The sequence below is a fragment of the Microbacterium sp. NPDC089698 genome, from assembly GCF_044749045.1.
Classification (GTDB): domain Bacteria; phylum Actinomycetota; class Actinomycetes; order Actinomycetales; family Microbacteriaceae; genus Microbacterium.
Window position 1 is genome coordinate 1 of sequence record NZ_JBIVHE010000006.1, and the last position, 112,985, is coordinate 112,985.

Sequence of the window (112,985 nt, forward strand, 5' to 3'; positions counted from 1 at the left end):
GCCGATGGTACTGCAGGGGGGACCCTGTGGGAGAGTAGGACACCGCCGGACTTCCTTTAACAGAAAGGCCACCCAACGCAGGGTGGCCTTTCTGCATTTGCGAAGCATTTCGATTCAAGGCCGCCCCCAGGGGCGGCCTTTTTTCGTGCGTGCGCGCCCCCGCGACCTCCGCCGCTGCGCGGCGGGATTCGCGTGCCCGCGCACGACCGCTGCGCGGTCATGGCCGGTGCAGCGCGACGACCACAAGCTCGGGAGTTGGGCATCGACGCGACGGCGACGCGGGGCTACCCTGGGCGTCAGACGGGCCGTTCGCCCGCCTTCCCCGGTGGCCGAAGGAGCGCGAGATGGACGCGATGATGATGGACTCGATGAAGAGCATGGACATGATGCCCGGAATGCAGGCGATGGACATGGCGCTCATGCAGGCGTGCATGGACGCCTGTTCGGCCTGCGAGCAGGCCTGTACGGTGTGCGCCACGCAGATGATGGACTGCTCGCCGGCCTGCATGAACTGCGCCGACATGTGCAACACCATGATGCGCGCCATGATGCGCCCGCAGGGGATGACACCTGCGGTGATGATGTCGATGCTCGACGCGTGCATGGCGATGTGCCAGCTCTGCATGGACATGTGCATGAAGCACGAGGCGCACAGCGAGGTGTGCCGGATGTGCGCTGCTGCGTGCCAGGCCTGCATGGATGCCTGCATGGCGATGCGCGACTCGATGATGACGGCCTGAGCGGGGCGCTGCGGCCGCGCCGTCTCCACCACGGTGGCTTAGGATCGAAGCATGCTCGTTGTTCGGGGCACCCGTTCGGTGCCGAGGGAGGTCGCTGGCGCATTCCGCGCCGGTGACAGAGGCTGACGCCCCTGCCGGTGGGTTCTTCCCGCCGGCCGGATCGTCGCGCCCGCGTGAGTCCTCCGCGGGTCATCCTCCGGCTGCATCCCTACGGCAGCCGTCTCCTTCCGCCTGCGTTCGGCAGGCGGTCAGACACCGCACAGAGAGCACGACATGCTTCCCCTCGATGAGCGCACCATTCGCGCGTCCTTCCGCAACGCCTCCCGCAAGGAGGCCTCCTCCGCCACCATGCCTCCCGAGTTCGCCGAGATCGACTTCTCGTCGCTCGACTTCCTGGGCTGGTCCGATCCGAAGATGCCTCGACGGGCGTACATCGCCGCGCAGCCCGATGAGGGTTCGCCGATCGCGGTGATGCTGCAGCAGGCCGAACAGCGCACCCTGGCCCGCGCGCAGTGCTCCTGGTGCGAGGACGTCACTCTTCGCAACGACGTGCAGTTCTTCGCCGCGCGAAAGGCCGGTCCCGCGGGGCGCAACGGCGACACCCTCGGCGTGCTGATCTGCGCGAACTTCGGCTGCTCGGCCAATGTGCGGCGCCTTCCGGCGCTCGCCTACGAGGGCTTCGACCGTGAAGCGGCGCGCGCGCAGCGGATCCTGCGCCTGCAGCAGCACGTGCGGGGCTTCCTCCGCGAACTCGGCGCATGACCGCGGACGCCCTTCGCCTGCCTTCCTGGAGGCGAAGGGCGTCTTCCGGAGGTCAGGCGCGGGCGACGTTGTAGCGCAGGGCGCCGATTGCGAGCACATCCCAGCGGGTGTGCACGGCCACGGGCTGGCCAGGCTCGACCTCGAGGGCCGCACCGCCGGCGTTCCAGAGCGACAGCGCCTCGCCGTCGAGCGTGATGACCGCGACGATGCCGGCCGCGCGGTCGACCGACGAGACGAGCGCGTCGGTCCAGCCTGCGGTCGTCGCGGCGGCGAGCCGGGCCTGGATCAGGTGCAGAGCATGCCCCGGGGCGAAGGAGGAGCAGACGTCGCCGTGGTCGCACATGCACGCCGCAGCCTCACGCACCGGAAGGGGCGAAGGGTGGATGCGGGGCGTGGTCACGGTGGTCTCCTCACAGGATCGGTCCGATCAGGCTACGTCCGGGCGTGTCGCGGGCGCCAACAGCCGCGAAATGTGCCGACACACTTCACGGCGTCGACAGGACCGACTCGATCGCGCAGGGCGCGCGCTCGACGTCGTGGTCGCGCATCCAGCGCGGGTGGATCGCGATCACGACGAAGCCGTCGGCGAGGGACCGCGATCCCGGGTACTGCGCGTCGTAGGCCGCGCCGAGCCGGATCCGGGCGTCGCCGTCCAGCACCTCGGCGACGCCCTCGATCTGCAGGCTGCGCACGGCGCCCGTACCGACGACGAGTGCCACCCGCGGCTCGTGCCGCAGGTTCGCGACCTTGCGGGCGGACGCGGGCGCGTTCACGACGAGGGTGCCGTCATCGAGCGCGGCGATCCCCACCAGCGCCGCCTCGGGGGCTCCGTCGGCGGCGGTGGTCGCCAGCACACCCTGCTTCTCTCGCCGCACGGTCGTCACGAGCACGGCGAGCGGGGAGCGGGGCGCGGCATTCATCCGCTCACGATAGCGGGGGCGGAGTCGGCGCAGCGCGGCCGCGCAGGGCATCCGCGACGATCAGAGCCGGGGTGTGCGCGACGGCGCGGTGCGGCGTCCCCCTTCGGTGCCGACCGCCTCGAAGCCCGCCCCGATCCGCAGCAGGGCGCTGTCGTCGTAGGCGCGACCGATGAAGGTGAGCCCGATCGGCATGCCGATGTCCGCCATCAACCCCATCGGCACCGTCACGCTCGGGATCCCGAGGTGGCGCATCGGCAGGTTGCCGTTCGCGATCCAGGTGCCGTTGCGCCAGCCGAGGTCGGCCGAGTCGGGGTTCACATCCATGTCCGCGGGACCCACGTCGGCCACCGCGGGGAAGGCGACGGCGTCGAGTCCGAGTGCATCCATCCACTCCTCGAGGTCGATCCGTCGCGTCTCCTCGAGGCCGGCCAGGCCCCGTTCGAGCTCGGGGATCGACGCGATCGTCGCGCCGGGGTTCTCGCGCACCCAGTCGGGGTACTCCGCGATGTCGTCGTCGAAGCCCGTGTAGCGGTCGGGCAGGGCGCCTTCCGGGTGCGGGAAGATCGTCGCGCCGTCGACATCGGCGAGACTGCGCAGCTGCGGATCCCCGTTCGCCTCCAGGAAGTCCTGCCAGCCCCACGCCGAGAGGTCCACGATCTCGCGATGCAGGTACTCGGGCGTGACGAGTCCGCGCGAGGCGATCGTCGGGGCGCCGGGGCGGTCGCCCTCGTAGTTGGTCACGACCGGGAAGTCGACCTCGACGACCACGGCGCCGGCGCGCTCCAGATCCGCTCTCGCCTGTTCCCAGCGCGCGACGACAGACGCGCGTGTGTCGATGCGCTGCCCGGTCGGCCCGCCGATGCCGGGGTGCTCGGCGGTGCCCGCGTCGGGGTCGGCGTTGATGTACATGCGCGGGATGCCGATGCGCGTGCCGGCCAGGGCCGCAGCCGCGTCGATCGCGAGATCCGGATACGCATCGGGGCGGACCGCCGATGAGACGGGCAGGGTGATCCAGGGCTGGGCGCGCCAGAAGTCGCCACGGGTCTCGGAATCGTCGGCGACGATCACATCGAGGATCTCGAGCAGGTCGGACATGGTGCGCGCGTGCGGCACGACGACGTCCATGGTCGGCACGAGCGGCCAGTTGCCGCGCACCGAGATCACGCCGCGCGAGGGCGTGTACGCGCACAGCGCGTTGTTGGTCGCCGGGCCGCGTCCGCTCGACCATGTCTCCTCGCCGAGCCCGAACGCGCCGAAGCTCGCCGCGGTCGCGGTGCCGGATCCGTTCGAGGATCCGGAGGCGAACGGCGCGGTGAGGAAGTCGGCGTTGTAGGGGCTCTCCGCGCGGCCGTAGACGCCGCGCTGCATGCCGCCGTTGGCCATGGGCGGCATGTTCGTGAGGCCGAGGCAGATCGCGCCGCCCGCGCGGAGGCGCTCGATCGTGAACGCGTCGCGCTGGGCGATCAGCCCGGCGAACGCCGGGGAGCCCGCCGCCGCCGTGAGCCCGCGCACGAGGTAGCTGTCCTTCGCGGTGTAGGGGATGCCGTCGAGCGGGCCGAGGACCTCGCCGCGGGCGCGGCGGGCGTCGGATGCCTCGGCTTCTGCGCGTGCCTCGGGGTTGCGCACCACGACCGCATTCAGCGCGGTGTCCGTGTCAGGTCCGTCGTAGGCGTCGATGCGGGCGAGGTAGGCGTCGACGAGCTCGACCGCCGTGGTCTCGCCGCTCTCCAGGGCTTCGCGCAGGCGCGCGATCGGGGTCTCGACGACGTCGAACATGGGCTGTCCTTCGGAGGGCTCGGTCGCTGCGGGAGTCGGCGCGACGGTGGGCGCGGAGCAGTGCGGTGCGGTGCGGTGCAGTGCGGTGCGGTGTTGGGGACGGTTCCGTGGTGCCTGCCCGGTGAGGCGCAGGCACCACGAGAGCCTCAGCGGCCGAGGGAGGGCTGCTGCTGGGTGATGCAGTGGACGCCGCCGCCGCGGTCGAAGAGCGGGCGGGCGTCGACGGTCACGACGCGGCGGCCGGGGTAGGCCTCGGAGAGGATGTCCCTGGCGCGGGTGTCGGCGACGTCGTCTCCGAACCCGCAGGCGATGACGCCGTCGTTCGTGACGAGGTGGTTGACGTAGCTCCAGTCCACGAAGCCCTCCTCGTCGCGCAGCGTCGACGGAGCCGGCAGATCCACGATCTCGAACGCGCGGCCCGCGGCGTCCGTCTGCGTGGCCAGGTGCGTGCGCAGCGCGGCGGAGACCTCGTAGTCCGGGTGGCCCGGATCCTGCTGGGCGTGCAGGAGGATCCGTCCGGGGGAGGTGATCGCCGCGACGATGTCGACGTGTCCGTTGGTGCCGAAGTCGTCGTAGTCGCGGGTGAGGCCGCGGGGGAGCCACACGGCCTTGGTCGCGCCGATCGTGCGGAGCATCTCCGCCTCGACGCGCTGCTTGTCGAGGAAGGGGTTGCGGCGCGGGTCGAGATGCACGGTCTCGGTGAGCAGGACGGTGCCCTCGCCGTCGACGTGGATGCCGCCGCCCTCGTTCACGAGCGTGGAGCTCACGAGTTCGGCGCCCGCCTCTGCCGCGATGATGCGCGCGTGCTGCGCGGCGTCGTGCCAGCGCGCCCAGGCCGGAGCGCCCCAGCCGTTGAACACCCAGTCCACGGCGCCGAGCGCTCCGGGGCGCTCTGGATCCACGACGAACGTGGGGCCGGAGTCGCGCATCCAGAACTCGTCGACGGGCGCCTCGAGGATCGTCACATCGGACGACAGCATGCGCCGGGCGCGGGTGAGCTCGCTCGGATCCACGAGGATCGTCACCGGCGTGAACTCGGAGACGGCGTGCGCCACGGCGGTCCACGTGGTGTAGCCCTCCTCGCGGAGGGCGTCGGTGTCGCCGAGGGTCTCGCCCTCGGCGGGGAAGGCCATCCAGACACGGTCGTGTCGGGCGGTCTCGCTGGGCATCAGCCAGGGCATCGGTGCTCCTCGGATCGGGTTCGCCACGCTTATTGAACAAGCGGCCAACTAGCGATAATGTATAGCCCCATGAGCACCTCGTCAACCCCTCGGCCGAAGCGGATGCCGCCGGAGCAGCGGGAGAGGGCGATCCTCGACGCCGCGGTCGACCTCGCGCGGCAGGGCGGCATCGCCGGGCTCACCGTGCGGACGGTGGCCGCCGCCGCGGGCGTGACGCCGGCGCTGGTCGCCCACTACCGGCCGAGCATGGATGCGTTCGTCGCCGAGGTGTTCGGCGCGATCGTCGGGGCCGAGCGCGAGGAGGTCGTCGCCGTCGGACGTGCCGGCACGGACCTTCGCTCACGGATCACGCGTGTCGTGGAGACCCTGCTCGACGGCGACCGCGACGACGTGACCCTGGTCTGGGTGCAGGCCTGGGCGGCGGGAGCGCGCAACGAGGAGCTCGCCGCGCGGGTGCGGCTCGAGATGGACCTCTGGCAGCAAGACCTCGAACGGATCGTCGCCGAGGGCGTCGCCGCGGAGGAGATCTCCCCCGAGCGCGCAGAGGGCGTGGCATGGCTGTTGCTCGCGACCGTGGACGGGATGAATGCGCACTCCCTCGTGAAGTGGGCGCCCGAGGACCGCGCCGCCCTCGCCCGCCGCACCGTCGCCGCGCTGCTGGGCTGAGCATCTACCCGCGAAACTCCAACTGGGCGACGAGACTGCGCTGCTGAGCTGCAGTCTCGTCGCCCAGATGGAGTCTCGCGGTCAGGAAGCGGGGTTCTGCAGGAGGGGGAGCGCGGAATCCGTATCGGTGACGGTGAGCTGGGGCGGGTAGAGCGACATGACCTGGATCGCGGCGGCGTGATTCGCCGGATCCGAACCTGCGCACGCGTCGGCGGCGATCGTGATGCGGGCACCCGCGTCGGCGGCGGCCAGCGCGGTCGAGATCACGCAGCAGTCCGTCGAGACCCCGGTGAGCACGACGGGGGCGGATCCGACGCCCTTCGAGCTCAGGAACCGGTCGATCGCGCCCCACTTGCCGAACGTGGGCAGATCGAGCGTCGGATGCGGCGACAGGTCCCGCGCCTCGGGCACGAGGTCGTAGAGCGGATCATCCGCGGGCTTGTCCGCGAAGGGCCAGGCCGCGAAGTACTCGCCCCACGAGGTGCGCCGGTCCGCGGTGGGCAGCCAGCGCGTCACGAGAACCCTGCCCGCCGCGGCATCGGCGAGGCGGCGGATGTTCGCGAACGCGGCGGGGAACATCGGGGATCCCCAGGCCGAATCCGGCGCGGCGAAGATGTTCTGCGGGTCGATCACGACGAGCGCCGGAGCCGGCGCCCCGTTCCCGGGCGCGTCGGCCCGGCTCGCGGACGGGCCCGCCTCAGGTCGCTCCGTCATGCCTGCTCCTGGCGGCGGATCCTCCCGGCGCGGGCGAACCAGGTCACCGCGAAGCCCAGGACGAGCGCGAAGAAGACGCCGAGGTTGGCGTAGGCCCACTCGCCGTCCTTGCCGCCGATCAGGCCGAGGAAGTAGCCCTGCCAGTTGTTCCACGGCGCGGCCTCGGCGAAGGTGTTGATCACGAAGCCCCAGCCGATGACGGAGGCGACGACGAGCGTGCCGATCGAGATGAGGTCCCACGCGCCGTAGCGCCCGCGCGCGTCGAAGAGCGCCTCCTCGTCGTAGTCCTTCTTCCGGCGCAGGATGTCGGCGATCAGGATCCCGGCCCAGGCCGCCATCGGCACACCCAGCGTGATGAGGAAGGACTGGAACGGCCCGATGAAGTTCTGCGCGAAGAACACGACCACGATCGTGCCGATCGTGAGGATCACGCCGTCGACGGCCGCGGCCGCAGGCCGGGGGATCCGGATGCCCAGGCTCAGCAGCGTGAGGCCGGAGGAGTAGATGCCGAGCACCGCGCCGGAGACGAGCGTGAGGATCGCGACGATGAGGAACGGGAACAGCGCCCAGGTCGGCAGCAGGGTCGCGAGCGCGCCGATCGGGTCGGCGGCGACCGCGGCGCTGAGCTTGTCGTTCGATCCCGCCAGCAGCAGGCCGAAGAACACCAGCACGATGGGGGCGACGGATCCGCCGATCGTGTTCCAGGCGACGATCTGCGTGTCGGACGCCGTGCGCTTCTGGTAGCGCGACCAGTCCGCCGCGATGTTGATCCAGCCGAGTCCGAATCCCGTCATCACCATGACCAGTGCGCCGATCGTCTGCGCGAGCGTGCCGTCGGCGTGCGCGAACGCCTTGGCCCAGTCGATGCTGTTCACCGTCAGGATGAGGAACAGGATCGTGAACGCCCCGGTCAGCCAGGTGAGCACCGACTGCAGCTTCATGATCGTGTGATAGCCGAGCACCGAGGCGCCCACGATGAGCGCCGCGACCAGCACGGTCGCGATGAGGTGCACGGCGACGTCGCCGTCGGCGCCGACCCAGCCCAGTGCGTGCAGCACGGTCGTGGTGGCGAGCACGGCGGTGATCGTGAGCGAGGTCTCCCAGCCGATCGAGGTCAGCCACGAGACGATGCCGGGGATCTTCTGCCCCTGCACGCCGAACGCCGCCCGGGACAGCACCATGGTCGGCGCGGATCCGCGCTTGCCGGCGATCGCGATGAGCCCGCACAGCGCGAAGGACACGACGATGCCGATGATCGCCACGACCGTCGCCTGCCAGAGCGAGATCCCGAATCCGAGCAGGAAGGATCCGTAGGACATGCCGAACACCGAGACGTTCGCGGCGAACCACGGCCAGAACAGGTCGCGGGGACGCGCGGTGCGCTCGGACTCGGGGACGATCTCGATACCGCGCCGCTCGATGAGGGCGGCGGATCCGGGCTGGGAATCGGCGGACATGGCTTCATCCTGGCAGGGGTCGCGATCGTGTGGGCGGTCCACCGGGGAATCGGTGCCGCCGAAGCCCCTCACGCGACCCGATCGGCGGGCGCGCAGAGCGCAGCGGGCACTGTGGCGAGCTCCCGTCGGCGCGGTACGATATCGCAGACCCGTTGATCCGGCGCGGCATTCTGCTCGTCGCCGGGCGCCCGTCGGCTTCCGGGTCGGAAGGATCCTTCATGGACGCCGCGCGCATGCATGCCGCCTCGCCCGAATCCGCCGCGATCGTCGACGCCGTGCTCGACTACTCCCGTCGCCGGATGCTCGCCACGGATGTGCCGCTGGACAAGCCGCAGCCCGAAGCCGAGCTGCGCCGTCTGGTCGGCACGACCATCACCGACCAGGGGCTCGGCGCCCAGCGCGCGCTGAGCGTGTTCGAGCACATCCTCGCCCCGGCAAGCCTCACCACGAGCCACCCCGCCTATCTTTCGTTCATCCCGACCGCCCCGACCGTCGCCTCCATCGCCTTCGACCTCGTGGTCTCCGCGTCCGGGCTCTACGGCGGCAGCTGGCTCGAAGGCGCCGGCGCCGTGCACGCCGAGAACGAGGTGCTCGCCTTCCTCGCGGCGGAGTTCGGCCTGCCGGAGACCGCAGGCGGCGTGTTCGTGCAGGGCGGCACGATCGGCAACCTCTCCGCGCTCGCCGCGGCCCGCGACCGCGCCGCGCGCCGCCTGGCCGAGGCCGGCCGCCCCCTGCCCTCGCGCTGGAAGCTCGTGTGCAGCATCGAGGCGCACTCCTCGAACAAGTCCGCCGCGAAGATCATGGACGTGGACGTCGTCGCCGTCCCGGCGGGGCCCGACGGCAAGCTGCGCGCGGACGCCGTGCGCGAAGCGCTCGAGGAGCACGGCGAGGCCGCGTTCGCGGTCGTCGCCACGGCCGGATCCACGAACTTCGGCATCGTCGACGACATCGCCGGGATCGCGGCGCTCAAGGACGAGTTCGACTTCTGGCTGCACATCGACGGCGCCTACGGGCTCACCGCGATGCTCGCGCCCGAGGCGCGGGAGTGGTTCGCGGGCGTGGAGCGCTCGGACTCGCTCATCGTGGATCCGCACAAGTGGCTGTACGCGCCCTTCGACTGCTGCGCGCTGCTCTACCGCGACCCCGAGGACGGCCGTCGCGCGCACACCCAGCACGCGGAGTACCTGGACACCCTCACCGACACGGACGAGTTCAGCCCGTCGGACTACTCGATCCAGCTGACCCGGCGCCCGCGCGGCCTTCCGCTGTGGTTCTCGCTCGCGACCTACGGCGTGGACGCCTACCGCACGGCGGTCTCGGCGACGCTGGCGCTCACGCGCAGGATCGCCGAGGAGATCGCCGCGCGCCCCGAACTGCGCCTGGTGCGGGACCCGCAGCTGTCGGTCGTCGTGTTCGAGCGCGAGGGCTGGGAGCGCGCCGACTACGACCGCTGGTCCGACGAGCTGCTGCAGACGCAGCGCGCGCTGGTGGTGCCGAGCTCGCACGCAGGCCGCACGAACACGCGCTTCGCGATCCTCAACCCGCTCACGACGTTCGAGGACCTCGTCGGGATCCTGGACACGATGCGCTGACCCTTCGTCTCGGTCGCGCTTAGCGCGGGCCGGGTCAGCCGGCGAAGAACGCCTTCGCGACCGACGCCAGATCGTGCAGGTCGCTCACGCCGGCGAGCTCGCGCGCGGAGTGCATGGAGAGGATCGGGATCCCCACGTCGACCGTGCGGATCCCGAGCCGGGTCGCCGTGATCGGGCCGATCGTGGATCCGCAGGGCACGTCGTTGTTCGAGACGAACTCCTGGGTCACGACGCCCGCGGCGTCGCACCAGCGGTGCCAGGCGGCGGCGCCCACGGCGTCGGTGGCGTAGCGCTGGTTCGCGTTGATCTTCAGGATCGGACCGGATCCGAGGACCGGCTGCACGACGGGGTCGTGCTTGCCGGCGTAGTTCGGGTGCACCGAATGGCCGACGTCGCTGGACAGGCACCACGACGACGCGTAGGCCCGGTGCACGTCGACGGCGTCGGCGCCGAGGCCCGCGTAGATGCGCTCGAGCACGTCCTCGAGGATCGGGCCGGCGGCACCGGAGCGGGAACCGGATCCGAGCTCCTCGTGGTCGAACGCGGCGAGCACGGCGATCGCGTGCGGGTCGCCGTGGGCGGCGATCTCGCCGAGCGCGACCACCCCGGCGTGCACCGAGGCGAGGTCGTCCAGGCGTCCGCTCGCGAAGAACGCGTCGTCCTTGCCGAACACGGCGCCGCGGGCGCTGTCGGCGACGACGGCGTCGAAGCCGCGGATCTCCCGAGCATCGACCCCGGCCGCGTCCGCCAGCTCGGCGAGCAGGTCGGCCTCCTCGGGGTCGCCGAGCCCCCACACCGGCTGGGTCTCGGTCTGCTTGTCGAGCGCGAGGCCGTTGTTCACGCCGCGGTCGAGGTGGATCGCGAGCTGCGGCAGCCGCAGCAGCGGTCCGGTCGCGGCGAGCACGACCCGGCCGTCCGCGAGGGCGAGCCGTCCGGCCAGGCGCAGCTCGCGGTCGAGCCACGAGTTCAGCAGCGGGCCGCCGTACACCTCGACGGCCGCCTGGAGCCAGCCCTTGGCGCCCGTGGTGGGGCGCGGCTTGAGCTTGAAGCCGGGGGAGTCGGTGTGCGCGCCGAGCACGTGCACGGGCGTGGTGGCCGTGGCCCCTGCGGGCACGACCCACGCGATGGCGGCGCCGTCGCGCACGATCACGAAGCGGCCGCCGGCCTGTGCGGGCCAGGCCTCCGTCTCATCGAGGCGGGTGAAGCCCTGCTCCACCAGGCGCCGGGCGACCTCCTCCGCCGCGTGATAGCTGGACGGCGACGCGGCGACGTAGTCCGCGAGATCCTCGACGTGCGTGCGGGCGGAGGCGGCGTGGGACATGAGGATCCTTCCGAGGCGGGTGCGCGACCGCCGAGGCGGCGCAGAGCACCTTCGATGCTATCCCGGCGCGATCTCTCGATCCCCGGGAACGACGAAGGGAGCGGACCTCGCGGACCACTCCCTGCTCTTCCATTCTAACGGCGGGGGTGGGGCTTGCGGCAAGGCCCCCCTGCAGGGGCAGACTGTGTGGTTTCGCCCAGGAATCGGAGGATCCGTGCGCCCTGAATCCACCCCTGACACCGCCCTCGCCGCCGACCCGCAGACCACCACGTGGTCGCCATCGGTCTTCGCCCTGCCGCCCGCGCTCTCCCGCAAGGCGGATCCGGCTCTGATCGCCGCCGATGACGCCCACCTCACCGCGATCCGCGACCGGCTCGCCGAGGAGATCGCGGCGATCGAGGCGCGCCTCGTCCGACTCCGCGCCGCCCCCGCCCGCGCGGGGCACGAGGCGCTCGAGCGCGACCTCGAGATCCACCGCTCGAGCTCGCGCCTGCAGCTGCTGCGCCGGTTCGGCGTCGACCTGTGCCTCGGGCGCATGGTCGTCGCGGGCGGCGCCACGGACGAGACCGGCGCCGCGGCAGAGGGCTCCGACACCGTCTACATCGGGCGCATCGGCCTGTCCGACGCCGCAGGACGACGGCTGCTCGTCGACTGGCGCGCACCCGCGGCCGAGCCGTTCTTCGCCGCGACGCACGGGGATCCGGAGGGCCTGATCAGCCGCCGCCGGTATCGCTGGGCGTCGCGCCGGATCACCGACTACTGGGACGAGGTCTTCGACCCCGAGGGGCTCGAGGGGGCGGCGGCGCTCGACGACCAGTCCGCGTTCATCGCGAGCCTCGGCGCCTCGCGCTCGCCGCGGATGCGCGACGTCCTCAGCACGATCCAGGCCGACCAGGACGCGATCATCCGCGCCTCCTCCCGCAACCCGCTCGTCGTGGACGGCGGACCCGGCACGGGCAAGACCGTCGTGGCGCTGCACCGCGCCGCCTACCTGATGCACGCCGAACAGCGGCTCGGGCACGGCGGGATCCTGTTCATCGGGCCGCACCAGCCTTATCTCGCCTACATCGAGGACGTGCTGCCCGGACTCGGCGAGGACAGCGTGCGCGTGTGCACGCTGTCGGATCTGGTGCGGGAGGGACGGGCCGGCGACGGCATGCCGGACGAGCCGGGCCCGCTCGCGCGGGCGCTGAAGTCGGACGCGCGGCTGCTCGACGCCGTGACCGCCGCCGTGCGCTACCACGAGCACGCACCGCGCACGCGGCTGCTCGTGGAGACGCCCTGGCGCGATGTCGTGGTCGAGCCGGCGGCATGGACCGAGGCGTTCGACGCGCCGGAGCCCGGCACGCCGCACAACGACGCGAGGGACGTCGTGTGGGAGGCGCTGATCGGCGCGCTCGTGGAGGACCACGCCGACGAGGACGTGCCGCCGCGGCAGCTCGATCGCGCCCTGCGGCAGAACGGCGAGCTGCAGCGCGCGTTCGTGACGGCCTGGCCGGTGCTGGATCCCGCCGGGGTCGTCGCCGACCTGTGGTCGACGCCGGCGTACCTGCGGATCTGCGCGCCCTGGCTCGCGGAGGAGGAGCGAGCGGCCCTACGCCGGGAGGACGCCAGGGCGTGGACGCGTCAGGATCTGCCGCTGCTCGACGCCGCCCGTGCGCTCACCGGGGACCCGGAGGGGGCGCGGCAGCGACGGCGGCAGGAGGCCGTGACCGCCGAGGAACGGGAGCAGCGCGAACGGGTGCTGGACGAGCTGCTCGCCGCGGACGACGACAAGGAGAGCGCGATCACCGGGTTCTTCTTCGGCGACGATAGCGCCGGGGTGCGCGCGATGCTGCAGGACGAGGCGGCTCTGCCTCGCCGGGATCCCGACGAGCTCGCCGGGCCCTTCGCGCATGTGATCGTCGACGAGGCCCAGGAGCTCAGCGACGCCGAGTGGGCGATGCTGCTGCGCCGCGTGCCGTCGCAGAGCCTCACGATCGTCGGCGACCGCGCCCAGGCCCGGCACGGATTCCGCGAATCGTGGACAGAGCGGCTGGAGCGCGTCGGCCTGCGGCGCATCGCGCAGGCGTCGCTGCGCATCAACTACCGCACGCCCGAGGAGGTCATGGCCGCGGCCGAGCCCGTCATCCGCGCCGCCCTGCCCGACGCGAACGTGCCGGTGTCGGTGCGCGCGAGCGGGATCCCGGTGCGCCGTGCGGCGGCCGCCGACCGTGACCGCATCCTCGCCGACTGGCTCGCGGCGCACGAGGACGGGATCGCCTGCGTGATCGGCGACGACCGGCCGTTCCCGGATGCGCGGGTGCGGTTCCGTACGCCGGTGACCGCGAAGGGTCTCGAGTTCGACCTCGTCGTGCTCGTGGATCCCCAGTCCTTCGGCGAGGGCATCGAGGGCGCGGTGGACCGCTACGTCGCGATGACCCGCGCGACCCAGGAGCTCGTCGTGCTCGAGCAAGGGCGGTGAGCGAGCCCCGCCTCGGGGGCGTTGAGCGACAGCGGTGAGACGAAGCGCGGGACTCTCGCGAGGGCGCCGCGTCTCGTCTCGGTCGGCTCCGCCGTCCTCGCTCAACGACCGGGAGGCACCCGGGGATCAGAGCGTCGCGCCGACCAGCGCCTCGCCGAGCGGGCTGCGCAGGTGCATCATCCGCGCCCCGTCCCGTGTGCTCACGACCAGCCCCGCGTCGCGCAGCACCCTGAGGTGGTGAGAGGCGGTGGACAGGGCGATCCCCGCCTCCTCCGCCACCCGTGTGGTGGTGCGAGGAACGTGCGCGGCGAGCAGGATGCCGGCGCGGACAGGGCCGACGAGCGCGTCGAGCGCGTGCGCGAGGTCGTCCGCGTCCCTGGCCCAGCCGGCGGTCACACCGCGGGCGGGGTAGTACAGCGTCGGCTGGGCCGGCGGTTCCGTGATCACCATGCAGCCCCAGGAGGACATCACGGACGGGACGAGCACCAGCCCGCTCCCGCGGCAGTCCACGTCCTCGCTGTGCCGGCGCAGTCGAACCCGCACGGATCCGTCGCCCCAGCTCACCCAGGGATGGATGGCGGAGGCCATCGCGGCGAGCCCCTCGGTCGCGACGCTGCGGGAGCGCACGGCGACATCGGCGCGGAGGATCCGCTCCAGCTGCGGCCAGACCGGTGCCATCGCGCTGTCCCAGACCTCGGCCCAGGCGTCCGCGATGACCGCGCGCGCCCGTGCCGGGTGATCCTGCATCCGTCGCAGCTCGTCCTGGCGCCGGCCGGACGAGCGCACGACCATCTTCCCGAGGTCGACGCGCATGCCGGGGAGGGGAGCGGAGCGGATCGCCGCGAGCTCTTCGTCGGGCGTGAGATCCCAGCGGGCGGTCGTGGTGAGGAAGTCCGGCATGTATCCGTCGGCGCCGATCACGCGCGCGAGCACGCCGAAGGCCTCGCGGGGCACCCGCCCGCGGAACTCCTTCAGCCATCCCCACGCGAGCGGGTACTGCTCCGGCCGCAGCAGCACGCGCACCGCGTGCGCGAGCTCGTGGCCGGGCGAGATGCCGAATCGCACGGCCTGGATGTCGCCGGGGCTGAGCCGGAAGTCGACGCGGTGGTGCTCCCACTCCACGCCCTCCATGTTTCGAGCCACATCGAAACTCTACGGTGCGCAGAGCGGCCCGGCGAGAGTGGGACCACACCACCGAGAGGACCGGATCATGAGCAGCATCGCCCCCGAGATCGCCGTCGTCGCCCCCGCAGAGATCCGCCTCGGAACGGGCGACGGGCGACGGTTCGAAGGCGCCGAGCACGGCGCCGGCGTCTCGTACTTCTACGTCGACAACCAGCCGGGGCAGGGATCGCTGCTGCACTGGCACCCGTATCCGGAGACCTGGGTCGTGCTGGAGGGCGACGCCGCGTTCACGGTCGGCGACCGCACCATCACGGCGACCGCGGGCGACACCGTCACCGGTCCCGCGTTCGTGCCGCATCGCTTCGAGAACGTCGGATCCGGCACAATGCGACTGATCGGCATTCACGCCTCCGCCGTCATCATCCAGACCGTGGTCGACTGACCGCACCAGAGGAGAAGAACATGTCCTTCCAGGCATATCTCGACGCCGTCGAGACCAAGACCGGCCTCACTCCCCGCCAGATCCTCGATCTCGCCGCCGCGCAGGGGTTCGGCCCCGACACCAAGGCGACGCCGATCCTCGAGTGGCTGAAGTCCGAGTACGACCTCGGGCGCGGTCACGGCATGGCGATCGTGCACGTGATCACGAAGGGGTCCGCCATCAGCACGAAGCACGTCGGAACCGATGGCGTGCACCGGGACGCGAGCGATACGCTCTGGCTCGACGGCAAGGACTCGAACCCGCATCGCGGCTGAGACCTCCCACCCGCTATCAGCAAGGACACCGCACATGGCCGTTCGCGCCGACCTCAACATCTCCCTCGACGGCTACGCCACGACGACCGACCAGACCCCGGAGAACCCCTTCGGCGAGGACTGGGGCCGTCTCGTGGCCGCCTACACCGCCACGCGCACCTTCCGGGAGCGCGTGCTGGGCGATCCGTCCGGTGGAACGACCGGCGTCGACGATCGCTACGGCGCCGCGTACTTCGAGAACATCGGCGCGGAGATCATGGGCGCCGGCATGTTCGGGCTGCACAACTTCCCCGATGACGCGGACTGGCGCGGATGGTGGGGCGAGGAGCCGCCGTTCCACTGCCCGGTGTTCGTGCTGACGCACGGCGCGGGCCGTGCGCCGATCTCGTTCGCCAACGGCACGGAGTTCCGCTTCCTCGACGCCGCGCCGGAGGAGGCGCTCGCCCTCGCGACCGCGGCGGCCGGAGGCGCGGACGTGCGCATCGGCGGCGGCGTCGACACGGTGCGCTCGTACCTGGCCGCGGGGCTCGTCGACCGCCTGCACGTCGGCATCACGCCGATCCTGCTCGGGCGCGGCAAGAACCTGTGGGCGGATCTGCGCGGGCTCGAGAGCGACTACACGGTCACGAGCGAGGTCGCCGAGAGCGGCGTGGTGCACGTGACGTTCGCGCGCGACTGAGCGGCCGCGCGGAAGCCGGGCTGCGTGGCGGTCAGGCCGCGTGGCGGGATCCGGCGTCGCCGGATCCGTTCGCTCCCGAGTCGTCCGCAGCGGGCGCGTTCTGGTCCGTGCTGTCGGCGGCGGGAGCCTCGGCGTCCTCGATGTCCTCATCGGTGGGAGCGGAGTCGGCCTTCGCCGAGCGCTTCGCGTAGATCGCACGAGAGGCGTCGGAGAGCGGGTTGCGCAGGAACAGCAGCGAGATGCTGATGCCGATGAGCGCCGCGAACAGCGCCGCGAGCCACCAGAACTCCCGGAAGATGGGGAAGAAGAACCACAGGATCCCCAGCGGCACGAGGAACGCCAGCAGGCGCAGCACCGAGTACACGAGCAGGGGAGGAAGTTTCACGGGTTCAGTCTAGGAGGGCGCGTTCGGCACGCGCTGTGAGGCCTCTATGCCGATGCTCGGTTTGCGGGCTCCCTGGGGCTGTCCGCGGGCTCCACCGGGCTGCCGCGGGGCTGCCGCGGGGCGGGTCCGCGAGCCTCGGGCATGCCTACACTGGGAGAGTGGCACGTTTCCTTGTGATCGGCGGCTTCCTGGCCGCGGTCTTCTGGGTGTTCAGCATCGTCGACTGCATCGTGCAGCCGGCGAGCCGGCACCGTGGCGTGCCCAAGGGCGTGTGGATCGCCATCGTGGTCCTCATCCCCGTGATCGGCGGCCTGCTGTGGTTCACGATCGGACGCACCCGGCGCGGCCGCACTGCGGATCAGGAGCGCTACCTGCCGCTCGACGACGTGGATCCCGCCGCACGGCCCGCCGAGCGGATCAGCGCCGCCGAGCAGGAGCGGCTGATCCGGGAGCTCCAGGAGGAGCTGTCCCGCCTCGACGACCGCGGCGACACCGACACCCCCGGCCCGCGCACGTGACGACTCCGCCCTCCGAGGATCCGGCCTCGGGTGCGGCCCCGGTCTCCGTCGCGGGCTCGGTCTCGTCCTCCGGCCCTGTCTCGTCGTCCGGCCCGGTCTCGTCTCCCGCGACCGAGGCGGCCGTGCGGCTGCTGACCGGTCTGATCGCGCACGGCGTGCGCGACATCGTGCTGTCCCCGGGTTCGCGCTCCCAGGCGCTCGCGCTCGCCGCGGTCGCGCTCGCCCGGTCCGGATCCGTGCGCGTGCACGTGCGCATCGACGAGCGGGTCGCCGGCTTCACGGCCCTGGGCCTCGGCCGCGAAGCGGGCGTGCCCGCGGCGGTCGTCTGCACCTCCGGCACCGCGGCCGCCGGATACCTGCCTGCGGCGATGGAGGCGTTCCACGCCGGGGTCCCGCTGATCCTGCTCACCGCCGACCGCCCGCCCGAGCTGCGCGGAGTGGGGGCGAACCAGGCCACGATCCAGCCCGGCATGTACCGGCCGTGGGCGCGATCGAGCATCGACGCGCCCGTGCCGGGGGAGGTGGATCCGACGCTCTTCGCAGAGCTCGCCGCCGATGCCGTGGCCGTCGCCCTCGGCGCCCCCGGCGAGGGGCTCGACGGTGTCGCCGGCCCCGTGCACCTGAACCTGCCCGCACGCGAGCCGCTGTCCGGGCCGATGCCGGATCCTCTCCGCGCCGTCCTCGGCTCCGCTCCGCGCCTCGCGTCGGGGGAGCCGCTGCGGGTCCGCCGGGGTCCGCGCACGCTCGTCGTCGCCGGGGCGGACGCCGGTCCGGGCGCCGAGCGGATCGCGCGCGCCGGCGGCTGGCCGCTCGTGGCCGAGGTCGTGAGCGGCTCCCGCTTCGGCCCCCATCTCGTGCCCGCCTACCGTGAGCGGCTGCGCGATCCTGCGCTCGCCGACCGGATCGAGCGCGTGATCGTCTTCGGGCACCCGACGCTCAGCCGCGAGGTCGCGGCCCTGCTGCGCCGCACGGACCTGGAGGCGATCGTCGTGCGCCGGGGCGGCGAGCGGCTGAACCTCTCCGGCGTGGCGGTCGACGCGCGCGCGGTCGAGGTCGAGGCGAGCACCGGGGCCGACCCGGACTCCGTTGCGGACGCGGAGGCGTGGCTGGCCGCGTGGACCCGGCCTGCGGCGTCGTCCGTGGACGGCGCCGGCACGGGGGCCGGCCGCCTGCTGGACCGCGCCGCGCTCGTGCGGGCGGTGTGGGCGGCGACCGGATCCGACGACCGTCTGCTCTTCGGATCCTCGCGGATCGTGCGGGTGGCAGACCAGGCGCTCGAGGGCAGGGACGCGCGCGTGCACGCGAACCGCGGGCTCGCCGGCATCGACGGCACGATCGCGACGGGTGTCGGGATCGCGCTCGCCGCGCAGTCCGGCGGGGCTGACCGAGCGCGGGAGGGGGCGGGCGGAAGCGGGGTCACCCGGGTGCTGCTCGGCGACCTTTCGCTCCTGCACGACGTCGGATCCCTGCTGCTGCCGGGTGATGAACCGGCTCCGCGGATCCAGGTCGTCGTCGGCAACGACGGGGGAGGGACGATCTTCGACGGGCTCGAGGTCGCCGGCACCGCCGCCACGGAGGACCTCGACCGCGCCTTCTACACCCCGCAGTCCGTCGCTCTCGCGCCCCTCGCTGCGGCGTACGGGTGGGCCCATGCGCGGGCCGCGACCCCCGACGAGCTCGTGCGCGCGCTGTCCGCGGAGGTCGCAGGACCGCAGCTGATCGAGGTCCCGCTGGCGCGCTGACGCCCGGCGCGCCGTGATCCGCTCCGCTCCGACGCGGCCGGGCGGATGCGGCATCATGGGGCCATGAGCCAGCACTCCGCCGGGTGGACCGCCCCCGCTTCGGAAGTCCTCCGCGCCACCTCCGCCGGTCTGAGCGGGGTCGATCCCGACGCGACGCCCGGATACCGGGGGAACAAGTCGGACGGCGCCGAGTCGTTGGCGTCCGGGCTCGCCGCGCTCGGCGATCTGCAGGAGCGGCTCTTCGCGCGCTCCGCGGTGGGCGAGGCGCAGTCGAGCGTGCTGCTCGTGCTGCAGGCGATGGACTCCGCGGGCAAGGGCGGCATCGTCCGGCACGTGGTCGGCGGTGTGGATCCGCAGGGCATCGAGCTCGCCGCGTTCAAGGCGCCGACCGCGGAGGAGCTGCAGCACGACTTCCTCTGGCGCGTCGAGAAGCGCCTGCCCGCGGAGGGCAAGATCGGCGTCTTCGACCGTTCGCACTATGAGGACGTGCTCATCGGAAGGGTGCGCGCGCTCGCGCCCGCCGAGGAGATCGAGCGCCGCTACCGGGCGATCGTCGACTTCGAGAAGCGCGTGGCGGACTCCGGCACCCGCATCATCAAGGTCATGCTGCACATCTCCCGCGATGAGCAGAAGCAGCGCCTCATGGAGCGCCTCGAGCGCCCCGAGAAGCACTGGAAGTTCAACCCGGGCGACACCGACGAGCGCCTGCTCTGGGACGACTACATGGCGGCGTACGACACCGTGTTCGAGCGCACCTCGACCGACGACGCCCCCTGGTACGTGATCCCGGCGAACCGCAAGTGGTACGCGCGCCTCGCGGTGCAGGAGCTGCTGCTGGCCGCGCTCGAGGACATCGACCCGCAGTGGCCGGTCGCCGACTACGACGTTGCGGCCGAGAAGAAGCGCCTCGCCGCGAGCTGACCCCGGATCCGGTCTGGTCCGAGCCCCGTTTCGGGGCGTGCTCTCCCGTTTCGGGGCGCGTCTCGCCGTGGATTCCGGGTGTGAGGCGCCCCAAACCGATGGATCACGCCCCAAAACGGGGGGATCGCTGGAGCCACCGGGACGTTCGGGGTATCCGGAGTCATCCTCGGGGGTTCCCGGAGTCATCCTCCAGAGGGATGCGCGGAAGGGCCGCCCCCGCATAGGTTCGAAGGCATGATCACAGCAGAGGGCCTCAGCAAGAGATATGGACCCAAGACCGCGGTCGACAACGTGTCGTTCACCGTCCAGCCGGGTTCGGTCACCGGCTTCCTCGGACCGAACGGCGCCGGCAAGTCGACCACGATGCGCATGATCGTGGGCCTGGACCGCCCGAGCGCGGGCCGCGTCACCGTGAACGGCCAGGAGTATCGCAGCCTGAACGCGCCGCTCACCGAGGTAGGCGTGCTGCTCGACGCCAAGGCCGTGCACACGGGCCGTTCGGCCCGCAACCACCTGCGCGCGCTCGCCGCGACGCACGGACTTCCGTCGAAGCGCGTCGACGAGGTGATCGAGATCACGGGCATCGGATCCGTCTCCCGCAAGCGCGCGGGCGGGTTCTCCCTCGGCATGGGGCAGCGCCTCGGCATCGCCGCGGCCCTGCTCGGCGACCCGCACACCCTCATCCTCGACGAGCCGGTCAACGGCCTCGACCCCGAGGGCGTGCGCTGGGTGCGCGAGTTCGTACGGCACGCCGCGTCCGAGGGCCGCACGGTGCTGCTCTCCAGCCACCTCATGAGCGAGATGTCGCAGACGGCCGACCACGTGATCGTGCTCGGCCGCGGAAAGGTGCTCGCGGACGCGCCGCTCGCACAGCTCGTGCAGCAGTGGACCACGGCCCAGGTGCGGGTGCGGAGCCCCCGTGCCGCCGAGCTCGCCGACCTTCTCGTCGCCGCCGGCGCCCTGGTCAACGCCTCCGGTCACGACGTGATCGACGTCACGGGCCCCGAGTCGTGGTGGATCGGCGACCTCGCCGCCGAGCGCGGCATTCCGCTGCACGAGCTCACCCCCGCCAGCGGCTCGCTCGAGGACGCCTACCTCGCCCTCACGGGCGAGGCCGTCGAATACCGCACCCGCGCCGTGCCCGAAGCCGGCGCCCCGATCCCGGAGGTGGTCGCATGAGCGCCGTCGCCCCCACCATCCCCGCCGTCTCGGGCCGGTTCCGCCTGAGCTTCCCGCGGAGCCTGCGCAGCGAGTGGATCAAGCTCAGCACGCTGCGCTCGACCTGGTGGTCGATCGCGATCACGGCGGCGCTCACGATCGGCATCGCGGTGCTGATCGCGTTCGCCTTCACCTCGACGGGCGCGGTGCGCCAGGGCGTCAACGGCATCATGGCCGTCGTCTCGCCCATCCAGTTCACCGCACTGCTCGCCGGGATCCTGGGCGCGATCGCGGTCACCGGCGAGTACTCCACGGGCATGATCCGCTCCACCCTCACCGCGGATCCGCGTCGCGGGCGGGTGCTGATCGCGAAGGCCGTCGTGCTGGCCGTGTTCCTGTTCCTCGCCTCGCTGGTGATGTTCGCGGTCGCCGCCGCCATCGTTTCGGCGATCCTCAGCGGGCACGGTCAGGGCCTCGAGTGGGGGGAGCCCGACAAGGTCCTCCTGCCGCTGCTGTCCGCCGCCGCGACGATGGCGGTGTGCGCGCTGATCGGCGTCTCGTTCGGCTTCATGCTGCGCTCGGGCGCCGGTGCGATCGCCGCCACGGTCGGTCTGCTGTTCGTGCTGCCGATCATGTCGACCTTCTTCTCCTTCGCCGGAGAGTCCTGGAAGTGGGTGCTGGACGCGGCGAACTATCTGCCGCTGTCGGCCGCGCAGAACGCGATCCTGCCCAGCGACACCGCGCCGCTGTCCGCCGGCGTGGCGTTCCTCACGCTCGGCGCCTGGGTGGCCGCGGGGCTGCTCGGATCCTGGGTGGTGCTGCGCTCGCGCGACGCCTGAGCGCCCGCGCCGTCCTCATCCCGTCGCCCCCTCCGGCCGTCCGTGCCGGAGGGGGCGACGTCGTCTGCGCCGGCGGTCGACGCACCCGGATGTGGTACTTGAGGACGACCCCGGGACGGACGGGATCCTCCCCGAAGCGGATGTGCGGACCCGGTCGCGACCGGTTTGCTGAAGGTACGGTTCGTCGCACCTGGCGGCAGCCGTGGTGCCCTGCGCCCGCTCGTGATCGCCCTGGAGGATCTGTGACCCTGCTGACCCGACTCAGCCTCGCCAACCGTGCCGTCGTGGCCCTGTTCACCGTCCTCATCGTCGGGGCGGGGCTCTGGGCCACCGGCAGCATGAAGCAGGAGCTGCTGCCGTCGATGTCGCAGCCCGCGGCGGTCGTCCTCGTGACCAAGCCGGGCGCCTCGGCCGAGACCCTCGACCACGACGTGGTGAAGCCGCTGTCCGATGCGCTCGGCGCGGTGACCGGGGTGGACGAGGTCCGCACGAGCACCTCGAGCGGGAGCGGTCAGCTGACCGTGTCGTGGGCGTTCGGCCGCGACGACACCAAGATCCTCGCCGACCTCAAGGCCGCCGCGACGGCGGCCGGATCCGCCTCCGACGGCATCCACACCGAGGTCTATGCGGGCAGCTCCGCCGACATCCCGGTGCAGAGCCTCGCGATCACCGGAGACGGCGATGTCGAGGCCCTGGCCGACCGGGTCGACAAGACGCTCGTCCCGGCGATCGAGCACGTGGCGGGCGTGCGCGCCGTGCAGGTCTCGGGGCGCGTCTCCGAGCGCGTGCTGGTGACCCTGGATCCGGCCAAGCTGTCGGCGCGGTCGATCGACGCGGCGGCGGTGTCGGCCCTGCTGCGCACCGCCGGGGTCGTGGTGCCCGCCGGCACCAGCAGCGACGGAACACGCGCGATGGCGATCGAGGTGGGCCAGGAGGGCACCTCGATCGAGCGCCTCTCGGCGATGCCGATCCCGACGATGCAGGGCCCCGTGCCGCTGTCCGAGGTCGCGACCGTCGAGCTGGCCCCGGTCCCGCAGAGCACGATCTCGCGCTCGGACGGGCGTCCCGCGCTGAGCCTGACGATCACCAAGACCCCCGAGGCGAACGCCGTGCAGGTGTCCCACGCGGTGACCGCCGCGGTCGCGAAGGCCCTCCCCGCGCTGGGCGGGAACGCCGCGAGCTCGGTGCTCTTCGACCAGTCCACGATGATCGAGAAGTCGACCCACGACCTGGCTGTCGAGGGCGGCCTCGGCCTCGTGTTCGCGGTGCTCATCATCCTGGTGTTCCTGCTCTCCCCCAAGGCGACCGTGATCACGGCCGTCTCGATCCCGCTGTCGCTGCTCATCGCGGTGATCGGGCTGCGCGTCGGCGGGTTCTCCTTCAACGTCTTCACGCTCGCCGCGCTGACGGTCGCGGTGGGCCGGGTGGTCGACGACTCGATCGTCGTCATCGAGAACATCGCGCGTCGGCGCGGATCCGCACCGCTCACGCCCGCCGATGTGCTCGCCGCCGTGCGCCAGGTGGCGGGGGCCGTGACGGCGTCGACGCTCACGACGGTCGCGGTGTTCCTGCCGGTCGCGCTCGTCGGCGGCATGGCGGGGGAGCTGTTCCGGCCTTTCGCCCTGACCGTGACCATCGCCCTGCTGGCCTCGCTGCTGGTGTCGCTGACGATCGTGCCGGTGCTCGCGTACTGGTTCCTGCGCCGTCCGGCGAAGGCCGCCGTCGCCGATGCGACCGCCGCAGCGGATGCCGGGCACGGGGCGACAGCTCTCGCGGAGCACGCGGAGGCTTCGGATGCGGCTGCTGCCGAGCCGCCTCTGGCCGGTGCGGCGGAGGCGACAGGATCGGCCCCGGAGCCGATCGCGCAGGATCCCGCCGAGCGCGTCACGCGCATGCAGCGCGCCTATCTGCCCTCGCTGCTGTTCGCGCTGCGGCGTCCCGTGACCGTCGTGCTGATCTCGGTCGTGGTGTTCGCGGGCACGATCGTGGCCGCCGGCTTCCTGAAGACCGACATGCTCGGCAGCTTCGCCGATGAGCGCGCGGTGACCGTCACCCAGACGATGCCGCTGGACACCACGCTCGCCGTCTCGGACAAGGCGGCCACCGCCCTGGAGAAGAAGGTCCGCGACCTGGACGGGGTCGCCTCGTACCGCACCACCGCGGGCGAGCAGGGCGCTCCCGTCACGCTCGACATCGTGATCGCCGCGGATGCGGACCCGAAGGCCGTGCTGCCGCGGATCCGCACCGCGGTGGGCGAGCTCCCCGACGCCGACCGCATCACCGTGTCGACGCAGGCGACCCAGACCACGTCCTCCTCGATCGACGTGATCGTGAAGAGCCCCGACGAGAAGGCGCTGGCGAGCGCGTCCGAGAAGCTCGCCGCGGCGCTCGAGAAGGTCCACGGCATCGGCACGGTGAAGAGCGATCTCGCCGCCGACCTGCCGGTGCTGAAGGTCTCGGTCGACCCCTCCCGCGCCGCGACGCAGGGCTTCACGACCGCCGAGGTGGGCGCGGCGATCTCCGCCGCCGTCCAGGGCGAGCGGCTCGGCTCCGTCGGCATCGACGGCACCGCCACGGACCTGGTGGTCCGTGCGCAGTCGACGGCGACGGATCCGGAGGCCGTCAAGGCGCTCACCCTGCCGATCTCCGCGCTGCAGGCGCAGAAGACGCAGAAGGACGCGGCGGACGCGCTGCAGCGCGAGCAGGAGGCGATGTCGTCCCAGGCGCGCACGGAGGCGGAGAACAAGGCCGATGAGCAGCTCTCCTCGCTGTACGACGCCCGCTCCTCGGGGGTGCAGGACCTGGCGGCGCTGCGCGAGCAGCTCGCGCAGCTGCTCGCCTCGCCGCCGCCCGCCGACACGAGCCCCGCGACGCAGGGCCAGCTCAGCGCGATCGAGTACCAGAAGCTCCTCCAGCAGCTCACCCAGGCCGTGGCCGGGGCGGAGAGCGGGCTGACGAACCTCGACGAGCAGATCTCCGCGGCGCGCACCGCGATCGCCGACGGCTCGCGCCAGCAGGCCGAGACCGACCGGCTCACCCAGGCGCAGCGCGACCTCGAGCACCTGCGCGCGACGCCGATCCGCGTCGGCGACATCGCCGCGGTGGAGGTCGTCTCGGCGCCGGCCACGATCACCCGGATCGACGGCGCCCGCGCCGTCACGATCTCGGCCACGCCCGCCGAGGGGGCAGATCTGTCCACGGCGTCCTACGGCGTGCAGACCGCGGTGGACGGCGTCTCGCTGCCCGCCGGCGTGAGCCTGGACGAGGGCGGCGCCGCCGCCGAGCAGGCGCAGTCGTTCGGCGAGCTCGGCATCGCCATGCTCGCCGCGATCGCCCTGGTCTACATCGTGCTGGTCGCGACGTTCCGCTCGCTCGTGCAGCCGCTGCTGCTGCTGGTCTCCGTGCCGTTCGCCGCGACGGGGGCGATCGCGGGTCTGCTGATCACCGGGACGCCGCTCGGCATCCCGGCGCTGATCGGCATGCTCATGCTGATCGGGATCGTGGTCACGAACGCGATCGTGCTGATCGACCTCATCAACGAGTACCGCCGCGGCGGCTCGGGGCTCGACGACGCCGTGGTGCACGGCGCGCGCCTGCGCCTGCGGCCGATCATCATGACCGCGTGCGCGACGATCTTCGCCCTCATCCCGATGGCGCTCGGCATCACCGGCGGCGGGGCGTTCATCTCGCAGTCGCTGGCGATCGTGGTGATCGGCGGGCTCGTGTCGTCGACCGTGCTCACGCTGCTGCTGGTGCCGGCGCTGGTCGTGCTCTACGAGCGCCGCGGCGACCGTCGGCAGGCGCGGCGGGAGCGTCGCGAGGCCCGCCGTCAGCGCCGCAGCGCCGGAGTCGAGGTGTTCGAGGGCGAGCAGGATCCGGCGGCCCCCGCCGACTCCGAGGACCGTGGGAGACTGGCGACGTGACCGACGGCTCCGCGCGCGCCCTGGATCGCGCCGCGTCGCGCTGGCAGCGCCATCCGCACCTGGCGGATGCGCTCACGACGCTCAGCTGGGTCGTGCTGACGGCCGTGCCGATGTTCGCGGCGGAATCCGCGGATCCTGCGATCGCGGCCCGGCCGGTCGGACCATGGGGCTTCGGCCTCGGGCTCGTCGTGGTCGCGATCGTCGCGACGACGATGATGCTGTTCCGGCGGCGCAACCCGGTGCTGCTCTTCCTCGTCGCGGTCACGCTGCCGCTCGTGCTGCTGCCGTTCTCGCTCGACGTGGGCGCGTTCGCGGTCGCCTATGCGGTGTTCGCGATCGCCGTGTACGACCGGGTGTCCCGGGCGTGGATCGCCGGAGCGATCGCCTATGCGGTGACCCTCGTGCTCAGCGCCGTGCATCTGCTCACCGGGTTCGGCTTCACTCCGGTGAACCGCTCCGGGTCGCGGCTGGACACCGCCCTGACCTGGGCGGCGTTCGATCTGCTGCTGCTCCTGGTCGCGCTGCTGTGGGGGCAGAACGCGGGCAACCGCCGCCGCTACGTGGCGGCGCTCGTCGAGAGGGCGCGGATCCTGGAGCATGAACGCGATCAGGAGGCGCAGCTCGCCGCGCTCGCCGAGCGCTCGCGCATCGCCCGCGACGTGCACGACATCGTGTCGCACTCGCTGAGCGTGATCGTGCGGCTGGCCGACGGCACGAGGGCCGTGTTCGACGCGGATCCGGATCGCGCGCGGGAGGCGGTGGGCCAGATCGGAGGCGTCGCGCGCTCCTCCCTCGACGAGATGCGCCGGGTGCTCGGCGTGCTCGAGCGGCCGAACGGTCAGGAGTCCGCGCGCAGCGGGACCGGACTCGAAGACCTCCCGCGCCTCGCCGAGGTCTACCGCGGGATCGGGCTGCCGGTGCGACTGGACCTCGACCTGGGGCGGGCAGAGCGGGACGATCCCCGGGAGTCCGCGGCCGTCGATGCGCAGGGGATCCCGGCGGGGCTCCAGATGACCGTGTTCCGGGTCGTGCAGGAGTCCCTCACGAACGCACTGCGGCACGCCGAGGCCCCCACTCAAGTGCGGGTCGAGGTGCGGGTGACCGCGGACGAGATCCACGCCGAGGTCAGGGACGACGGCGCGACGCCCGTCGCGCAGGAGGGTGCGCGTCCCGGGCACGGCGCCCCGGCGGAGCGCGGGCGCACGAGCGTGCCCGGGCCCGTGGCCGCTCCTGCCCGCGTCGGGCGCGGGCTGCTGGGGATGCGCGAGCGCGCCGCCCTCTACGGCGGGACGCTCGATGCCGGCCCCTCCGGCGCACGCGGCTGGGCCGTCCGCCTCGCACTGCCGAGGAGCGGCTCATGACGCCCGTGCGGGTGCTGATCGCCGACGATCAGGCGCTGATCCGCGCCGGTCTCGCGATGGTGCTGGGCGCGCAGCCGGACATCGAGGTGGTCGGGGAGGCGCAGGACGGCATCGAGGCCGTGGCGCTCGCGAACGTGCATCGGCCCGACGTCGTCCTGATGGACGTGCAGATGCCGCGCATGGACGGGCTCGAGGCGACGAGGGAGCTCGTCGCGTCCGGCAGCGGAATCAGGGTGCTCGTGCTGACGACCTTCGATCTGGACGCCTACGCGTTCGGCGCGATCGACGCCGGAGCCAGCGGCTTCCTGCTCAAGGACTCGGATGCCGACGACATCGTCGCCGCGATCCGGGCGGTCGCCGCCGGCGATGCCGTGCTCGCTCCGCGGGTCACGTCGGAGCTGCTGCGGCGCTTCGGCGCGCTCGCCCGCGCCGCGGAGGATCCCGGCCGTCGGGCGAGGGAGGACGACCGGCGCGCCGCCGCGGCCCGGCTGCAGGTGCTCACCGACCGCGAGCGCGAGGTCTTCGACGCGCTCGTGCAGGGGCTGTCCAACGCCGAGATCGCGGAGAAGCTGTGGCTGAGCGAGTCGACCGTCAAGACGCACGTCGGGCGGGTGCTGCAGAAGCTCGGCATGCGGGATCGCGTGCTGGCGGTCGTGTTCGCGTTCCGCAACGGTCTGACCGACCCGCAGTGACCGCACCGACTACGCTGAAACCGTGCTGCTGAGCGACAGGGATATCAGGGCGGGGCTCGACGCGGGACGGATCGGACTGGATCCGCTCGAACCGTCGATGATCCAGCCGTCGAGCATCGACGTGCGGCTGGACCGCTACTTCCGGCTGTTCGACAACCACAAGTACCCCTTCATCGACCCGGGAGAGGACCAGCCGGAGCTGACGCGGCTGATCGAGGTCGATCCGGACGAGCCGTTCGTGCTGCACCCCGGGGAGTTCGCGCTCGGCGCGACGTTCGAGCGGGTGTCGCTCGCGGACGACGTCGCCGCCCGCCTCGAGGGGAAGTCGTCCCTGGGCCGCCTCGGACTCATCACGCACTCCACGGCCGGCTTCATCGACCCCGGATTCACGGGGCACGTCACGCTGGAGCTCGCGAACGTCGCGACCCTGCCGATCAAGCTCTGGCCCGGCATGAAGATCGGCCAGCTGTGCTTCTTCCAGCTCTCCTCCCCGGCGGAGAACCCGTACGGATCCGGTCCGTACGGCAACCGCTACCAGGGCCAGCGCGGCCCGACCGCGTCGCGCTCCTTCCAGAACTTCCACCGCACCGACGTCGGCGTCACCGACGCGGGGTCCACCGGAGGCTGACATGACCGCGGACGAGACGGAGCCGAACCCGGACGAGCAGTCCGCACCGCCGCCCTCCGCCGCGCCCGAGCCGGCGTCGCCGCCCGCCGGTGACGCCGAATTCGCCCCCGCTCCGGTGGAGAGCGCGGGGCTCGCCGACCTCCTGGCCGATCCCGAGATCGCCCCGGCCGAGGAGAGCGCCGCGCTCTCCGACCTCCTCGCCGCACCCCCGGAGGCCGCACCGGCGGAGGAGACCCCGGGGCTCGCCGAGATCCTCGCGTCGCCCGACCCTGCGGTGTTCGGCGACGGCGAGCCCGCGCCGGAGAACCCGTCCATCGCCGGACCGGAGGATCCGCGGACGTCGAGCCCCGCGGAGCATCCTCGTCCCGCCGCGGGCCTGCCGCCGCTGCCCGCGCTTCCGCCGGAACGGCCCGCACCCCCGCTCGCCCCGGAGGGCGGAGGCGGCAACTACCCCCTGCTCGTGGGGCTGGTGTTCCTGATCCTCCTCGTGCTGCTGGTCGGCGCCGTCGTGCTGATCGCGGTGCTCATCGCGAATGCGGCGTGGCCCTTCCCGGTCGCGGCCGCCGCTCTCCCGGCCGTGCTGCCGCTCGCCTGACGGACACGGGGCTCGCGCGCGTCGCCCGATCCGGACGATCGGTCGGATCCGCCGGACGCATGGTCGGGCGCGGGCGCGACGGACACGGAATGCTGGAAGCATGACCACGACCGCCCCTGTGCCCACGATCACAGCCGCCGCCCCGCACCGGCTGAACTACGGCGCCCTGCTCGCCATGATGGCGACGGCGTTCCTGCTCGTCACCGCGGAGTTCCTCCCCGGTGGTCTGCTCACCGACATCGCGGCGGAGATCGGCGTCACGCCCGGCCAGGCCGGCCAGATGGTCACGGTGACCGCGCTCGCAGGACTCATCGTGGCGCCGACCATCGGCCTCATGCTGCCCCGTCTGGACCGGCGCTCGCTGCTGGTGTGGATGGCGATCGGCGCGGCCGTCTCGAATCTGATCGTCGCGGTCGCGCCGAACCTGCCGCTGCTGCTCGTCGCACGCGTGCTGCTGGGCGCCGCACTGAGCGGCTTCTGGTCGATGTCGGTGACGGTGGCGGCGCGGATCGCAGGGCCCGAGCGCCTGGGCCGGGCGATGATGTTCAACTCGGCCGGCGTCTCGCTCGCGACGGTGGCGGGGGTGCCGGCGGGGGTGCTGCTCAGCCAGGTGCTCGACTGGCGAGGAGTGTTCGGGATCGCCGCGACGGCCAGCGCCGTCCTCGCGGTCCTTCTGCGGATCCTGCTTCCGAGCGTGCCCGCAGAAGGGACCGCCCGCTTGTCGACCCTGGTCGAGACGTTCCGTCGTCGCGGCATCGGTCTGGGCGTGGTCGGCCATGTGCTCGTCGTGCTCGGGCACTTCATCGCCTACACGTACATCCGGGTCGCCCTGGAGCGGGTCCACGAGGGCGGCGCCGCGATCACCGAGGGCACGATCATCCTGCTGCTCGCCCTGTTCGGCATCGGCGGCTTCATCGGGAACATCGCGATCGGCGTCATCGTCGACCGCCGCTACCGGACGCTCGCCGTGATCACACCGCTCGTGATCGCCGGAGTGGTGCTGCTGATGAACGTGCTGGTCGGATCCCTGTGGGCGATCGGCGTGGTCGCGTTCGTCTGGGGCTTCTTCTTCGCCTCGTGGCTGCTCATCGTGAACACCTGGATCGGGCATCGCATGCCTGACCGGCTCGAGGCGGGCGGGAGCCTGGTTGTCATGGGCTTCCAGGCGGCGATCATGACCGCCGCGGGCATCGGCGGTCTGCTGGTGGACGGCATCGGGATCGCTCAGGTCTACGTGATCGGCGCGGTCGTGCTCATCGTGGGTGCGGTGCTGTTCGGGTTCTCGAGCCGGATCAGCGCCCGTACGGACGCGCCGTCGGCGCAGACCGGTCCGACCGTGGCGTGATCCTTCCGGATCCTGTCGCGATGCGGGGTGACGGACGCGCGGGCGCGGTGCATAGGATCTCTCCTGATGCAGAGGGGCGGTCGTCGTGCCCGGTGTCGTCCTCGGCCGGTTCCGGTCCGGACCGGGAACGCGACGGAGGGGCGGCATGAGGCTCGTCATCCTGCTGCTCCCCGATATGCGCGCCTTCGAGGTCGCGTCGATCCTCGAGGTGTTCGCCGGGCATCCGGACACCCCCGCGCTCGAGGGCGACGCCATCCGGCTCGTGTCCCCGTCCGGCGGGGAGATGGAGCTGGGGCACGGCTTCCGCATCCGCACGGATCCGCTCCTTCGCGTGGACCCCGGTGAGACCCTGATCGTCCCCGGCTTCGAGCGCGTGGACGGCGTCATCCGCGCCCTCGACTCCGGCGCACTGGATCCGGTCCTGGACGTGATCCGTCGTGCCCATCGCGCCGGCGCCCAGATCGCGTCGGCCTGCACCGGTGCGTTCGTCCTCGGCGCGGCGGGCCTCCTCGACGACGTGCTCTCGACGACGCATTGGATGATGTCGGATCTGCTCGTCCGACGTCATCCGCGCATCGTCCTGGAGCCGAACGTGCTCTACACGCACGACGCGGACCGGCGGATCTGGACCTCGGCGGGGGTGACCGCGACGATCGACCTCTGCCTGGCCTTGCTCGCGGCCGAACGCGGTTTCGCGACGGCGGCCGCGTCGGCGCGCGGGATGGTGATCCCGGCGGCCCGGAGCGGCGGGCAGGCGCAGTACGTGCCCGCCCGGTACGGCGACCACGAAGTGCCGGACAGGCTCTTCCGGGCGATGCAGTCCGCGGTCAGGGAGGACCTCGCACGCTCGTGGACGACCGAGGACCTGGCCAGGGTCGCGCACATGACGACGCGCACCCTGCAGCGCCGCTTCCGCGAAGCGCGGGGGATGTCGCCCATGCAATGGGTGATCCGTGAGCGGCTCGCCTCGGCGCGCGAACTGCTCGAGTCGACGTCGCTCTCGATCGAGCAGGTCGCGCATCGCGTCGGGTTCACGAGCGCAGAGCTGCTGCGCAAGCACTTCCACCGTGTCGTCGGCATCGCGCCCGGAAGGTATCGGGAGTCGTTCGGAGCACGGTCGGCGCCGGGGGAATCCCGCGCGCGGGCGCTCCGCTGAGCGGCCCGTACCGACCCGGGCATCGCCCGGGTCAGGCGGTGCGGGCCTCGCGCCAGGCGGACGGCGTCTGCCCGGTACGGCGGCGGAACGCGCGGCTGAAGCCCTCGTCGGAGCTGTAGCCGAGGTCGCGGGAGATCTCGCTGACCAGGCAGCCGAGCGCGAGGCGGTCCTGTGCGGCGCGGATGCGCACCTCGGTCACGTAGCTCGCGGGCGAGGTGCCGAACGCGGCGCGGAACCGCTCCGCGAACACCGTCCGCGACATGGCGCCGACGCTGGCCATGCCCTCGACGCTCCAGTCGTGGCCCGGTGCGGCGTGGACCGCCTGGATCACGCGCTCCAGGAACGGATCGCTCGTGCGTGCGGGCCAGCCCGCGGGCGCGCAGCCGTGCGCGGCCCAGGCGCGGATCACCGATGCCAGCACGGTGTTCGCCATCATGCGGCAGATCACGGCGTCGCCGTCCCGGCTCGCGTCCTCGAGCGCCGCGGTGTCGACCGGGAGCGCGGTGAGATCGAGCCCGACCTGCGCGGCCAGGGCCGCGGCGGCCGGCTCGTGGTGGGCGAAGTCGCGCACCAGTGCGATGTCGGGCAAGGCGTCCGAGACGTGCGCGGCGGCGGGCGCGAGGATGAGCGTGGAGACCAGGATCCGGGTGGCAGGATCGGTCTTGAGCGACATCGGCAGCCGGCCAGGGGTCAGCATCGCGTCGCCCTGGGCGAGCGACACCGGCTTGTCGCCGCAGCGGGTGTGCACCGTGCCCTCGATGACGTAGACGACCGAGAGCGCATTGCGATCCAGCGCGATCGTCTCGGCGGGATCCGGGGCGATGCGCACCTGCCGACGCAGTCGCACGTCGACGGTCGCGAGCAGGGCGTCGACCGCGCCACGGGCCTCGGCCGCCGTGCCCGGCACGGCGTGCAGCGGCGGCATCCGGTCGGGAGCGACAAGGGTCATGTGAAAGGGGAACCGTGCATGCGCGGGCTCTATTCCGCGACGCAGGCAGGGAAGTCGTCGGGGATCGGTCCGACAGAAGGATCCGGCCCCCGCCGCGGAGTGCGGTCAGGGGCCGGATCGGACGCGCGAGGTCAGCCGTTGCGGTGGCGGCCGTCGTGCAGGTGGATGTGCAGGTGCGCCGCGGAATGACCGGGCGCACCGTGCCCGCGGAACGAGCGCTCACCGCGCGCGTGCTCATGGGGGAGGCGCTCGCCGAAGCCGCCGGGGAAGCCGTGCTCATGACGAGGGTGCTCGCTGTGGCGCGCGAAGCGCTCGCCGAACTCTCCGCCGTGGTGGCGGTCGTGTCCGCGACGGCCGCGGCCGCGGTGTCCGTGCTCGCCTCGGCCGCCGCCGCGGCGCTCGCCGGCGTGACGGCGGGGGAGGCGCGTGCCCTCCTCGTAGCCGAGGCCGCGGGCGAGCTTCTCGAGGGCGGACGCCATCGCGGCGAACTCCTCGGGATCGAGGGTGCCGGCGACCTGCGCGCGGATCTCCTCCACGGCGGTGGTCAGGCGCGCCTTGGCGGCGGTGCCTTCTGCGGTGAGCGTCCAGCCGTCCTGGCCGGGCTCGACCCAGCCGAGGGCGGCCAGATGGCGCACCTTGCCGGCCGGGAGCTCCCGGCCGAGCGGGACGGTGCCGTCGACGGCGTTGAGGATCCGCCAGTCACGGCGGGTGATCCCCTCATCCTCGAAAGCGGTGGCGAACTCGGCCGCCAGCAGGCGGTCGACGGCGGTGATCCAGAAGCCGAACGGGCGGCTCCGGTCGGCGGGCGTGTTCTCTGGGGTGTTCTCTGTGGTGTTCATGCGAAGTCCTTCAGGTCTCGGGGCGATGACGGCGGCTCGTCGCTGTGGCGGCCGTCTCTCCGGTCTGTCCCGGATTCATGTCATCTGCCATGTACATGCAGTGTGACATGCAATTGGGATCCATGTCAAGTCGCATGTAAAATCGGAGCATGCCTCACGATGCCGAGAACCCGGATCCGCTCGACGCGATCGTCGCCGCGCTCGGCCTGTTGCGCGGGCGGGGTCCCCGGCCTCCCCGGGAGCGCCGCCACGGGATGCATGACGGAGATCCGCGGCATGGCGAGGGATTCCGCGGACATGGCGGACCGCACGGCGACCACGGCGACCACGGGGGTCTGCACGCGGATCCGCGGGGACGCGGTGCGGGCCCCCGGGGCGGCGGATCCTGGGGCGGCGGGCGCGGCGAGGCGCCCGCGCGGCTGCGCATGCTCGAAGCGCTGGCCTCGGGCCCGCTCAGCGTCAGCGCCCTGGGCGAGGCGATCGGCGTGGATCAGCCGCGTGCCTCGCGACTGGTGCAGCAGGGGGTCGAGCGGGGCTGGCTGAGCCGCGAAGCGGATCCGGACGATGCTCGCCGCACCCGGATCGTGCTCACCGACGAGGGGCGGCGGATGGGGCGCGGAGTCCGCGGCGACCGGCGTGAGGCGCTGCGCGGCGCCATGTCGGCGCTGACGGCCGAGGAGCAGGCGGAGTTCGCGCGTCTGCTGGCCAAGATCGCCGCGAACTGGCGCTGAGCGGCCGGATCGGCGCTCACGGGACGGCGGCGGTCTGCGACTCCGGGGCGTCGATGCCGGCGATCCCCGCGCCGGCGAACGCGACCACGGCATCCAGCACCGGATCCGCCTGCAGCACCCGGTTGTGACCGAACCCGTCCGTGCGCATCAGATGTGAGCGGCCGGCGTGCGCGGCGTGCAGGCGCAGGGCGTCGTCGTCGGGCATGCGGCGGTCGGCGCGGTCGTGCACCACGAGCAGCTCGGTGCCGGCGGGCAGCGGATCCTGCACCGCGTCGTAGGCCGCGGCGATCCCCTCCCGGTCGAGGCCGAAGCGTGCGCCGAACCGCTGCTCGAAGCGTGCGGCGACCGCGGGCTCGAGGCGGAGCGTGCGGGTGAACTCCGCGAGGAACGCGGCCGGCGCGGAGGCGCTCGCGATGACCGCGACGCGCGGGGAGGGCACGGTCGTGCGCGCGGCGGTGAGGGCGGCCAGTCCGCCGAAGGAGTGGCCGACGATCGTATCGAAGGGGCCGTCGCTGCGCTGCAGCCGCTCCGCGGCCGTGACCCAGTCCCGGAGGTCCGTGCGGCGTCCCGGGGAGTCCCCGTGCGCCGGGGCGTCGAAGGAGACCACCCGGAAGCCCTCTGCGACGAGCTCGCGCACGAGCGGGGCGAACTGCGATGCGCGTCCCTGCCAGCCGTGCATGAGCAGCACGGCGCGCTCGCCGCGGCCCCAGCGATAGGCGACGATCTCGGATCCGCGGATCGGGATCCGTTCCCGCTGCGCGTCCCGATGCGTCGCGAGGTCGGCGTCACGCACGGCCATGCGCGGGGTCGTCGTGAAGAACAGTCGCAGGGCGAGGCGGCCGGCCAGGCGCGGCGATACGGTTCCGGCGGCGCGGATGCCGCCGAGGATCAGGCGGGCGGAAGCGGGCATCGGTTCCCCTTCAGACAAAGAATGCGAACGGTCATACGTAGAATAAGCGAACGATCGTTCGTACACTAGAGGCATGTCGGACATCGTCATGAACGGAGCCGCCGAGGCCGGGACCGCCCGGGGTCGGGCGTCGGACGGGCGTCGCCTGCGCGGCGACGCCTCGCGGCGCACCGTGCTCGAGAGCGCGACCGACATCGCGTCGGTGGACGGCCTGGACGGCCTCACGATCGGGAGGCTGGCGACGGCGTCCGGCCGGGGCAAGAGCAGCATCGCGACGCTGTTCCAGAGCAAGGAGGGGCTGCAGCTCGCGACGGTCGCCGCCGCGCGGGAGATCTTCACCGCGCTCATCGTCGAGCGCGCGCGGGTCGAGCGCCGCGGGGTGCGCCGACTGTCCGCCCTGCTCCGCAACGCCCTGGACTACTCACGCGACCGCGTCTTCACGGGTGGCTGCTTCTTCGCGGCGACCGCCGCCGACGTCGACTCCAAGCCCGGTCCGGTGCGCGACGCGGTCCGCACGGCCCTCGTGGACTGGTACGGCTACGTCGAAGCGCAGGTGCGGCACGCGATCGCGGCGGGAGAGCTCGATTCCGCCGCGGATGCCGAGCAGCTGGCGTTCGAGCTCGTCGCGCTGAACGAGGAGGCGAACTCCCGTTCCCTCCTCCTGCAGGACGAGCGCCCCTATGCCCTCGCGGCGCGGGCGATGCGCGAGCGGCTGCGCGCGGCGGGTGCGGCGCCCGAGCTCCTGAGCACGCTCGACGCGTAGGGACCGCGGCGCAGCCGGCCCGGCGGGCGGGCGAGGCTCGTGGCCCTGCTCCGCCGCGAGCGGGCCTAGTGCGAGAGCCGCACGCTCCGCCGCGTCTCCTTGACCGGCAGGAGCAGGAGCAGCCCCGCCAGCAGCACCGCGACGATCCCGAGGATCCCGAACTTGGTGTTGCCGGTCAGGATGATGAGCAGGGTCCAGGCGCCCTGGGCGATCCAGCTTGCAGCGCGCCCGGTCGTGGCGTAGAGGCCGAAGACCTCTCCCTCGCGGCCGGCGGGCGTGACCCGGGCCAGGAACGAACGCCCCGCCGACTGCGCCGGTCCGACGAACGCGCACAGGATCAGGCCGCCGATCCAGTACGCGATCGGCCCGGTGTCGACCAGGGCGAACACGGCGATGCCCGCGATCGTCATGCACGCGAGCGAGATGATGATCAGCCGCTTCGGGCCCCAGCGGTCGTCGAGGCGTCCGGCGAGGATCGTGGAGACGCCGGCGATGAGGTTGGCCGCGACGCCGAAGATCACGAGCTGCATGAACTCGAAGCCGAACACCGTGCTCGCGATCACGGCGCCGAAGGTGAAGACGGCGCTGAGACCGTCGCGGAACACCGCGCTCGCGACGAGGAACCAGAAGGTCGTGCGGGTGCTGGGGTTGCGGTAGAGCCCGATGACGTCCTTCACGAGCAGCACATAGGAGGCGAAGAAGCCGACCTTCCGATCCGGACGTCCGAGGGACGGCTCCGGCACGTTCAGGAAGATCGGGATCGAGAACGCGATCGCCCACACCGCGCAGCCGACCGCGATGATGCGGAACGGCAGACCGCCGTCCGCGGAGAGCCCGAACCAGTCCGCCATGTAGAACACGATCACCAGGACGAGCGCGACGATGCCGCCCAGGTACCCGAAGCCCCAGCCCAGACCCGAGATCCGGCCGACCGTCTTCGGGCTCGCGATCGAGATGAGCATCGCGTTGGAGTTCACCGAGGCGATCTCGCTGAACACGACGCCCGCCGAGATCAGGGCGACGCCCAGCCAGAACAGCGAGGGCGTCGGCGTGACGAACCAGAGCCCGAGCATGCAGAGGATCAGGGCGCCGGTGCCGATCCCGAGCCACAGCTTCTGCCGGCCCGCCGCATCGGCGCGCTGCCCGAGCACGGGCGCGAGCAGCAGGATCGCGAAGCCGGCGATCGTGCCGCCGAGCCCCAGACCGCTCGTGAGCTCGGCGATCCCGGCCACCCTGGCCGGATCCGTCTTGGCGAGATGCGCGAGCTCCGGCGGCAGGAACGCGTTCGTCGTCAGGTACAGCGCGGTGAAGATGAAGGTGAGGATCACCGAGTGGAACGGCTGCGTCGCCCAGTCCCAGAGCGCCCAGGAGTAGATCTGCTTCTTCGGCGCCGGCTCGTCGCCGCGGAGGTCCAGGCCCACGACCGCGACGGCCCCGCTGTTCGCGGTCGCCTGGGGTTCGGGATGATCGCCGTTGCTCATGCAGGAAGTCTCGTGGGTGCCGGTGAACGAGAGGTAGCGGCGCGCCGGTGCGGGATCCGCGATCGGGTGGCCGCCTCCGCCTCACCCGTGTGGCGCGATCGTGCGGAGAACTGACGCTTCCGGGGGTTCTCCCCGCCCGGGCCCGATCCGTAATCTGCTCTGGGCCCTTCGCCGGGGGCATGCGGGCGCACTCCCGAAGCGCCGCCTCCGAGCGGGAGTCCGGCGTGCCCGGCGCAGGACGAGGCGACTCGGACACGGACGACGGCACGACACCACGACAGCATGGGGAGGACATCGACATGGACGATCAGAAGGCTGCAGGCCCCGACCGGCGACGGGTCGTGAAGGCGGCGGCATGGAGTCTGCCCGTCATCGCCGCGGCGGTCGCCGCGCCGCGCGCCGCGGCGAGCACTGCGAGGCAGACGGTCACCCGGACGGCGAAGGCGACCGGATCCGACGGCGCGACGACCACGGTCGTCATCCCGGCGGGCGCCACGGACATCTCCTACGAGGTGATCGGGGGCGGCGGCGGAGGGACGGGCGGTTCCGCGAATCGCATCGTCGGGATGCTGACCCTCCCGGCCGGTGCCGGCGACACCACCGTGACGCTGATCGCGGGCGGCGGCGGCTCGTACACGGCCGGCGGCAGCGGGTTCGGCGCCGGCGGAGCGCCGCGCCCCTACCCGGGCACCCCGAGCGCCGGCAACTGGCAGACGCAGTGGGGTGCGGGAGGCGGTGCCGGCAGCGCGATCCTCGTCGGAGGGGATGCCATCGTCGTCGCCGGGGGCGGCGGCGGCTCCGGCTCGTATGCGCAGCGCTACACCGGATCCGCCGCGTCGACGATGGCTCTCGGAGACGGCGGATCGTCCGGCGCGGCGGGTCAGGCCTCGACGGGTGCGTACGGGACGGCGTACCGGATGTCCGGCGGGGGCGGCGCGGCCGCGGCGGCGGCCGCGGCAGGAGCGGGCGGCGCGGCATCCGCGGGGACCTATCCGAATCCGGTCACGGTGGCCGGGGCCGCGGGCGGAGCGCCGAGCGGGACCGGAGGGAACGGAGGCGCCGCGGTGTATGCGGAGAGGTCGGGAAGCGCGAACGGCGGCAGCTACTACGTCTACTCGGCATCGGGGGGAGGCGGGGGCGGCTACAGCGGCGGCGGCAGCGGCGCGGCGGCCGGAACGGCCTATTCGACCGGCGGCAGCGCCACCTGGGCCGCCGTCGCGGGCGGAGGAGGCGCCGGATCCGACGACACGGCCACGTCGGCGGGCGGCGTCGTCAACACGGTCGGAGCAACGACGAGCGCCGCGAACGGCGGCGCCGGCGCAGAGGGCGGCGCGGGTTCGGTCACGCTCACGTACACGGCCTGATCCGCGGCGAGGGGCGCCCGCCGCGGAGGGAGGGCGTCCTCGGCGGCGTCCGATGCGGGCTGGGACCGTGTCCGTGCGCCGCAGGGACCGTCGCCGCCCGATACCGTCGGGGGATGGTGCTGCCCGTCGTGCTCGTCGAGGGGGAGAGCGACCGGCTCGCCCTCCTCGCCGCCGCCCGCGTCCGCGGGGTCGACCTCCGCGCGGACGTCGTCTCGCTCGGCGGGATCACGAACCTGCGCTCCTGGCTCGAGCGCCGGGATCCGGTGGTGCCCGTGACCGGCCTCTACGACGCCGCCGAGCTGCGCTACGTGGTCGGCGCGCTCGTCGCCGGCGGGCTGCTGGCCGAGGGCGAGGGGGATCCGGCCGCGATCGCCCGGGCGGGGTTCTTCGGATGCGAGCGCGATCTCGAGGACGAGGTGATCCGTGCGGCCGGTCCCGGGCTGGTGCTGGAGACGCTGGCCGCCCGCGGCGAGCTGGCGCTGTTCCGGGTCTTCCAGGGGCAGCCCGCGCAGCGGGTCCGCTCGGTCGAGGCGCAGCTGCATCGCTTCGCCGGCACCGCGAGCGGCCGCAAGGCGCACTTCGCGGCCGACGTGGTGGCGGCCCTGCCGCCGGACCGGATCCCGGAACCCCTGGTCGCGGTGCTCGCCGCCGCCGGGTGCCGCTGAACCTCAGCCGGCCTTCAGGGCTCCGCCGGCTATCAGGGCCCCGCCGACCATGTCCCAGTTCTGGCTGCCGAATGCGGTCCGGGCGGGCCAGAAGCGGGACACGGCGCGGCCAGAAGTGGGACACGGGGCCACCGAAAGTGGGACGCGGTACTGCAGGGCGGGCGCCCACCCCGGCACGATCAGTGCGCCGTCGCGACGCCGATCGAGTCGTGGATCATCACGGCGGCGACCCTGGCGCCGGCGCCCGCGGCGACGATGAGCTGCTGCGGGCCGGGGGAGGCGACGTCGCCCGCGGCGTAGAGTCCCGGGACGCTCGTGCGTCCGGCGCGGTCGGCGGCGAGATGGCCGTGCGCGTCGAGATCGGGGGCGAGGGCGGGGAGGAAGGAGAGGTCGGTCTCCCACTCCGGGCGCACGAAGCCGCCCTCGACCGCGTGCTCGGATCCGTCGGTGAGGCGGATGCCGGTGAGCGCGCCGCGCTCGCCGCGGAGCTCCGCGATGGGGCTGCGCTCGACCTCGATCCCCGCGGCGGCGAGTTCCGCCTCCTCCGCGGCGTCGACCACGTCGGCGCCGTTCGTGAAGACCGTGAGGTCGCGGGTCCACCGGGCGATGAGCCGGGCGCGGGCGGCCAGATCCGGCGTCTCGCCGATGAGCGCGAGCGCGCGGCCCTGCAGCTCCCAGGCATCGCACGCCGCGCAGCTGAAGAGGCTCACGCCGTAGAAGCCGCGCAGGTTCGGCACCTCGGGCAGGGTCTCGCGCAGGCCTGTGGCGAGCAGCACGCGGTGGGCGACGACGCGCGCCTCGGGCGCGCGTCGGCCGATCTCGGCGGCGAAGCCGGATCCCTCCGCCTCGATCTGGAAGACGCGCTCCCTGGTGCGGATCGTGACCTGGGGATAGGCGGCGAGCTCCTCGCGAGCGAGGCGCCGCAGCTCGTGCGGCGGGATCCCGTCGCGCGTGAGGAATCCGTGCGAGATGAGGGTCGCGGCGTTGCGCGGCCGATCCGCGTCGACGACGAGCACGCGCGCGAGCGAGCGGGCGAGGTTCAGTGCGGCGGAGAGCCCGGCCGGCCCTCCGCCGACGATGAGCACGTCGTAGACGTCGTCAGTCATGACCGTCCGCCTGGGGCGGGAGCGCGGCCACCAGCGGGTGGTCGAAGGAGTAGACGCCGACCTTGGCGGCCCCGCCCGGGGATCCGATCTCGTCGAAGAACTCGACGTTCGCCTTGTAGTAGTCCGTCCACTCGTCGGGGAGGTCGTCCTCGTAGTAGATGGCCTCCACGGGGCAGACGGGCTCGCAGGCGCCGCAGTCGACGCACTCGTCGGGGTGGATGTAGAGGGAGCGCTCGCCCTCGTAGATGCAGTCGACCGGGCACTCGTCGATGCACGCACGGTCCTTCACATCCACGCAGGGCAGCGCGATCACGTACGTCATCGCGCGAGCGCTCCGCTGCGCGAGATCTCCACCTGCTCCTCGCGCGGCACGACCTTGACCCGCTCGCGGGCATGCTCGTGCGCGGCGCCGAGGGCGCGCTCGTGGGCGTCGAGTTCGAGCCAGCCGTCCCACGTCGTCACCTCGACCCCGCGCTCGGCGAGGAGCTCCAGGACATCGGCGGTCTCGGCAGGCGCCGTCAGGCGGCCGGCCTCCGCGTCCTCGAGGAGGTTCGCGATGGTCTCGGTCGCGTCGGACTTGGTGTGGCCGATGAGGCCGACCGGGCCGCGCTTGATCCAGCCGGTCGCGTACAGCCCCGGAACGCCGTCGACGCGGCCCGCCTCGTTCGGCACGACTCCGCGCTGCGCGTCGAAGGGGGCGTCGACGATCGGCGAGCCGAAGTAGCCGACGGCCCGGTACACCGCGGTGATCGGGTACTGGACGAACTCGCCGGTGCCCGAGACGGATCCGTCCTCGGCCGGAGCCGTGCGCTCGAACCGCACCGACTCGACGCGATCGGATCCGAGGACCTCCACGGGAGCGTGCCAGAAGTGCAGGTGGAGGCGGCGGGTCGCGCCCGTGCTCTCGCCGCGGTTCTCCGGACGGTCCCGCCACGCGTTCAGGGTGCGCAGCATGATCTTGAGCTGGTTGGTGGGCGCGGCGGCCGGATCCACGTCCGCGAAGTCGGCATCGTCCACGATGATGTCGACGCCGGCGACCTCGCCCAGCTCCCGCAGCTCGATCGGGGTGAACTTGATGTCGGCGGGCCCGCGGCGGCCGAACACGTGCACATCGGTGACGGCGGAGGCCTCGAGTCCTCCGAGCACGTTGTCCGGGACCTCGGTGCTGCGCAGGTTCTCCGGAAGCTTGGCGAGGATCCGGGCGACGTCGAGCGCGACGTTGCCGTTGCCGATCACCGCGACCTGCTCGTCGACGAGCGGCCAGGAGCGCGGCACGTCGGGGTGCCCGTCGAACCAGGAGACGAAGTCGGCGGCGCCGTAGGACCCGGGCAGGTCGACGCCCGGGATCCGCAGGGCGGCATCGCGGATCGCGCCGGTCGCGAGCACGACGGCGTGGTAGCGGTCCTGCAGTTCGTCGAGGGAGACATCGCGGCCGACCTCGATGTTGCCGAGGAAGCGGATCGTGCGACGGTCCCCATCCGAACGATCCCCGCCTCCGCCGAAGGGCGCGTCGAGCATCTCGTGCAGCGAGTTCACGATGCCCTTGATGCGCGGGTGATCGGGCGCGACGCCGTAGCGGATCAGGCCGTAGGGCGCGGGCAGCGACTCGAACAGGTCGATCTCGACGGCGTCGTACCCGAGGGCGGCGGCGCCGTCGACGCTGTCGCCGGCGCGCGCCGCCACGGCGTTCGCGAGGATGTTGCCGGCGTAGATGCCGGCCGGGCCCGCGCCGACGATCGCGACGCGGAGCGGGACGGGAGTGTTCAGAGCGGTCACGGCTGCAGGGTCTTTCGGTCGGTCCGGGCGAAGTATGACCGCGAGACTCCATCTCCGCGACGAGACTGCGCCCCTGGAGCGCTGTCTCGTCGCGGGGTTGCAGTCTCGCGGGTAAGGGTATGGGCAAGGGTAAGGGAAGGGCCTGCGTGGGGGCTCAGGCGGACCACGTCGCCGACCACGACGACGGCGGGGTTGCGGACCTGGCGCACGGCGGCGAGGGCCGCGATCGTGCCGAGCGTCCCGATCGTGACGCGCTCGCCGGATCCGTAGCCGTCCTCGACGATCGCGACGGGGCAGTCGGCCCCGCGGTCGCCGCGGGACAGGACCCCTGCCGTGTGCGCGAGCGTGCCGATGCCCATGAGCAGCACGACCGTGTGGTCGGATCCGCCCGGAAGCTGCTCGATCGGATCGTGCGCGCTCGCGACCGTGAAGGCCGTGGCGACCCCCCGGTGCGTGAGCGGGATGCCCGCCACGGCGGGCACCGAGATCGCGCTCGTGATGCCCGGCACCACGCGGACGGCGATGCCCTCGGCCTCGCAGTACAGCGCCTCCTCGCGGCCGCGCCCGAGCACGAACGGATCCCCGCCCTTGAGGCGCACGACCTCGCGCCCCGCGCGCGCGTGCCGCACGAGCAGGGCGTTGATCTCGTTCTGCGGCACGGGGTGATGTCCCGGGGTCTTGCCCACGTCGATCACCTCGGCGCCGAGGACGACGCCCTCGGCCGCGAGCTGGTCGAGCACGGCGCGCGCGCCCAGCCGATCCGCGACGATCACGTCGGCGCGCTCGAGGGCGCGCAGGCCGCGGATCGTGAGCAGGCCGGCGTCGCCGGGTCCTGCACCCACGAGGGTGACGGTTCCGTTGGTCATCATGCGCCTCCGAGCAGAAGTCCGCGGCGGCGGAGCACGGCCCGCTCGAGCGGCGCGAACAGCACCAGCTCGATCAGGATGCCGATCGCCAGGATCAGGATGATGGTGGCCAGCACGCCGGGCAGGTCGGCGAGCTGACGGGACTGGTCGAGCATGGTCCCGAGGCCGAACCCGATGGATCCGCCGGTGGTGATGATCTCCGCGGCCATGAGCGAGCGCCAGGAGAAGGCCCAGCCCTGCTTGAGACCGGCGAGATAGCCGGGCAGCGCCGCCGGCAGCACGATCACCGTCGCGGCCTGCCAGCGGCTCGCGCCGAGCACGGTGCCCACGCGGCGCAGCTGCGGCGGCACCTGGTCGACGCCCGCGAGCAATCCGTTCACGATCGAGGGGATCGCGCCCATCAGGATCACGAAGTACACGGTCGCGTCCGAGAGGCCGAACCAGATGATCGCCGCGGGCACCCAGGCGACCGACGGCAGCACCTGCAGCCCCGAGATCAGGGGCCCCGCGGCGCGGCGCAGGAGCTTCCACTCCGCGAGCAGCAGGCCGAGCGGGGTGCCGATCGCGATCGCGATGAGGAAGCCGAGGCCGCCGCGTTCGAGGCTCGTGAGCACGGCCTCCTGCAGTCGGCCCGCCTGCCAGGCGTCGCCCAGCGCGCCCAGCACCTGGAGCGGGCTCGGCGCCTTGTCGGGGCGCGGTTGCGCGATCACGATGTACAGCTGCCAGGCCGCGATCAGCAGGATCAGCAGTCCGACCGGCGGCAGCACCGCACGAAGCCGCTCCCGCGTGCGGGAGCCGGATCCGGTCTCGACGGTCTGCAGGCGATCGAGACCCGCTTCGAGGCGGGCGAGGTCGTCGTCCTTCTTCGTGGTGCGCGATCCCGCGGGGGCACCGCGTTTCGTCTCGGTCGACGCCGGCGCGCCGTCCTCGCTCAACGCCCCCGGGGGGACGGCGCTCGCGGAGGGGAAGGTGTCAAGAGGCATTGCGGCGGATCTCCTTCCGCAGCTCGACGGTGATCTCGGCGGCCAGCGCCGACACCTCGGGCGATTCGATCCGGCGGCCGCGGGTGCGGGCCACGCGCCACTCGCGCGAGATCCGGCCGGGGCGGCTGCCGAGCAGCACCACGCGCTCGCCGAGGCGGGCGGCCTCGCGCACGTTGTGCGTGACGAAGACGATCGTGCGACCGGTCTCGCGCCACACGTTCTCGAGCACCTCGTGCAGCAGGTCGCGCGTGATCGCATCGAGCGCCGCGAAGGGCTCGTCCATGAGCAGCACGGGCCGGTCCTGGGCGAGGGCCCTGGCCAGCGCCACGCGCTGCCGCATGCCACCGGAGAGCTCGTGCGGGCGCTTGTCCGCGGCGTCGGCGAGGTTCACGATCCTGAGCAAGCGCAGCGCCTCGGCCCGGCGCTCGGCGCGGGGGACCCCGCGCAGGCGGAGGGCGAGCTCGACGTTGCGCCGGGCGCTCAGCCAGGGCATGAGGGCCGCATCCTGGAACATCACGGCCGCGCCCTCCTCCGGCGCGTGCAGCGCACCCGAGGTCACGGGTTCGAGACCGGCGATGAGGTTGAGCAGGGTGGACTTGCCGCAGCCGCTCGCGCCGAGCAGGCAGACGAACTCTCCCGGCGCGATGTCGAGCGAGACGTCGTCGAGCACGACAGGGCCGGATCCGTACCGCTTGGTGACGTGCGCGAGGCGCACGGCCGGATCGACCGGATCCGGTGCGGGCAGGACCGGGGTGACCCCGTCGAAGCTCGGCGCGAGCGGAGCGGTCATTTCTTCGTTCCCAGCCCGCCGTCGTCGACCGCGGGCTCGTTCCGGGCCTTGAGGGCGGTGTTCAGCGCCGCGAGGTCGAAGAGGCCGTCGATCGAGCCCTTGGTCTGGGTTCCCGCCGTGACGCCGTTCTTGACGAGCGTCGCGAACGCTGCGGCGTTCGGATCCGCAGAGAACGACACGGCCGCCAGGGACTTCGTGAGCACCTCATCGGCCAGGGGCTTGCCCGTGGCCTTCTTGAGCGCCTCGTTCACGACCCCGGGGAGCTCGGTCGGGTGGGCCTTGATCCAGTCGAGGGAGTCGAGGTGCCCGGCCAGGAGCTCCTTGACCGCCTCGGGGTGCTTGTCGGCGAAGTCCTTGCTCACGAGCAGCACCGTCGTCGGGAACTTCCCGTCGGGCCACAGGTCGCGCTCGTCCTGCAGCACGTGGGCGCCCGCCTCGACGACCAGGCGCGAGGCCCACGGCTCGGGGAGCCAGGCCCCGTCGAGCTGGCCGTTCTTGAAGAGCGTGAGGGTCTGCGCGTTCTCGGTCGGGGTGATGTTCACATCGCCGCCTCCGGACACGTTCGTCTTCAGGCCCTTGGACGAGAGCCAGGTGCGCAGCGCGACATCCTGCGTGTTGCCCAGCTGCGGGGTGGCGAGCGTCTTGCCCTTGAGATCCTCGGCGCTGGTGATGCCGTCGCGCACCACGAGCGCGGCGCCCCCGCTCGTGGCCCCGGCGATCACGCGCGCCGAGGCGCCGCCCGACTTGATGAACGTGTTGATCGCCGGATTCGGGCCGATGTAGGCCGCGTCGATCGCGCCGGCGGAGAGCGCCTCGACCGCCGCGGGGCCGGCGTTGAAGACCTCCGTGTGCAGCTTGGTGGAGCCGAGCTCCTTCTGGATCAGGCCCTCGCTCACGCCCACCAGGGCGGGGGCGTGCGTGACCGTGGCGAAGTAGCCGAGGCGGAGCGTGTCGAGCTTCTCGCCCTTGTCGGCGGCGGCCGCCTGACCGGAGGCGCAGCCGGCGAGCATCGCCATCGCGAGTCCGAGGGTCGTGATGGCCGTGCTGATGCGGGTCTTGCGATTCACTGTCGCCTCCTTAGGCGTTCTTGGGTGGGGGATCTTTACCGTTGGTCGTCGAGCGTTCTTCGCCTCGTCGCTCCGCTCCTCGCTCAGGAACCGGTCCCTGAGCGAGCGAAGCGAGACGAAGGGCGCCCGGCGACCGCGACTACGCCGCCGTGACGACGGTCGCGGCCGCCAGAGTGGCGCCGTCGGCCGGGTGGATGAGCAGCAGGGCCCCTCCCTCCCGGTCCTCGGCGTACGGCTCGAGGGGCAGGGCGGACGCGAAGCGGATCCGCACGCGGCCGATCTCGTTCACGGCCAGCTCGGCAGCGTCCTCGAGGGCGAGCGTGTCCAGGTCGCGGCGCGAGAGCACCTCGGTCACGATCGCCTGCACGGTCGCCGTGCCGTGCTTGGCGAGCACGCGCGCCCCGGGGGCGATCGGCCGCACGTCGAGCTGGAAGAGCTCGACCTCGGCCTCCGCATGCCCGCTCGGCACGGTGCCGGCGGTCGCGATGAGCGCGCCGCGGGCGGCGTCCACCTCATCGGCGAGGGTGACGGCGATCGACTGCGCGGTGTGCGCGGACTCCGCGACCCGACCGGCGACGCGGATCCCTGTGACGAAGGTCTCGTGTCCGCCGGGGAAGACCTGCACGCGGTCGCCGACCCGGACGGATCCGCTCGACACCCGTCCGGCGAAGCCGCGGTAGTCGCGCAGGTCCTCGGCCTCGGCGTCGTCGACCAGCGCCGAGACCCCGCCCTGCGGCCGGATCACGGTCTGCACCGGGAGGCGGAAGGCGGCGTCCTCCTCGGCCTGGCGCGCGGGGAGGGTCTCGAGCAGCTCGCGCAGCGTCGGGCCGTCGTACCAGGGCGTGCGTGCGGACGGATCCACGATGTTGTCGCCCTCGAGCGCCGAGACCGGGATCACGTGCGCGTCGATGAGGCCGAGCTCGGCGGCGACCGCGAGCGCCTGCTCCTCGACCGCGCGGAAGCGGTCCTCGTCGAAGCCGGTGAGATCGATCTTGTTGACCGCGACGATCACGTGCGGCACCCGCAGCAGCGAGACCACGGCGAGGTGCCGGCGGGTCTGCTCCACGACGCCCTTGCGCGCGTCGATCAGGACGACGACGGCGTCGGCCGTCGCGGATCCGGTGACCATGTTGCGCGTGTACTGCACGTGACCCGGGCAGTCGGCGAGGATGAAGCTGCGCGCGTCGGTCGCGAAGTAGCGGTAGGCGACGTCGATCGTGATGCCCTGCTCGCGTTCGGCGCGGAGGCCGTCGGTGAGCAGCGCGAAGTCGAACTCGCCGTGGGCGAAGCCGCGGTCGGCCGAAGTGCGGGCGACCTGCTCGAGCTGATCGGCGAGGATGGCCTTCGCGTCGTGCAGCAGCCGCCCGACCAGGGTCGACTTGCCGTCGTCGACGGATCCCGCCGTCGCGAACCGGAACAGCGTGGTGTCCCTCAGCACCCCGGCTTCCCGCCCCGCCCCTGACCGCGAGACTTCATCTCCGCGACGAGACTGCACTTCTGCAGCGCTGTCTCGTCGCCCAGTTGCAGTCTCGCGGTCAAGGGACGGGACGGGGGCGAGGGGGGATCCGATGTCGGTGCTCATCAGAAGTATCCGTTCTTCTTGCGGTCCTCCATGGCGGCCTCGCTGATCCGGTCGTCGGCGCGGGTGGCGCCGCGCTCGGTGAGCGTGGAGCGGGCGACCTCGGCGACCACCTGGTCGACGGTCGCCGCGTCCGACTCGACGGCGCCCGTGCAGCTCGCATCTCCCACCGTGCGGTAGCGGACCACACGGCGCTCGACCTGCTCGCCCTCGCGCGGCCGGGCGTGCTCGTTCACGGCCCACCACATGCCGTCGCGGCGGAACACCTCGCGCTCGTGCGCCAGGTACAGGGGCGGCAGGGCGATCCGCTCGCGGGCGATGTAGCGCCACACGTCGAGCTCGGTCCAGTTCGAGATCGGGAACGCGCGCACGTGCTTGCCCGGCGTGTGCCGGCCGTTGTAGAGGCTCCACAGCTCCGGACGCTGATTGCGCGGATCCCACTGCCCGAACTCGTCGCGCAGCGAGATGATGCGCTCCTTGGCGCGCGCCTTGTCCTCGTCGCGGCGCGCGCCGCCGAACACGGCGTCGTGCTTGCCCGCGGCGATCGCATCGAGCAGCGGCTGGGTCTGCAGCACGTTGCGCGTGCCGTCCGGACGCTCGGCCAGGCGACCGTCGTCGAGGTAGTCCTGCACCCGGGCGACCTCGAGCGTGAGCCCGAGGCGCTGGACGGTCTCGTCGCGGAACCGGATGACCTCGTCGAAGTTGTGCCCGGTGTCCACGTGCAGCACGGGGAACGGGATCCGGCCCGGCGCGAAGGCGCGGGCGGCGAGATGCAGCACGAGCACGGAGTCCTTGCCGCCGGAGAACAGCAGCACGGGGCGCTCGAACTCGGCCACGACCTCGCGGATGATGTGGATCGCCTCGGCCTCGAGCAGGTCGAGTCCGGTCAGCCCTTCGTCTCCTCGCTGCGCTCCTCGCTCAGGGACCGATTCGATGGTGGGGTCGAGGGTGTCGATGATGCTCATACGTGGAGTCCGCATTCGGTCTTGGCGAGTCCGGCCCAGCGGCCGGAGCGGGGGTCTTCGCCCGCGGCGACGGGCTTGGTGCACGGCGCGCAGCCGATCGACGGGTACCCGTTCGCGACGAGGGGGTTCACCACCACGTCGTGCGCGGTGGCGTAGGCGATGAGGTCGTCGAACGACCATGACGCGACCGGGTTCACCTTGATGAGGCCGTTGCGCTCGTCGAACGCGATCAGGGGCGTGTTCGCCCTGGTGGGCGCCTCCTCGCGGCGCACCCCGGTGAACCACACCTCGTAGCCGCCGAGCGCCTGATGCAGCGGAGCGACCTTGCGCATCTCGCAGCACAGCGCCGGATCCCGGGAGAACAGGTCCTTGCCGAACTCGGCGTCCTGTTCAAGGACGGTCTGCGCGGGCTTCACATCGACGATGCGCACGTCGAGCGTGCGGGCGACCTCGTCGCGCGTGAACGTCGTCTCGAGGAAGTGGTAGCCCGTGTCGAGGAACAGCACGTCGACACCGCCGATCGCCTCGGCCACGAGGTGGGGCAGCGCCGCGTCGGCCATCGAGCAGGCGACGGCGGCGAGGCGGGGGGAGACGTTCGCGGCGACCCAGGCGACGACCTCGGCGGGCGAGGCCTCGTCGGCGGATCCGCTGCGCAGCTCCGCCGCGCCGCGTTCGGCGAGCGCGCGCAGTTCGTCGAGCGAGCGGCGGGCGGGGCGTCCCTCGTCGGATCCTGAGCGAGCGGAGCGAGACGAAGGGCGCTGCGCTCCTCGCTCAGGAACCGGGGAGGTCGCGGTGCTCACTGCAGCGCCTCCTCGTCGGCGCGGTGCGCCCAGACCGCGAAGGTCTCGTCGGCCTCGCGGTCGGCGAGGAACCGGCGCACGACCCGTTCCGTGTAGTCGGCGATGCCGTCGGCGGTGACCTTCAGCCCGCGGACCGTGCGGCCGAGCCCGGCCTCCTCCCGCAGCGGGGAGGCCAGTCCGCCGCCGAGGTGCACCTGATAGCCGGGCACCTGCTCGCCGTCGATCGTGACGAGCTGTCCCTTGAGGCCGATGTCGGCGGTCTGGATCCGCGCGCACGAGTTGGGGCAGCCGTTGACGTGCAGCGAGATCGGGTGCGGCAGGTCGATGCCGGCGAGCCGCTCCTCCAGCTGCTCGACGGCGGCGGCCGCGTTCACCTTGGTCTCCACGATCGCGAGCTTGCAGAACTCGATGCCCGTGCACGCGATCGTGCTGCGCCGGAACAGGTCGGGGCGCGAGGACAGGCCGAGCGCGTCGAGCCCGGCGACGAGGGAGGGGACCCGGTCCTCCGGGATGTCCAGGATCACCAGCTTCTGGTGCGGGGTCGTCCGCAGCCGTGCGGATCCGTGCTCCTCGATGAGGTCGGCCAGCTTCGCGAGCGACGGGCCGGAGATCCGCCCGACGAGAGGGGTGACGCCGACGTAGAACCGGCCGTCCTTCTGCCGGTGGATGCCCACGTGGTCGCCGGGGCTCGTCGGCTGGGGGGACGCCGGGCCGTCGGGGAGCGGCGCCTCCAGGTACTCGGTCTCGAGGATCCGGCGGAACTTCTCGGTGCCCCACTCGGCCAGCAGGAACTTGAGCCGGGCCTTGTTCCGCAGCCGGCGGTACCCGTAGTCGCGGAAGATCCGGGTCACGCCGTGCCACACGTCGGCGACGAGCTCGGGGGCGACGAAGACGCCGAGGCGCTCGCCGAGGCGGGGGGTGGTCGACAGCGCGCCGCCGACCCAGAGGTCGTAGCCGACGCCGAGCTCGGGATGGACGACCCCGACGAACGCGACGTCGTTGATCTCGTGCACGACGTCCTGGCTGGGATGTCCCGTGATGGCCGTCTTGAACTTGCGGGGCAGGTTCGCGAGCTCAGGGTCGCCGATGAAGCGGTCGGTGATCTCGTCGATCTGCGGGGTCGGGTCGATGATCTCGTCGGCCGCGATCCCCGCGACGGGCGAGCCCAGCACGACGCGCGGGACGTCGCCGCAGGCCTCGGTGGTCTGCAGGCCGACCGCCTCCAGGCGGCGCCAGATCTCCGGCACGTCCTCGACGCGCACCCAGTGCAGCTGGATGTTCTGCCGGTCGGTCACGTCGGCGGTGTCGCGCGCGAAGTCGACCGAGATCCCCGCGATGACCCGCAGCTGCTCGGTGGTCAGCTGCCCGCCGTCGATCCGCACCCGCAGCATGAAGTACTCGTCCTCGAGCTCCTCCGGCGTGAGCGTGGCGGTGCGGCCTCCGTCGATGCCCGGCTTGCGCTGCGTGTACAGGCCCCAGACGCGGAAGCGACCGTGCAGGTCGGTCGGATCGATGCTCGAGAAGCCGCCCTTCGAGTAGACCTGTTCGATGCGCTCGCGCACGCTCAGGCCGTTGTCGGCCTGCTTCCACTCCTCGTTGCCGTTGAGCGGCTCGGTGCCGTCGATCTTCCACTGACCGTTGGGCTTGGACGACGGGCGCGGCGGGCGGGCGCGGTCGGTCGTCGGTCGTGCGCCGCGCACGGCAGCGGTCGGTTCGGGAGACATGCGGACAAGGTACGTGCGGATCCGCCCGGACGCCCGTGTGTGTCAGCGCGGCCGACACGGGGCGTCATTGTTCGACATGGTGCAGATTCCTCACGGGCGGATGCGGTTGGATGGAGCGCCGCCGCGCGCGTCCGAAGCGCTCGTCATGGCGGACGCGCTCCCATGTCCATGCCGCATGGTCGAGGACGCTCCGCCTACCCCGTCCTCCGAGTGCGTGCCGTGAGCCCTTCGGCGCCCGCGAGATAGCGGTCCACGACGAGGTCCACGAGCGGGGCAGGCGGCTCGCCGCCGTCGAGCAGCGGCTCGGAGAGCGCGGATCCGGCCGCGCGCTCCGCCACGTCGAAGAAGTAGCCGTGCGCGAGCAGGTAGGTCGCCACCGCGGCGCCGGGGTGCGCGGCGAGGGCGTCGGCGAGGCTCGGCTCCCGGGCGGCGAGGTACGCGGGCAGGACCGGGCGGCCGAGGCGCTCGCCCAGCTGCGCCGCCATCGCCTCGGCGTCGGGCAGGGAGCGCGGATCCCGGGATCCCGCGACGGCGAGCACGACCGGACCATCGGCATCGGCCTCTGCGCCGGACGCGCGGCCGGGCGAGGGGGCCTCCGCCAGCCGGAGCGCGAGCACCTCCGCGAGCCGCGGGTCGGGGCCGAGCGGATCCGTCACGACAGCATCGCTGCGTGCGCGAGCGGCTCCGCCCAGATCCACCCGGACGTGGAAGCCCTGCGACAGCAGCAGCGGCACGACGACCACCGGCCCCTCGATCGCGGCCAGGGCCGTGGGGGCGTCCGGCTCCTGCACATCGACGAATCCGGAGTGCACGGCGACGTCGGGGAGGCGCTCGGCGACGCGGCGCACGACCAGCGCGATCGCGGCGGCGCCGGCGGCGTCCGAGGTGCCGTGCGACACGGCGAGCAGCGCGGGGCGGGGCATGGTCGGAGTGTATGCGGATGTCCGCGGGCGTGTTCGGACGTTCTTCACACACCGACATCGGCTCCGATGGACGTCCGCGTCTCGCGATGGTGCGCAGGATCGGTTTTGGGGCGCGTCCCGCCACGATCAGGTGCCCTGGTGCGCCCCGAACCGGCGGATCGCGCCCCAAACGGGTCGGGTCACCCGAACGACTCCGCGACCAGCTCGCCGAAGAGCTCCTCGGCGTCGACGTCCAGGCGCTGCCGGGCGAACCAGTCGCACACGTTGACGCAGTCGCGGTGCAGCAGATCCAGTCCCTGCGGGTTCGCGACCGTGTCCACGATCTGCGGCAGATCGATCACGACCACGCGGCCTTCCTGGACGAGCAGGTTGTAGGGCGAGAGGTCGCCGTGCGCGACGCCGGCCCTGGCGAAGGTCCGCATGAGGTCGGCCACCTGCACGAACAGGTCGGGGAGCGCCTCCGGATCATGTCGCACCTGCGCGAGCCGGGGCGCCGCGGCGCCGTCGGCGGATCCGATGAACTCCATGAGCACCTCGGTGCCGCTCACCTGCACCGGATAGGGCACGGGGGCGCCGAGCTCCCACATCCGACGCAGGGCCTCGAACTCGGCCAGGGACCACTGCGCGGCGGCCACCTCGCGGCCGTGCTCGGACTTCTTCGCGAGGGCGCGCGCGTCGCGGGAGTTCCGGGTGCGGCGGCCCTCGGTGTACACGGCGGAGCGGTGGAACGAGCGGTGCTCCGTGCCGCGATAGCGCTTGGCGGCGAGGAGCGTGCGCTGGGTGGGATCGCCGGGTACCGCGCGCTCGAGGAGGAAGACGTCGGCCTCCTTGCCGGTCTTGAGGATGCCGAGCTCGGTGTCGACGGCGCCGGCCGAGGTCACCACCCAGTCGGGGCGGGGCTCGGGACCGCGCTCGGTCGGGGTCGCGGCGGGCCAGGTGGTCCAGCGCTGGCCCTCGCCGAGGTCGACATCGGCGAAGGACAGGCCGAGATCGTCGTCATCGGCGGCGGAGAGGAACAGGGAGGCAGAAGCATCCGAGGATGCGGAGGAAGGGATCACGAGAGGCTCCGGGTCGGGGCCGCTCGCGAAGGGATCGGGCGGGCGGCCTCAGGGAAGAAGGTCGGCGAAGGGCGCGACAACAGAGACGTTCATCGTCAGCTCCTTCCCTCGGATCCCCGGGGCGTTCCCGGTGCCCGCCGAGTCTACGGGGTCCGGGCCCTCGTGCGGAAGCCCCGCCCGGATCCCGAGGGCTCGGCGAGAGGATCCGGCGAGAAGACCCATCGAAAGGTGGAGGCCTGCAGGAGGCGGCGGACGGATCCGCATCCCTACGCTGGAGAGGACCCGACCCGAGGAGAGAAGTGTTCACCACTCCCGCCCGCCTTTTCCGCGTGCTCGCGATCGCGGAGGCCATCACCTGGACCCTGCTGATCGGCGCCCTGATCGGCCGCGCCACGGGACTGCCGCCGGTGCTCGTGACGATCGCCGGATCCATCCACGGCTTCGTCTTCCTCTCCTACGGCGCCACCGCCGTGCTGCTCGCGTTCCATCAGCGCTGGGGCGTCGGCGTCGCGGTCCTCGCGATCGCGAGCGCGATCGTGCCCTACGCCACGATCCCCGCCGAGATCTGGCTGCACCGCAGCGGGCGCCTCGCCGGCGACTGGCGCCTGGAGCAGACCGATGACCCGCGCGACGCGACCTGGTACGACCGCACGATGCGCTGGTTCCTGCACCGTCCGTGGGTGCTCGCGCTGCTCATCGTCGCGGCGGTCGCCGCGCTGTTCGCGGTGCTGCTGCTGATCGGCCCTCCCGGCGGGAGCCACTGACCGGAACCCGGACCGGAACCCCCGACCGGAGTCGTCGACCGAGGAAGAGTCTGGATCGGGCGCGGGGTGCCGTGCGAGGATGGCGGTCATCCGCGCCCGCCGCCCCTCCGGAGTCGTCATGCCCGTGCTCGAGATCCGCTCCTACGTCCTGCATCCCGGCGCCCGTGCGGGCTTCCATGACCTCTTCCACAACAAGGTCATGCCGATGCTCGCCGACCAGGGGATCCGCGTGGTGCGCTACGGCGCGAGCGAGCACGACGAGGTCTCGTACGTCCTCATGCGCGCGTTCGATTCGGTCGACCACAGGGACGAGCAGGAGGACCGCTTCTACGGCAGCGCGCTGTGGCGCGAGGGGTACCGCGACGAGGTGCTGGCGATGATCGCCTCCTACCAGGAGGTCGTCCTCACGCTGGACGATGCCACGGTCGACGCGCTCGGATCCTGAGCGCGGAAGGCATCCGCGCCGCCATCGGCAAACTTGAGCCGACTGCTATCAAGTTTGTTGACAAGTCTTGACGTCGGGCGTACCCTTGAGTCATCGCGACTCAGGTTTTCGGAGGATCGTCTCCGGCGGACCGGGGATCGCGCAGACTTCCCAGAACTTCCGACTGAAGGAGAAAACAAATGGCACGTGCTGTCGGTATCGACCTCGGTACGACGAACTCCGTCGTCAGCGTCCTTGAGGGCGGCGAGCCCAAGGTCATCGCCAACGCCGAAGGCTTCCGGACCACCCCCTCGGTGGTCGCCTTCACCAAGGACGGGGAGGTGCTCGTCGGCGAGACCGCGAAGCGCCAGGCCGTCACCAACGTCGACCGCACGATCGCATCGGTCAAGCGCCACATGGGCACCGACTGGTCGTTCGACGTGGACGGCAAGAAGTGGACGCCGCAGGAGATCTCCGCGCGCATCCTGCAGAAGCTCAAGCGCGACGCCGAGGCGTACCTGGGCGACACCGTGACCGACGCGGTCATCACCGTCCCCGCGTACTTCAACGACGCCGAGCGTCAGGCCACCAAGGAGGCCGGCGAGATCTCGGGTCTCAACGTCCTGCGCATCATCAACGAGCCCACCGCCGCGGCCCTGGCCTACGGCCTGGACAAGGGCAAGGAGGACGAGCTCATCCTCGTCTTCGACCTCGGCGGCGGCACCTTCGACGTCTCCCTGCTCGAGGTGGGCAAGGACGACGACTTCTCCACGATCCAGGTGCGCTCCACCGCCGGTGACAACCGCCTCGGCGGCGACGACTGGGACCAGCGCCTCGTCGACTACCTGATCAAGCAGTTCAAGGACTCGACCGGCGTCGACGTCTCGGGTGACAAGATCGCGCTGCAGCGGCTCAAGGAGGCCGCGGAGCAGGCGAAGAAGGAGCTCAGCTCCTCGACGTCGACCAGCGTCAACCTGCCGTACCTGTCGCTCACCGAGAACGGCCCCGTGTCGCTGAGCGAGACGATCACCCGTGCGAAGTTCGAGGACCTCACCAAGGACCTGCTCGACCGCACGAAGAAGCCCTTCGAGGACGTCATCCGCGAGGCCGGCATCAAGGTCGGCGACATCGCGCACGTCGTGCTCGTCGGCGGATCCACCCGTATGCCCGCCGTGGCCGAGCTCGTCAAGCGCGAGACCGGCAAGGAGGCCAACAAGGGCGTGAACCCGGACGAGGTCGTCGCCGTCGGCGCGGCCCTCCAGGCCGGCGTGCTGAAGGGCGAGCGCAAGGACGTCCTCCTCATCGACGTCACCCCGCTGAGCCTCGGCATCGAGACCAAGGGCGGCATGATGACCAAGCTCATCGAGCGCAACACGGCCATCCCGACCAAGCGCAGCGAGACCTTCACGACCGCCGACGACAACCAGCCGTCGGTCGCCATCCAAGTCTTCCAGGGCGAGCGCGAGTTCACCCGCGACAACAAGCCGCTGGGCACGTTCGAGCTGACCGGCATCGCGCCGGCCCCGCGCGGCATCCCGCAGATCGAGGTCACCTTCGACATCGACGCGAATGGCATCGTGCACGTGTCCGCCAAGGACAAGGGCACGGGCAAGGAGCAGTCGATGACCATCACGGGCGGCTCGTCGCTCTCGAAGGACGACATCGACCGCATGGTGCGCGAGGCGGAGGAGCACGCCGCCGAGGACAAGAAGCGCCGCGAGTCGGCCGAGGTCCGCAACCAGGCCGAGACCCTGTCCTACTCGATCGAGAAGCTCATCTCGGAGAACGAGGACAAGCTCCCCGAGGACGTCAAGACCGAGGTCAAGGCCGACGTCGACGCGCTCAAGACCGCGCTGGCCGGCGATGACGACGAGGCCGTGAAGACCGCGTTCGACAAGCTGAACCAGTCGCAGACGAAGCTCGGCGAGGCGATCTACGCGCAGTCCCAGGCCGACGCGGCCCCGGGTGCTTCCGAGGGCGCCCCGGCCGGCGAGAGCGCGGCGTCCGATGAGGACGTCGTGGACGCCGAGGTCGTGGACGACGAGGACGAGAAGAAGTAATGACGGATCCCAAGGACTTCGAAGAGCCCGAAGAGGGCCGTGAGGTCGGCGGCCAGGGGTCGGACGCGAACGCGTCCGGCCCCGCGGCCGGGGCCGACGACGTGCAGGACGCCGAAGAGCTCACGGTCGACGACATCCTGAACATCGCGCAGAACGACGACGCGCTCGCCGAGGACGCCGCGGAGGACGCGGCGCTGCATGACGCCGAGCACACGCTGCTCGTCGACCTCAAGCGCCTCCAGGCCGAGTACGCGAACTACCGCCGCCGCACCGAGGAGCAGCGCGGCATCGAGATCCAGCGCGCGAAGGGCGAGGCCGCCAAGGGCCTGCTCCCCGTGCTCGACGACCTCGACCGCGCCGCCGCCCACGGAGACCTGCAGGAGGGCACCCCCTTCGCCGCGATCGCGGACAAGGTCCGCTCGGTCGTCGAGCGCCTGGGCGTGGTCTCGTACGGCGAGAAGGGCGAGGAGTTCGACCCGCAGCAGCACGAGGCGATCTTCCAGCAGCCCACCCCGGGCGTGGAGAAGGCCGTCGTGCTCGAGGTCGTCGAGGTGGGCTACCGCCTGGGCGATGTCGAGCTGCGTCCCGCCAAGGTCGTCGTCGCCGTTCCTGCCGAGTAGGGCGGTGGTCGATGGCTAGCCAGGACTGGTTCGACAAGGACTTCTACAAGACCCTCGGCGTCTCCAAGGACGTGTCCGAGGCGGATCTGAAGAAGACCTACCGCAAGCTCGCGCGCAAATACCACCCCGACTCCAACCCCGGCGACGCCGCGGCGGAGGCGAAGTTCAAGGAGATCAGCGAGGCCTACTCGGTGCTCTCCGACAAGGAGCAGCGCGCCGAGTACGACCAGATCCGCGCCATGGGCGCCGGCGGCGCGCGGTTCACCGCCCCGGGGAGCGCCGGCAACGGCGGCTTCGAGGACGTGTTCAGCGCGTTCGGCCGGGGCCGTGGCGGGCAGCAGGGCGACTTCGACGACATCTTCGCGATGTTCAACCAGGGCGGCGGGTCCTTCGGATCCGGGCGTTTCGGTCAGCCGTCCGGCGGCTTCCGTGGCTTCGGCGGCCCGCAGAAGGGCGCCGACGTCACGGCCCGCACGACGCTGTCGTTCGCGACCGCGGTGCAGGGCGAGACCGTGACGCTGCAGGGCGAGGACGGCAGGCCGCTCAAGGTGAAGATCCCCGCGGGCGTGAAGGACGGGCAGAAGATCCGCCTCCGCGGCCGCGGGCGGCCCTCGCCCGACGGCGGGGAGAACGGCGACATCGTGGTGCAGGTCGCGGTCAAGCCGCACCCGGTCTTCACCCGCGACGGGCTGAACCTGCGCGTCACCGTGCCGATCACCTTCACCGAGGCGGCGCTCGGCGCCACCATCGAGGTGCCGACGCTCGGCGGAGACCCCGTCAAGCTGAAGGTCGCGGCGGGTACGCCGTCCGGCCGGGTGCTGCGGGTCAAGGGGCGCGGCGTCACGACGTCCAAGGGCACCGGCGACCTGCTCGCCGAGGTCCAGGTCGCGGTGCCCTCGCACCTCGACGACGCCGCGCGCGAGGCCCTCGAGCGCTTCCGCGCCGCCGAGCCCGCGGAGAACCCCCGCACCGAGCTGCTGGCGAAGGCACGGGCGTGATGAGCCTCTCGGTCGTCGGGCGTCCTTCGTCTCGTCGCTGCGCTCCTCGCTCAGGAACCGGTTCATCGGTCCCTGAGCGCCTCGCTTCAGGAACCGGTTCATCGGTCCCTGAGCGAGCGCAGCGAGACGAAGGACGCCCGACGACCGGAACGGCCGTGCCGGAGGTGCACCGTGGGTGATGAGCGCATGAGCGCGGACACCCCGGTCTTCGCGATCGCGGTCGCCGCCGAGCTCGCCGGGATGCACCCGCAGACGCTGCGTCAATACGACCGGATCGGCCTGGTCGTGCCCGGTCGCACCAGGGGCGGATCCCGCCGCTACTCGATGCGCGACATCGAGCAGCTGCGCGAGGTCGCCCAGCTGTCCAGCGAGGGCATGAGCCTGCCCGCGATCGCGCGGCTGCTCGACCTCGAGGACGAGGTGAGCAGGCTGCACCGCCGTGTGGTCGAACTCGAGCTCGCGCTGCGCGAGGAGCGCGCCAACCGTCCGGGAGTGCGGGTGTTCGCCGCGGGCACGACCGGATCCGTCATGGCCGTCCCGTCCGGGCGGCGGATCCGCCGCTCGACCGAGGTCGTGCTGTGGCGCCCGTGGGGGAGCGCCCCGGAGCACCCCGACGACCTCGCCGACGACCCGGACGACAGCGCGCGCTGAGCACCGCCGGCGGGCGCCGTCCGCGCGCCGCGATCAGCTCCGACCGTGTCTGAAATCGATTTCCGCTGTGGAGCATCCCGGAGTCGCGCCGAGGGGCCGGAGGTGAATCGCGGAGTTCCACAGGAGCCGAGGAAGGCTGCCCGCGGCGCGGATGTCTCGGATCCGTGAAGAGTGTCTTGTGTCTGAAATCGATTTCGCCTACTCTGAGTGCAGCCCGGTCGATGCCGACTCAGCGCGACCGCGGACCCGGCTCCCGTGCCGGACCCCAGCACCGATTCGACGAGGAAGTCGTGTTCCCGAGGAGGAACCCATGAAGACGGACACACAGCGCACGCGCCGGGTGGTGATGGCCGCTCTCGGCGGCATCACGGCGGTAGGACTGCTCGCGGGCTGCGGCTCGAGCACCCCCGGTCAGTCCGCAGGGGGAGGAGGGGACTCCTCCGGCAAGACCACGATCGAGTTCTGGCACCGCACGTTCACCCCGCCGGAGAACGCCTGGTACAAGGACATCGTCAAGAAGTTCAACGCCTCGCAGGACAAGATCGTCGTCAAGGACACCGAGATCCCGGCCGACGCCTGGGATCAGAAGATGAAGGCAGCCCAGGCTGCGGGCAAGGCCCCCGACATCTACACGCACTCCGGGAGCATCCAGGACGCCGTCAACGCGGGGCAGCTGTACGACCTCGGCAAGGTCGTCGACAAGTCCAAGCTCGGTGAGATCATCGACTCCGCGAAGTCGGTGTCCGAGATCGGTGGCACCTACTACGCGTACCCCCTCCTGCAGGAGGCGCAGACGGTGCTGTTCTGGAACAAGGACATGCTCTCCAAGGCGGGCGTCGAGACCGACAAGGCCCCGGCCACCTGGGACGATCTGCTCGCCGACTGCGCGAAGATCCAGCCCACGCTCGCCCAGGGCCAGTACTGCATCTCGCCCGCCTCCGATGCGATCACCTTCGCCTGGTCGACGGTCGGCCAGCAGTACAACTTCGCCGGGCACACCGCGCTCACCGACGACTGGAAGTCGCCGGACATCGACAACGCCGCGTACCGCGACCTGATGTCCAAGTACAAGGAGCTGTGGGACAAGGGCTACATGCCCAAGCAGGCGCTCGCCGCCTACGTGGAGGGCAAGGACTTCGGCCAGAAGAAGGTCGCGTTCAAGGTCTCCGGCTCGTGGATGATGTCCGAGATCGGATCCGACTACCCCGACCTCCTCACCAAGACCGGCATCGGCGCCTTCCCGAACGCCTCGAGCGCCGACGGCCGCACCGCCACCACGCTCGGCAACTTCAAGTGGGTCATCGACGCGAAGAGCAAGAACGCCGAGGCCGCGGGGAAGTTCCTGGAGTGGTCGCTCGCCGGCGACCCGCAGAACCTCGTGCCCTTCTTCGTGAACACGCAGTTCACCAAGGTTCCCGTGCGCAAGTCCGTGCAGGACGCGGTCGCGAAGGACGAGGCCGCGGCGAAGGCCCCGTGGTCGAGCGTCATCACGAACGACATCGCACCGGACGCGATCCCCGAGCCCACCTACCCGTGGGACGTCTCGCTCGCGGTCGGCACCGCGATGGAGTCGGTGATGAAGGGCGCCGCCTCGCCGGATGACGCGATCAACACGGCGAACGCCGCGATCCAGAAGGTCATCCAGTCGCAGGACCTGCCCAGCAAGGCTCCCAAGAAGTGAGCGCGGCGCGGTCGGGGACCGCTGCGCGGCCGTCCCCGACCGCGCAGCCCGCGCCCAGCACCTCCGAACCACGGGGAGAGACGATGGCCACCGAAGCGATCGAGGACCGGCGCACGGTCAGGCGCCGGCAATCGAAGTACCGCAGTCGCGACACGAAGCTCGCCTACCTGATGCTCGCCCCCGTGGTGATCCTGCTCGGCGTCTTCGTCGCGTGGCCGGCGGTGTACGCGGGGTTCCTGTCGTTCCAGGACTGGAGCTTCTACAAGGATCCGCAGTTCGTCGGCTGGAAGAACTACGCCGACGTCCTGACCGATCCGCTGTTCGTCGCCACGATCGGGCGCGGCTTCCTGTTCGTCCTGCTGACGGTGCCCCCGATGCTCGTGCTCGCGTTCCTGTTCGCGAGTCTCGTGGTGACCCTGTCCCGTCGCCTGGCGACGATCCTCAAGGTCAGCATCTACATCCCCACGATCATCTCCGGCGTCATCGCCTCGATCATCTTCGTGGTGATCTACGCGTACGACGGCGGGATCCTGAACGCGGTGCTCGCGGCCTTCCACATCGATCCGGTGTCCTGGATCGGGGATCCGGCGTGGGCGCTCCTCTCCGTCGCCGTGCCGGCGATCTGGCTCGGCATGGGCCTCACGTCGCTCATCATGGTCGCCGCGATGGTCGACATCCCGACGGAGTACTACGAGGCGGCCGCGATGGAGGGCGCCGGATGGTGGCAGAAGACCTTCTACATCACGATGCCGCAGATGAAGAACGTGTTCCTGTACCTGCTCATCACGGGCTTCGTGGCCGCGATCCAGCAGTTCGAGCTGCCCCTCGTGATGACCCAGGGCGGCCCGCTGGACTCGACGACGCTGCCGAACCTGTTCATCTTCAACCACTTCCGCAACGACGTGAACGTGGGCTACTCGATCGCCGCGGCGCTGCTGTTGTTCGTGGTGCTGGGATCCGTGTCGGCTCTCGTGTTCAAGTTCATCAACTCCGAGAGGCTGGTCGACTGATGAGCGCGACGCGCCAGAGCACCGTGCCCGAGACCACCCGCATCGTCCTGGCGGGCAGGGATCATCGCCGGCTGAAGACGCCGCACGGCATCGGCGGCTGGGCCGCGTTCCTCGGCAAGGGCGTCGTCGGGCTGATCTTCCTGCTCGCGGCCCTCTTCCCGCTCGCGTGGATGGTGATCGCCGGGTTCAAGGCCAGGACCGAGGTGCTCAGCACGCCCTTCCAGTTCTTCCCCGAGGTCTGGCACTGGGAGAACTACGCCAAGATCCTGGGCGACGAGACCTTCCTGCGCACTCTCGGCTGGACCTTCCTCGGGGCGGTCCTGTTCACCGTGCTGAGCCTCACCGTGAACTCTTTCGCGGCCTATGCGTTCGCCCGGCTCGAGTTCCGGTTCCAGCGGACGCTCTGGGTCGCGGTCATCACGACCATGTTCATCCCGGGGATGACGATCCTGCTCACGAGCTTCATCGTGGTGACGAAGCTCGCGATGCTCGACACGCTCGCGGTGCTGGTGATCCCGGGGGCGGCCAGCGCGGCATCGGTGTTCTTCATCCGGCAGTTCTACCTGAACATCCCGGCCAGCCTCGAGGAGGCGGCGATGCTGGACGGCTGCGGGCGGTTCGGGATCTTCGTGCGGATCTTCCTGCCGCTGTCGAAGCCGCCGTTCGTGGTGATGGGTATCACCGCGTTCCTCGCGTACTGGAACTCCTACGTGTGGCCGATCATGACGATCACCTCGCCGGAGAAGTTCGTGCTGCAGCAGTACCTCGCCGAGTTCCGCACCGGGCGCGGCTCGAGCGAACTCGGCCTTCTCATGGCCGGATCCGTGCTCGCCGCGGCGCCGGTCGTGATCCTGTTCCTCATCTTCCAGCGTCAGATCATCGGCAACATCAAGATGGCCGGGCTCAAGTAGCCGGCCGCGTTCTCGAAGGGGAGAAGGCCATGTCCGAAGAAGCGATCCGTCCCGCCCGCGGAGTCACCCGCCGCGGCCTGCTGCAGGGAGCACTCGTCGCGGGCGCCGCGCTCGGCGTCTCGGCGCTGGGTGCGAGTCCCGCCGCGGCCACCGGGCTCACGGTCACCCGCATGAAGGTGCTCGCCGGCACGCAGGCGGGGGTCCAGTACGGGATCGGCGCGACCGACCTCGGGATCCCGGCGCGCACACCCGACGGGCGGCTGCTGTTCATGTTCGGCGACACCTGGGCCGACACGGTGGGCGGCACGAACTGGCGCTCGCCGGTGGCGCTGTACTCCTCGACCGCGAACCTCGCCGCCGGCGTCGTGTTCAACGGCGCGGCGGGGGCCGGCTCGAACACGCAGGTCACCGCGCCGCAGCTCTGGTACTACCCGCACGACGCGTACTACGAGACCGTGATCCCCTCGGACGTGATCACGATCGGCTCGCGGATGTACCTGCACGCGATCGTGAACGGCCCGACCTTCGGCGCGGTGCGCTGGACCGAGCTGTGGCAGTCCGACGACTCGGGCGCGACCTGGCAGCACACGGGGCTGAAGTTCCCGGCCGACATGGCCGACGGGCACTTCCAGTGCATCACGTGGGGGCAGGGCAACGACGGGTACGTCTACATCTACGGCACGGGCTTCCAGCGCGACAAGGGCATCGTGCTGTACCGGGTGCCGCAGAACAGCATGACCACGCTCTCGGCCTACCAGCCCTGGGGTTTCGCGAACGGCGCATGGGGCTGGGGCAACCCGGCGACGGAGGTGCTGCCGGGCAAGTTCGGCGAGATGTGCCTGCGGCCGCTGGGCGGCAAGTGGATCCTGACCTGGTTCAATGCCGACGCCTACCGGATCGACGCGATGATCGTGAACACCCCGACCGACAACCTCTACACGGCCGCCAAGACCACGCTGCTGTGGGGCGGGAACTGGGGAGCGGAGGACGCGACCCACGTCGCCCAGCTCTACGGCGGGTACATCCTGCCCGGATCCACGCTCTCGGACCTGCATCTGAGCGTGAGCCAGTGGAACACGGGCGACAACAGCGTCTATCACGTGGAGCAGTTCCGGATCCAGGGCCTCGTCTGAGGGCCGGGCGCGCCGTCAGCCGGCCGTGCCGACCCGGACGACGGTCGACTGCCATCCCGTCGATCCGTTCGGCGCGATCGGGGTGCGCTCCTGCTCCTGCAGCCGACCGTGCCGGTCGGTCGCTCGGACCACGAGGGTGTGAGTGCCGCTCGTCGCGTTCCAGTCGAGGAACCACTGCACCCAGGTGTCCGCGCTGACGGGTGCCGACAGGGTCGCGGTCTGCCAGGGGCCTCCATCGATCTGCACCTCGACCCGGGCGATCCCTATGGTCTGCGCCCAGGCGACTCCGGCGATCCTGGTCGCGCCCGGGGCGACCTCCTTGTCGATGCGGGGCGTGTCGATACGGCTCGAGAGCTTGATCGGCGCCTGGGCGCTGTAGCCGCGTGGCGTCCAGTAGGCCTGGTCCTTCTGGAACGTCGTCACCGTCAGGCGCGTCAGCCACTTGGTCGCGGAGACGTAGCCATAGAGCCCGGGGACCACCATCCGCACCGGGAATCCGTGTTCCAGCGGAAGCGGCTCGCCGTTCATCGCCACGGCGAGGATCGCATCGCGGCTCGGATCCGTGAGCGCCCCGAGCGGTGTGCTCGCGGTGAAGCCGTCGATGCTGCGGGAGAGGACCATGTCGGCGCCGCCCGCCGGGGCGGCGAGGGCGAGCACCTCGCGCACCGGGACCCCGAGCCATCGTGCGGTGCCGACGAGGTCGCCGCCGACCTGGTTCGAGACGCAGGTCAGCGTCACGGCGTACTCCCGCAGTCCCATCCGCAGCAGTTCGTCGAAGCTCAGCTCGACGGGCTTCGCGACCATTCCGTCCACCGTCAGCCGCCAGTCCGCGGGGGCGATCGCGGGCACCGTGAGCGCGGTGTCGACGCGGTAGAAGTCGGCGTTCGGCGTGAACAGCGGCGAGAGGCCGGGGATGCGCAACTCGGCTCCGGGAGGCACGGCGACCCGGGACAGCGGCTCAGGGAGCCTCAGTGCCTTCCGCACTGCCGCGACCGACGATGTCGCCGCGGTGCCGATGCGTGCGCCGGTTCCCAGAACGACGGCCGTGACCGCGCCGATCGACGTCAGGAGCAGGAAGCGTCGCCGGTCCGTCGTCGGATCGGGGGCATCGCCGGACTCGGCGGTACGCCACCGGCGCAGCGCTCCGATCGACGCTCTCAGGAACACGGAGCCGGCGATCGCGCCGACGAGCGGGGGGAGGGCGGACAGGGGCGTCGCTCCCGTGCGCGTCGTGGTCGCCACCAGACCCGCGGCGCCGGCGAGGGCGAACACGGCGACCCCGGCCCAGCGCCGGCGGCGCTCGAGGAGTCCGGCGCCCACCGCGGCCAGGGCGACCCCGATGCCGAGCGTCACCAGGAGGAAGAGCTTGTCGTTCGCACCGAACACCTCGATCGCCAGCTCCTTGGCCCACTGCGGCACGATGTCGATGACGAACGAGCCAGCGGCCAGCAGCGGGCTCGCGTCCCGTGCGGCGAGGAAGGCCGCGATCTCGGCGGCAGCGACGAACACCGCACCGCTCGCGGCGCCTGCGATTCCTGCCCCGCTCCGTCCGCCGGGAATCGCTGTCTTCTCGTCCATGCACCTGGTTCGTCGCCGGCGGCGGATCGGATGGTGATCCGGTCCGGATCCAATCCGACCCGTATGCGGCTCCGAAGGCATGGTGTCGGGCCGATGAACGGTCGCGATGCACCAGTCAAAAGGAGAAGACCATGCGATCCACCACTCGCCTGCACACCAGGGCCTCGCTCGTCGCCGCCGGCCTGCTGGCCGCCACAGCGCTGGCCCTCACAGCGTGCTCCTCGACCTCCGGTTCGACGTCGGAGTCGTCCGCGCCGGCCGCCAGCGCGCCGGCCGCATCCCCGTCTCAGACGATGGATCCGGCGTCCGATCTGGTCGGCCCGGGATGCGCTGCCTACGCGCAGCAGGTGCCGTCCGGCGCGGGATCCGTCGCGGGAATGGCCCAGGACCCGGTCGCGACGGCGGCGAGCAACAACCCGTTGCTGACCACGCTGGTCGCGGCGGTCTCGGGCAAGCTCAACGCCAAGGTGAACCTGGTCGACACCCTCAACGGGAGCCAGTTCACGGTGTTCGCCCCCGTCGACGACGCCTTCAAGAAGATCGACCCGGCGACGATCGACACGCTCAAGACCGACGCGGGAGCCGACACCCTCAGCAAGATCCTGACCTATCACGTCGTGGCCGGTCAGATCTCGCCGAAGGACATCGTCGGCACGCACAAGACCGTCGAGGGCGGCGACGTGACCGTGAGCGGCTCGGGCGACAGCCTCAAGGTCAACGACGCGAACGTGATCTGCGGTGGCGTCCACACCGCCAACGCGACCGTCTACCTCATCGACTCCGTCCTGATGCCGCCGGCCAACTGAGGCTTCGATCCCCACAGCCGACCGGACCGCATGAGCGCAGGAGCTGTCTGCTCATGCGGTCCGGTCGGCGGCCGCGACGGCGCTCGCCACGGACGCATTGCCGGATTCGGGCGGGAGGTGAGGCATGCTGGACACGATGGTGATCGACGACAGAGAGCACAGGGAGCAGGACGGCGGCGACGACCCCGCGTCCGCCCTGCTGCTGCGCGTCGCGGGCGGGGATCAGGCGGCGTTCGCCGACCTCTACGACCTGCTGTCGGCGCGGGTGTTCGGCCTCATCCTCCGCGTGCTGGTGAACCGGTCGCAGAGCGAGGAGGTGCTGCAGGAGGTGTTCCTGGAGATCTGGCAGACCGCCGCGCGCTTCGCCGCCGATCGCGGACGGGGAAGGACCTGGATCCTGACGATCGCCCACCGCCGCGCGATCGATCGGGTGCGTTCCTCGCAGGCCAGCGCCGACCGCGACGTGCGCGCCGGTGCGCGCGATCTCGACGTCGCGCACGACAGCGTGGCGGAGCAGGCGGAGCTGTCGATCGACGCGGAACGCGTCGTCGACGCCCTCTCCGCACTTCCGGAAGCGCAGCGCGAGGCGCTGGTGCTGGCCTACTACGGCGGGTACTCGCAGAGCGAGATCGCCACGATCACGGGCTCGCCGCTGGGAACGGTGAAGACCCGGATGAGAGATGGACTCACACGCCTGCGGGCGCACTGGGGGGTGAACGCATGAACGAGTCGGAGTTCGCAGAACTGGCGGCCGCCCACAGCCTCGGGGCGCTGTCGGCGAGCGACGAGCAGCGCTTCCGGACGGCTCTGGCGGAGCATCCGGAGTGGACGACGATCGCGGACGACGACGCGGACACCGCCTCGCTGCTCGCCAAGGGCGTTCCTGCCGTCGCACCGCCGTCGGGGATCCGCGACGCGCTCCTGACCCGGATCGCGCTGACGCCGCAGGAGCCGGAGGGCGCTGCGGAACCCGTGGTCCCGGCCGGGCCGGAGGAGGCGTCGACGGCGCCGGCGGCGACTGCGGCTGCCGGTTCGGGCGCCACGGACGACGCGCCTCCGTCCCGACGGCCGCGGCGACTTCTCTTCGGACTCGCCGCCGGACTGGTGCTGCTCATCGGGCTCGGCGTGGGCGCCGCCGTCGTCATCCCGCAGCTGCTCCGCCCTGCCGCCGTGGTCGCGCTCGACCGGATCGAGAACGCGCCCGATGCCGCGGAGAAGACCGTGCAGCTGCCCGAAGGGGGCACGGCGACGGCGCACTGGTCGGCGTCGATGGGCGCCGCGGTGCTGGTCGCGGACGGGCTGGGCCGGCTGGACGCGGCGAAGACCTACGAGCTGTGGTTCGTCCGAGGCAGCACCCCGGTCTCGGCCGGAGTGTTCGAGGCGGCGCAGGGAGTGACCACGGCGCAGCTGAAGGGCGCGATGCACGCGGGCGACGCGATCGCCGTGACGATCGAGCCGGCCGGCGGCTCCCCGACGGGGAAGCCCACGAGCGAGCCGATCCTGGTCATCCCGACCTCTTGATCCGGACGGCACGGACTTGTGCCGAACGCGCAATATCCGCCTCGTGTTCAGAAACATGACAGGCGCGGCTCCGTAGCGTGGAAGGACGGGGCGGACGCCCCGAGCCGCGCTCGCCGCGGTGTCCTGCCACGAAGGAGCTGTCCGGAATGACGAACACCACGAAGCCCGCCGCCTCTCTCGGACTCCTCGTCCTGCGCCTCGTCGTGGGCGGAGTCTTCGCCGCGCACGGCGCGCAGAAGGTCTTCGAGTACACCCTGCCCGGCACCGTCCAGGCCTTCGCGGGCATGGGCGCCCCGCTGCCCGAGATCGCCGGACCCGTGATCGCCTTCCTCGAGCTCATCGGAGGGATCCTGCTCATCGCCGGCCTGTTCACGCGTCCCGTCGGTGTGCTGCTGGCCGCGGACATGGTCGGCGCCATCGTGCTCGTGCACCTCGGCAACGGCATCTGGGTCGGCGACGGCGGCTGGGAGTTCGCGGCCGTCCTCGGCGCCGGTGCCCTCGCGCTCGCCTTCACCGGCGCAGGCCGGTTCGGGCTGGACCGCGCCGTGCTGCGCGGGCCCGTGCGCGCCCTCGCCTGAGCCCGGCTCGGGCTCGGCCTCGGGCTCGAGCGCCGGGAACGGATGCACGATCGCGGCACGGATGCAGGACGGATCCGGCGATCCGGTCGTGCGTCCGTGCCCGCGTCGTGCAGGTGTGCCGGTGCGACCGCGTCAGTCGCGCGGCGCGCGCGGCGGGGTGGATCCCAGGTCGGGCACCGGGGCCGTCCCTAGGTGCACCTCCATGTCGTCGGCGCTGGGCGCCTTCGGGCGGCGGGCCGTCGGCCGGTCCAGGTAGAACATCGCGGTGGAGGCGATGTCGTCGCGCAGGGGCAGATAGCGCCATCCGCTGCGCCATCCGAGCGCCTGGATGTCGACCTTGGGGATCCCGGTGGAGAAGTGGATCGGATCCGCCAGGTGCCAGCGGTACATGCCGAAGCGCTGCTGCGAGACGTAGAGCCCGTCGGGGCGGATCACCTGGGGCATGCCCAGGTACGGCGTCGAGAACGCGGTGTAGCCCTGGCCCGGGATGTCGAAGTTCCACGCGCCGCCGAAGTAGTCCTCGGTGCCCGTGCCGCAGATCGTCGGGTAGTCGGTGTCGTCGTCGAGGTAGAACTTGATCTCGCCCTCGCCCCACCAGCCGTTGGAGTTCACGCCCCACGCGATGTAGGTCCCGACGTACTGCCCCTGCCCCTCGATCCCCTCCAGGATCGTGTGCGGAACGAGCTCTTCGAGCGGGTCGGAACGGCGCCACTGCGCGTGGAAGTACCCGTCGCCCGAGTAGTCGCCGCCGATCTCGTAGGTCACCTGGTAGTAGACGCGCACGTCGACCGGCGAGGTGTTCTCGATCGTCAGGCGGGCGCCGTCGCGGAACGGCATGGGCCAGTAGGAGTTGAAACCGCCGTGCGGGTTCGCGGCGATCACCTGCGAGTCCACCTGTGCGAAGACGCCCCAGCCGTTGCAGAAGAAGTCGCCGTAGGGCACCTCGACGGCGGGCTCGGTCGCGCCGTCCCAGTATGCGCGCAGGATGAGCGTGCGCCAGTTGTCGGTGTGCGTCGTGATCCAGATGTGGGTGATCCTGCCTGCGCCCTCGATCGCGGCGAGATCGAACGTCTCGCCGGCCTTGATGTCGACGCTCGGCGAGATCTTCCAGCCCGGTCCGAGGTCGCGCGCGCAGTCCGCACCGGTTCCCTCCGTCGCGCGTCCGCCGCCGCCGACGGCGCCGTCGAAGTTCTCCGGCGAGATGGACCGGGTCTGCACGGTCCGCAGGGCGGACACGGAGGACAGGTCGGGAAGGGTCATGGCGGGGTGCACATCCTCGTGTCGGGTGGGTGGATCGGCGCGCGGGTCGTGGCAGCGCGTGCGGCCACCCTACCGATTCCCGCCGACTGTTGCAATCGATTTCATCGCGGTAGTGTGTCCTGACGGACAACGGAGGGGGTGAGATGGCGACCATCTATGACGTGGCACGGCTCGCGGGGGTGTCCCCGGCGACGGTGTCGCGCGTGTTCAACGGCGTCGGCGTCTCCGAGGAGAAGGTCGCGGCCGTGCGTCAGGCGGCCGCGCAGTTGAAGTTCTTCCCCAACCGCACCGCCCGCACCCTGCGCCGGCAGAGCTCCGAGGTGATCGCGCTGGTGATCCCCGACATCGAGAACCCCTACTTCACCGAGATGGCGCGCGGCGTCGAGGACGTCGCCTCGGAGGCGGGCTTCTCCGTGGTGCTGTGCAATTCCGATGCGCAGGTCGAGAAGGAGCAGACCTACCTGCGGATCGCGATCGCCGAGCACATGTCCGGCGTGATCCTTGCCGCGGCCTCCGACCGCACCAGCCTCGACGAGATCATGGCCGCGGGACGACCCGTGGTCGCCGTCGACCGCGGCACGGGCTACGACATCGACGGCGTCGTGATGGCGAACCGCGATGCGGGGCGCAGCGCGACCGAACAGCTGATCGAGGCCGGATACACCCGCATCGCGCACATCGCCGGGCCCGAGCACATCGAGACCGCGGTCGAACGCGTGGACGGGTGGCGGACGGCCATCGCGGCGCACGGTCTTCCCGCGGATCCCGACCTTCTGCGGTTCTCGTCGTTTCGGGTGGACGGCGGCCGCGGGGCCATGGAGGAGCTGCTGGCCCTGCCCCAGCCTCCGGACGCCGTGGTCGCGGGCAACAACCTCATCGGCGTGGGGGCGATCCAGGTGCTCACCGAGCGCGGGCTGACCCCTCCGGCCATGGGCGTCGCCGTCGTGGGTTCGCTGCCCTTCACGACGCTGTCGCCGAGTGCGGTCACCGTGGTGCGGCTTCCCGCGCGGCACATGGGCGTGACCGCGGCGCGCATGCTGCTGGACCGGATCGGCGGCGACGACCAGCCCGCGCGCACGATCGTGCTGCGCAACGAGATCCAGGCCGCGACCGTCTCGCGCTGAGTCCGGAGTCAGGAGCGCCAGAAGCGCTCGGCGAGCGCCGCCACATCCTTGTCGAGCGCAGAGACCTTGACGTCCATGGCGTCGAACCGGGCGTTCATCTCGGTGCGAAGCCCCGTGATCCTGCCGTCCATGGCCTCGAACTTGCCGTCGAATCTGCCCTCGAGGCGCCCGATCTCCGACCGCACCACACGTGTGAGCAGTGTCGTCATGAGCGTCATTCCGCCGAGCATGATCGCCGCGAAGACCCCGATGAGGGTCCACACCTGCGGTTCGGTCATGTCCATGCCTCCATTCTCTGCGGTTCCGCCGAGCCTGTCACCCCCTGTGGGCATGTGGATCGGTTTCACGGAATCGGTGGAAAGTCGCTGCCGATCTCCGGTTGTGGGGAGTGATTGCGGGCCGATTGCGCTTGAAATCGATTTCGCGTAGTGTGATCGCCGTCCGGTCAGGACGAGCGATCGAGGAGGATGCGCGTGCGGTGCACCATCGGTGTCGACATCGGCACCTCCAGCAGCAAGGGCGTCCTCGTGGATGCCGATGGCACGATCCTCGCCCAGGCCGCCCTGGCGCATGACGTGAGCCGTCCGCGCACGGGCTGGGTGGAGATGGACGGCGGGGTCTGGTGGGACGAGTTCGTCGCGCTGGCCCGCGAACTGCTCGCCGCCGTGCCGGACGCCGAGATCGCCGGGGTCGGGGTGAGCGGCATGGGGCCGTGCATCCTCCTGGCGGACCAGGCCGGCGAGCCCGTGCGCCCTGCGATCCTCTACGGCGTCGACACGCGCGCCGGGGACCAGATCGAGCGGATGACGGCGGAGCTCGGACTCGAGGCGATCACGCGCGTCGGCGGATCCGTGCTCACCTCCCAGGCCGGCGGCCCGAAGATCCTCTGGATCCACGAGCAGGATCCGCAGGCGTGGATCCTGGCGCGCCGGCTCTTCATGCCGGCCTCGTGGCTCGCGCACCGGCTCACCGGGGCGTACGTGCTCGACCACCAGTCCGCGAGCCAGGTCTCGCCCCTCTACGACATCGATCGGGAGCAGTGGCACGACGAGTGGTGGCAGCGGTACGCGGCGCCGATCGAGCAGCCCGCCCTGCTCTGGGCGGGCGACGTCGCCGGCACCGTGAGCGCCGAGGCCGCGGCGCTCACCGGCATCCCCGAGGGCACGCCCGTGATCGCCGGCACGATCGACGCCTGGAGCGAGGCCGTCAGCGTCGGGGCGCATGGCGCGGGCGACCTCATGCTCATGTACGGGACCACGATGTTCATGGTCCTCACCCGCGGCGTCACCGCGGGGGAGGAGGCTCTCCGCACGCCCTCGATGTGGACCACCGCCGGCGCCTTCGCCGGCACCCGCAACCTCGCCGGCGGACTGTCGACGTCCGGCGCCCTCACCGCGTGGCTGAAGGATCTCACCGGTTCCGACTATCCCCAGCTGCTGGCCGAGGCCGAGGACTCGGGGGCGGGCGCCCGTGGCCTCGTGATCCTGCCGTACTTCGCGGGGGAGCGCACGCCGATCCAGGATCCGGATGCGCGCGGCGTGATCGCGGGCCTCAGCCTCGCGCACGGCCGCGGCGACCTGTACCGGGCCGCGCTCGAGGCCACGGCGCTCGGGGTGCGGCACAACGTGCAGACGATGCGCGACGCGGGCGCGGACATCCGGCGGATCGTCGCGGTGGGCGGCGGCACGCAGGGGCGGCTCTGGCTGCAGATCGTCTCCGATGTCACCGGCCTCGTGCAGGAGGTGCCGCGGGTGACGGTCGGCGCGAGCTACGGCGCGGCCTTCCTCGCCGCGGGCGCGGTCTCCGATCCCGCCCCGGAGATCGCGGACTGGAACCCGGTCGTCACGACGATCGATCCCGACTCCGCCCTCGCTCCCGTCTATGACACGCTGTTCGACCGCTACCTCCGGCTCTACGCGGGCACGGTCGAGGTCGCGCACGAGCTGGCGGCGCAGCAGAGGGCCGACGACGAGAAGGAGGCGCCCGCATGACGCGCCGCGCCCGCCCCATCCCGCACACCGCCGAGCGCGCGGCGTTCCTGCTCGGAGGCATCGGCACCGGCAACGTGTCGCTCGGCGCGCGCGGCGAGCTGCGCGACTGGGAGCTGGAGAACCACCCCGACAAGGACCGCCGCAATCCCCGCACCTTCTTCGCGATCCACGCGGCGCCGGAGGGGACGGATCCGGTCACTCGCGTGCTCGAGGCGCGGGTGACGGGTCGGCGCGACCTCGACGCCGGATTCTCCTTCGACGATCTCGCGGGTCTCCCGCGGCTCGACGGCGCCACGATGCACGGCGAGTACCCCGTCGTCGACATCGACTTCGCCGACCGTGCGCTTCCGGTCGAGGTGTCGCTGCATGCGTTCACCCCCCTCGTGCCGCTCGACGCCGACGCCTCGGGCATCCCCGCGGCCGTCCTGCGCTACCGGGTCGTCAACCCCGGCGAGGTGCCGGTCGCGGTCACGGTCGTCGGGAGCGTCTCGCACACGGCCGGGCGGGGCGAACCCGGGCCGGAGGCACCCTGGGGGATCCGCGGCACGCAGAGTGTGCGCTGGCGGGATGACGGCGATGTGCGCGGCCTCGACTTCGGCATCGACCTGGCCGAGGACGATCCGGGCTACGGCACGCTCAGCCTCACCACGACCGATGCGTCCACCACGGTCAAGCCGCAGTGGGTCACGAGCTACTGGCCCGACGGCGCCCGCATGTTCTGGAGCGATCTCACGGCCGACGGACTGCTCGACGCCGAGCCGCGCCTCACGCTCGAGGACAGGCCGCGGGGCCTGTTCGCCGAGCAGGAGGACCGGTCCCTGCCCTTGGACAGGCTCAGAGGCCGGGAGAAGGGCACGGACCGTGCGGATGCGGTTGCGCGACCGCTCACCGAGGAGGAGATGCTTGCGAAGCTGCCGCGCCTGCGCACCGGATCCCTCGGGATCGTGCACACGCTCGCGCCCGGCGAGGTCCGCGACTTCGAGTTCGTGCTGAGCTGGTCGTTTCCGAACCGGCGCCGCGGCTGGCACGGGCACATCATCCTGGACGACGCGCCGACGGATCCGACGCTGTCGCCGATCGTGCGCAATCACTACGCGACCCTCTGGCCCGACGCCTGGTCCGCCGCGGCTCATCTGCACCGGGAGCTGCCGGTGCTCGAGGCCGCGACCGACGCCTTCGTCGACGCCCTGTACGGCGGCACCCTGGATCCCGTGCTCGCCGACGCCGCCGGGGCGAACCTCGCCGCGGTGCGCTCCACCACCTGCTTCGTCCTGGAGTCGCCGAACCCGGTCATGGGGGAGGGGCCGGTGTTCGCCGCGTGGGAGGGATCCTTCGACCACGGCGGATCGTGCGAGGGCACGTGCACGCACGTCTGGTCGTATGCGCAGACCGTCGCCTGGCTGTTCCCGGCGCTCGAGCGCAGCGCCCGTCGTCCGGAGTTCCTGCTCGAGACCGACGCGGACGGCGCGCAGAAGTTCCGAGGCAACCGGATCCTCGGGTCCGCCTCGTGGTTCATGGGCCCGGCCGTCGACGGACAGGTCGGCACCTTCCTGCGCCTGCACCGCGAATGGCGGTTCTCGGGCGATGACGAGTTCCTGCGGGAGCTGTGGCCCGCCGCCGTGCGCAGCCTCGAGCACGCCACCCGCGAATGGGACCGCGACGGCGACGGGCTCCTGGACGGCGAGCTGCACAACACCTACGACATCGAGTTCCACGGCATCGACCCGCTCGCCAACGGGATCTACCTCGCCGCCCTCCGCGCCGGATCCCGGATGGCCGCCCACCTCGGCGAGGCGGAGCGGGCCGGTGAGTGGGAGGGTCGCGCCGACCATGTGGCCGCGGCGATGGACGACGTGCTGTTCGACGGGGAGTACTACCGGCAGGTGATCGACGACGTCGACGCGCACCGCTACCAGTACGGCGACGGCGTGCTGTCGGACCAGTTGCTGGGACAGTTCCACGCCTGGGTGAACGGGCTCGGCCCGCTGCTGCCGCCGGCGCACATCGACAGCGCGCTCGCCGCGATCGTGGCGCACAACCACCGTGCAGACCTGTCCGCGCACGAGAGCACCCAGCGCGTGTACGCCCTGAACGACGAGGGCGGGCTGCTGCTCGCGTCGTGGCCGCACGGAGGCCGCCCGGCGATCCCGTTCGTCTACTCCGACGAGGTGTGGACCGGGATCGAGCACCAGGTCGCGGCCAGTCTGCTCTACGCGGGGCGGGTCGAGGATGCGCTCCTCGTCGAGCGCACTCTGCGCGCCCGCTACGACGGGGTGCACCGCAATCCCTGGAACGAGATCGAGTGCGGCAACCACTATGCGCGCTCGCTCGCGTCCTGGGCGCTGCTGCTCGCGGCGAGCGGCGTGCAGTGGGACGCCCCCGCCCGCACGCTGTCCTTCGCACCCGTCGCGGGAGCGTTCGCGGACGGAGACGCGCCGCGCTTCCTCTTCACCACCGGCACCGGCTGGGGCCGCGTCGAGATCGACGCCGGCCGGCTCCTGCTCCACCTCGACGGCGGCGTGCTGGATCTCGCCGAGCTGCGTCTGCACGGCACGGTCCTCGCGCGCGATCTGCACCTCGACGCCGGCGAGCCCCGCTCCATCCCCCTCCCGGCCCCTGAACATCCCATCCCCGCCCCGGCCCCTGAGCTCGTCGAAGGGTCCTCCACTCGCAACCGGAGAAACTCATGACCTACGCCATCCCCGCGCCGACCGCGCGCCCCGCCTCCGCGCCGAAGACCGCCTATCTGATCACCTCCGGCGACCTCCGCGAATCGGCGAACATCGCGGGGTGGCCGGTGCAGGAGGCGACCGAGGCCGCCGTCACCGCGGCCTTCGCCGACCTCGGCTGGACCGTCGTGCGGCCTTTCGGCGTGGATCCGGCCACCGGCCACGGCTACATCTCGAGCCAGCGCATGGGCCTGGAGGTGTTCAAGGCCATCCCCGAGGATGCGCCGCTCATCGTCGCGACCGCGAACTGGCAGTACTCGCACCACGTGCTCGCCGGGCTGCGCACGCATCGCGGTCCCATCCTCACCACGGCCAACTTCGCGCCGGACTGGCCCGGTCTCGTGGGGCTGCTCGGCCTGAACGCCGGACTCACGAAGATGGGGAAGGCCTATTCGACGATCTGGTCGGTCGACTTCTCCGATGACTGGTTCCGGCAGGGGCTCCGCGAGTGGACCGAGACCGGCGGGATCACGCACGACGACTCGCATGTGCGGGCGCTGCCGGCGCTGGCGGAGAGCCCGGAGCGGCAGCTCGGCGAGGCGCTCGCCGCCCAGCTGCGTGCGGACAAGGCCATCATCGGCGTCTTCGACGAGGGCTGCATGGGCATGTACAACGCGATCTTCGACGACGAGCTGCTCAACGCCACCGGCATCTACAAGGAGCGCCTGTCTCAGTCGGCGCTGTACGCGGAGATGCTCGAGGTCACCGACGCCGAGGCCGACGCCGCCTACGACTGGCTCATCGCGCGCGGAATGACGTTCGTCTACGGCGAGGATGCCGCGACGGAGCTCACCCGCGACCAGGTGCAGTGGCAGCTGAAGATGTACATCGCCGCGCTCCGCATCGCCGACGACTTCGGCCTGGACGCGGTCGGGATCCAGTACCAGCAGGGCCTCAAGGACCTCGTGCCCGCGTCGGATCTCGCGGAGGGGATCCTGAACTCCACCGAGCGTCCGCCTGTGACCTCGCGCGACGGATCCCGCATCCTGCACGAGGGGCGCGCGTTCCCGCACTTCAACGAGGCCGACGAGGGCGTCGCGGTCGACGCCCTCGTGACCGACCGGGTGTGGCGGGCGATGGGCCTCGTGCCCGACAACACCCTGCACGACGTGCGCTGGGGCGAGGACTACGACGGCGAGTTCGTCTGGGTCTACGAGATCTCCGGATCCGTTCCCGCCTCGCACCTGGGCGGCTGGGACAGGGCGGAGGGCTGGCGGCAGGGGCACGTGTTCTTCCCGGCGGGAGGAGCCACGATCAACGGGGTCTCCAAGCCCGGCGAGGTCGTGCTGTCGCGCATCTTCATCGCCGACGGCGTGCTGCAGGCCGACGTGTTCCGCGGCACGGTCGTGGCGCTGCCGGAGGAGGAGACGCGGCGCCGCAAGGAGGCCACGAATCCGGAGTGGCCGATCGCGCACGTCGTGCTGCACGGGCAGAGCCGCGACCAGTTCATGGCCCGGCACAAGGCCAACCACGCCCAGCTCGTCTACGCCCCCGACGCCGAGACCGCGGACAAGGCGCTCATCGCCAAGGCCGCGATGCTCGACGGCATGGGCATCAGGGTCAACCTCGTGGGGGACGTGAACGTCTGACGCCCACTCGGCGCGAGGGCGGTCCGTTCCGACGGCACGGATGCACGATCGGGACACGGATGCACGACGGATCTGCGGATCCGGTCGTGCATCCGTGCCCGGATCCTGCAGGTGGATTGCGGCGCCGGATCCTGCCGCGGGTCAGGCGCGCGGCAGCAGTCCCGCGACGAGGGCGTCGACCACCTCGTCCGTCGGCGTCCCGGGGTCGATCGATGACGTCAGCCGGTCGAAGACGAGGCCCTCGATCGCGTAGTGGAACAGTGCGATCTCCGCCCGTCCGCCCGGGAGCCCCGCCGCGGTGTTGAAGGCGACGTCGCCCTCGAAGGCCGCGCGCTGCCACTCCTCGAGCCCGGCGGCGAGCTCGGGTCGCCGCGCCGCCTCGAGACGCAGCTCGAACAGGGCGAGCGTCACCTCGCGCTCCCCGAGCAGGCGCCGCACGATGTCGCGGAGGTAGTCGGCGAACAGGGCGGGGCTCGGCGTCTGCGCGGCCCGCCGCGCGAGGTCGTCGGGCGTCGGGGCGAGGCGTTCCCCGATCCGCTGGAACAGGCCGGCGATGAGGGCCTCCCTGCTGCGGAAGTAGTTCGAGGCGGTGCCGGTCGGCACGCCCGCCTCGTCGTCGACCGCGCGATGCGTGAGTCCGCGCGAGCCCTCCCGCGCCAGCACGGCGATGCCGGCGTCGGCCAGGGCTCCTCTGCGCGCTTCGTTCTTCGCCATGCCCTCAGAGTAGCGCAACCACAACATCTGTTGTAGTCTCCAATCACTGCACCTGTCGTGGATGGGTGCCCGAAGAGCGGAGGACCTATGCGCGCACTCACCTACTACGTGGCCGTCAGCCTGGACGGCTTCATCGCGGGCCCCGAGGGCCAGTTCGACGCCTTCGTGTTCGAGGGCGATCACATGGCGGCGATCAACACCCGCTTCGCCGACGCGATCCCGACCTCCTTCGCAGACGCGCTGGGCATCGCGCAGGACCGCTCGGCGTTCGACACCGTGCTGATGGGGTGGAACACCTACGCGGTCGGACTGCCCGCGATGCCCAGTCCGTACGCGCACCTGCGTCAGGTGGTCTTCACGCGACGGGATCCGGATCCGGTCGACGGCGTGGAGTTCACCGACCGCGACCCGGTCGAGGTCGTGCGCGGGCTCAAGGCCGAGGACGGCGCCGGCATCTGGCTGTGCGGAGGCGGCGCGCTCGCGGCGTCGCTCGTCGGCGAGATCGACCGCCTGGTCCTGAAGGTCAACCCCGTGCTGTTCGGCGACGGGATCCCGCTGTTCGGGCGGAGCGAGTACGCCCCGGCGGCGTTCACCCGCACCGCCGCGACCGCCTTCGAGTCGGGCGTGACGCTGCTGGAGTACCAGCGGGGAGCCTGACCGCGGGTGACGTCTGCACGAACTGCGACGGATGCAGGACCCCGCGACGGATGCAGGACCCTGCGACGGATGCAGGACGGATCCGGCGAGCGGGATCCTGCATCCGTCGTCGGCCCGCGCATCCGTCGCAGCCCTTGAGGCCGGAGCGCGGGAGGGGGAGGATCGGATCCATGGCGACGATCGACGACGTCCGTGCTCTGGCCCTCGCGCTGCCGGGCGTCGAGGAGAAGGTCGGCGGGCACACGGGGGCCGCCGCCTGGCGCTGCAACGGCGGCCAGATCGCGTGGATGCGCGGGCCGTCGCAGACGGATCTGCGCCAGCTCGCCGAGCTCGGCCGCTCCTGGCCCGACGGGTCGGTGCTCGCCGTGCGCACCGAGACCGTCGCCCTCGCCGGCGAGCTCGTGGCCGCGGATCCGGGCGTCTTCTTCACGATCCCGCACTTCGCGGGCTACCCGGCCGTGCTGCTGCAGCTCGACACGATCGCCCGCGACCACCTCGGCGAGCTCCTCGCGGATGCGTGGCTGCTGCGCGCGCCGAAGTCCGTCGCGCGGGCCTGGCTCGACGAGCGCGGGCTCGCCTGACCCGCGCCCCGTCTGCGCGGGTCCGCGAGAAACCACTTCCCGCACGAGACACCACGGCAATGCTGGTGTCTCGGGCTGGATCTGGGTTCTCGCGGGTTGCGCGCGGAATCTTCACCGCGTTCGCGTGTTTCCTTCGGAGAGCAACTGCTCGACGCCCCGATCGATGGAGACGACATGACGGCCCACTCCGAGACCCGCGACGATGCCGTGACGCGGTCGACGACCAGCGCCCTCGACGTGCGTCACGACGTCTTCACCATCGAGCGCCATGTCGATGCGGCGCCCGAGGAGGTGTTCGCCGCGTTCGCCGACGACGCGACCCGGCGGCGCTGGTTCCGCCTACCCGGCGCGCGGGCGTCCGATCGTCACGAGTTCCGCGTCGGCGGCGGCGCGGATGCCACCAGCACCTTCGTGCTCCCCGGCATCGCACCGGAACGCCTCGCCTATCGCTCGCACTACCTCGACATCGTTCCCGATCGTCGGATCGTGTTCTCCTACACCTCCACCGTGGATGACGTGCCGCGGTGGGCGTCGCTGGCGACGGTCCTGTTCGCCGCCGACGGCGCCGGCTGCCTGTTGACCTGGACCGAACAGGTCGCCTTCCTGACCCGCACGGGTGACGGAGGCGACGACTTCCCGCACCTGCGCGGTGCCACGGCCCTCCGTCTGAACGGCCTCGCCGCGGCCCTTCGCGCCGACCGCTGACGGTAGGGCTCGCGGGATCCGGAGGCCGGGCGCCCCGGAGTCAGGCCGGCGGCAGGCGCAGCACGGGGCCCGCCTCGCCGACCGAGAGGTCGTCGGCGGTGCGCAGCGTGCGGGCGATCTCGTCCACCGCGGAGATCACCGTGCCGAACCGCTCCCGATCGCCGCACACGGCCTGCAGCGTGATGAGGTGGGTGCCGGTGTCCCAGGTGTAGGTCGCGAACGGCGGGGCCGACTGCCCCGTCGGGCCGGGCTGCGGGAGCGGCACCACGAGCTTCTCGCCCGCGCCGAGGTAGGGGTTGCGGAACTCCTCGGTGTCGTCGTACTCCATCGGCATCATCGCGCGGGCGGTGCGCACCTGCGGGGTGAGCTCCTGCGCGCTCGCCATGGCCACGATGAGCTCGGGCTCCGCCTTCCAGGTCCACACCAACACGCGTCCGTCGGCCTTGCGCATGAGGAAGGGCGCCGCCTGGCTGAGCGCCCAGGCGCCGAAGCCGGATCCGGGGCGGGCCTCGGCGCCGACCGCGGTTCCGGCCTGACCGAGCAGCATCCGGATCGCCGCCTTGCGATGCCGGCGACCGCGCAGGCCGAGGGATCCGGTCACGGGGATCCAGCGTTCGGGGTCGGCGTCGGCGAGCAGGCGCATGCTCAGATCGTAGGGGGCGAAAGTGGGGGTCAGCCGTACGTCCGCCGCGCCATGAAATATGTACACCGCCTCTACTATTCGGTTGGGAAAGCGCATACCATGGTGCGCGAATCCTTCCCCGAACGATCCGGAGGCCGATGATGTCCCCCCTCGAAATGAACCGCCGCGCCCTGCTCGGACTGCTCGGAGCCGGCGCCCTCGTCGCCGTCGCCGGCGGATCGGCGAGCGCCCGCACGCTGCCCGGTGGCGTCAGCGCGGCCGACGACGATCCGCTCGCGGTGCTCGTCCAGCGCCGCGCGGTCATGCTCGCCGGCGACGGCAGCGCCGCATCCGTCCCCGAGCTCGCCGGCGTGCTGAGCGGGATGAGCGACGCGGCGACGGCCTCGTGGAACGCGATGGTGCGCCCCGCGGCGAGCCCCGGCATCTGGAGCGACCTGCCCCTCGCGGGCGTGAGCGGCACGATCCTGTCCGGCAACATGGGCGTCACCTTCAACCGCATCTTCGATCTCGCGCTCGCCTACGCGACCGCGGGGTGCGCGCAGCACGGGGACGCCGCACTCGCCGCCGATCTCGTGGACGCCCTGACCTGGCTCAGCGCGAACGTCTACAAGGCGGGCAAGTCCCCGGTCGGCAACTGGTGGTTCTGGGAGATCGGCGTGCCCCGCAAGGCGGCCGACATCTGCATCCTGCTGCACGACGTCGTCCCGGCCGATGTGCGCACCGCGCTCCTGGCCGCCGCCCGCTACTTCACGCCGGACCCGAACTGGCGCGGACGTGCGACGAGCCTCGCCGAGACGGGCGCGAACCGCACCGACAAGGCGCTGTCCTGCGCGCTGCGCGGGATCCTCGACGGGCGTCCGGAGGAGATCGCACTCGCCCGCGACGCCCTCAGCGACACGGTCCGCGCCGGGAAGAACAGCGTGTTCGGCTACGTCACGAGCGGCGACGGCTTCTACGTCGACGGATCCTTCGTGCAGCACACCTACCTGCCCTATGTCGGCACCTACGGCGTGGTCACGCTGGGCGGCATCGCCGAGATCCTGGGGCTCCTCGGCGGGAGCGACTGGGATGTGACGGACCCGAAGAAGTCGGTGGTCCTCGACGCGGTCGAGGCCTCGTACGCCCCGTTCATCTGGAACGGCCGCATGATGGAGGCCGTCCGCGGGCGCGCGGTGTCGCGGCAGGCGGAGCCGGACTACGTCGACGGCGCCGCGGCGATCACCGCGATCCTGCTGCTGTCCCAGGGCGCGGGCGAACCCTACCGAGGCCGGTACCTCTCGCTCGTGAAGGGCTGGCTGCAGCGCTGCACCGACGAGAAGCTCTACGGCCTGCCCACGCAGACCGTGGCGAAGTCGCTGCTGGTCACCTCGATCCTCGGCGACGGCTCGGTCGCGCCGGCGGACGCCCCGGTCGCCACGACGGCGTTCGGCGACCAGGACCGTCTCGTGCACCACCGGCCGGGGTTCAGCGCCGTGGTCAACGTCTCGTCGAAGCGGATCGGGCGCTACGAGTGGGGGAACAAGGAGAACAACCTCGGCTGGTACCAGGGCGACGGGATGACCTTCTTCTACAGCTCGGCGGATCCGGCCCAGTACAGCGCCGACTTCTGGCCCACGATCGACCCCTACCGGCTGCCGGGCACGACCGTCACGGCAGCGCCGCGGGCGAACGGCGCGACCGACGGCACGGGCATCCCGCGCGCGTTCCAGGCGTTCGGCGGCGGTCTCGCGCTCGACGACCGCTGGGGCATCCAGGGCATGGATCACCTCAACTTCGACAAGTCGCTCAGCGCGCGCAAGTCGTGGTTCTTCCTCGACGACAAGGTCGTGTGCCTGGGCTCCGCGATCGCGTCGGCATCGGGGTTCGACGTGTTCACCACGATCGACAACCGCTCCTTCGCGCCGGGCGCCGTGCCGAACGTCCGCACCGACAACCGCAACCGCGTCCTCACCGCGGCCGACGGGGCGATCACCGTCAAGCGGAACGTGCACATCATGGGCCATGGCGGATACGTCTTCCTCAAGGGCGAGAACGTCTCCGGGACGATCGACGTGCAGGTCGTGCCCCGCTCCGGCGACTGGCAGACGATCAACTCCGGATCCGACACGGGCGGCACGACCGAGGTCAAGAATCGCGACTACGTCACGGTGACGCACCACCACGGCACGAACCCGTCCGGCGGGGGTTACGCCTACATGGTGCTGCCGAACGTGGCGCACTCGGTCACGTTCACGGAGTCGGATGCGCCGACCGTCGAGGTCCTCGCGAACAACGCACAGGCGCAGGCGATCCGCGTGGCAGGCCAGGGGCTCGTCCTCGCGAACTTCTTCCAGGCGACGCCCGCGGGCACGACCCCCGCCTACGGTGTGGCGGTCGGCGGGCCGTGCTCCGTCGCCGTGCGCACCGACGCGGGGCGCACCACGGTCGCGCTGTCGGATCCGAGCCGCACGCAGACGACCGCGCGGCTCGTGCTCGCCGGCGTCGCGGAGTCGACGGTGGTCGAGGGCGACGACGGCGTGCGGGTCACGGGAACGTCGCCGCTCACGCTCGAGTTCGACCTCGACGGGCACGGCCACGCCAAGAGGATCGTGCTCGGCGCCTGAGCCGTGCGGAGGGCCGGTCCTGCGATCAGCGGACCGGCCCTCCGCCGCGCGACGCCGTGCGACGCCTCGCGACGCCGTGCGATGCCGTCTGCCGTGACCATGCCGGTCCGCCGTGCGGTGCCGTGCCGGATCCGCCTCCCTCGGATCCCCAGGCCCCTCGGGTAGAGTGGCCAGCGCCCGATCCAGGCCATCTCCGCGGGGTTCGAGCGGCCGATGAGGTGCTCGCCGGCACCGCGGCCCAGCAAAAGGCAGCAATCACGTGACTTCCCCCGGCGACCATCGCCCGCAGGCCACCTCCGACACCGCCGCGCCCGTTCCGGCCGAGCCCGCAGCGGCACGCCCGCTGCGGATCCTCATCGGCGCGGACACGTTCTCTCCCGACGTGAACGGCGCCGCCCGGTTCACGGAGCGTCTCGCCGCCGGCCTCGTGCAGCGCGGTCACGACGTGCACGTCGTCGCCCCGAATCAGGCGTACCGCACCGCGAAGCCCCGCACCGAGGTGATCGAGGGCGAGGCGATGACCCTGCACCGGCTGCCGTCGGTGCGCTGGGCTCCCCACGACTGGCTGCGGTTCGTGTGGCCCTGGCGGTCGAAGCACTACGCTCGCAAGGTGCTCGACGAGGTGCAGCCCGATGTCGTGCACATCCAGTCGCACATCGTGATCGGACGCGGACTGTCGCGGATCGCGCATCAGCGCGGCATCCCGGTCATCGCCACGAACCACGTCATGGCCGAGAACATCCTCGACCACACCACGATGCCGAAGTTCATCGACGACATCGTGCTGCGCCTCGCCTGGGCCGATGCGAGCCGCACGTTCGCGCTCACGCGCGCAGTGACGACGCCGACCCGCCGCGCGGCGGACTTCCTCGAGCGCACGATCGACGTCGAGGGCGTCATCCCGGTCAGCTGCGGGATCGACCGCACGCAGTACACGCCGGTCATCGGCCCGCGTGAGAAGAACCGCATCGTGTTCGTCGGCCGGCTCACCGCCGAGAAGCAGGTCGAGGTCATCCTCAAGGCGATGACCAAGCTGGATCCGGCTCTCGACGTGACCTTCGACATCGTCGGCGGCGGTGATCAGCGCAAGCAGCTCGAGGCGCTCAGCCAGCAGCTCGGCCTGCAGGATCGCGTCACGTTCCACGGTCGCACGACCGACGCCGAGCTGCGCGGGCTGCTCAGCCGAGCGTCGCTGTTCGTGATCGCCTCGATCGCCGAGCTGCAGTCGATCGCGACCATGGAGGCGATGGCTTCGGCCCTCCCGATCGTCGCGGCCGACGCGGTCGCGCTGCCGCACCTCGTGCACGACGGCGAGAACGGCTACCTCTTCGAACCCGGCAACGTCAACGAGCTGGCCGCACGGCTGACAGACGTGCTCACGGCGGATCCTGCCGAGTACGAGCGCATGCAGCACGCCTCGCTCGACGGTGTGGCCGTGCACGACATCAACCGCACGCTGGACACGTTCGAGGCGCTGTACCGCGACGAGCCGCTGCCCGAGTAGCCCCGGATGCACATCGTCTTCTTCGGCGACCAGCACGCCGAGTCGCTGGGCGGGGCGCAGGTCTCGATGCGGCTGCAGCGGAAGTACCTGGAGCGAGCCGGGCATACGGTCACGATCGTCGCGCCGCGGATGCACTCGGCGCGCGGCGCCGCCGCCGCGGGCGATCCCGGGTACGTCGACCTCCCGTCGATCCCGATCACGGCCGACCGCGAGTACTCGCTGACCTGGCCGGGCCGGCGCACCGACCGCTTCCTCGATCAGGCGCTCACGCGCCGTCCGGCGGTGGACCTCGTGCACGTGCAGGCCGACTTCTGGGGCGCGTACATCGGGCACCGCTTCGCGCACCGGCACGGCATCCCCGCCGTGCACACGATGCACAACCGCGTGGACGTGGGCATCGCCGCGGTGACCCCGCTGCACCGGCCCGTGCTGGGCGCGCTGAACCTGTGGCGGCGCATGGCGCTGCGCGGGATCGGCGTGCAGCCGCACGCTGGGGACGGCTGGGCGTACCTCGCCGGGATCGCCGCGGAGTCGCGCGCCGTGACCGCGCCCTCGGGACACTTCGCCCGCCGGCTCGAGCAGCACGGGGTCTTCGGATCCGTGGACGTGATCTGGAACGGCATCGACGACGAGGTGCGCGAGCAGGTGCTCGCCGCGGCGCCGGCGGAGCGCGTCCCCGGCCGGCCGCGGTTCATCTGGCTCGGCCGGATGAGTCCGGAGAAGCGGCTGCTGCCGTTCCTGGAGGCGGTCGTCGCGAGCGATGTGGACGCGGAGTTCGAGATCGTCGGCGGCGGGGGAGAGCGCCGCGCGGCCGAGCGCATCGCCGCGCGCGCGGGCCGTCCGGGGATCCGCTTCGCGGGACGGATCGGCTACGCGGACGTCCTCGCCCGGATCGCCGCGGCCGACGCCGTGGTGCAGACCTCGATCGGCTTCGAGACGCAGGGCATGACACCGTTCGAGGCCGCGACCCTCGGCACTCCGACGGTCGTGAGCGATCCCGACATCGCGGGTGAGCTGCGCGGCGGGCTGTGGGCCGTGCCCTCGGCCGACGACGAGCCCGGGCGGGTGGCGGCACTCGCCGAGACGCTGCGCCTCGCCGCGGACGAGATCGCAGCCGGGCGTGCGCCGGAGCCGGATCCGCAGGTCGCTGCGGACTTCCGGCAGTCCTCGCGGACGGCGGCGATGCTCGAGGTGTACGGGCGGGCGATCGCGGGCTGAGGAATGGCGTGGAGGCCGTCAGATCTGCCTGAGGCAGCACAACAACGCTCGCGATTTGGGCCAGTCAGCCTGTCGACGGGGCTGCGGTCGGATGGCATACTCGAACAGTCGCTCCTAAGCTGAGTCGCTTGGAAGGGACAGACCAGCACAATACAGTGCTGGCATACGCGCTTGAGTACGGGGGACTCCTGATCCGACCTGTCATTCGCCCTCAAGGACGGCCACTGATCTCCGCAGTCACTGGTACGAACGGCAAGACGACCGTCGCGTCGGCAACCATGCAGCTGATGAATCGGATCGGGTGGCGGGCTGCCTGCTACGATTCAATGGGCGTTACGGACGTTCACGGAGTGCTGCGCGAGGCGAATACATACCGCTCCCCTGACTATTTCCCAGAGCTCATCGACCGGGAGTTTCGCACCGGAGCTGAAGCCGTCTCGATCGAGGCGTTCGTTGGTATCCTCGCTGACGGTCTTCTGGATCGTGTAGAGGTAGACGTTGCAGTCTCCACCGGCTTTGAGCGAGACCACCTCGACGTCCACGGCAGTATCGAGGCCTATTGGCGAGCGAAACTGCGATTGTTTGAAGAGCATCTGCGGCCGGATGGCGTGGCGCTGATCCTAAGCGGGTCCGCACAAAGCGAACTGGTGCGCGAAGCAGTCAGGCGGCGGGGCGCTCGCCTCGTGGTCGTGGGTGATGGTGGCGAAGTGAGGCTAACTGAACTAGTGGAGGTGGCGGGTTCACTCGTAGGCCAACTTGTGGTGGGAGGCAACCAATTCGATGTATCGCTTCCAACCGTGCATCCTGTGGTGGCAAACAATCTTCTGCTCGCGGCGGGCGCGGTGATGAGTGCCGGAGGATCTCCGGACGAAGTCGCAGATGCGCTCACAACAGTGGTGCCACCCCCGGGGCGCCTAGAAGTGATTGCCGAGCAGAACGGCGTCACCGCAATTGTCGATACTGCGCACAACCCTGGGGCGCTTCGCGCAGCGTTGCAATCCGTGCGTACTCGAACGCGCGGTCGTGTAATCCTGGTTTTCGGAGCTGGTGGCGAGAGCGATCGAGGTAAGCGGCCTGACATGGGGGCGTTGGCCGAAGAACTAGCGGACATCGTGATCCTGACCGACGATAATCCTCGACGTGAGCTTCCCCAACAGATCCGAAGGGAAGTACGCATAGGTGCGCCTAACAGTATCGAAATCCCCGACCGCAGAGATGCGATCCGAATGGCGGTTTGGGCGGCGAGACCAGGCGATAGCGTTCTCGTCGCGGGACGCGGCGACGAGCGGTTTCAACTGCTAGCTGCTCGTCGCGTGCCTCTCGACGACCGCGAGATTCTTCAAGAGGAGATGACGCGATGAACTTGGCAAAGGGGTTCAACGTCCGGATGCGCCGCTAGGCGGCCCATCGTCCGGACAGTTCCCACTATCTGGTCGGTACGGGGGCTCCGAGCTGTACCAGGAATCTGGGCGGTAGCCGCTGTCGGCGCGGTAGCCGCTGTCTGGGCGGTAGCCGCTGTCTGGGCGGTAGCCGCTGTCTGGGCGGTAGCCGCTGTCTGGGCGGTAGCCGCTGTCTGGGCGGTAGCCGCTGTCGGCGCGGTAGCCGCTGTCGGCGCGGTAGCCGCTGTCTGGGCGGTAAGGAAAGAAGTCCGGATCCGCTCCGTTACCAGGGGGATCGTCTGCTCGCAGGAATGCTTGCATTGCGACAAGGTCGCCGGTCTCGGCATCCGTCGCATCCGTCGTAGCGGTGCTGACGCGGACATCGATCAGGCTCTTTCGATCAACGGTCGCTCCCTCCAAGTTGGCACCAGATAAGTCTGCTCCAGACAGGGAAGCGCCCTGAAGTTTTGCATTGAAGAGATTGGCGCCCTCGAGGCGGGCGTCGGATAGGTTCGCGCCACGGAGATCTGCGCCCGTCAGACGTGCGTGATACAAACTCGCCCCAGACAAGTCTGCGCCGCGAAGGTCCGCTCCACCGAGGTGGGTGGCGTGCAGCCCCGCCCCTCTCAAGTTGGCGCCTTCGAGGTAGCCGTTGCTCAGAACCGTCCGGTGCAGAGTTGCGCCCTCCAGGTTCGCGAAGCTCAGATCCGCTTCGTCTAGCTGCAAGAAGCCCAAGTTTAGTGGGCGGTCGGGCCTCGCGAGCTGAGTGATCCTACCGACGACTCGGATGGCTGCACTTGCGTCTGAGGCGACGTTTCGGGTCTGCTCAGTCGGCCGCAGGGCGGCGGTGTCGAGCAGAAACGCGACTAGAACATTCAGGATCGTCTGGCGATCGCGAACTGAGTCCGCAGCTATTCTCTGCAATGCATATATACCGCCGAGTCGTACGGCGAGTTTGTCGTCGCCAAGCTCCGCGATCGCAGTCGTGTACCGGCTAGTGTAGTTCTCATCTCGCTCGCGCTCAACAGTCAGCCGAGCGGTGGCGTCTCTTCGCCAAGTAAGCGCAATCGTGATCACCGCCAATAGCCCGCCTGCAGTCCACAACATGGCCTGCCGTGCTGTGGCTATTGCTCCTAGCCTCTCGGCCGGGCTTGAAGCGGTGTCCGCAGCGTCCCACGTAACTAGGGCCGCCGGCACAAGCCATATAGCGGCCACCAGAGCCAAACAGACGAACAAGCCCAGTACCAGCAAGGCTGGTGGACTATGCCGAGTAACAGAGCCATGGGCCGCGCGCCTATGCCGGACGGTCGCCCATATCCCAAAGCCCAGACCAGCGCCCACCACGGTGGCCATAGCCCATGGATTGGTTAGAACGGCGACCAACCAGGATCGAACGACACTCCAGTCGATCGGCGCGAACGAGATGATCCACGTCACCGCGAGGGCCGCGACCACGCAGACAGCCACGTATTGCAGCGGAGCACGCCAAGTCGCAGCGGGTCTCTGCGACGCGGTCTGAGATTGAGCCTTGCCGCTCGTCATGGCGCCTCTTCGTCGCTCGATGTCCAGATGCCGTCATCCGGCAGTCTGTCCTACTCTATGACCGTCCTTTGCGCGGCGAGGCCTGCCGGATCACGTCCCCGGGGATCGGGACGAGGCGATCGGAGGATGCCGCCGGCATCGTCAGCCCCAGTGCGCCGGCGCCGGCAGAGCGTGGTCGCGCAGCTCGACGCCGTCGGGGCCGATCGACGCTGTGCAGTAGAGCAGCGACTGCGTTGGATAGCCGTGCGGGCGGTTGTCCCGGATGATCGCGCGGTCGTCGGAGGGATCCAGCTCCGCGGTCGTCGCGAGCAGCCGGATCCAGGACGCCGGCCACTCCTCGTCGCGCGTCGGATGCGCGCGGAACTCCGGGAGCCAGCGGGCGATGCGGGCGGTCTCCGGGTCGTCGAGATCGGAGTGGGCGATCATGTGCACGCCAGGGGGCACCGGGGTCTCGCGGAGCTCGGTGCCGTCCCAGGACAGTACGCGGGCGCCGTCGGGGGACACTTCGAGCAGGTTGAAGCCGTGCATGCGCTCCGAGCCGGTGGGCGAGGTGCCGGTGACCGACGCCGGCGCCAACGTGCCGCGGGAGACGGCTTGATCGTCGGGGAGGTCGAGCACGTCGGCGCGGTTCAGTAGCACGGCCAGCCGGTGCGACGCCGGATCGACCGCGAGCCACGCTCCGCCCGCACGGCGGTCGCGGATCCCGATGACGCCTGGGCGCTCGGGCCACCACTCGCCGAGCGCATCCCACTCGCGCAGCGGATCCTCATCCCGCACGGCCAGCAGCCGCACCACGGGTCCCTCAGCCCCGCCAAGGGCGCCGACCTCGATCACGACCGTGCACACGCGCCTCAGTCTAGGCACGTCGACGCCCCCTCGGGGCGTCGACGCCCCCTCGTGCGAACTTTCCTGGGAGGGGGCGTCGGACGTGGGAGGGGGCGTCGGCGGGGATGGGGCGCGCACGGACCCGGCGCCGCGCGAGCGCCCGCGGGGCACGGGCAGGCATGCGCCCGCGGGCACCGCTCCGCCCGCACCGCCTGCGGCCGCCCGCGCCGCCGGCGGCAGGCCGCGGCGCCGGCGGCAGGCCGCGGCGCCGGGCCGGATGGCAGAATCTAGGGATGGACATCGTGGTGGGGGTCTCCGGCGGCATCGCGGCCTACAAGTCGGTGCAGCTCGTGCGGCTCCTCGTCAAGGCGGGGCACGCGGTCACCGTGGTCCCCACCGAGGATGCGTTGCGCTTCGTGGGCGCGCCGACGTGGGAGGCGATCAGCCGCAACCCGGTCACCACGAGCGTGCACGACGACGTGGCGAAGGTGCGCCACGTGGCCCTGGGGCAGGGCGCCGACCTCGTCGTGGTCGCGCCCGCCACCGCCAACACGATCGCGCGCATGGCCGCGGGCATCTCCGACAACCTGCTCGGCACGACGCTCCTGGCGACGACCGCTCCCGTACTCATCGCCCCCGCGATGCACGCCGAGATGTGGGCCCACCCCGCGACGCAGGCCAACATCCGCACGCTGGTCGAGCGCGGCGTGCACCTGATCGGGCCGGACGACGGCGAGCTCGCGGGCGGTGACAGCGGTCCCGGCCGGATGAGCGAGCCCGAGGCGGTCGCCGAGGCCGCGCTGCGCCTGCTGGCACCTCAGGACCTCGCCGGTCTGACCGTCGTGGTCTCCGCGGGCGGCACGCGCGAGCCGATCGATCCCGTGCGCTACCTCGGCAACCGCTCCAGCGGGCGACAGGGTGCGGCCCTCGCCGTCGAGGCCGCGACCCGCGGCGCCGACGTCGAACTCGTGGCGGCGAACCTCGCGGGCGAGGTCCTCGCCGAGGCGGGACATCCGCGGATCAGGATCCGTCCGGTCGCGACGGCCGCGGAACTCGCGACCGCGATGAAGGAGGCGGCGGCCCGTGCGGACGCCGTGGTCATGGCCGCCGCGGTCGCCGACTACCGGCCCGCCCAGGCCGCCGCGCACAAGCTCACCAAGGAGGACGGGATCCTCGAGAGGATCGAGCTCGTGGAGAACGAGGACGTCCTGGCGGCGCTCGGATCCGCCCGTCGGGCCGGCGGCGCTCCCGAGGGACAGATCATCCTCGGTTTCGCGGCGGAGACGGCGACGGATCCCGAGGCCCGGCGCGAGCGCGCGCGGCGCAAGCGAGAGCGCAAGGGCGCCGACCTGCTCGCCGTGAACCTCGCGGATGCCGAGCACGGGTTCGAGAAGAACGACAACGCGGTCGAGGTCATCGGTCCTGACGGGGCCGTGGTCGCCGTGGCGTCCGGCTCGAAGCGCGCGGTCGCCGCCGCGCTGTGGGACGCCGTGGTCGCGCTGCGTGGCTGACACCCGGCCCGGCCCGGGGGCTGGCGCCCGCCCGCGAGCGGGAGTAACGTTTTCATATTGCAAAAGTCAAGTTTCATAGAACGGAACACAATGAACGCTCCTCTGCCCACCACCGGCCCGCGCGAGATCGCGCCGGAGCTGGCGCGCTCGTGGCTCCTCGTCGCGGCGACGAGGCCGGAGACGTTCGACGACGCGGCCCGCTCGCACGCCGACGCGGTCGTGCTCGACGTGGAGGACGCGGTCGACGCGAGCCACAAGGACTCCGCCCGCGATGACGTCGTGCGCTGGCTGCACGGCGCCGACGTGGATGGCAGGCCGAACCGCGCGTGGGTGCGCATCAACGACGCCACCAGTGAGCACTGGTCCCCGGATCTGGACGGGCTGCGCGACGCCCCCGGCCTGCAGGGCGTGATGCTCGCCAAGACCGAGTTCGGCGGCCAGGTGATGGACACGTTCAACCGCCTCGGTGCGAAGGTGCCCGTGGTCGCACTCGTCGAATCCGCGATCGGCATCGAGAACGCGACCGAGATCGCCCGGGCGAAGGGCGCCTTCCGGCTCGCCTTCGGCAGCGGAGACTTCCGCCGCGACACGGGCATGTCGGCGGACCGCGAGGCGATGGCCTACCCGCGGGCGCGCCTCGTCATCTCGAGCCGCGCCGGCGGCCTGCCCGGTCCGATCGACGGCCCGACCGTGGGATCTAGTCACCCGATCCTGCGGGAGCAGTCGGCCATCACGGTCTCGATGGGCATGACCGGCAAACTCTGCCTACAGGCCGACCAGGCCCCGGTCGTGAACGAGGTCATCAGTCCCACCCGCACGGACGTCGAGTGGGCCTACGAGTTCCTCGAGGACTTCGAGGCGCGCGGCTGCATCGTCCGCGACGGCAGCGACCTGCCCCGCCTCGGTCGGGCCCGCAAGATCATGCAGCTCGCCGAGGCCTTCGGCGTGCTGCCCGCCACCCGCTGACCCCCGGTCGCCGAGCTCGTTCCCCGGTCGCTGAGCCTGTTCCCTGGTTGCTGAGCCCGTCGAAGCGCTCGACCCCCTGGATCCGCCGAACCCCATCCGAAACGGAGAGACCATGACCACTCGACTCGCCCCCGGCGACACCGCGCCCGCCTTCGCCCTCGAGGACGCCGACGGCGCCCGGGTCTCGCTCGAGGACTACCGCGGACGCAATGTCGTCGTGTACTTCTATCCGAAGGCGGCCACCCCGGGCTGCACGACCGAGGCCTGCGACTTCCGCGACAACCTCTCCTCGCTCGCCGCCGCCGGCTACTCGGTGCTCGGCGTCTCGCCCGACGAGGTCGCCGATATCCGCGCCTTCTCCGAAGCGGAAGGCCTGACCTTCCCGCTGCTCGCCGACACCGACGCCGCCGTGGCGCGCGCGTGGGGCGTGTGGGGCGAGAAGACCGTGGGCGACCGCACCTTCGACGGCGTGATCCGCTCCACCTTCGTGCTCGACGGCGACGGGGTCGTGCAGCGCGCCGAGTACGGCGTCGAGGCGACGGGCCACGTCGCGCGCCTGCGCGCCGAGCTCGGCGTCTGACCCCGGCGCCCCTTCCACCATCCGAGTCGTCCCCCTCAGAGGAGCCCAGAGCGTCCGCTGAGGGGGACGACTCGCAATGGGGGTTGACAGGGCGAGGTTCGGTCCGCACAATAGTTACACATGCTGAAATAACAGTTCCGGACTACGGAAACTATCCACTGGATAGCAACGGATCCTCTCGATAGGATCCGGCCGTAAGCACTACACGCCGGATGCCAGCATGGCTTGAGGATCGAAGATGTTGCTCGAGGAGTTCAACTCCGCAGGTCGTGACGACGCCACGGCCGCTGTGAAGCCCGCACTGGACATCGCCCGGTGGATCGATGCGATCGTCGACGGCCGTCCGTACGCCTCGGTCGACGCGCTCTCCGCCGCCGCCCTCGAGGTCGCGGTCCCGCTCGCCGAGGCCGAGCTCGACGGGGCGCTCGCGCACCACCCGCGCATCGGCGCCAAGGTCGACGGCACGAGCGCCGAGGCCGCGCACTCGCGCCGCGAGCAGCCGAGTGTCGACGACGCCACCGCGGCCGCGCTCGCCGAGGGCAACCGCGCCTACGAGGAGCGGTTCGACCGCGTCTTCCTCGTGCGGGCCGCCGGCCGCAGCGCCGAGGACATCCTCGCCCTGCTGCACGAGCGGCTCGGCAACACCGACGAGCAGGAGCTCGCCGTCGTCGACCAGCAGCTCCGCGAGATCGCGGCCCTGCGGCTCGCGGCGGCCATCGAGACCGAAGGAGCGAGCGCATGAGCGTCTCCCACGTGACCACCCACATCCTGGACACATCGATCGGGCGCCCTGCGCCCGGCGTCGCCGTCGCACTCGAAGCCCGCGACGGCGAGGGATGGGTCGGGATCGGTACGGGCTTCACCGATGCTGACGGGCGGGTGAAAGAGCTGGGCCCGGAGCGGCTGGAGAGCGGTGCATACCGCCTCCGGTTCGACACCGCGGCCTACTTCGCCGGCATCGAAACGGACACCTTCTTCCCGGAGGTGGTGCTGACCTTCCTGGTCGACGCCGAGCAGGCGCACTATCACGTGCCGCTGCTGCTCAGTCCGTTCGCCTATTCCACCTACCGAGGAAGCTAAGAGGAATCCCCATGACCACCATCACCCTGGGCAAGAACCAGTACGGCAAGGCGGAGAACCGCGTCGTCCGCATCACGCGCGACACCGACCGTCACGAGATCGAGGACCTGAACGTCACCTCGCAGCTGCGTGGCGACTTCGCCGCCGTGCACTTCGAGGGCGACAACGCCCACTGCGTCGCGACCGACACGCAGAAGAACACCGTCTTCGCCTTCGCCAAGGACGGCATCGGCAGCCCCGAGGAGTACCTGCTCCGCCTCGGCCGCCACTTCACCGGCGAGTTCGACTGGGTCACCGGCGGTCGCTGGGCCGCCGAGCAGTACACCTGGCTGCGCATCCAGGGCGACAACGGCGAGCATGACCACGCGTTCGTCCGCGGCGGCACCGAGGTCCGCACCGCGATCGTGCAGATCGACGGCGACGAGACCACGGTCACCGCGGGTCTGCAGGACCTCACGGTCCTCAAGTCCACGCAGAGCGGCTTCGTCGGCTACCCGCGCGACAAGTACACCACCCTGCCCGAGACCGAGGACCGCATCCTCGCGACCTCGGTGACGGCTCGCTGGCGCTACAACCGCACCGACATCGACTTCAACGAGACCTTCGCCGACGTGCGTCGTCTGCTGCTGGCCGGCTTCTCGCGCAACTACTCGTACGCGCTGCAGCACACGCTGAAGGAGATGGCCGAGGCCGTCCTCACGGAGCATCCGGAGATCGACGAGATCCGCTTCTCGACCCCGAACAAGCACCACTTCGTCGTCGACCTGTCGCCGTTCGGCCTGGAGAACCCCAACGAGGTGTTCTACGCCGCCGACCGCCCCTACGGCCTCATCGAGGCGTCGTTCCTGCGCGAGGGCGCGGACGCCGACCACTGGTCCTGGGACGCCTTCGCCGGCTTCTGCTGAGCGCGCACCGAAGCACCGCGCCGAGGCTCCGCACGGACGCTCCGCACCGAGATGAGGGGATGGATCTGCCTGATGGGATCCATCCCCTCACCCGTCGCCTCAGCCGCGTCCGCCGAAGGGCATCCCGCTCGCCGTCACCGTGAGCGCGCCGATGTTCGCCTCGGCGGGCAGATCCGCCATGAACAGCACGGTGCGGGCCGCCGCCTCGACGTCGAAGGTGGGCTCGACCCTGCGGCTGCCGTCGGCCTGCAGCGCTCCGGAGCCGACGCCGAGCTCGTCCATGATCTCGGTGCGGGTGTTGCCGATGTCGATCTGCCCGCAGGAGATGCGGAAGGGCCGGCCGTCCAGGTCGATCGAGCGCGTGAGGCCGGTGAGCGCGTGCTTGCTCACCGCATAGGCGACCGAGAGCGGGCGGGGCGCCTGCGCGGAGATGGATCCGTTGTTGATGATCCGGCCGCCCTGCGGATCCTGCGCGCGCATCACGCGCATCGCGCCGCGTGCGCACAGCATCGCGCCGGTGACGTTGACCGCGAGCGTGCGCTCCCAGTCGTCCAGCGAGATGTCGGCGGCCGACACGGCGGGACCGAACGCGCCGGCGTTGTTGAACAGCACATCCACCCGGCCCCACTCCTGCACGACGCGGTCGAAGAGCGCGTCCACCTCGGCCTCGACCGTGACATCGGTCGGCACCACGAGCGCGTTCGACGGGATGGTTCCGCGCCAGGCCGCCGTCTCCGTCAGCGCGGCCTCGCGCCGCCCGGCCAGCGCCACGCGGTAGCCGGCCTCCAGCATCGTGCGCGCGACGGCGCGCCCGATCCCCGAACCTGCACCCGTCACCACGGCGATGCGTCCGCTCATCGTCACTCCTCGAACCTCAGACCCGCTGCCCGATCGGCAGCCTCCTACATGTAGCAGATCAGCCCCGCCGCCCGACCGGCGGCCCCGATACATCTCACAGAAAGGCCGAAGATGCACGAACAGCGCAGCTCCGCCGCCCCCGGATCCGAGACCCTGGATCACGACCCCGAAGAGACCGCCGAATGGCTCGAGTCGCTGGACGCGCTCGTGGCTGCGCGCGGAGCGGAGCGCGGCGCGCACATCGTGCGCTCGCTCGCCGCCCGCGCCGGCTACGCACCGGCGCCCACCGCGACGACGGACTACGTCAACACGATCGCGGCGTCCGACGAGCCCGCCTACCCCGGCGACGAGGAGCTCGAGCGGCGCTACCGCGCGTGGATGCGCTGGAACGCCGCGATCCTGGTCCACAGGGCGCAGCGACCCGGCATCGGCGTCGGCGGCCACATCTCCACCTATGCGGGTGCCGCGACCCTGTACGAAGTGGGCTTCAACCACTTCTTCCGCGGCAAGGACCACCCCGGCGGCGGCGACCAGGTGTACTTCCAGGGCCACGCTTCGCCCGGGATGTACGCCCGCGCCTTCATGGAGGGGCGTCTCAGCGAGGAGGACCTCGACGGCTTCCGCCAGGAGAAGTCCCGCGAGGGCCATGCCCTGAGCTCCTACCCGCACCCGCGGCTCATGCCGGAGTTCTGGGAGTTCCCGACCGTGTCGATGGGCATCGGCCCGATGAACGCGATCTACCAGGCCCAGTCCAACCGGTACCTGCAGGGCCGCGGGCTCAAGGACACGAGCGACCAGCACGTCTGGGCGTTCCTCGGCGACGGCGAGATGGACGAGCCGGAGAGCCGCGGACTGCTGCAGCTCGCGGCCAACGACGGCCTGGACAACCTGACCTTCGTGGTCAACTGCAACCTGCAGCGCCTGGACGGGCCGGTCCGCGGCAACGGCAAGATCATCCAGGAGCTCGAGGGCTTCTTCCGCGGCGCGGGCTGGAACGTCATCAAGGTCGTGTGGGGCCGGGAGTGGGACGACCTGCTCGCCCGCGACGCCGACGGCGCGCTGCTCGACATCATGAACACGACCCGGGACGGCGACTACCAGACCTACAAGGCCGAGTCGGGCGGGTTCATCCGCGAGCACTTCTTCGGCAAAGATCCGCGCGCGCTCGCGCTCGTCGAGAACCTCACCGACGAGCAGATCTGGGGTCTCAAGCGCGGCGGTCACGACTACCAGAAGGTTTTCGCGGCGTACCAGGAGTCGCTCGCGCACAACGGCAAGCCCACGGTCATCCTGGTCAAGACCGTCAAGGGCTACGGCCTCGGCCCGCGCTTCGAGGCGCGCAACGCCACGCACCAGATGAAGAAGCTCACGCTGCAGGATCTCAAGGACTTCCGCGACCACCTGCGCGTGCCGATCACGGACGCCCAGCTCGAGGCGGATCCCTACCAGCCGCCGTACTACCACCCGGGCGCGGACGCCCCGGAGATCCGGTACATGCAGGAGCGCCGTCGGGCGCTGGGCGGCTATCTGCCCGAGCGTCGCCCGCACGCGTCGGGCGAGATCGCCCTGCCCGACCCGAAGGCCTACGAGGTGGCGGCCCGTGGATCCGGCAAGCAGCAGGCCGCGACCACCATGGCGTTCGTGCGCGTGCTCAAGGACCTCATGCGCGACCCCGAATTCGGCAAGCGCATCGTCCCGATCATCCCCGACGAGGCGCGCACCTTCGGCATGGACGCGTTCTTCCCGACCGCGAAGATCTACAACCCGAACGGGCAGAACTACCTGGCGGTCGACCGCGACATCGTGCTCTCGTACAAGGAGTCGACCGCGGGGCAGATCCTGCACGTCGGCATCAACGAGGCAGGATCCATCGCGGCCTTCACCGCGGCGGGGACCGCCTATGCGACGCACGGCGTGCCGCTCGTGCCGGTCTACGTGTTCTACTCGATGTTCGGCTTCCAGCGCACCGGCGACTCGCTGTGGGCGGCGGCCGACCAGATGACGCGCGGCTTCCTCATCTCGGCGACCGCCGGCCGCACCACGCTGACCGGCGAGGGGCTGCAGCACGCCGACGGGCACTCGCCGCTGCTCGCGGCGACGAACCCCGCCGTGGTCACCTACGATCCGGCGTTCGGCTACGAGATCGGCCACATCGTGCGCGCCGGGATCGAGCGCATGTACGGGGCCGACTCGACCGACCGCAATCACATCTACAACCTCATGGTCTACAACGAGCCGATCGTGCAGCCGGCCGAGCCCGTGGGCGTCGACGTGGCAGGGATCCTGGGCGGGATCCACCGGATCGCGCCGGTCGAGGCGCCGCGGGCGCACCTGCTCGCGTCCGGCATCGGCGTGACCTGGGCGCAGGAGGCGCAGCAGCTCCTCCGCGACGACTGGGGCGTGGAGTCCGACGTGTGGTCGGTGACGAGCTGGACCGAACTGCGCCGCGACGCGGTCGCCGCGGAGGAGGACGAGTTCCTCGGACGCGGCGCGCGCACGCCGTTCCTCGCGCAGCAGCTCGCGGACGCGCACGGCCCGATCGTGGCCGTGAGCGACTACGCCAAGGATCTGCCGGACCAGATCCGCCCGTTCGTCCCGAACGACTGGGCGAGCCTCGGTGCCGACGGCTTCGGCTTCTCCGACACGCGCGCCGCCGCCCGCCGGTTCTTCAAGATCGACGGACCGAGCGTCGTGGTGCGCGCGCTGCAGCTGCTCGCCGCGCGCGGGGAGGTGGACGCGGCGATCCCCGCCCAGGCTGCCGAGAAGTACCGTCTGCTCGACGTCAACGCCGGCACGAGCGGCACCGACGCGGAGTGACGCCCCTCCGGGGTCGTTGAGCGATCACCGGCGCAGCGGAGCCTTCTTCGGGGTCGTTGAGCGAGCACCGGCGCAGCCGGAGCGAGACGAAACGCGGCGCCCTCCCGAGTCGAATCTCGGGAGGGCGCCGCGTTTCGTCTCGGGCGCTGCGCGTCCTCGCTCAACGACCCCGAGGTCGGGCTTCGGGCTACGCCTCGAGGTCGGCGGCGATCGCGCCCGCGGCTTCGCGCAGCAGGGGCACGGCGCGCTGGCCGAACTCCTCGGTCACGCGCGCGATCGGGCCGGACACCGAGACGGCGGTCGGCGTGGGGGCGCCTGGCACGGCCATCGCGTAGCAGCGCACGCCGATCTCCTGCTCCTGCTCGTCGATCGAGTAGCCGCGCTCGCGGATGACGTCGAGCTCGGCCAGCAGCGCGTCCACGGTGCCGATGCTGAAGGAGGTCGGGGTGCTCATGCCGGTGCGGCCGACGATGCCGCGCACGGTGTCGTCGTCGAGCTGGGCGAGGATCGCCTTGCCGACGCCGGTGTCGTGCACGTTGGCGCGGCGGCCGACCTCGGTGAACATGCGCATGGAGTGCTGCGAGGGCACCTGGGCGACGTACACGACCATGTCGCCGTCGAGCACGGCCATGTTCGCGCTCTCGCCGAGAGCGTCGACGAGGGTTTTCAGCTGCGGACGGGCGAGTGCGCCGAACTGGCGGGATGCGCCCTCGCCGATGCGGATCAGCCGCGGGCCGAGCGCGTAGCGCCGGTTCGGCAGCTGACGGGCGTACCCCAGCGAGACGAGCGTGCGCAGCAGCCGGTGGATCGTCGGGAGCGGCAGATCCGTCGACGCGGACAGCTCGCTGAGCGTGACGTCGCCGCCGGCGTCGGTCACGAGCTCGAGCAGCTCGAACACCCGCTCAACCGACTGCACCCCGGATCCGGCGCCCCTGCCGGGTTTCGGATCCGCAACCTTCGCGTCCGTCGTGCTCGGATTCTCCGCCATGTCAGCTCCCGTCCTTGCGGTAATTCCATCATGCGAGAGCGCTGCGCCGGAAATCCGAGAGGATCCGAATCCTGTCTTGCGCAAAACTTCCACGATAGAGATAATAGTGTCCACTATACGAAAGTAATTGAGAGTTCATCACCGCAACCAGCGCCCGCGGCCTCCGCCCGGGACGCCTCGATGAGGAGGAATCATGGCGAACCCGGGTCCCGGAAATTCGATCACGCTGCGCATCGACGCGCCGTCCAACTTCACCGTCACGAGCGAGCTCGCCGCGGCCGCCGCCGGGGCGGGCGCCGTCGTGACCGCGCTCGACGTCGTCGAGTCGCACCCGACCACGATCGTCGTCGACCTGACCTGCAACACCGCGGGCGAGGAGCACGCCGAACAGGTCCGCGCCGGCGTCGAGGCGCTCGAGGGCGTGGCCGTGCGCCAGGTCAGCGACCGCACCTTCCTCATGCACCTGGGCGGAAAGCTCGAGGTGGTGCCGAGCGTGCCGCTGCGCAACCGCGATGACCTGTCCCGCGCCTACACGCCCGGCGTCGCGCGCGTCTGCATGGCGATCGCCGAGGACAAGAGCAAGGCCCGCAACCTCACCGTCAAGCGCAACACGATCGCGGTCGTCACCGACGGCACCGCGGTGCTCGGCCTCGGCGACATCGGCCCCGAGGCCGCGCTCCCGGTCATGGAGGGCAAGGCCGCGCTGTTCAAGCAGTTCGCGAACGTGGACGCCTGGCCGGTCTGCCTGGACACCAAGGACACCGAGCAGATCATCTCGATCGTCAAGGCGATCGCCCCGGTCTACGGCGGGGTGAACCTCGAGGACATCGCGGCGCCGCGCTGCTTCGAGATCGAGGCGCGTCTGCGCGAGGAGCTCGACATCCCGGTCTTCCACGACGACCAGCACGGCACCGCGATCGTCACCCTCGCGGCGCTGCAGAACGCCCTCAAGGTCGTCGGCAAGACGATCGGCGAGGTGCGGATCGTCGTCTCGGGCGTCGGCGCGGCCGGCAACGCGATCGTGCAGCTCCTGCTCGCCGAGGGTGCGGTCGACATCGTCGCCTGCGGCCGCAACGGCGCGATCCACCGCGGCGAGGAGTACGCCGATGCGCACCGCGCCGAGCTCGCCGCGACGACCAACCCGCGCGACTTCTCCGGCACCCTCAAGGAGGCGATCGTCGGAGCGGACGTGTTCATCGGCGTGAGCGCCCCGCACGTGCTCGACGAGCACGACATCGCGGCGATGGCCGACGACGCGATCGTGTTCGCGATGGCGAACCCCACCCCCGAGGTCGACCCGATCGTCGCGTCCAAGCACGCGGCCGTCGTCGCGACGGGCCGCAGCGACTTCCCGAACCAGATCAACAACGTGCTCGCGTTCCCCGGGTTCTTCCGCGGGCTCCTCGACGCGGGCGTGTCGGACATCACGCCGCCTATGCTGGTCGCAGCCGCGCAGGCGATCGCGGAGCGCGTCGGCGATGACGAGCTCAACGCGAGCTTCATCATCCCGAGCGTGTTCGACCCGCTCGTGGCCGGCGCCGTCGCCGAGGCGATCGTGCGCGTCGTCGAGTCCTCGAAGGAGTGAGCCGGATGGCCGCAAGCACCCTGGGCGAGGCCGATCTCGCCGACATCGACGCCCGCCTCGCGGGCACCGACACGCTGCTGTCGACCGAGTACCCGGGCGACGACGGATCCCGCCAGCCCGTGCACACCCTGTATGTCCCCGCCGACCGGTTCCGTCCGGAGCTCCCGGCCCAGGAGGGCCAGGCGGCCGCCGCGGCCGTCGCGGAGTTCGGCGGAACCGTCGCGCTCGCCGAGGCGGTCGGCCTCGGGGCCCTTGCCGCCGAGCTCGCGCCGCTCGTCGACGCGAAGCTCGAACGCGAGCCGATCGAGGACCTGCGCCTCGACTTCGAGGACGGCTACGGCGCCCGGCCCGACGAGGAGGAGGACGCGGATGCGGTCCTCGCCGCCGAGCGGGTCGCCGCGGCCGTCGCCGCCGGCGTCGCGCCTCCGTTCATCGGCATCAGGTTCAAGTGCTTCGAGGCGCCCACGCGCCGGCGCGGGATCCGCACGCTCGACCTGTTCCTGTCGACCCTCGCCGCGCACGGCCCGCTGCCGGACGGCCTGGTGCTGACGCTGCCCAAGGTCACCACGGTCGCGCAGGTCGAGGCGATGGTCTCGCTCTGCGAGCGCTTCGAGGAGCGCCTCGGGCTGCCGGCGGGCCGGCTGCGTTTCGAGGTGCAGATGGAGACGCCGCAGCTCATCGTCGCCGCCGACGGATCCGTCCCGGTCGCGACGCTGCTGCACCGTGCGGGCGGCCGGGTGTCCGCGCTGCACTACGGCACCTACGACTACAGCGCCTCGCTGCAGATCGCGGCGGCGTACCAGTCCATGGAGCACCCCGCGGCCGACTTCGCCAAGCAGGTCATGCAGGTGGCCGTCGCCGAGACCGGCGTGCGGATCTCGGACGGATCCACCAACGTGATCCCCGTCGGGGATCCGGATCACGTCCTCGAGGCGTGGACGCTGCATGCCCGCCTGGTGCGGCGCTCGCTCGAGCGCGGCTACTACCAGGGGTGGGACCTGCACGCCGCGCAGCTGCCCACGAGGTACCTCGCGACCTACGCGTTCTACCGTGAGGGCTTCGCCGCGGCGGCCCGGCGCCTGGACAACTACCTGCACAGCAGCGACGCCACGATCATGGACGAGCCGGCGACGGCCAGAGCCCTCGCGCGCTTCGTCGTGCGCGGCCTGGAGTGCGGCGCGCTCACGGCGGACGAGGTCCGCGCGGCGACCGGATCCGAGCCCGCGGAACTCATCCGCCTCGCCCACCCGAAGCTCAACACCAAGGAGGCCGTCTCTTGAGCACCCGCACCTACTACACCCCGGCCGGCGGCCTGCCCCCGCAGTCCGACCTGCTCACCGACCGCGCGGTCGTCAAGCTCGCGTACTCCTTCATCCCGAAGGGCGTGCTGCGCGACATCGTCACCTCGAGCCTCCCCGGCTTCACGGACGCCCGCGCCTGGATCCTCGCCCGGCCGACGCCGAGCTCCGCCCAGACGTTCTCGCAGCTCATCGTCGAGATCGCGCCCGGAGGAGGCGCCGCCAAGCCCGAGGCCGAGGCGGGTGTCGAGAGCGTGCTCTTCGTCACGGCCGGCGAGCTCACCCTCACGCTGGAGGGGGAGCGGCACGTGCTGGAGGCGGGCGGCTATGCGTTCATCACGCCGAACGCGCGGTGGTCGCTCGCGAACGAGGGATCCGGGATCACCAGCTTCCACTGGATCCGCAAGGCCTACGAGTACCTCGAGGGCGTCGATGCGCCCGCCTCGTTCGTCACGAGTGACAACGACATCGAGCCGGTCTCGATGCCCGACACCGACGACGTGTGGGCCACCACGCGCTTCTCCGACGCCAGCGACATGGCGCACGACATGCAGGTGAACATCGTCACCTTCAAGCCGGGCGGATCCATCCCGTTCGCGGAGACCCACATCATGGAGCACGGCCTGTTCGTGCTGCAGGGCAAGGCCGTCTACCGCCTCAACGACGACTGGGTCGAGTGCGAGGCCGGCGACTACATGCTGCTGCGCGCGTTCTGTCCGCAGGCCTGCTACGCCGGCGGCCCGGAGGACTTCCGCTACCTGCTCTACAAGGACATGAACCGCCAGATCAAGCTGACCTGACGTTCCCGAGCCTGAAATGATCGCGCCTCTCCGGAATCGGGGAGGCGCGATCGCATTCAGTCGGCCGTCCATAATGGGGCGATGACAGGTGTCCCTGCGATTCCGCCGGGCTGGTCCGGCTGGCGCCTCCGGCCGCGCGGCAGGAGTGCTCCGATCGTCCCCGATGCATCGGCGCAGGAAATCTATGCGGCCATGATCAAGGACGTCGTCTCTCCTGCGTTGCGGGAGCAGGGGCTGGTGGGATCCGGTGGGCGGTACTCGATCAAGTCGGAAACCCATTGGGCGCTGCTGGCGTTCCAGAAGTCGTGGTACAGCGACCGTGCCGAGGTGCGGTTCACTGTGAATCTGATGGTCGTGCGATGCGACGACTGGGAGGCGCTTCTCCACGAGCATCCGTACTACGGAAAGAAGCCGTCAGCGACCATTACCTACAACGATCCTGTGCGCCATGTGCGGATCGGTGAACTCGTCGACGATCTCGAGGACAAATGGTGGTGCGTCTTCTCCGGTCAGGACATGGATGCGGTGCAGGCAGACCTTCTCGGTGACCTGATCGACGTCGGCGTCCCCTGGCTCCGCAGTCAGGTCGCCGAGACGTCCGCGCGATGAATCCCCAGGGCCGAAATCTCCCATCTGGCTTCGCTGGGCGGTAGGCACCGTACCCGTCCACCTCGTCGGGCCTGGTTCGTCGGGTGCACGGCTTGCTGCCGAGTGCACCGGAAGTTCGCGCGGATGTCCCGTGCACCCGGCATGTTCCGGTGCGCTCGGCGAGCACAGCGCAGGAGGATCCTGATCCCCGGATCCGACCCGTTGACATCCCCGGCCGCTCGGCCTAAACTTTCATCAATCAAGATTTTCTTTCCATAATTCGGAAAGTGCCGATCTAAGACATCAAGGACGATCTCATGAGCTACACCGTCAACGCCTCGATCCTGCTGACCGACCTGCCGCTCCTGGAGCGCCCGGCCGCCGCGAAGGCCGCCGGCTTCGACGCCGTGGAGTACTGGTGGCCGTTCTCCGTCGCCGTGCCCGCGCAGGACGAGGTCGACGCCTTCGTCGCGGCGATCCAGGATGCGGGCGTGCAGCTGACCGGCCTCAACTTCTTCGCCGGCGACATGCCGGGCGGCGACCGCGGCCTCGTGTCGTGGGTCGGCCGCGAGGACGAGTTCGCGGGCAACATCGACGTCGTCGTCGGGATCGGCCGCCGCCTCGGCACCAAGGCGTTCAACGCGCTCTACGGCAACCGCCTCGAGGGCGTCGACGAGAAGGCGCAGGACGACCTCGCCGTGAAGAACCTCGCCGCCGCGGGACGCGCGGTCGACGAGCTCGGCGGCGTCGTGCTTCTCGAGCCGGTCAGCGGCACTCCGGCCTACCCGCTGAAGACCGCGGCCGACGCGCTCGCGATCATCGCACGCGTGAAGGACGAGGAGGGCGTGGACAACGTCAAGCTCCTCGCCGACTTCTACCACCTCGCCGTCAACGGCGACGACGTGCCGGCCGTGATCGCCGGCCACGCCGCGGAGTTCGGGCACATCCAGATCGCCGACGCCCCCGGCCGCGGCGAGCCCGGCACCGGCGAGCTGCCGCTCGGCCAGTGGATCTCCGATGCGCAGTCGGGCGGCTACACCGGCGTCATCGGCCTCGAGTACAAGGCCACCCAGGCGGATCCCTTCGCCTGGACCACCACCGCGGCCGCCCAGGCCTGACCACACCGACTTTCCGCGAAGGAGCGAAGACATGACCCGCATCGCATTCATCGGCCTCGGCATCATGGGCCTGCCCATGGCCAAGAACCTCGTCACGGCCGGCTACGACGTCGTCGGATACAACCGCAGCCAGGAGGCGATCGACAAGCTCGTCGCCGCCGGAGGCGCCGGGGCCACCGGCATCGCCGACGCCGTGAAGGACGCGGACGTCGTGATCACGATGGTTCCGGACTCCCCGGACGTCGCGGGAGTCGTGCAGGGCCCGGACGGGGTCTTCGCGAATGCCAAGGCCGGCGCGCTCTGGATCGACAACTCCTCGATCCGCCCTGACGTGGCCAAGGAGCTCGCCGAGGAGGCCGTCGCCGCAGGACTCGGCGTCGTCGACGCCCCGGTCTCCGGCGGCGAGCAGGGCGCGATCGACGCGGTCCTCTCGATCATGGTCGGCGGATCCGCGGAGGATTTCGCCGCCGCGGAGCCCGTGCTGAACGCGATCGGCAAGACCATCGTGCACGTCGGCCCCGCGGGCGCCGGCCAGACGGTCAAGGCCGCCAACCAGCTCATCGTGGCGGTCAACATCCAGGCGCTCGCCGAGGCCGTCACGTTCCTCGAGGCGTTCGGCGTCGACACCGACGCGGCGCTGACCGTTCTCGGCGGAGGACTCGCCGGATCCAAGGTCCTCGACCAGAAGGGCCAGAAGATGCTGAACCGCGACTTCGCGCCCGGCTTCCGCCTCGCCCTCCACAACAAGGATCTGGGCATCGTCACCTCGGCCGCTCGCTCCGTCGGGGTCACCGTCCCGCTCGGCTCGGCCGTCGCGCAGCTCGTGAACGCCCTCGTCGCCCGCGGAGACGGAGGCCTCGACCACTCCGGCCTGTTCAAGCTCACCACCGAGCTCTCCGGTCGCGACTGATCACTCTCCCTTCTCGGGGTCGCAGCGTCCTTCGTCTCGCTTCGCTCGCTCAGGAACCGACCTTCTCCGGTCCCTGAGCGAGGAGCGAGGCGACGAGAGGAAGGGCACGACCCCCATCAAGCCAAAGGAAACTCCCATGACCCGCATGCGTGCAGTCGACGCGATCGTCCAGATCCTGATCAAGGAAGGCGCGGACGAGGCGTTCGGCCTCCCCGGCGCCGCCATCAACCCCCTCTACTCCGCGATGCGCGCCCACGGCGGCATCCGGCACACCCTCGCCCGCCACGTCGAGGGCGCGAGCCACATGGCCGACGGTTACAGCCGCACCGCCGACGGGCGCATCGGGGTGTGCCTCGGCACCTCCGGCCCCGCCGGGACCGACATGATCACGGGCCTCTACGCCGCGATCGCCGACTCCATCCCGATGCTCTGCATCACCGGCCAGGCGCCGGTGGCGAAGCTCGACAAGGAGGACTTCCAGGCCGTCGACATCGCGTCGATCGCGAAGCCGGTCACCAAGTTCGCCAAGACCGTCCTGGAGGGCGCGCAGGTGCCCGGCGTCTTCCAGAGCGCGTTCCAGATCATGCGCTCCGGCCGCCCCGGCCCGGTGCTGATCGACCTGCCCTTCGACGTGCAGATGACCGAGATCGAGTTCGACATCGACACCTACGAGCCGCTGCCCGTGGCGAAGCCGGTCGCGACCCGCGCGCAGGCCGAGAAGGTGCTCGACCTGCTGGTCGCCTCGAAGCACCCGGCGATCATCGCCGGCGGCGGCATCGTGAACTCCGGCGCCTCGGCCAAGCTCGTCGAGCTCGCCGAGACCCTGGGCGTGCCGGTGTTCCCGACCCTGATGGGCTGGGGCGTGCTCGCCGACGACCACCCGCTGGCCGCCGGCCTGGTCGGGATCCAGACCTCGCAGCGCTACGGCAACGCGAGCTTCCTGGAGAGCGACTTCGTGCTGGGCATCGGCAACCGCTGGGCCAACCGTCACACCGGCGGACTGGACACCTACCGCAAGGGCCGCACGTTCGTGCACGTCGACATCGAGCCCACGCAGATCGGTCGCGTGTTCGCGCCCGACTACGGCGTGGTCTCCGACGCGGGCGCGTTCATCGACGCCCTGCTCGAGGCCGCCCGCGAGCGCGTCGCCGAGCTGCCCGACTACAACGGCTGGGCCGAGGAGTGCCGCGACCGCAAGGCGCGCCTCCAGCGCAAGACGAACTTCGACGACGTGCCGATGAAGCCGCACCGCGTCTACCAGGAGATGCTCTCCGCGTTCGATCGCGACACCACGTTCGTCACCACGATCGGCCTGTCCCAGATCGCCGGCGCGCAGCTGCTGCACGTGTACGGTCCGCGCAAGTGGATCAACGCCGGCCAGGCAGGGCCCCTGGGCTGGACCGGCCCCGCCGCCCTCGGCGTCGTGCGCGGCAAGCCGGGCGAGCAGGTCGTCGCGCTCTCGGGCGACTACGACTTCCAGTTCATGATCGAGGAGCTCGCGGTGGGCGCGCAGCACAAGCTGCCGTACATCCACGTCGTGGTGAACAACAGCTACCTGGGCCTGATCCGCCAGTCGCAGCGCGGCTTCGAGATGGACTACGAGGTGTCGCTCGCGTTCGACAACGTGAACACCCCGCAGGACTCGTCGAGCATCGCGACGGGCTACGGCGTGGACCACGTCAAGGTGGCCGAGGGCCTCGGTGCCAAGGCGCTGCGCGTCGAGCGTCCGGAGGACCTCGCCGCGGGCTTCGCCGAGGCGCAGCGCCTGCGCGACGAGTTCCAGGTGCCCGTGGTCGTCGAGGTGATCCTCGAGCGCGTCACCAACATCGCCATGGGCGCGGATCTCGACACCATGAACGAGTTCGAGGACCTCGCGACGTCGCCTGCCGACGCCCCCGAGGCGATCTACGCGCTGCTCGACTGAGTCGCGTCCCTCCGGCCCGTAGCATTCACACCATGCGCATCCTGATCGCCTCGGACAAGTTCAAGGGCTCCGCCACGGGCCCCGCGGTCGCCGCCGCTCTCGCGGAGGGGATCTCCCAGGCCGCGCCGGGGGCCGCCATCGACGCGGTCCCCGTCGCGGACGGGGGAGAGGGCACGGTCGACGCCGCCCTCGCCGCCGGGTTCGAGGCGGTCACCACGGTGGTGACCGGGCCCACGGGGCTGCCCGTCGAGGCGCGCTTCGGCGTGCGCGACGGTCAGGCCATCATCGAGATGGCCGCGGCGAGCGGGCTCGACCTGCTGCCCGGCGGCGTCAAGGACGCGCTCGGCGCCACGAGCCGCGGCACCGGAGAGCTCATCCTCGCGGCGCTCGATCGCGGTGCCACCGGCATCGTGCTCGGCATCGGCGGCAGCGCCAACACCGACGGCGGCGCAGGCATGCTGCAGGCGCTCGGCGTCTCGCTGCGCGACGCCGAAGGGCGGGAGCTGCCGGGCGGCGGGGGCGCGCTCGCGCGCATCGCCACGGTGGACGTGTCGGCGCTGGATCCGCGTCTCGCGGCCGCCGAGATCGTGCTCGCGAGCGATGTCGACAACCCGCTCCTCGGCGAGCGAGGCGCGCCCGCCGTGTTCGGCCCGCAGAAGGGCGCGAGCCCGGAGGACGTGGCCCTGCTCGACGCCGCCCTGGCGCGTTTTGCGGGGCTGCTCGAGCAGCAGCCCGGCATCCGCGCCGCCACGGACCTGCCCGGAGCGGGCGGCGCCGGAGGGGTGGGCTTTGCCGCTCTCGCCGCCCTCGGCGCGCGCCGCGAACCGGGCGTCGAGGTCGTGCAGCGTCTCACCGGGCTCGCCGAGGCCCTCGGCTCCGGAGACGCCAAGGCCGACCTCGTCATCACCGGCGAGGGCAGCCTCGACGACCAGAGCCTGGGCGGCAAGACCCCGCTCGGCGTCGCCGCGGCCGCGCGCGCGGCGGGGATCCCCGTCATCGCCGTGTGCGGACGCTCGACGCTGAGCCCGGAGGCGGCGCAGGCGGCCGGGTTCGCCCGCGTCTACGCGCTCAGCGAGCTGGAGCCCGATCCGGCCCGCAGCATGGCCGAGGCCGTCGCCCTGCTCACCGAGGTGGGCCGCCGCATCGGCGCCGAGGCGGGCGAGCTCGCACGTCAGGGCTGAGCCCCCGGGCTCAACGCCCTCGTGCTCCGGATCCGGAGCACAATGAAATCCAACGAAGCACGACCGGCGCTCGCCGGAGGAAAGGATCCGCACGACATGTCGCAGGATCAGCACGACCCCGCAGGCTCGCACTACGACCTCGTGATCCGCGGCGAGCGGGTCCTGACCAGCTCCGGCATCCGTCCCCGTGAGGTCGGTGTGCGCGGCGGCGTCATCATCGCGATGGAGCCGCTCGGCAACGGCCTTCAGGCGGACGAGATCATCGAGCTCGCCGAGGACGAGACCCTGATCCCCGGACTCGTCGACACGCACGTGCACGTCAACGAGCCCGGCCGCACCGAGTGGGAGGGCTTCTCCTCCGCCACCAAGGCCGCCGCCGCCGGAGGCGTGACCACGATCCTGGACATGCCGCTCAACAGCATCCCGCCGACGATCGACGTCGAGGCGCTGGACATCAAGCGCGACGTCGCCCGCGAACAGGTGCACGTCGACGTGGGCTTCTGGGGCGGGGCCGTCCCGGGCAACGTCGACAAGCTGCGCGGGCTGCACGACGCCGGCGCTTTCGGGTTCAAGTGCTTCCTGCTGCACAGCGGGGTCGACGAGTTCCCGCCACTGGATCCGGACGAGCTCGAGGCCGACATGCGCGAGCTCGCGACGTTCGACTCGGTCATGATCGTGCACGCCGAGGACTCCCGCGCGATCGACCGCGCCCCCAAGCCCGACGGCGACGACTACGCCAAGTTCCTCGCCTCGCGCCCCCGCGGCGCCGAGAACCTCGCGATCGCCGAGGTCATCGAGCGCGCCCGCTGGACCGGCGCCCGTGCGCACATCCTGCACCTGTCCTCCTCGGACGCGCTGCCGATGCTGCGCTCCGCGAAGCACGACGGGATCCGGCTCACGGTCGAGACCTGCCCGCACTACCTCACGCTCACGGCCGAGGAGATCCCCCTCGGCGCGACCGCGTTCAAGTGCTGCCCGCCGATCCGCGAGGCCGGCAACCGAGAGCTGCTCTGGCAGGGCCTGGAGGACGGCACGATCGACTTCATCGTCTCGGACCACTCGCCCTCGACGCTCGACCTCAAGGACCTGGAGAACGGCGACTTCGCCGTGGCGTGGGGAGGGGTGGCATCGCTGCAGCTCGGACTCTCGCTGATCTGGACCGAGGCGCGCCAGCGCGGCCTGTCCCTGGAGACCGTGGTGTCGTGGATGAGCGAGAAGCCGGCGCAGTTCGCCGGTCTCACCGGCAAGGGCCGGATCGCCCCGGGCTACGACGCGGACTTCTCGATCTTCGCTGCGGACGACGCCTACATCGTGGACGTGACGAAGCTGCATCACAAGAACCCGCTCACGCCCTACAACGGCAAGGCGCTCGCCGGCCGGGTGCGCAAGACCTATCTGCACGGCACGGAGATCGACTTCACGACCCCGCGCGGCCGCCTGCTCCGCCGCGGCATGGCCGAGGTCGGCTGACCCGCCCTCCCTCCTTCCGAGTCGTCCCCATCAGCGGAGCCCATGGCGTGCGCTGACGGGGACGACTCGGAAGTAGGGGGCGCTGAAGGTCGTCGGCGGTGTGTGACAACGGGGTCGCCATCGTCGGCGGATCCCCACGCCCCTGACCTACGACGAAGGCGCCGGTCGCGAGTCTGCGACCGGCGCCTTCGTCGTGCTCCGAGGGTTGCCGCTGTCGCGATCGAGCGCACTCCTGCTCTTGTCCCTGCGAGCCGGATCCGGTAAACTTGAGTCCAATCAACTCAACTTTGAAGAGTCGGAGCGGTTCCGGCTCTTCCGCCACAGACGCAAGGAGAACCCAGGAGGACGAATGGCCACCCCTCAGACGGCACAGCAGGACGAGCAGCAGTCGGCGCTCGAGCAGTTCGGCATCAACCTCACCGATCGCGCCCGGCAGGGCAAGCTCGATCCGGTGATCGGGCGCGACGCGGAGATCCGCCGCGTGAGCCAGGTGCTCACCCGGCGCACCAAGAACAACCCGGTGCTGATCGGCGAGCCCGGCGTCGGCAAGACCGCCGTCGTCGAGGGGCTCGCGCAGCGCATCGTCGCCGGTGACGTGGCCGAGTCGCTCAAGGACAAGGAGCTCGTGTCGCTGGACATCTCCGCCCTCGTGGCGGGAGCCATGTACCGCGGCCAGTTCGAGGAGCGCCTGAAGAGCGTGCTCAAGGAGATCACCGAGTCGGACGGCCGCGTCATCACGTTCATCGACGAGCTGCACGTGCTCATGGGGGCGGGCGGGGGAGAGGGATCCGTCGCCGCCTCCAACATGCTCAAGCCCATGCTCGCCCGCGGCGAGCTGCGTCTCATCGGCGCCACCACGCTCAACGAGTACCGTGAGTTCATCGAGAAGGACGCGGCGCTCGAGCGCCGGTTCCAGCAGGTCTACGTCGGCGAGCCCTCCGTCGAGGACACGATCGCGATCCTCCGCGGCCTCAAGGGCCGCTACGAGGCGCACCACGGCGTGACCATCAGCGACTCCGCGCTGGTCGCGGCCGCGTCGCTGTCGAACCGCTACCTGCCGAGCCGCCAGCTGCCGGACAAGGCCATCGACCTCATCGACGAGGCCATGAGCCGGCTCAAGATGGAGATCGACTCGAGCCCCGTCGAGATCGACCAGCTCAAGCGCTCGGTCGACCGGATGCGTCTCGAGGAGCTCGCGCTCAAGAAGGAGAAGGACGCGGCCTCGAAGGAGCGCCTCGCGAAGCTCCGCGAGCAGATGGGCGAGGCCGAGGCCGAGCTCAAGGGCCTCGAGGCGCGCTGGGAGCGCGAGCGCGGCGGCCTGAACCGGGTCGGGGATCTGAAGAAGCGTCTCGACGAGGCCTTCACCGAACGCGACCGCGCCCTGCGCGACGCCGACTACGTGAAGGCGTCGAAGCTCGAGTACGAGACCATCAAGCAGTTGCAGGCGCAGCTCGCCGACGCCGAAAGGCAGGCGGATGTGCAGAGCGACGAGCCCCGCATGGTGAACGAGCAGGTCACCGACGAGGACATCGCGGCCGTGATCGCGGCCTGGACCGGGATCCCCGTGGGCCGGCTGCTGCAGGGCGAGAGCGAGAAGCTCCTGCACCTGGAGCGCGAGCTGGGCCGGCGTCTGATCGGGCAGAAGGAGGCGGTCGCGGCCGTCTCGGACGCGGTGCGCCGCTCGCGCGCCGGCATCAGCGACCCCGGCCGGCCGACCGGATCCTTCCTCTTCGTCGGTCCCACCGGCGTCGGCAAGACCGAGCTCGCCAAAGCGCTCGCCGAATTCCTCTTCGACGACGAGCACGCCATGGTGCGCATCGACATGTCGGAGTACGGCGAGAAGCACTCGGTCTCGCGGCTCGTCGGCGCCCCTCCCGGATACGTCGGCTACGAGCAGGGCGGGCAGCTCACGGAGGCCGTGCGGCGGCGCCCCTACAGCGTGGTCCTGCTGGACGAGGTCGAGAAGGCCCATCCCGAGGTGTTCGACGTGCTGCTCCAGGTCATGGATGACGGCCGCCTCACCGACGGACAGGGCAGGACGGTCGACTTCTCGAACGTCATCCTGATCCTCACGAGCAACATCGGATCCCCGATCCTGATCGACCCCACGCTCTCGCCCGACGAGAAGCGCGACGCCGTGATGGCCCTCGTGCGACAGGCGTTCAAGCCCGAGTTCATCAACCGTCTCGACGACATAGTGATGTTCCAGGCCCTCACTGAGGACGACCTGGCGCAGATCGTGGAGCTCACGATCGACCAGCTGCAGCGGCGCCTCGCCGATCGACGGCTGACGCTCGCCGTCACGCCGGACGCGCGCGCCTGGCTCTCCGAGCGCGGCTATGACCCGGTGTTCGGCGCGAGGCCCCTGCGTCGCCTCATCCAGAACGAGGTGCAGAACCGGCTCGCCTCGGCGCTGCTGTCGGGGCGGGTGCACGACGGTGACGTCGTCCGCGTCGACGTCGCGGCGGACGGATCCTCCCTCGTGCTCACGAGCGAGGGGCCGGCCGTTCCGACGCCTCCTCGGACCGATGCGGACGACGACGTGATCGAGGCCGAGTTGCTCGACGAGTGATGCGGTGACGTGTGCGGAAGGGCCCTGGATCTCCCTGATCCGGGGCCTTTTCCGTGCGGTCGGGGCAGGATCCGCGGGAGCCCTGATATCCACATCATGGAAATCTCACTCCGAGATTCGGAAAAAATGCTTGACTCCGGATCCGCCCCGCAGTTAGCCTGAGGGAGTCTCCAGAGCTGGAGACGCATCAGGACTAACAGCACATCCGCCCCGCATACGAGGTGGAACGCGCGACTCGCCGTCGAACCGCCATCGCATGGCGTTGCGGACGGCCGCCGCCTCGCTCACCTGGTGCTCTGCCCCCGACGAAGAGGTCGAATTGACTACCAAGCAGAAGCAGAAGAAGGAGTTCGTCCGCCCCGAGGACGAGCGCCTGCCGATCGGCGCGACCATCGGCTACGGCATCCAGCACGTGCTCACGATGTACGGCGGCATCATCGCCCCGCCGCTCATCATCGGGCAGATCGCGGGGCTCAAGCCTGCGGATATCGGCGTGCTCATCGCCGCGTGCCTGTTCATGGGCGGCCTCGCCACGATCCTGCAGACCGTCGGCGTCCCGTTCTTCGGATCCCAGCTGCCCCTCGTGCAGGGCGTCTCGTTCGCGGGTGTCGCGACGATGGGCGCGATCGTCACGAGCGGCGGCGGACTCCCGGCGGTGTTCGGATCCGTCATCGCCGCCTCGGTGATCGGCCTGCTCATCGCCCCGGTGTTCGCGACCGTGATCCGGTTCTTCCCCCCGGTCGTGACCGGAACCGTGATCACCACGATCGGTCTCAGCCTGCTGCCGGTCGCGGCCGGCTGGATCGTCGGCACCGGGGAGGGCGGCGCGGCGAAGGGCGCGCCCGCCGACAACCTCCTGCTCGCCGGCATCACCCTCGTGATCGTCCTGATCCTCAGCAAGATCCCGGTGGGCGCCATCTCGCGCCTTGCGATCCTGCTCTCGATCGTGCTCGGCACGATCGTCGCGATCTTCCTGGGCAAGGCCGACTTCAGCAAGGTCGGCGAGGGCGACATCTTCGCCCTTCCGCAGATCTTCGGATTCGGCATGCCGACGTTCCAGCTCGCCGGCATCATCTCGATGTTCATCGTGATCCTGGTGACGCTGACCGAGACCACCGCCGACATCCTCGCCGTGAGCGAGATCGTGGGCACCAAGGTCGACTCCAAGCGCATCGCCGCGGGCCTCCGCGCCGACATGCTCTCGAGCGCCGTCTCGCCGATCTTCGGCACGTTCACGCAGTCCGCCTTCGCGCAGAACGTCGGACTCGTCGCGATCACCG

At 71.2% G+C, this 112,985-nt stretch carries 102 protein-coding genes (1 of these 102 running past the window's edge); 66 read left to right on the top strand and 36 right to left on the bottom strand.

The window, feature by feature from the left end; translation table 11 throughout:
• Positions 1-217: 217 nt before the first annotated feature.
• The gene (locus ACIPY5_RS15400) at positions 218-772 is read right to left on the bottom strand and encodes a hypothetical protein (protein WP_400972169.1); all 555 of its coding nucleotides are present in this window, start codon (positions 770-772) and stop codon (positions 218-220) included.
• A 241-nt stretch (positions 773-1,013) separates the two neighbouring features.
• Between ACIPY5_RS15400 and ACIPY5_RS15405 the strand changes: the two genes are divergently transcribed.
• Positions 1,014-1,502: an FBP domain-containing protein gene (locus tag ACIPY5_RS15405; RefSeq protein WP_309341695.1), complete on the top strand. Its 489-nt coding sequence runs from the start codon at positions 1,014-1,016 to the stop codon at positions 1,500-1,502.
• Between the two features lie 52 nt (positions 1,503-1,554).
• Here ACIPY5_RS15405 and ACIPY5_RS15410 read toward each other — a convergent pair whose 3' ends face one another.
• From ACIPY5_RS15410 to ACIPY5_RS15425, 4 genes are all read right to left on the bottom strand, one after another.
• Positions 1,555-1,902, bottom strand: coding sequence for a hypothetical protein (locus tag ACIPY5_RS15410; RefSeq protein ID WP_309341696.1), 348 nt, complete (start codon positions 1,900-1,902; stop codon positions 1,555-1,557).
• Between the two features lie 85 nt (positions 1,903-1,987).
• Positions 1,988-2,422: a pyridoxamine 5'-phosphate oxidase family protein gene (locus ACIPY5_RS15415; RefSeq protein ID WP_400972172.1), complete on the bottom strand. Its 435-nt coding sequence runs from the start codon at positions 2,420-2,422 to the stop codon at positions 1,988-1,990.
• A gap of 60 nt (positions 2,423-2,482) precedes the next feature.
• Positions 2,483-4,198: an amidase gene (locus ACIPY5_RS15420; protein ID WP_400972174.1), complete on the bottom strand. Its 1,716-nt coding sequence runs from the start codon at positions 4,196-4,198 to the stop codon at positions 2,483-2,485.
• Positions 4,199-4,344: 146 nt separating this feature from the next.
• On the bottom strand, positions 4,345-5,379 hold the full coding sequence (locus ACIPY5_RS15425) for an agmatine/peptidylarginine deiminase (protein ID WP_400972176.1): 1,035 nt from the start codon (positions 5,377-5,379) through the stop codon (positions 4,345-4,347).
• Between the two features lie 69 nt (positions 5,380-5,448).
• Here ACIPY5_RS15425 and ACIPY5_RS15430 point away from each other — a divergent pair, with 69 nt between their 5' ends.
• Positions 5,449-6,045 (top strand): TetR/AcrR family transcriptional regulator, encoded by a 597-nt coding sequence (locus tag ACIPY5_RS15430; protein ID WP_400972177.1) that lies wholly within the window; start codon positions 5,449-5,451, stop codon positions 6,043-6,045.
• A gap of 81 nt (positions 6,046-6,126) precedes the next feature.
• Here the strand turns inward: ACIPY5_RS15430 and ACIPY5_RS15435 are convergent, their stop codons facing one another.
• Both ACIPY5_RS15435 and ACIPY5_RS15440 read right to left on the bottom strand, forming a co-directional pair.
• Positions 6,127-6,759: a cysteine hydrolase family protein gene (locus tag ACIPY5_RS15435; RefSeq protein WP_400972179.1), complete on the bottom strand. Its 633-nt coding sequence runs from the start codon at positions 6,757-6,759 to the stop codon at positions 6,127-6,129.
• Positions 6,756-8,216 carry a purine-cytosine permease family protein gene (locus ACIPY5_RS15440; RefSeq protein ID WP_400972181.1) on the bottom strand — a complete coding sequence of 487 codons (1,461 nt, stop codon included), beginning with the start codon at positions 8,214-8,216 and terminating at the stop codon, positions 6,756-6,758. The genes ACIPY5_RS15435 and ACIPY5_RS15440 overlap by 4 nt, the downstream gene beginning before the upstream one ends.
• Positions 8,217-8,434: 218 nt before the next feature.
• On the opposite strand from ACIPY5_RS15440, the gene ACIPY5_RS15445 reads away from it, so the two are divergent.
• Positions 8,435-9,808 carry a pyridoxal phosphate-dependent decarboxylase family protein gene (locus tag ACIPY5_RS15445; protein WP_400972183.1) on the top strand — a complete coding sequence of 458 codons (1,374 nt, stop codon included), beginning with the start codon at positions 8,435-8,437 and terminating at the stop codon, positions 9,806-9,808.
• A gap of 34 nt (positions 9,809-9,842) precedes the next feature.
• On the opposite strand, the gene ACIPY5_RS15450 is transcribed toward ACIPY5_RS15445, so the two are convergent.
• On the bottom strand, positions 9,843-11,129 hold the full coding sequence (locus tag ACIPY5_RS15450; RefSeq protein WP_309341704.1) for a M18 family aminopeptidase: 1,287 nt from the start codon (positions 11,127-11,129) through the stop codon (positions 9,843-9,845).
• Between the two features lie 214 nt (positions 11,130-11,343).
• Here ACIPY5_RS15450 and helR point away from each other — a divergent pair, with 214 nt between their 5' ends.
• Positions 11,344-13,593 carry an RNA polymerase recycling motor ATPase HelR gene (gene helR / locus ACIPY5_RS15455; RefSeq protein ID WP_400972186.1) on the top strand — a complete coding sequence of 750 codons (2,250 nt, stop codon included), beginning with the start codon at positions 11,344-11,346 and terminating at the stop codon, positions 13,591-13,593.
• 126 nt (positions 13,594-13,719) lie between these two features.
• Here the strand turns inward: helR and ACIPY5_RS15460 are convergent, their stop codons facing one another.
• The gene (locus tag ACIPY5_RS15460) at positions 13,720-14,736 is read right to left on the bottom strand and encodes a DUF5937 family protein (protein WP_400972188.1); all 1,017 of its coding nucleotides are present in this window, start codon (positions 14,734-14,736) and stop codon (positions 13,720-13,722) included.
• Positions 14,737-14,803: 67 nt separating this feature from the next.
• Here ACIPY5_RS15460 and ACIPY5_RS15465 point away from each other — a divergent pair, with 67 nt between their 5' ends.
• Genes ACIPY5_RS15465 through ACIPY5_RS15475 form a run of 3 tightly spaced genes read left to right on the top strand, consistent with a single transcriptional unit; the run spans position 14,804 to position 16,153 of the window.
• On the top strand, positions 14,804-15,160 hold the full coding sequence (locus tag ACIPY5_RS15465) for a cupin domain-containing protein (RefSeq protein ID WP_400972189.1): 357 nt from the start codon (positions 14,804-14,806) through the stop codon (positions 15,158-15,160).
• A 20-nt stretch (positions 15,161-15,180) separates the two neighbouring features.
• Complete coding sequence (locus ACIPY5_RS15470) at positions 15,181-15,474, top strand: DUF4287 domain-containing protein (RefSeq protein ID WP_400972191.1); 294 nt, start codon at positions 15,181-15,183, stop codon at positions 15,472-15,474.
• A 34-nt stretch (positions 15,475-15,508) separates the two neighbouring features.
• The gene (locus ACIPY5_RS15475; RefSeq protein ID WP_400972193.1) at positions 15,509-16,153 is read left to right on the top strand and encodes a dihydrofolate reductase family protein; all 645 of its coding nucleotides are present in this window, start codon (positions 15,509-15,511) and stop codon (positions 16,151-16,153) included.
• Between the two features lie 31 nt (positions 16,154-16,184).
• On the opposite strand, the gene ACIPY5_RS15480 is transcribed toward ACIPY5_RS15475, so the two are convergent.
• Complete coding sequence (locus ACIPY5_RS15480; RefSeq protein WP_309341710.1) at positions 16,185-16,538, bottom strand: DUF4229 domain-containing protein; 354 nt, start codon at positions 16,536-16,538, stop codon at positions 16,185-16,187.
• 158 nt (positions 16,539-16,696) lie between these two features.
• On the opposite strand from ACIPY5_RS15480, the gene ACIPY5_RS15485 reads away from it, so the two are divergent.
• The 12 genes from ACIPY5_RS15485 (at position 16,697) to ACIPY5_RS15540 (ending at position 31,416) form a co-directional block, all read left to right on the top strand.
• On the top strand, positions 16,697-17,056 hold the full coding sequence (locus ACIPY5_RS15485; RefSeq protein ID WP_309341711.1) for a PLD nuclease N-terminal domain-containing protein: 360 nt from the start codon (positions 16,697-16,699) through the stop codon (positions 17,054-17,056).
• A complete protein-coding gene (gene menD / locus ACIPY5_RS15490; protein ID WP_400972196.1) occupies positions 17,053-18,798 on the top strand; it encodes a 2-succinyl-5-enolpyruvyl-6-hydroxy-3-cyclohexene-1-carboxylic-acid synthase in 1,746 nt (581 codons plus the stop codon). The genes ACIPY5_RS15485 and menD overlap by 4 nt, the downstream gene beginning before the upstream one ends.
• Positions 18,799-18,861: 63 nt before the next feature.
• Positions 18,862-19,719: a polyphosphate kinase 2 family protein gene (locus ACIPY5_RS15495; RefSeq protein ID WP_400972198.1), complete on the top strand. Its 858-nt coding sequence runs from the start codon at positions 18,862-18,864 to the stop codon at positions 19,717-19,719.
• 234 nt (positions 19,720-19,953) lie between these two features.
• Positions 19,954-20,898 (top strand): ABC transporter ATP-binding protein, encoded by a 945-nt coding sequence (locus ACIPY5_RS15500; RefSeq protein ID WP_400972200.1) that lies wholly within the window; start codon positions 19,954-19,956, stop codon positions 20,896-20,898.
• Positions 20,895-21,716: an ABC transporter permease gene (locus ACIPY5_RS15505; protein ID WP_309341715.1), complete on the top strand. Its 822-nt coding sequence runs from the start codon at positions 20,895-20,897 to the stop codon at positions 21,714-21,716. Before ACIPY5_RS15500 ends, ACIPY5_RS15505 begins: the two co-directional genes overlap by 4 nt.
• Before the next feature lie 242 nt (positions 21,717-21,958).
• Positions 21,959-25,639: an efflux RND transporter permease subunit gene (locus ACIPY5_RS15510; protein WP_400972202.1), complete on the top strand. Its 3,681-nt coding sequence runs from the start codon at positions 21,959-21,961 to the stop codon at positions 25,637-25,639.
• Positions 25,636-27,000: a sensor histidine kinase gene (locus tag ACIPY5_RS15515; RefSeq protein WP_400972204.1), complete on the top strand. Its 1,365-nt coding sequence runs from the start codon at positions 25,636-25,638 to the stop codon at positions 26,998-27,000. Before ACIPY5_RS15510 ends, ACIPY5_RS15515 begins: the two co-directional genes overlap by 4 nt.
• Positions 26,997-27,692, top strand: coding sequence for a response regulator transcription factor (locus ACIPY5_RS15520; protein WP_309341718.1), 696 nt, complete (start codon positions 26,997-26,999; stop codon positions 27,690-27,692). The genes ACIPY5_RS15515 and ACIPY5_RS15520 overlap by 4 nt, the downstream gene beginning before the upstream one ends.
• 22 nt (positions 27,693-27,714) lie before the next feature.
• Complete coding sequence (gene dcd / locus ACIPY5_RS15525) at positions 27,715-28,320, top strand: dCTP deaminase (RefSeq protein ID WP_400972207.1); 606 nt, start codon at positions 27,715-27,717, stop codon at positions 28,318-28,320.
• A 1-nt stretch (position 28,321) separates the two neighbouring features.
• A complete protein-coding gene (locus ACIPY5_RS15530; RefSeq protein WP_400972209.1) occupies positions 28,322-28,915 on the top strand; it encodes a hypothetical protein in 594 nt (197 codons plus the stop codon).
• Positions 28,916-29,015: 100 nt separating this feature from the next.
• On the top strand, positions 29,016-30,260 hold the full coding sequence (locus ACIPY5_RS15535; protein ID WP_400972211.1) for an MFS transporter: 1,245 nt from the start codon (positions 29,016-29,018) through the stop codon (positions 30,258-30,260).
• A gap of 145 nt (positions 30,261-30,405) precedes the next feature.
• Entirely contained in the window at positions 30,406-31,416 is a 1,011-nt protein-coding gene (locus ACIPY5_RS15540; protein WP_400972213.1) for a GlxA family transcriptional regulator, read from the top strand.
• Positions 31,417-31,447: 31 nt separating this feature from the next.
• Here ACIPY5_RS15540 and ACIPY5_RS15545 read toward each other — a convergent pair whose 3' ends face one another.
• Positions 31,448-32,365 carry a helix-turn-helix transcriptional regulator gene (locus ACIPY5_RS15545; protein WP_400972215.1) on the bottom strand — a complete coding sequence of 306 codons (918 nt, stop codon included), beginning with the start codon at positions 32,363-32,365 and terminating at the stop codon, positions 31,448-31,450.
• Positions 32,366-32,496: 131 nt separating this feature from the next.
• Positions 32,497-33,204, bottom strand: a complete 708-nt coding sequence (locus ACIPY5_RS15550; protein ID WP_400972217.1) for a MarR family winged helix-turn-helix transcriptional regulator — start codon at positions 33,202-33,204, stop codon at positions 32,497-32,499.
• A 149-nt stretch (positions 33,205-33,353) separates the two neighbouring features.
• Between ACIPY5_RS15550 and ACIPY5_RS15555 the strand changes: the two genes are divergently transcribed.
• Positions 33,354-33,935: a MarR family winged helix-turn-helix transcriptional regulator gene (locus ACIPY5_RS15555; RefSeq protein ID WP_400972218.1), complete on the top strand. Its 582-nt coding sequence runs from the start codon at positions 33,354-33,356 to the stop codon at positions 33,933-33,935.
• 16 nt (positions 33,936-33,951) lie between these two features.
• On the opposite strand, the gene ACIPY5_RS15560 is transcribed toward ACIPY5_RS15555, so the two are convergent.
• Complete coding sequence (locus ACIPY5_RS15560) at positions 33,952-34,845, bottom strand: alpha/beta hydrolase (protein ID WP_400972220.1); 894 nt, start codon at positions 34,843-34,845, stop codon at positions 33,952-33,954.
• Between the two features lie 73 nt (positions 34,846-34,918).
• On the opposite strand from ACIPY5_RS15560, the gene ACIPY5_RS15565 reads away from it, so the two are divergent.
• Positions 34,919-35,608 (top strand): TetR/AcrR family transcriptional regulator, encoded by a 690-nt coding sequence (locus tag ACIPY5_RS15565; RefSeq protein WP_400972222.1) that lies wholly within the window; start codon positions 34,919-34,921, stop codon positions 35,606-35,608.
• 65 nt (positions 35,609-35,673) lie between these two features.
• On the opposite strand, the gene ACIPY5_RS15570 is transcribed toward ACIPY5_RS15565, so the two are convergent.
• Complete coding sequence (locus tag ACIPY5_RS15570; protein ID WP_400972224.1) at positions 35,674-37,089, bottom strand: MFS transporter; 1,416 nt, start codon at positions 37,087-37,089, stop codon at positions 35,674-35,676.
• A gap of 299 nt (positions 37,090-37,388) precedes the next feature.
• On the opposite strand from ACIPY5_RS15570, the gene ACIPY5_RS15575 reads away from it, so the two are divergent.
• Positions 37,389-38,453: a hypothetical protein gene (locus tag ACIPY5_RS15575; RefSeq protein ID WP_400972226.1), complete on the top strand. Its 1,065-nt coding sequence runs from the start codon at positions 37,389-37,391 to the stop codon at positions 38,451-38,453.
• A gap of 113 nt (positions 38,454-38,566) precedes the next feature.
• Positions 38,567-39,118, top strand: coding sequence for a hypothetical protein (locus ACIPY5_RS15580; RefSeq protein WP_400972228.1), 552 nt, complete (start codon positions 38,567-38,569; stop codon positions 39,116-39,118).
• Between the two features lie 179 nt (positions 39,119-39,297).
• Here ACIPY5_RS15580 and ACIPY5_RS15585 read toward each other — a convergent pair whose 3' ends face one another.
• The 13 genes from ACIPY5_RS15585 to ACIPY5_RS15645 form a co-directional block, all read right to left on the bottom strand.
• Positions 39,298-40,224, bottom strand: coding sequence for an NAD(P)/FAD-dependent oxidoreductase (locus ACIPY5_RS15585; protein ID WP_400972230.1), 927 nt, complete (start codon positions 40,222-40,224; stop codon positions 39,298-39,300).
• A complete protein-coding gene (gene fdxA, locus ACIPY5_RS15590; RefSeq protein ID WP_309339760.1) occupies positions 40,217-40,546 on the bottom strand; it encodes a ferredoxin in 330 nt (109 codons plus the stop codon). Before fdxA ends, ACIPY5_RS15585 begins: the two co-directional genes overlap by 8 nt.
• Entirely contained in the window at positions 40,543-42,000 is a 1,458-nt protein-coding gene (locus tag ACIPY5_RS15595) for an FAD-dependent oxidoreductase (protein ID WP_400972231.1), read from the bottom strand. Before ACIPY5_RS15595 ends, fdxA begins: the two co-directional genes overlap by 4 nt.
• Positions 41,997-42,866 carry a uroporphyrinogen-III C-methyltransferase gene (cobA, locus tag ACIPY5_RS15600; RefSeq protein ID WP_400972233.1) on the bottom strand — a complete coding sequence of 290 codons (870 nt, stop codon included), beginning with the start codon at positions 42,864-42,866 and terminating at the stop codon, positions 41,997-41,999. Before cobA ends, ACIPY5_RS15595 begins: the two co-directional genes overlap by 4 nt.
• Positions 42,866-43,849, bottom strand: a complete 984-nt coding sequence (locus ACIPY5_RS15605) for an ABC transporter permease (RefSeq protein ID WP_400972235.1) — start codon at positions 43,847-43,849, stop codon at positions 42,866-42,868. The genes cobA and ACIPY5_RS15605 overlap by 1 nt, the downstream gene beginning before the upstream one ends.
• A complete protein-coding gene (locus ACIPY5_RS15610; protein WP_400972237.1) occupies positions 43,839-44,639 on the bottom strand; it encodes an ABC transporter ATP-binding protein in 801 nt (266 codons plus the stop codon). The genes ACIPY5_RS15605 and ACIPY5_RS15610 overlap by 11 nt, the downstream gene beginning before the upstream one ends.
• Positions 44,636-45,706, bottom strand: a complete 1,071-nt coding sequence (locus ACIPY5_RS15615) for an ABC transporter substrate-binding protein (RefSeq protein WP_400972239.1) — start codon at positions 45,704-45,706, stop codon at positions 44,636-44,638. Before ACIPY5_RS15615 ends, ACIPY5_RS15610 begins: the two co-directional genes overlap by 4 nt.
• 139 nt (positions 45,707-45,845) lie before the next feature.
• A complete protein-coding gene (locus tag ACIPY5_RS15620; protein WP_309339456.1) occupies positions 45,846-47,144 on the bottom strand; it encodes a GTP-binding protein in 1,299 nt (432 codons plus the stop codon).
• 143 nt (positions 47,145-47,287) lie between these two features.
• Complete coding sequence (gene cysD, locus ACIPY5_RS15625; RefSeq protein ID WP_400972242.1) at positions 47,288-48,250, bottom strand: sulfate adenylyltransferase subunit CysD; 963 nt, start codon at positions 48,248-48,250, stop codon at positions 47,288-47,290.
• Entirely contained in the window at positions 48,247-48,939 is a 693-nt protein-coding gene (locus ACIPY5_RS15630) for a phosphoadenylyl-sulfate reductase (RefSeq protein WP_400972675.1), read from the bottom strand. Before ACIPY5_RS15630 ends, cysD begins: the two co-directional genes overlap by 4 nt.
• Before the next feature lie 107 nt (positions 48,940-49,046).
• A complete protein-coding gene (locus ACIPY5_RS15635) occupies positions 49,047-50,774 on the bottom strand; it encodes a nitrite/sulfite reductase (protein WP_400972244.1) in 1,728 nt (575 codons plus the stop codon).
• A gap of 194 nt (positions 50,775-50,968) precedes the next feature.
• Positions 50,969-51,697 (bottom strand): sirohydrochlorin chelatase, encoded by a 729-nt coding sequence (locus ACIPY5_RS15640; protein WP_400972246.1) that lies wholly within the window; start codon positions 51,695-51,697, stop codon positions 50,969-50,971.
• 179 nt (positions 51,698-51,876) lie between these two features.
• Entirely contained in the window at positions 51,877-52,755 is an 879-nt protein-coding gene (locus tag ACIPY5_RS15645; protein WP_400972248.1) for a serine protein kinase RIO, read from the bottom strand.
• A 299-nt stretch (positions 52,756-53,054) separates the two neighbouring features.
• On the opposite strand from ACIPY5_RS15645, the gene ACIPY5_RS15650 reads away from it, so the two are divergent.
• The 10 genes from ACIPY5_RS15650 (at position 53,055) to ACIPY5_RS15695 (ending at position 63,007) form a co-directional block, all read left to right on the top strand.
• Positions 53,055-53,519 carry a DUF3817 domain-containing protein gene (locus ACIPY5_RS15650; RefSeq protein WP_309339446.1) on the top strand — a complete coding sequence of 155 codons (465 nt, stop codon included), beginning with the start codon at positions 53,055-53,057 and terminating at the stop codon, positions 53,517-53,519.
• A gap of 79 nt (positions 53,520-53,598) precedes the next feature.
• Positions 53,599-53,964, top strand: a complete 366-nt coding sequence (locus ACIPY5_RS15655; protein ID WP_309339444.1) for an NIPSNAP family protein — start codon at positions 53,599-53,601, stop codon at positions 53,962-53,964.
• 179 nt (positions 53,965-54,143) lie between these two features.
• Positions 54,144-56,003 carry a molecular chaperone DnaK gene (gene dnaK, locus ACIPY5_RS15660; protein WP_309339441.1) on the top strand — a complete coding sequence of 620 codons (1,860 nt, stop codon included), beginning with the start codon at positions 54,144-54,146 and terminating at the stop codon, positions 56,001-56,003.
• Positions 56,003-56,623, top strand: coding sequence for a nucleotide exchange factor GrpE (locus ACIPY5_RS15665; RefSeq protein WP_309339438.1), 621 nt, complete (start codon positions 56,003-56,005; stop codon positions 56,621-56,623). Before dnaK ends, ACIPY5_RS15665 begins: the two co-directional genes overlap by 1 nt.
• Before the next feature lie 11 nt (positions 56,624-56,634).
• Positions 56,635-57,621: a DnaJ C-terminal domain-containing protein gene (locus ACIPY5_RS15670; protein WP_309339435.1), complete on the top strand. Its 987-nt coding sequence runs from the start codon at positions 56,635-56,637 to the stop codon at positions 57,619-57,621.
• Positions 57,622-57,807: 186 nt separating this feature from the next.
• Positions 57,808-58,272 carry a heat shock protein transcriptional repressor HspR gene (locus ACIPY5_RS15675; RefSeq protein ID WP_400972252.1) on the top strand — a complete coding sequence of 155 codons (465 nt, stop codon included), beginning with the start codon at positions 57,808-57,810 and terminating at the stop codon, positions 58,270-58,272.
• A 310-nt stretch (positions 58,273-58,582) separates the two neighbouring features.
• Entirely contained in the window at positions 58,583-59,953 is a 1,371-nt protein-coding gene (locus tag ACIPY5_RS15680; protein WP_400972254.1) for an ABC transporter substrate-binding protein, read from the top strand.
• An 83-nt stretch (positions 59,954-60,036) separates the two neighbouring features.
• Complete coding sequence (locus ACIPY5_RS15685) at positions 60,037-60,963, top strand: sugar ABC transporter permease (RefSeq protein WP_309339424.1); 927 nt, start codon at positions 60,037-60,039, stop codon at positions 60,961-60,963.
• The gene (locus ACIPY5_RS15690) at positions 60,963-61,874 is read left to right on the top strand and encodes a carbohydrate ABC transporter permease (RefSeq protein ID WP_309339421.1); all 912 of its coding nucleotides are present in this window, start codon (positions 60,963-60,965) and stop codon (positions 61,872-61,874) included. Before ACIPY5_RS15685 ends, ACIPY5_RS15690 begins: the two co-directional genes overlap by 1 nt.
• A 29-nt stretch (positions 61,875-61,903) precedes the next feature.
• Entirely contained in the window at positions 61,904-63,007 is a 1,104-nt protein-coding gene (locus ACIPY5_RS15695) for a DUF4185 domain-containing protein (protein WP_400972257.1), read from the top strand.
• 15 nt (positions 63,008-63,022) lie between these two features.
• On the opposite strand, the gene ACIPY5_RS15700 is transcribed toward ACIPY5_RS15695, so the two are convergent.
• Positions 63,023-64,585 (bottom strand): molybdopterin-dependent oxidoreductase, encoded by a 1,563-nt coding sequence (locus ACIPY5_RS15700; protein ID WP_400972259.1) that lies wholly within the window; start codon positions 64,583-64,585, stop codon positions 63,023-63,025.
• A 131-nt stretch (positions 64,586-64,716) separates the two neighbouring features.
• Between ACIPY5_RS15700 and ACIPY5_RS15705 the strand changes: the two genes are divergently transcribed.
• From ACIPY5_RS15705 to ACIPY5_RS15720, 4 genes are all read left to right on the top strand, one after another.
• Complete coding sequence (locus tag ACIPY5_RS15705) at positions 64,717-65,391, top strand: fasciclin domain-containing protein (RefSeq protein WP_400972261.1); 675 nt, start codon at positions 64,717-64,719, stop codon at positions 65,389-65,391.
• Between the two features lie 124 nt (positions 65,392-65,515).
• Entirely contained in the window at positions 65,516-66,115 is a 600-nt protein-coding gene (gene sigK, locus ACIPY5_RS15710; protein ID WP_400972263.1) for an ECF RNA polymerase sigma factor SigK, read from the top strand.
• Positions 66,112-66,912 carry an anti-sigma factor domain-containing protein gene (locus ACIPY5_RS15715; protein ID WP_400972265.1) on the top strand — a complete coding sequence of 267 codons (801 nt, stop codon included), beginning with the start codon at positions 66,112-66,114 and terminating at the stop codon, positions 66,910-66,912. Before sigK ends, ACIPY5_RS15715 begins: the two co-directional genes overlap by 4 nt.
• A 146-nt stretch (positions 66,913-67,058) precedes the next feature.
• Complete coding sequence (locus tag ACIPY5_RS15720) at positions 67,059-67,490, top strand: DoxX family protein (RefSeq protein WP_309341801.1); 432 nt, start codon at positions 67,059-67,061, stop codon at positions 67,488-67,490.
• A 132-nt stretch (positions 67,491-67,622) separates the two neighbouring features.
• On the opposite strand, the gene ACIPY5_RS15725 is transcribed toward ACIPY5_RS15720, so the two are convergent.
• Complete coding sequence (locus ACIPY5_RS15725) at positions 67,623-68,750, bottom strand: glycoside hydrolase family 172 protein (RefSeq protein WP_400972267.1); 1,128 nt, start codon at positions 68,748-68,750, stop codon at positions 67,623-67,625.
• 143 nt (positions 68,751-68,893) lie between these two features.
• Here ACIPY5_RS15725 and ACIPY5_RS15730 point away from each other — a divergent pair, with 143 nt between their 5' ends.
• Complete coding sequence (locus tag ACIPY5_RS15730) at positions 68,894-69,874, top strand: LacI family DNA-binding transcriptional regulator (RefSeq protein ID WP_309341805.1); 981 nt, start codon at positions 68,894-68,896, stop codon at positions 69,872-69,874.
• A gap of 8 nt (positions 69,875-69,882) precedes the next feature.
• On the opposite strand, the gene ACIPY5_RS15735 is transcribed toward ACIPY5_RS15730, so the two are convergent.
• On the bottom strand, positions 69,883-70,158 hold the full coding sequence (locus ACIPY5_RS15735) for a hypothetical protein (RefSeq protein WP_400972269.1): 276 nt from the start codon (positions 70,156-70,158) through the stop codon (positions 69,883-69,885).
• A 183-nt stretch (positions 70,159-70,341) separates the two neighbouring features.
• On the opposite strand from ACIPY5_RS15735, the gene ACIPY5_RS15740 reads away from it, so the two are divergent.
• The 3 genes from ACIPY5_RS15740 to ACIPY5_RS15750 are packed head-to-tail and all read left to right on the top strand — an operon-like array spanning position 70,342 to position 76,183.
• Positions 70,342-71,865 carry an FGGY-family carbohydrate kinase gene (locus tag ACIPY5_RS15740; protein ID WP_400972271.1) on the top strand — a complete coding sequence of 508 codons (1,524 nt, stop codon included), beginning with the start codon at positions 70,342-70,344 and terminating at the stop codon, positions 71,863-71,865.
• A complete protein-coding gene (locus tag ACIPY5_RS15745) occupies positions 71,862-74,555 on the top strand; it encodes a GH116 family glycosyl-hydrolase (RefSeq protein ID WP_400972273.1) in 2,694 nt (897 codons plus the stop codon). Before ACIPY5_RS15740 ends, ACIPY5_RS15745 begins: the two co-directional genes overlap by 4 nt.
• Positions 74,552-76,183 (top strand): fucose isomerase, encoded by a 1,632-nt coding sequence (locus ACIPY5_RS15750; RefSeq protein WP_400972275.1) that lies wholly within the window; start codon positions 74,552-74,554, stop codon positions 76,181-76,183. Before ACIPY5_RS15745 ends, ACIPY5_RS15750 begins: the two co-directional genes overlap by 4 nt.
• A gap of 141 nt (positions 76,184-76,324) precedes the next feature.
• Here the strand turns inward: ACIPY5_RS15750 and ACIPY5_RS15755 are convergent, their stop codons facing one another.
• Entirely contained in the window at positions 76,325-76,897 is a 573-nt protein-coding gene (locus ACIPY5_RS15755; protein WP_400972277.1) for a TetR/AcrR family transcriptional regulator, read from the bottom strand.
• 87 nt (positions 76,898-76,984) lie between these two features.
• On the opposite strand from ACIPY5_RS15755, the gene ACIPY5_RS15760 reads away from it, so the two are divergent.
• The 3 genes from ACIPY5_RS15760 to ACIPY5_RS15770 all read left to right on the top strand — a co-directional run bounded on the left by ACIPY5_RS15760 (position 76,985) and on the right by ACIPY5_RS15770 (position 78,840).
• A complete protein-coding gene (locus tag ACIPY5_RS15760) occupies positions 76,985-77,554 on the top strand; it encodes a dihydrofolate reductase family protein (RefSeq protein ID WP_400972279.1) in 570 nt (189 codons plus the stop codon).
• A 170-nt stretch (positions 77,555-77,724) separates the two neighbouring features.
• A complete protein-coding gene (locus ACIPY5_RS15765; RefSeq protein WP_400972281.1) occupies positions 77,725-78,135 on the top strand; it encodes an MmcQ/YjbR family DNA-binding protein in 411 nt (136 codons plus the stop codon).
• A 174-nt stretch (positions 78,136-78,309) separates the two neighbouring features.
• Complete coding sequence (locus ACIPY5_RS15770) at positions 78,310-78,840, top strand: SRPBCC family protein (RefSeq protein ID WP_400972283.1); 531 nt, start codon at positions 78,310-78,312, stop codon at positions 78,838-78,840.
• A 40-nt stretch (positions 78,841-78,880) separates the two neighbouring features.
• Here the strand turns inward: ACIPY5_RS15770 and ACIPY5_RS15775 are convergent, their stop codons facing one another.
• Positions 78,881-79,483, bottom strand: coding sequence for a hypothetical protein (locus tag ACIPY5_RS15775; RefSeq protein WP_400972285.1), 603 nt, complete (start codon positions 79,481-79,483; stop codon positions 78,881-78,883).
• 140 nt (positions 79,484-79,623) lie between these two features.
• Here ACIPY5_RS15775 and ACIPY5_RS15780 point away from each other — a divergent pair, with 140 nt between their 5' ends.
• The 4 genes from ACIPY5_RS15780 (at position 79,624) to ACIPY5_RS15795 (ending at position 86,169) form a co-directional block, all read left to right on the top strand.
• The gene (locus ACIPY5_RS15780; RefSeq protein WP_400972287.1) at positions 79,624-82,086 is read left to right on the top strand and encodes a polysaccharide lyase 8 family protein; all 2,463 of its coding nucleotides are present in this window, start codon (positions 79,624-79,626) and stop codon (positions 82,084-82,086) included.
• A gap of 259 nt (positions 82,087-82,345) precedes the next feature.
• On the top strand, positions 82,346-83,590 hold the full coding sequence (locus ACIPY5_RS15785; RefSeq protein WP_396652907.1) for a glycosyltransferase: 1,245 nt from the start codon (positions 82,346-82,348) through the stop codon (positions 83,588-83,590).
• Positions 83,591-83,596: 6 nt separating this feature from the next.
• Positions 83,597-84,808, top strand: coding sequence for a glycosyltransferase family 4 protein (locus tag ACIPY5_RS15790; protein WP_400972290.1), 1,212 nt, complete (start codon positions 83,597-83,599; stop codon positions 84,806-84,808).
• 128 nt (positions 84,809-84,936) lie between these two features.
• Positions 84,937-86,169 carry a Mur ligase family protein gene (locus ACIPY5_RS15795; RefSeq protein ID WP_400972292.1) on the top strand — a complete coding sequence of 411 codons (1,233 nt, stop codon included), beginning with the start codon at positions 84,937-84,939 and terminating at the stop codon, positions 86,167-86,169.
• A 15-nt stretch (positions 86,170-86,184) separates the two neighbouring features.
• Here ACIPY5_RS15795 and ACIPY5_RS15800 read toward each other — a convergent pair whose 3' ends face one another.
• Together ACIPY5_RS15800 and ACIPY5_RS15805 are read right to left on the bottom strand one after the other, a co-directional pair.
• Positions 86,185-87,642, bottom strand: coding sequence for a pentapeptide repeat-containing protein (locus tag ACIPY5_RS15800; protein ID WP_400972294.1), 1,458 nt, complete (start codon positions 87,640-87,642; stop codon positions 86,185-86,187).
• A 228-nt stretch (positions 87,643-87,870) separates the two neighbouring features.
• The gene (locus ACIPY5_RS15805) at positions 87,871-88,575 is read right to left on the bottom strand and encodes a hypothetical protein (RefSeq protein ID WP_400972296.1); all 705 of its coding nucleotides are present in this window, start codon (positions 88,573-88,575) and stop codon (positions 87,871-87,873) included.
• A gap of 272 nt (positions 88,576-88,847) precedes the next feature.
• Between ACIPY5_RS15805 and coaBC the strand changes: the two genes are divergently transcribed.
• The 6 genes from coaBC to pucL all read left to right on the top strand — a co-directional run bounded on the left by coaBC (position 88,848) and on the right by pucL (position 93,596).
• Positions 88,848-90,065, top strand: a complete 1,218-nt coding sequence (coaBC, locus tag ACIPY5_RS15810; protein ID WP_400972298.1) for a bifunctional phosphopantothenoylcysteine decarboxylase/phosphopantothenate--cysteine ligase CoaBC — start codon at positions 88,848-88,850, stop codon at positions 90,063-90,065.
• 90 nt (positions 90,066-90,155) lie between these two features.
• A complete protein-coding gene (locus tag ACIPY5_RS15815; RefSeq protein ID WP_400972300.1) occupies positions 90,156-91,031 on the top strand; it encodes an HpcH/HpaI aldolase/citrate lyase family protein in 876 nt (291 codons plus the stop codon).
• Positions 91,032-91,143: 112 nt separating this feature from the next.
• Positions 91,144-91,611 carry a thioredoxin-dependent thiol peroxidase gene (gene bcp / locus ACIPY5_RS15820; RefSeq protein ID WP_309341839.1) on the top strand — a complete coding sequence of 156 codons (468 nt, stop codon included), beginning with the start codon at positions 91,144-91,146 and terminating at the stop codon, positions 91,609-91,611.
• Between the two features lie 238 nt (positions 91,612-91,849).
• Entirely contained in the window at positions 91,850-92,353 is a 504-nt protein-coding gene (uraD, locus tag ACIPY5_RS15825; protein ID WP_400972302.1) for a 2-oxo-4-hydroxy-4-carboxy-5-ureidoimidazoline decarboxylase, read from the top strand.
• Positions 92,350-92,691 carry a hydroxyisourate hydrolase gene (uraH, locus tag ACIPY5_RS15830; protein WP_045270294.1) on the top strand — a complete coding sequence of 114 codons (342 nt, stop codon included), beginning with the start codon at positions 92,350-92,352 and terminating at the stop codon, positions 92,689-92,691. The genes uraD and uraH overlap by 4 nt, the downstream gene beginning before the upstream one ends.
• 11 nt (positions 92,692-92,702) lie before the next feature.
• On the top strand, positions 92,703-93,596 hold the full coding sequence (pucL, locus tag ACIPY5_RS15835) for a factor-independent urate hydroxylase (protein ID WP_309341843.1): 894 nt from the start codon (positions 92,703-92,705) through the stop codon (positions 93,594-93,596).
• A 99-nt stretch (positions 93,597-93,695) separates the two neighbouring features.
• Here pucL and ACIPY5_RS15840 read toward each other — a convergent pair whose 3' ends face one another.
• Positions 93,696-94,454, bottom strand: a complete 759-nt coding sequence (locus ACIPY5_RS15840) for an SDR family oxidoreductase (RefSeq protein ID WP_400972305.1) — start codon at positions 94,452-94,454, stop codon at positions 93,696-93,698.
• Positions 94,455-94,565: 111 nt separating this feature from the next.
• Between ACIPY5_RS15840 and aceE the strand changes: the two genes are divergently transcribed.
• On the top strand, positions 94,566-97,271 hold the full coding sequence (gene aceE, locus ACIPY5_RS15845; protein WP_400972307.1) for a pyruvate dehydrogenase (acetyl-transferring), homodimeric type: 2,706 nt from the start codon (positions 94,566-94,568) through the stop codon (positions 97,269-97,271).
• Between the two features lie 187 nt (positions 97,272-97,458).
• On the opposite strand, the gene ACIPY5_RS15850 is transcribed toward aceE, so the two are convergent.
• On the bottom strand, positions 97,459-98,259 hold the full coding sequence (locus tag ACIPY5_RS15850) for an IclR family transcriptional regulator (protein ID WP_309341851.1): 801 nt from the start codon (positions 98,257-98,259) through the stop codon (positions 97,459-97,461).
• A gap of 193 nt (positions 98,260-98,452) precedes the next feature.
• On the opposite strand from ACIPY5_RS15850, the gene ACIPY5_RS15855 reads away from it, so the two are divergent.
• The 11 genes from ACIPY5_RS15855 to ACIPY5_RS15905 all read left to right on the top strand — a co-directional run.
• Positions 98,453-99,844 (top strand): NAD-dependent malic enzyme, encoded by a 1,392-nt coding sequence (locus ACIPY5_RS15855; protein ID WP_400972310.1) that lies wholly within the window; start codon positions 98,453-98,455, stop codon positions 99,842-99,844.
• A 5-nt stretch (positions 99,845-99,849) separates the two neighbouring features.
• Entirely contained in the window at positions 99,850-101,124 is a 1,275-nt protein-coding gene (locus ACIPY5_RS15860) for a DUF6986 family protein (RefSeq protein WP_400972312.1), read from the top strand.
• Positions 101,121-101,942, top strand: coding sequence for a bifunctional allantoicase/(S)-ureidoglycine aminohydrolase (locus tag ACIPY5_RS15865; RefSeq protein WP_400972314.1), 822 nt, complete (start codon positions 101,121-101,123; stop codon positions 101,940-101,942). Before ACIPY5_RS15860 ends, ACIPY5_RS15865 begins: the two co-directional genes overlap by 4 nt.
• 81 nt (positions 101,943-102,023) lie before the next feature.
• A complete protein-coding gene (locus ACIPY5_RS15870; RefSeq protein ID WP_400972316.1) occupies positions 102,024-102,551 on the top strand; it encodes a DUF4304 domain-containing protein in 528 nt (175 codons plus the stop codon).
• 296 nt (positions 102,552-102,847) lie between these two features.
• Positions 102,848-103,648, top strand: coding sequence for a hydroxypyruvate isomerase family protein (locus ACIPY5_RS15875; RefSeq protein ID WP_400972318.1), 801 nt, complete (start codon positions 102,848-102,850; stop codon positions 103,646-103,648).
• A gap of 31 nt (positions 103,649-103,679) precedes the next feature.
• On the top strand, positions 103,680-104,558 hold the full coding sequence (locus ACIPY5_RS15880) for a 2-hydroxy-3-oxopropionate reductase (protein WP_400972320.1): 879 nt from the start codon (positions 103,680-103,682) through the stop codon (positions 104,556-104,558).
• Between the two features lie 136 nt (positions 104,559-104,694).
• Complete coding sequence (gcl, locus tag ACIPY5_RS15885) at positions 104,695-106,482, top strand: glyoxylate carboligase (protein ID WP_400972322.1); 1,788 nt, start codon at positions 104,695-104,697, stop codon at positions 106,480-106,482.
• 32 nt (positions 106,483-106,514) lie between these two features.
• Positions 106,515-107,663: a glycerate kinase gene (locus ACIPY5_RS15890; protein ID WP_400972324.1), complete on the top strand. Its 1,149-nt coding sequence runs from the start codon at positions 106,515-106,517 to the stop codon at positions 107,661-107,663.
• A 96-nt stretch (positions 107,664-107,759) separates the two neighbouring features.
• Entirely contained in the window at positions 107,760-109,133 is a 1,374-nt protein-coding gene (gene allB, locus ACIPY5_RS15895; RefSeq protein WP_400972326.1) for an allantoinase AllB, read from the top strand.
• Between the two features lie 349 nt (positions 109,134-109,482).
• A complete protein-coding gene (locus ACIPY5_RS15900; protein WP_400972328.1) occupies positions 109,483-111,705 on the top strand; it encodes an ATP-dependent Clp protease ATP-binding subunit in 2,223 nt (740 codons plus the stop codon).
• A 256-nt stretch (positions 111,706-111,961) separates the two neighbouring features.
• On the top strand, positions 111,962-112,985 hold the 5' portion of the coding sequence (locus ACIPY5_RS15905; RefSeq protein ID WP_400972330.1) for a nucleobase:cation symporter-2 family protein. The gene runs 509 nt beyond the window's last position; only the first 1,024 of its 1,533 coding nucleotides appear in the window; its start codon is at positions 111,962-111,964; its stop codon lies beyond the right edge, outside the window.

What these genes read in the sequence shown, in the direction of transcription:
- ACIPY5_RS15405 (WP_309341695.1), top strand. Translation starts at nt 1,014, where the DNA reads ATGCTTCCCCTCGATGAGCGCACCATTCGCGCGTCCTTCCGCAACGCC.
- ACIPY5_RS15415 (WP_400972172.1), bottom strand. Translation starts at nt 2,422, where the DNA reads ATGAATGCCGCGCCCCGCTCCCCGCTCGCCGTGCTCGTGACGACCGTG.
- ACIPY5_RS15420 (WP_400972174.1), bottom strand. Translation starts at nt 4,198, where the DNA reads ATGTTCGACGTCGTCGAGACCCCGATCGCGCGCCTGCGCGAAGCCCTG.
- ACIPY5_RS15425 (WP_400972176.1), bottom strand. Translation starts at nt 5,379, where the DNA reads ATGCCCTGGCTGATGCCCAGCGAGACCGCCCGACACGACCGTGTCTGG.
- ACIPY5_RS15430 (WP_400972177.1), top strand. Translation starts at nt 5,449, where the DNA reads ATGAGCACCTCGTCAACCCCTCGGCCGAAGCGGATGCCGCCGGAGCAG.
- ACIPY5_RS15435 (WP_400972179.1), bottom strand. Translation starts at nt 6,759, where the DNA reads ATGACGGAGCGACCTGAGGCGGGCCCGTCCGCGAGCCGGGCCGACGCG.
- ACIPY5_RS15440 (WP_400972181.1), bottom strand. Translation starts at nt 8,216, where the DNA reads ATGTCCGCCGATTCCCAGCCCGGATCCGCCGCCCTCATCGAGCGGCGC.
- ACIPY5_RS15445 (WP_400972183.1), top strand. Translation starts at nt 8,435, where the DNA reads ATGGACGCCGCGCGCATGCATGCCGCCTCGCCCGAATCCGCCGCGATC.
- ACIPY5_RS15450 (WP_309341704.1), bottom strand. Translation starts at nt 11,129, where the DNA reads ATGTCCCACGCCGCCTCCGCCCGCACGCACGTCGAGGATCTCGCGGAC.
- ACIPY5_RS15465 (WP_400972189.1), top strand. Translation starts at nt 14,804, where the DNA reads ATGAGCAGCATCGCCCCCGAGATCGCCGTCGTCGCCCCCGCAGAGATC.
- ACIPY5_RS15470 (WP_400972191.1), top strand. Translation starts at nt 15,181, where the DNA reads ATGTCCTTCCAGGCATATCTCGACGCCGTCGAGACCAAGACCGGCCTC.
- ACIPY5_RS15475 (WP_400972193.1), top strand. Translation starts at nt 15,509, where the DNA reads ATGGCCGTTCGCGCCGACCTCAACATCTCCCTCGACGGCTACGCCACG.
- ACIPY5_RS15495 (WP_400972198.1), top strand. Translation starts at nt 18,862, where the DNA reads ATGAGCCAGCACTCCGCCGGGTGGACCGCCCCCGCTTCGGAAGTCCTC.
- ACIPY5_RS15500 (WP_400972200.1), top strand. Translation starts at nt 19,954, where the DNA reads ATGATCACAGCAGAGGGCCTCAGCAAGAGATATGGACCCAAGACCGCG.
- ACIPY5_RS15505 (WP_309341715.1), top strand. Translation starts at nt 20,895, where the DNA reads ATGAGCGCCGTCGCCCCCACCATCCCCGCCGTCTCGGGCCGGTTCCGC.
- ACIPY5_RS15520 (WP_309341718.1), top strand. Translation starts at nt 26,997, where the DNA reads ATGACGCCCGTGCGGGTGCTGATCGCCGACGATCAGGCGCTGATCCGC.
- ACIPY5_RS15530 (WP_400972209.1), top strand. Translation starts at nt 28,322, where the DNA reads ATGACCGCGGACGAGACGGAGCCGAACCCGGACGAGCAGTCCGCACCG.
- ACIPY5_RS15535 (WP_400972211.1), top strand. Translation starts at nt 29,016, where the DNA reads ATGACCACGACCGCCCCTGTGCCCACGATCACAGCCGCCGCCCCGCAC.
- ACIPY5_RS15540 (WP_400972213.1), top strand. Translation starts at nt 30,406, where the DNA reads ATGAGGCTCGTCATCCTGCTGCTCCCCGATATGCGCGCCTTCGAGGTC.
- ACIPY5_RS15545 (WP_400972215.1), bottom strand. Translation starts at nt 32,365, where the DNA reads ATGACCCTTGTCGCTCCCGACCGGATGCCGCCGCTGCACGCCGTGCCG.
- ACIPY5_RS15550 (WP_400972217.1), bottom strand. Translation starts at nt 33,204, where the DNA reads ATGAACACCACAGAGAACACCCCAGAGAACACGCCCGCCGACCGGAGC.
- ACIPY5_RS15555 (WP_400972218.1), top strand. Translation starts at nt 33,354, where the DNA reads ATGCCTCACGATGCCGAGAACCCGGATCCGCTCGACGCGATCGTCGCC.
- ACIPY5_RS15560 (WP_400972220.1), bottom strand. Translation starts at nt 34,845, where the DNA reads ATGCCCGCTTCCGCCCGCCTGATCCTCGGCGGCATCCGCGCCGCCGGA.
- ACIPY5_RS15565 (WP_400972222.1), top strand. Translation starts at nt 34,919, where the DNA reads ATGTCGGACATCGTCATGAACGGAGCCGCCGAGGCCGGGACCGCCCGG.
- ACIPY5_RS15570 (WP_400972224.1), bottom strand. Translation starts at nt 37,089, where the DNA reads ATGAGCAACGGCGATCATCCCGAACCCCAGGCGACCGCGAACAGCGGG.
- ACIPY5_RS15575 (WP_400972226.1), top strand. Translation starts at nt 37,389, where the DNA reads ATGGACGATCAGAAGGCTGCAGGCCCCGACCGGCGACGGGTCGTGAAG.
- ACIPY5_RS15580 (WP_400972228.1), top strand. Translation starts at nt 38,567, where the DNA reads ATGGTGCTGCCCGTCGTGCTCGTCGAGGGGGAGAGCGACCGGCTCGCC.
- ACIPY5_RS15585 (WP_400972230.1), bottom strand. Translation starts at nt 40,224, where the DNA reads ATGACTGACGACGTCTACGACGTGCTCATCGTCGGCGGAGGGCCGGCC.
- fdxA (WP_309339760.1), bottom strand. Translation starts at nt 40,546, where the DNA reads ATGACGTACGTGATCGCGCTGCCCTGCGTGGATGTGAAGGACCGTGCG.
- cobA (WP_400972233.1), bottom strand. Translation starts at nt 42,866, where the DNA reads ATGACCAACGGAACCGTCACCCTCGTGGGTGCAGGACCCGGCGACGCC.
- ACIPY5_RS15605 (WP_400972235.1), bottom strand. Translation starts at nt 43,849, where the DNA reads ATGCCTCTTGACACCTTCCCCTCCGCGAGCGCCGTCCCCCCGGGGGCG.
- ACIPY5_RS15610 (WP_400972237.1), bottom strand. Translation starts at nt 44,639, where the DNA reads ATGACCGCTCCGCTCGCGCCGAGCTTCGACGGGGTCACCCCGGTCCTG.
- cysD (WP_400972242.1), bottom strand. Translation starts at nt 48,250, where the DNA reads ATGAGCATCATCGACACCCTCGACCCCACCATCGAATCGGTCCCTGAG.
- ACIPY5_RS15635 (WP_400972244.1), bottom strand. Translation starts at nt 50,774, where the DNA reads ATGTCTCCCGAACCGACCGCTGCCGTGCGCGGCGCACGACCGACGACC.
- ACIPY5_RS15640 (WP_400972246.1), bottom strand. Translation starts at nt 51,697, where the DNA reads ATGCCCCGCCCCGCGCTGCTCGCCGTGTCGCACGGCACCTCGGACGCC.
- ACIPY5_RS15655 (WP_309339444.1), top strand. Translation starts at nt 53,599, where the DNA reads ATGGCGGTCATCCGCGCCCGCCGCCCCTCCGGAGTCGTCATGCCCGTG.
- dnaK (WP_309339441.1), top strand. Translation starts at nt 54,144, where the DNA reads ATGGCACGTGCTGTCGGTATCGACCTCGGTACGACGAACTCCGTCGTC.
- ACIPY5_RS15665 (WP_309339438.1), top strand. Translation starts at nt 56,003, where the DNA reads ATGACGGATCCCAAGGACTTCGAAGAGCCCGAAGAGGGCCGTGAGGTC.
- ACIPY5_RS15670 (WP_309339435.1), top strand. Translation starts at nt 56,635, where the DNA reads ATGGCTAGCCAGGACTGGTTCGACAAGGACTTCTACAAGACCCTCGGC.
- ACIPY5_RS15675 (WP_400972252.1), top strand. Translation starts at nt 57,808, where the DNA reads ATGAGCGCGGACACCCCGGTCTTCGCGATCGCGGTCGCCGCCGAGCTC.
- ACIPY5_RS15680 (WP_400972254.1), top strand. Translation starts at nt 58,583, where the DNA reads ATGAAGACGGACACACAGCGCACGCGCCGGGTGGTGATGGCCGCTCTC.
- ACIPY5_RS15685 (WP_309339424.1), top strand. Translation starts at nt 60,037, where the DNA reads ATGGCCACCGAAGCGATCGAGGACCGGCGCACGGTCAGGCGCCGGCAA.
- ACIPY5_RS15690 (WP_309339421.1), top strand. Translation starts at nt 60,963, where the DNA reads ATGAGCGCGACGCGCCAGAGCACCGTGCCCGAGACCACCCGCATCGTC.
- ACIPY5_RS15695 (WP_400972257.1), top strand. Translation starts at nt 61,904, where the DNA reads ATGTCCGAAGAAGCGATCCGTCCCGCCCGCGGAGTCACCCGCCGCGGC.
- ACIPY5_RS15700 (WP_400972259.1), bottom strand. Translation starts at nt 64,585, where the DNA reads ATGGACGAGAAGACAGCGATTCCCGGCGGACGGAGCGGGGCAGGAATC.
- ACIPY5_RS15705 (WP_400972261.1), top strand. Translation starts at nt 64,717, where the DNA reads ATGCGATCCACCACTCGCCTGCACACCAGGGCCTCGCTCGTCGCCGCC.
- sigK (WP_400972263.1), top strand. Translation starts at nt 65,516, where the DNA reads ATGCTGGACACGATGGTGATCGACGACAGAGAGCACAGGGAGCAGGAC.
- ACIPY5_RS15715 (WP_400972265.1), top strand. Translation starts at nt 66,112, where the DNA reads ATGAACGAGTCGGAGTTCGCAGAACTGGCGGCCGCCCACAGCCTCGGG.
- ACIPY5_RS15720 (WP_309341801.1), top strand. Translation starts at nt 67,059, where the DNA reads ATGACGAACACCACGAAGCCCGCCGCCTCTCTCGGACTCCTCGTCCTG.
- ACIPY5_RS15725 (WP_400972267.1), bottom strand. Translation starts at nt 68,750, where the DNA reads ATGACCCTTCCCGACCTGTCCTCCGTGTCCGCCCTGCGGACCGTGCAG.
- ACIPY5_RS15730 (WP_309341805.1), top strand. Translation starts at nt 68,894, where the DNA reads ATGGCGACCATCTATGACGTGGCACGGCTCGCGGGGGTGTCCCCGGCG.
- ACIPY5_RS15735 (WP_400972269.1), bottom strand. Translation starts at nt 70,158, where the DNA reads ATGGACATGACCGAACCGCAGGTGTGGACCCTCATCGGGGTCTTCGCG.
- ACIPY5_RS15740 (WP_400972271.1), top strand. Translation starts at nt 70,342, where the DNA reads ATGCGCGTGCGGTGCACCATCGGTGTCGACATCGGCACCTCCAGCAGC.
- ACIPY5_RS15745 (WP_400972273.1), top strand. Translation starts at nt 71,862, where the DNA reads ATGACGCGCCGCGCCCGCCCCATCCCGCACACCGCCGAGCGCGCGGCG.
- ACIPY5_RS15750 (WP_400972275.1), top strand. Translation starts at nt 74,552, where the DNA reads ATGACCTACGCCATCCCCGCGCCGACCGCGCGCCCCGCCTCCGCGCCG.
- ACIPY5_RS15755 (WP_400972277.1), bottom strand. Translation starts at nt 76,897, where the DNA reads ATGGCGAAGAACGAAGCGCGCAGAGGAGCCCTGGCCGACGCCGGCATC.
- ACIPY5_RS15760 (WP_400972279.1), top strand. Translation starts at nt 76,985, where the DNA reads ATGCGCGCACTCACCTACTACGTGGCCGTCAGCCTGGACGGCTTCATC.
- ACIPY5_RS15765 (WP_400972281.1), top strand. Translation starts at nt 77,725, where the DNA reads ATGGCGACGATCGACGACGTCCGTGCTCTGGCCCTCGCGCTGCCGGGC.
- ACIPY5_RS15770 (WP_400972283.1), top strand. Translation starts at nt 78,310, where the DNA reads ATGACGGCCCACTCCGAGACCCGCGACGATGCCGTGACGCGGTCGACG.
- ACIPY5_RS15775 (WP_400972285.1), bottom strand. Translation starts at nt 79,483, where the DNA reads ATGCGCCTGCTCGCCGACGCCGACCCCGAACGCTGGATCCCCGTGACC.
- ACIPY5_RS15780 (WP_400972287.1), top strand. Translation starts at nt 79,624, where the DNA reads ATGTCCCCCCTCGAAATGAACCGCCGCGCCCTGCTCGGACTGCTCGGA.
- ACIPY5_RS15790 (WP_400972290.1), top strand. Translation starts at nt 83,597, where the DNA reads ATGCACATCGTCTTCTTCGGCGACCAGCACGCCGAGTCGCTGGGCGGG.
- coaBC (WP_400972298.1), top strand. Translation starts at nt 88,848, where the DNA reads ATGGACATCGTGGTGGGGGTCTCCGGCGGCATCGCGGCCTACAAGTCG.
- ACIPY5_RS15815 (WP_400972300.1), top strand. Translation starts at nt 90,156, where the DNA reads ATGAACGCTCCTCTGCCCACCACCGGCCCGCGCGAGATCGCGCCGGAG.
- bcp (WP_309341839.1), top strand. Translation starts at nt 91,144, where the DNA reads ATGACCACTCGACTCGCCCCCGGCGACACCGCGCCCGCCTTCGCCCTC.
- uraD (WP_400972302.1), top strand. Translation starts at nt 91,850, where the DNA reads ATGTTGCTCGAGGAGTTCAACTCCGCAGGTCGTGACGACGCCACGGCC.
- uraH (WP_045270294.1), top strand. Translation starts at nt 92,350, where the DNA reads ATGAGCGTCTCCCACGTGACCACCCACATCCTGGACACATCGATCGGG.
- pucL (WP_309341843.1), top strand. Translation starts at nt 92,703, where the DNA reads ATGACCACCATCACCCTGGGCAAGAACCAGTACGGCAAGGCGGAGAAC.
- ACIPY5_RS15840 (WP_400972305.1), bottom strand. Translation starts at nt 94,454, where the DNA reads ATGAGCGGACGCATCGCCGTGGTGACGGGTGCAGGTTCGGGGATCGGG.
- aceE (WP_400972307.1), top strand. Translation starts at nt 94,566, where the DNA reads ATGCACGAACAGCGCAGCTCCGCCGCCCCCGGATCCGAGACCCTGGAT.
- ACIPY5_RS15850 (WP_309341851.1), bottom strand. Translation starts at nt 98,259, where the DNA reads ATGGCGGAGAATCCGAGCACGACGGACGCGAAGGTTGCGGATCCGAAA.
- ACIPY5_RS15855 (WP_400972310.1), top strand. Translation starts at nt 98,453, where the DNA reads ATGGCGAACCCGGGTCCCGGAAATTCGATCACGCTGCGCATCGACGCG.
- ACIPY5_RS15860 (WP_400972312.1), top strand. Translation starts at nt 99,850, where the DNA reads ATGGCCGCAAGCACCCTGGGCGAGGCCGATCTCGCCGACATCGACGCC.
- ACIPY5_RS15870 (WP_400972316.1), top strand. Translation starts at nt 102,024, where the DNA reads ATGACAGGTGTCCCTGCGATTCCGCCGGGCTGGTCCGGCTGGCGCCTC.
- ACIPY5_RS15875 (WP_400972318.1), top strand. Translation starts at nt 102,848, where the DNA reads ATGAGCTACACCGTCAACGCCTCGATCCTGCTGACCGACCTGCCGCTC.
- ACIPY5_RS15880 (WP_400972320.1), top strand. Translation starts at nt 103,680, where the DNA reads ATGACCCGCATCGCATTCATCGGCCTCGGCATCATGGGCCTGCCCATG.
- gcl (WP_400972322.1), top strand. Translation starts at nt 104,695, where the DNA reads ATGACCCGCATGCGTGCAGTCGACGCGATCGTCCAGATCCTGATCAAG.
- ACIPY5_RS15890 (WP_400972324.1), top strand. Translation starts at nt 106,515, where the DNA reads ATGCGCATCCTGATCGCCTCGGACAAGTTCAAGGGCTCCGCCACGGGC.
- allB (WP_400972326.1), top strand. Translation starts at nt 107,760, where the DNA reads ATGTCGCAGGATCAGCACGACCCCGCAGGCTCGCACTACGACCTCGTG.
- ACIPY5_RS15900 (WP_400972328.1), top strand. Translation starts at nt 109,483, where the DNA reads ATGGCCACCCCTCAGACGGCACAGCAGGACGAGCAGCAGTCGGCGCTC.